Below are 115343 nucleotides of genomic sequence, written 5' to 3'. Positions count from 1 at the left end.
TTCTCAGTAAAATTCCTAAAAAAATTATAGATAAGTAGTACCATAAACTTTTACTACTTGTTACATCTTGTATTAAACTTCCACCACCGCTTATAATGACATCAGCATTCTTTATTGCATTAAAAATATCTTTAAATGAATTTCGATTTATAGATTTTACACCGTACTTAGATGAAGTAACATAAGGTGCATTTGAAAGCACCGTTACATCATATATACCTTTTTCTTTAAGTCCAGCGACGATGCATTCTAAAACAGCATCATCGCCAGTGTTTTCAAAGCCATAATACCCCGATATCAAAATTTTCATTATTTTAACCTCCATGGCTTAATAAAAGTAAGTAAAATCAATTGTGAACATTCTTCACATTTATATATCTCATAAAAATATCAACAACTTTTAATGCAACTAATCCTATTATAAGTCCAAACACCCAGCTTATTACAGTACGTTCTAATGCAATTTTAAGCACACTTTCCACGTGGCTCATGGTATTAGGCATAGATAGTATTCCTATAGATGCCAGTATTCCAAATATAAAATTCATTGATTTTGATTTCTTCTTGGCAGCGTATATGCTTAATATCAAAGCAGGATATCCAACTAAAAATTCTTTTGTCCTTGGCCTTGCCACAAGGTAATGTTCAAGCAAGCTTCTAAACTTAAGCTCTATAGATGTAGGCTTTATGACTGGTGAATTGCCTGTTCGCGAAATATATACAATTCCTACAAAACCAGCTATCAAAACAGCTAATACATGCCATATTTTAATTTCTGTATTTAGTATTTTAATGGAAGCATCAGTCAATTTCTTAAATGTATTTATATTCCACACTTTATAGCCGTAATACGCTATATACACTACCACCGGTACCGTAAATGATAGTTTTACGCCTCTAAAGTAGTCTAATTTCAACATGTATTTGCTGTCTGCCATAATTGCTGCAATTATTAGCCCACCGGCTAAAGATATTAAAACAGTCTTGAAGAAAATGTAAAGCGAATCTCTCACATAATGGCCATCTTCTCCGTTCTCGATAATCTTTTTGCTGCCATCGATAAAATACCCTATAGCCAGCGATGGATATATAATAGATGACAACAAAGCTACTGATTTGATGCCAAGGTCATTGTACTTTGTTAAAATCAAAAGCGACGATATGACGATGCCTAAAATCGTAAGTATTAAAGAGTACCTTTCTCTAAGTCCAAAAAGCATTAAGAGGAGAATTCCACCTGCAACAACACCTAATGCAATCAACAATTCCATTATCTTTGATTGATGAATCGGGCTTAAAGGCCTGACTACGCCTAAATTAAGTCCTGCATAATTCACAAGGTCATTTATCTCTTTTAACATGGATATGTTCTGCTTCAAATTGTAATTTTGAGACTTAGTCGTATCGACTTTTGCCCTGATATATACAATTCGCACATCTCTCTCTATGATAGATCTGTACCATCTGTCAACTATTCCACTTGTATCGTACTTAGCTGTCTCAGCTTCAGAAAGGCCGTAAACTTTAGCTCCATTATAACCATCAAATTTCGTAAACTTTTCTGTTCCAGCTTGTAAGCTTTTGCCCATAGGTGTATCAATAATTCCGATGGCGATTCCGTTCTTTTTAAATAAAGATGCTGCATACGATATTTTATCAGGGTTTCCCAATACATCATTTCCGCCAAACACTACTGTCTTCACGCCGTAATGTTTTAAAAGCTCTACGTAGTTTTGTATGTCTTTGTCTTTTATGCCATTGTAATTTTCAACCCTTGGTATTATATCAAGACCCAATGATTTTACCATGTCCAAATCATTTTTGTCAAAACCTAAGCCCTGGTCAGCAAAAGTATCCATGTCTTCGTTTAAAATAAATGCATAGTTATTCCCATTTTTTAAAATGGTCAACTTGTCAGACGGTACCCTTTTAGTCAAAGATGACTTCAAGAAATCATAAGTCGAAACATCATCTGTAGTTGCAACAATATAATCCTTCTCGATCCTTTTTTGGCTATCGCTTAAACTTTTAAGGTATGACGTCAACGCAGAATTGCCAGTAGTATTCTTAAGGTTATAAATATTTTCCACATCCGACATCTTGTAAAGGGATATTTTACCGATTTCTTGAAGCCTGTTTAATGTGACTTCAGGTACTGCCACTCCTTTTAAGTCGTTCTCTTTAAATGTCGTCAAAACGTCCTGTACGCTCATTCCCGTATTCTCAGCCAAATTTTCAAAGTTATAAAGGTCAGCCACGGTTTCCACCGTGTTGTACTTATTTTCAACGCTAATTCTGGATACATCTACAATTGCAGAAACTGCTAATGATAGTGCTACAAAAAATACGAGTATTTTCTTTAGACTCAAAGAATATCTCTCCTTCATTATTTTAGTATTGTATCACTTGAATTATATCACTTTAATATAACCTTGAGCAATACCATATTTTAGAAAAAAATAAAGCGCTTTAAAGCGCATTTTAATTTTTTGTGTATTTTCCCATTACCACGATTATAGTATCAGCTTTCGCCTTTATTCCTCTGCCATCTGACCGTGGGAAAAGCAGCAGATGATTTGCTGGTATCAATGCATTGTTTTTTAAATCTTTTCCACCCGTCAAATCCGATACACCATCAGTGCTGGTGACAATCGTTGATGTATTATCTGTTCTGACTATAGCCTCAGATCCTTGATAAAGTGTAATGCTTTCACCAGGTTTTAGCTCAACTATGTCGTAATTGCTGCTTGATGTACCTACTTTGCTATCTATGTAGCTTTTTAAATCATCGTACTTGCTGTCTACATAGCTTTTTGTGACTATCGGATCCTGTTGACTACCAGGATCTTGAGTCGAATCAGCGTACACAATTCCAATTACAGCTAACATCACAACAAATACCAATATCAATCCATAAATCTTCTTCACAAGCTAAGCCCCCTTCTTTAGTTTTATTTTATACAAAAAATTCGCATATTTCAACAAAAATCTCTTTAAATCGCGAAAAATGCCATAAAAATAAAAGGACATTTTTCTAAGCTGTCCTTAAAAATCTATCAATCCAAGGCTTATCTGCAATGCCTCATTTACTTTTTCCATCATATCTTGGTCAAAATGGCCTATCTTTTCCCTTAGCCGCTTTTTATCTATAGTCCTTATTTGCTCTAATAAAATAACCGAATCTTTATTAAGACCATATTCCGTTCCATTTATCTCAACATGTGTCGGCAATTTAGCCTTGTTTATCTGAGATGTTATTGCTGACACGATAACTGTAGGGCTGTACTTATTGCCGATATCGTTCTGTATTACAAGTACGGGCCTAACACCACCCTGTTCTGAGCCTATGACAGGGCTTAAATCAGCATATAAAATATCTCCACGCTTTACAATCATATCAATCACACTTTTTCAATTTCTTTTCGTATCCGTTAAAGCATTCGTTGTCAGCGGTTAGGCCCAATTCCGCAAGTTCTGCATTTATAGCCGCCATCTCAAGGTACCCTTTCTTCATGCTCTCCCTTATCTTCATCTTCTTTCTCTCTTTAATGTACAATTTCATGGCTTCTCTTATAAATTCACTGCGGTTTCTATTTTCCATAGCTGCAAGTACATCAACTTCTTCCAGTAAGCTTTCCGGCAAACTGACGAGTATTCTTTTTGTCTCGCCCACAATTATGACCTCCTAACACACTTATATAATTTATTATATACTGCTATATATATTAATGTCAATCTTTATTATTTTTATACATAATATTTAACATTTTAAATAATTTTCTACTTTTGTTATCTCTCCATTAAATATATATATTCTTGGTACCCGTCTGGATATTCCACAATATACTTCATAAGAGATAGTTTTTAATTTATTTGCAATTTCATCAGCGCTTATGAATTTGCCATCTGCTTCTCCCATAATAGTAGCAACATCTCCTTCCTTAACATCTTCAATCTCTGTCACATCAACCATACATTGATCCATGCATATTTTACCAACTATAGGAGCGTATTTGCCATTTATTATGACATTGTGATTATTTGATAAAAGCCTATTTAAGCCATCCGCATATCCTATAGGCAAAGTTGCTATGCGGCTTTTTCTGTTTGTCCTATACGTCCTGTTGTAGCTTATATATTCTCCTTCACCCACATCTTTAACATAGACGACTTTAGATCTTAATGATATAGTTGGAAGTAAATCGATTTTTTTATTAACTTCACTTGAAGGGAAACTGCCGTAAAGTATAATCCCCGGTCTTACCATGTCAAGGTGTGTTTCCGGCATGTCTAATATTGCAGCACTGTTTGCTATGTGCCTAATAGGAATGTATAAGCCCGACTTTTTAAGCCTTTCTATAAGATTTAAAAAGATCTCAAGCTGTCTTAACGTATATTCCTTGTCTTTTTCGTCTGATGACGAAAAATGGCTAAATATGCCTTCAATGTTGATTCCAGCAAGATTTGACATGGTTAAAATCTCCTCATAAGCTTTATTCATGTCATTGTAGCCGATGCGACCCATCCCTGTGTCTATCTTAACATGAATCTTAGCATCTTTACCAAGCTTTTGAGCCACCTTTGCTACCTCTTTTACGTAACTTAGCTCAAATGCTGTCTGAGTAATATCGTGCTTTACAATCACATCAGCAAACTTTGCTGGAGTATATCCTAAAATGAGTATTGGCTTTGATATACCCTGCTCTCTTAGTTCCAGAGCCTCGTCTATTGTTGCAACAGCCAGATAATCTACACCACAATTTATCAATTCCTTCGACACTTCATACGAACCATGCCCATAGGCATTCGCCTTGACTACTGCCATTATGCCAGCATTTTTATCAGTGATTTTTCTTATCTCTTTGTAGTTGTGAATTATATTATCCAAATTAACTTCTGCCCATGTTGGTCTATACAAATTAAGCATAATTACCTCCAAATCACATTAAAGAATTTAAAATCATCAGTGCTTCGTCAGAACTGACTTTTTCATTAATCATCAAATCAACAATGAGACCATTTCTATCTAAAATATATCTATTCCCTTTTTTATAATAAATAGTATTTCCAATGCGCTCTTTATCAAAGCCTTTCCCATCAAAAGCGCTAACACTTTCAACAATTTTTATTATATCATTACCGTTTAAATATGTTAAATTAATTGAATTATTATTTGACATATCTATGCTTATATTTTCAAGAGCATAACCTTTAGGCATGTATTCAGGAAATACTGGATTTATACCTGAGTATTTATATACATCTTTTATATCTACAGACATATTAATATCAGTACGGAAGTATCTGCTGAATGTAGAAATATCTTTTTGAGTAAAAAGACCATCATCTAACTCTGGATTATACACGAAATTTGCGTATTTCATCTCAGCAAAAACCTTCCCATTTATGTCGAAAATCTTCATAGATACCGGTTTATAATCTTTTTTTGAAAATTCAGCCGATTCATTGTACATAAAAGTGTTTCCGTTTAAAATCGGAACATCAATTTGATAAAATTCACCGTCTTCGCTTTCTTTTATCTCTCCGGCTTTTTTAAAATTGTCTATAAATGATGAAAAAAGGGAATATGCAGGTATATTTTGGCTATCATCCTCTATAAATGTCTGATTTATTTTCGAAAAATATATGTAACTTCTATTACCGTCGTACACGATAACTTTATCAGGTTTATTGGACTCATCGTATATCTCCATGCGGTACTTTCCATCCTTATAAAACTGTTTCATAGTGTATCTCTTGACATTTTTATTATTATTAAGCTGAACCTCAACATCTGAAGTATAGCCTTTTAAACTTTGAATTGCTTTTTTTACATTTGAAGGCACATCTAAGCGAGACTTCTTTATGCATCCTGACAAAAAAATAGTCAATATAAGCAATAGCACAAACAAAAGTCTCCTCAATCACATCACCTCTTTACATTTTCATTGCATATGGAATATATTCAAGTATGTTTGTCGCAGTAAGTCCGTATTCTCCATACTTTTCTGAAGCCATATCACCTGCTTTTCCATGGTAGTAAACTCCGTAAATGGCCGCTTTTACTCCTTTTAATCTCTGAACCAAAAATGACGATATCATGCCTGTCAAGACATCTCCAGAGCCTGCCGTAGCCATACCCGGATTCCCTGTACAATTAATATATATGCCTTCAGTATCGTTTCCTATTACTGTTCTTGAACCTTTAAGCACAAGTGTCACTTTATACTTTGAAATGAACTTTTCAACAGTTTCGTATATATTATTATTTATATCATCAACAGAAACACCTGATAATCTCGACATCTCACCCATATGTGGTGTCAAAATGACATCTTTGCCGATTATCATATCCACTGAATCAGATATTGCATTCAACGCATCCGCATCAAGAACTAATGGTTTTTCAAGCCTTAATATGACTTCCTTGACAAACTCTTTTACATCGCCGCTACATGTAAGCCCAGGTCCTATTGCCACAGCATCTACAGTATTCGCCAATTCTAATATTTCACCAACTGAGCCTAAATAAAATGCCCCATCTTTGTCATTCAATCCATACGTTATGATTTCCTTCAAACTGCTTTGCATAATTCCCTGTATAGCCTTTGGCACAGCTAATTTAACTATGCCACATCCTGTCTTTATTGCGCTCATAGCGCACAAAGCTGCTGCACCAGTCATGTCTTTTGAACCAGCTACAATCAAAAGCTTGCCATAATCTCCTTTATGGGTATTCCTCATCCTTTTCGGCAATGCAACATCGTCCTGCGAAATCATATTGTATCTGCACTTAATATTATCCACTAAATTATTCGGTATGCCTATGTCTGCCACAACCACTTTCCCAGCGTAGTCTACACCCGGATATACAGCAATCCCCTTTTTCAGAAATTGCATCGTTATCGTGGCATTTGCTTTTATAGCACAACCCTCTACATGCCCATTGTCACCATTTATTCCTGATGGTATATCGACAGATATGACGTATTTGCCAGATCCATTCACAATATCTATGATGTCTCTACTTATACCAGACACTTCTCTATCGAGACCTGTTCCATATAGCGCATCTATGACTAAATCAGATTCTTTGATGCTCTTTTCAAGAAATTTTAGTTGCTCTTTTTGAAGAATTTCCGCTACGTAAATCCCCATATTGATTATTATGTCGAGGTTTTTCTTTGCATCACCAGAAATCAATCCTATACTTGATACTACAAAGACCTTCACATCAAAACCTCTGTTGAAAAGGTATCTTGCAGCAACAAAACCATCTCCGCCATTATTTCCTTTACCGCACAAAATCACCACATTATTTCTCTTACAACTAAACAGGTATTCTGAAGCATGTTCTGCCACAACGCGGCCGGCATTTTCCATAAGGCACACAGATGGTATCCCAAGAGAATTTATGGCTATAGATTCTATTTCTCTCATTTCTCCATTTGATACGATCTTCATAAACATCATCTCCATTATCGTTCTATTAATGTTATTATAAACTTAAAACTGCAATAAAAAAAGAAGGCTTTAAGCCCTCATATTGCAATTTTGCATTCCTTTGCATATTCATCGTAATCATCTATGTATTGATAATATAAATCATCCATTATGTCTGACAAATGCAGCGGTGATAAGTCATCGATGCAAAATCTCTTTGCCATATCTTCCACTTTGTCTTTGTATGGACTTACATGAACTATTACATCACCAAGCTCTTCCTTTACTATACCCTTCTCGGTTATTTGCTCCGCAATTTCGATTCCGTACGACGGCACATCAACATTTTCGCCGCCATTAAATACTTTTACCTCTGATTTTACTACAGCGTATTTTCTCACTATCGTCTTGTCACCATAGTTTATTGTCGATACGTACTCGCTTACTCTTTTGTAATACATAATTTTACCCCCTTAATTCGTTCTAAGCTTTGAATTTTTATCAAAAATTTACTATTAAAGTAAAAATTCTATTATAATATTCTATTTATCCCTCAAAAATCCTTCTTTTTTTTGGAATATTTTTTATCGACAGAAAATGATATAATATTTCATCCGTAAACATTTAACACCACATAAATAGCCAATTACACGCCTTTAAAGTTATAAAACCAAGCATTTTATACTGAATAAAGGCAAATTATGTCGAAAATTTTTTTTTGCAAAAATAAAAAAATAAAGGGATTTTGAAATCCCATCAGCAAGTTCTTAAATGATCGATAAATTGTCTGGCAGTTCTTGGTGACATGCCATTATGCCAAGAACTCCATCTCATCGATTCTCTTATCAATGTATCTCTGTCTAAATCAATATGGTACTTTTGAGCTAAAAACTCAACTATCTTTAAATATTCTTCTTTGCCAGGCGATTGGAAAGTAACAGTTATTCCGAACCTATCTGCCAATGAAAGTTTTTCTTGCTTTGTATCTAATGAATGAATTTCACTTTGTACGTTATCAGTTAAATACTCTTTTATCATGTGCCTTCTATTTGAAGTAGCATATATTAAAACATTGGTAGGAAGCTTCTCTATACCGCCTTCAAGTGTCGATTTTAGAATTTTATATTCAGTCTCATTTTCTTCAAACGATAAATCATCCAAAAACAGAATAAACCTAAGTCCTCTTTTGCTTATGACACTTATAATTTTGTTTAAATCCAAAAGATCTTGGCGATTTACCTCAATAAGCCTAAGACCTCTTTTATAGTACATATTCAATACAGCCTTTACAGTTGAGGATTTGCCAGTTCCTCTATCTCCATAAAGCAAAATGTTTGAGGCTGGCAAACCCCTCAAAAACCTATCTGTGTTATCTATGACAATTCTGTGCTCATTTTCATATCCTACCAAATCTTCAAACTCAACAGGATCGGGATTTTCTACACCAACAATCTTTCCATCAAGCCATCTAAAGGCTCTATACACTCCATATATGCCACAACCATTTTCCCCATAGTATTTTACTATATCATCAGCATTATCACAGTCTAACAAATATTGTTTATCACCTTCAGATAATGTGATAAGATGTTCCCACGAAATTGCATTAAATTTCAAACACTCTCTAAGACAATCCGCAAAATCCACTTCAGAAAGTTTTTTTAAGTATTCAAGCTCTCTTTTTGCAGCCATCTTCAATGTTTCATCAATTAAACCTTGTTCAAATTTCTCAGCTAACATGCTAAATATATTTTCATCGACTCTCGCTAATTCATCTATTTTCGATTCCCAAATCTCGGAATACACATTATTTTCCACAGCATAATTCGATAAATCCGAAAATAAATCGCTGTACAGCTCATAGACTTTGCCTTCATCTATTTTTTCACTGACGAGTAAATTTAAAATTTTTATAGCTTTGTCTACTGTAGCATCTTTCATTACCTTTTTGTATATAATGATATTTTTTAAACCATCTACCAATTCAGCTAAATGCTCTTTGGTCACAACAATTATCCCCCTTATCCTTACACTATTTTAACGTACACCTTTCTATGCCTTGGACCATCAAATTCACAGAAGTATAAACCTTGCCATGTGCCTAACTGTATATCCCCATTTTCTATCATCAAATTAATGCTTGTCCCTACCAAGACAGATTTTATGTGGGCATCTGAATTTCCTTCTATGTGCTTGAATCTTATTTGAGGAATGATTTCATTAAGACCTCTCAATATATCCTCTTTTACATCGGGATCAGCGTTTTCGTTTATCGTCACACCTGCCGTAGTGTGTGGCACATGGATGAAACAAATGCCATCTTTTATGCCACTTACTTTTACAATTTTTCTCACTTCATCAGTTATATCAATAATAGCCTCTCTTGAGGGCGTATCGATTTTAATAGCTTCCATAGAACCACCTACTTTCTTCATTATTTTATAAAATTATAGCAAATTTACTTGTGAAAATAAAATTCATCCTATAAACTTACAGAAATCCCCCAAAGAATATATTATAAGCCTATGCAGCGCTCGCGTACATGCAATGTACAAAAGATTTCTGTCGTATTCGGTTTTGTAATTTTCATTCGATGCATTAAAGACAAACGCAACGTCGAATTCTAAACCTTTAGCCTCATAAGGCGTAAGTATGTTTATGCCTTCTATCACTTCGTCGTCTTTTGAGTTTAAAAGTTTCACATTGATAAAATTCTTCATTGTGCCGTAGACTTTATTCGCTTCATCTTTTGTCTTTGCAATGACACCAATCGTCTTATATCCATCTGCAAAAAGTTCTGAAGCGTTATTTGCTATATTTATGCATATTTCTTCAAAACTGCCTCTACTCACTAATTGCGGTTTGTCACCATGCCTTTCAAATGGCTTTATCTTTGGAGGATGTTTAAGCAGTCCAATAGAAAATTCATTTATCTCATAAGTAGATCTGTAACTATTTTCTACGAAAAACTTCTTTATTTTCCTTCCGGCAAAAACTTCATCAATAAGATCGTAAAAAGCCTCATTTATTCCTCTGTCAAGTGTTTGGTTCACATCTCCCAATACAGTGAATTTAGCATCATAAAACATCAATTTAAATATCTCATAAAAAATATGTGAATAGTCTTGTGCTTCATCTATCACAACGTGTTTTATTTTTTTGTAAGCCGTAAATCCCTCCACTTTGTACTTCAAATATAATAACGGCCCGATATCTTCGTAATATACTTTTCCATCATCTATGTTTTTACAAGTCAATTCAGCTATCTTAAAAAAATTTTCAGATAAATCTATGTTTAGTCCGTATGAAAGCCTTTTAAACAAATCTTTATCAGAAAACAGCAATCTATAAATATATAAGAAATTTACATCTGTAAAACTATTTAATTGATTTTTAATCCTCCTCATTTCTTTTATGGACAAAAGGCGGCTGTATGCCTTTATTTCAAATTCATGTCCTTTGCGATCTTCAACAAACCTTTCAATTTTAGAAAGCCTTCCTTTTCTAAGATAATGGATCTTATCAAATATCTTCATCTCTAATCTTTCAAGTCTTTTTTTCATTGGTCTTTTCATCTTGTCATTTAAAAATTCATTCTTTAAATCATACCTGCTGTACACTACTTTGCCATCGTAATACACATCTTTAAACTCTATCACATTCCTCTCATAATATGATAAAAGTCTGTCTAAAACCACAATAAATTCTGAAGAATTTTTAAGTCTTGCAGAATCCAACATGACTTTGTCTTCACACGATGAAAGCCTTTCTACATAATCGGACCTTTCCTCAACATGTACTACATCTCCTATGGCATTTTTTACAAAGTCCTCAAAGATAATTTCATTTACATTTTCTTCACCTAACTCTGGCAGCACATTTTTTATGTACTGACTAAAAATTTTATTAGGAGAAATTATGAGTATATCATCCTTCTTTAAATTTTTATCTCTTTCAAAATAAAGCAAATACGCTATCCTGTGCAGTGCTATGGACGTTTTCCCGCTTCCTGCAACACCTTGAACTACTAAAGCATCGCCATCTACATCTCTTATTATCTTGTCTTGCTCTTTTTGAATAGTCTCAACAATTGTCCTCATCTTTGCCGTAGAATTACGTCCTAAGGCTTCTTTTAAAATCTCATCGTCTATTACTACATTGCAGTCAAAGTAATATTTTAGCTTTTGATTCTCAATCTTGTACTGCCTCTTTAGCACTACGTTTCCTTCTATAATTCCGTCAGGAGCTTTATAAAAAGCTCTGCCTTTTTCAAACCTGTAAAACACACTTGATATGGGCGCTCTCCAATCGTATACGATAATATCGAATGTATTTGGATCTCTTAAAGTCTTAAGCCCTATATATATTTTTTCTAATGAATCTGAACCGTTTTCTATAAAATCAAATCTGCCGAAGTAAGGAGAACTAACCATTTTATTCAATGATTTAAGGTTTTTCAAAATCTCATTATAGTACACAATATGGTTTTTAAGCTCATTGATATATGGATTCACCTCTACTAATCTATCAAAATTGTCAGGTGTACTCGGTGCATAATTTAAAACTTCTTCTCTAAGCTTTCTTATATCTGATTTCTCTACCATAATCATCTGTTTCAATCTGTATATTTCATCTTCGATAAAATCGATAGTCCTATTAAGGTACATCAACTCCAATTGATAATCATTGGTTTGCTCCATTTTACCACTCCCTTTTAAGACTTCGATTAGTAATGTTGATATATTTTCTGTGGATATTGTGGATAAGTTTGTTAATAACTGAAATTCAATTGTTGTCAATGTGAATTACATGTTAGCATATAAAATATCTTTCTTAAAAATGATTGATGTTTAAAATCTTGTACAAAAAGTATATAGACATTGCGTTTGTAAATACCGCCAAAGGTACTAAAACCTTGAAGCTTATGTGCTTTGTCTTATGGTGGAATATATACATACCACAAAAAACGCCAATACCTCCCAACAAAAATGACAAAAGAAAAAGAGTTCTTTCTTTAATCCTCCACTTTCCATGAGTGGCTTTGTACTTGTCTACACCCATAGTGGCAAACGTAATGATATTCCACACAAAGATAATTAACCAAAATACCTTCACAATATTCATCCGCCTTTTCTAAGTTTAATTTTATTTTAAAACAAAACTACAAAAAAATAAAATGAATAAAAATTTTATTCCAATCAAAATACTGTGATTTAAATCACAGTATTTTGATGTAGTTTCTTGTATACTGGAAATAGAAAAAGGAGGATGTATATCATGGAAAATAGAGTTGATAAACTAGCTGACGTACTTAGAAGGCTTAATAATAGCGAAGATCCTGAGACGGTAAAAGGCGAAGCAAAGGAATTGATAGAAGACCTTACTGCCGAAGAATTATCTTTAGCAGAACAAAAATTAGTTGATGAAGGAATGAAAGCAGAGGAACTAAGAGGGCTTTGTTCGGTCCACATGGAGATGCTGGAAGGACAGTTAAACGGCTTGAAAGAATCATTATCCGACGATCACGTACTGCAAACACTTATATTGGAACACGATGAAATACTAAAGCTACTTGACAAATTAGAGCTTTTAAACATAAAGATACAGAAAATGTCGTCACCACAGGAAGACAGAGCCTTGTTATCAGATTTAAAAGAAACTGCAGAAGGCATTTTAAGCGCCGAAAAGCACCACAAAAGAGAAGAAGACGTATTGTTCCCTGAACTGGAAAAACTGGGTATAACAGGTCCAACAAGGATAATGCGTCTTGAGCATGACGAGATACGATTGAGAAAAAGAAGTTTGGTAGAGCTTGCAAATAACGTCGACTACATCGATTTTGCAGATTTTAAAGACAGAGCGAAAGAACTATCAAGCTACATCGTATTCAACATGAGAGATCATATCTTTAAAGAAAATTACATCCTATATCCAACGGCCTATGAGGCAATTGAAGATGATAAACTATGGGCTGACATGAAAAATAGATGCGATGAAATAGGATACTGCCCATTTACACCGTTAAAGTAATTTACAAGGTGGCACCACACAGTGCCACCTTGTTTTTTATTGCTTTTCTGCATATAACCTATCGTCTTTCAATATGTGCTTCTCAATCCAATCCACCAAAAAGTTTAAAATGTCTTTTATGTATTCATCTTGATTTTGATCTATCTTATCTAAATCTATGTTGTTAATCTTCTCTTTAAAGTCATCGTGCAGCACTTTATGTGAAAGCAACTTTTTAAAGCCTATGCTTTTCATGTAGTCTTCTTCATAGTCAAAATGGTAAATCGTATAGTCCTTCAACTCTTTTATTATTTCTACGATATGATCGTATTTATCAATGGCAAATTCATTCTTCAATAAATCGTACGCTTCGTTTGCAATATCAAAAAGTCTCTTATGCTGCTTGTCTATCTCGTCAATGCCAAGCCTAAAATCTTCTTTCCAAGTTATCATTATATCTCCTCCCCATAATTTTTTTATAATTTTAACATATATACGATTTGCGAACAATATCTCATAAAAAATTTTTCACTGGTCTTAAAATCGAAAAAATTGTATAATAGATACGGTGTAAATATTATTTGGGGTGATCATATGAAATACAAAATGGTTGTAGCAGACGCAGATGGGACTTTATTAGACGATAAAAAAAAGATCTCTGAAGCCACGAAAAATAGTGTAAAAAAGTTTCGCAATATGGGAGGCATTTTCACATTAGCAACAGGTAGAGGCATCATATCAGCAACACCATACATAAAAGAACTTGATATTGATGTACCTGTTATACTTTTTAACGGATGTGTAATATACGATCATATAAATAAAAAAATACTGCATGAAAATTATCTCTCTGATGATTTGTACAAGCTTATAGCGAAAAAATGGCAAGAAGGAAAATACAATGTAGACATTCTTGTATACAGTATAGACGGTATATACATAAATAAGATATCCGATTTCATCAAATCATACATGGAAACAGAACACGTAAAATGTGATTTAATCGAAGATCTCAGCAAACTTGATAAAATTATAAAGGTACTTTTCAGAGGAAATAGGGACACATCTTTAGAGCTTGTAGACGAAATAAGGCAATCATCAAACGAGCCTTTTACGTGCGTACAGTCAGATGAATATTTTATAGAAATTCTCCCTTATGGCATTACAAAAGGATCCGCACTCATAAAATTATGTGATATTCTCAACGTAGACATTAATCAGGTTGTAGCAATAGGCGATCAAGACAATGACAAAGAAATGATAATCAAAGCAGGATTTGGCGTCGCCATGGGAAACGCTGATGACGCCATAAAAAGAAACGCCAACTATGTAGCAAAATCCAATTTAGAAGATGGTGTCAGCGATGTAATAGAAAAAATCATACGCGATGAGTTTTAAAAAAGCCGGTAATCCCGGCTTTTTTAATGACTGCCCTGGAAGTCGTATACCATCTTTGATATTTCCCTTATTACAGTATACGCATCCGAATTATCAGATCCATCTACATTGTTGCCCATGATGGTCAAAATATACGGTTTTTGCGTATAAAAAACAATAGCTGTATCATTTACTACATTTGATAGATTTCCAATTTTATGAGCAACGGTTATATTGCTTGGCAAAGGATATGAGATCCTATCGTTATAAATAGTATTTTCAAGATAACTTAGAAGCTCTCCTGCCGTACTGCTGTGCGCATTTGCATAATTTAATATATCCTCCATGTAGATGCTTAAATCCCTTGGGGATGTGACATTATCTGAATATGGTATGACATAAGCACCTAAACTTTCTATAAAATTCAAATAATTGTCATATCCTACGACTCTCATCAACATATTTGATGCTATATTGTCGCTTTCTTCTATAGATTTTTTTGAAAGCTCCCTAATTGTATAATAAGTTCCAACAGGATCGTATTGTATAGAGCCAGAGCCGCCTTCATAATCCTGCGACGTATACTGGACTTCCATATTTGGATCTAATTTCCCTTCAGTTATAAGCGTATACACGTAAAAATTTAGAGGAACTTTATAGGTACTGGCAGCAATAAAAGAATCATAACCATTTATATCAAATGTCTCGCCAGAGTTTAAATCTATGAAATATACCCCGTAATTTCCTGTATGCTGGCTAAGCAGTGTCTCAATATTGTCTTTAAGTTCCTGATAATTAGAAGCATTGTCAAGCTGTTGCGGTACTGTTACCGGCGGATGTGGTATAAGCAGCTTTTCGCCAACATATAAAGATGCGTTGTCACTCAATCCGTTTTCATCCAGAATATCTTGAATGGATGTTCCATATTTCTTCGCTATAAAATAGATATTGTCATTTGGTTGTACATAATAGACGACTGGATTTTCCCACGAAGCATTTTGAATAGCATTGTAAGTATTAGGTCCTACAATCCCGTCTGCAACCAAGTTTTCTGCTTTTTGAAAAGCCAACACTCCATTTAATGTGTTGTTGCCAAAAACACCATCAATAGCACCCGTGCTAAATCCAATGCTATTTAATATGCTTTGTAGCTCCGATACATCAGTACCGTAAGTCCCTGTGTATAAAAGCCTTGAACCAAACTGAAATTGTGGAAGTCCGCTATCACCGTATGATATGACAGGCACGAAAACTACAGCTAACATTAATAGATATAAAAATAACATTTTAATCTTGCGCAAACCGCATTCCCCCTTTCCGGTATATTATATAATATATATTTTTATATGTCATTAGTATATACAAACCGCGATTTCCATAATATATCACACAATTCCAAAACGGAAAGCTTTATAGCTTGAAAATCAAAAAACCTCAGAAGTATATTTCAAATACTCATCTGAGACCTCTTTTAATTTATCTATACAATTTAAAAACTAAAAACTTACGTAAAGAAGTCATAAAATCTTTTTGCAAGATCTACCAATGCTTTATCATGTACTCTGTATACAGTCCACTCGTCCATAGGCACAGCACCTATTTGCCTATAAAATTTAATAGACGGCTCATTCCAGTCAAGACAGCTCCATTCAAGCCTGCCACAGTTTCTTTCCAAGGCTAATTTAGCCAAAAACGCCAACATTATTTTTCCAAATCCTTTGCCTCTCATCTCAGGCTTTATATACAAGTCCTCAAGATAAATACCAGGTCGCCCTAAAAATGTAGAAAAATTGTGAAAAAACAATGCAAATCCTACAGGTTCTCCATCGTATTCCCCTATGATAACTTCTGCCACTTTACGTTCAAATAGAGATTCTCTTAATAATTCCTCTGTCGCCACAACTTCTGACAAAAGTTTTTCATATTCCGCCAGCTCCCTTATAAAGTTTAATATAAGTGTCACATCATTTTCTACTGCAAATCTTATTTTGAATCTATCACCTTTTCTGTCTGCCAAATCTTTCATTATTTTGTGCACCTCCTAATCATACTTTGTCGTTTAATAAAACCATGTGTATATGGTCTTCCCATTTACCATTAATTTTCAGATACTTATATGCTATTCCTTCATCGTAAAATCCCAATTTTTCAACTACTTTTAATGATGGTTTATTCTTTGGCATGATATTCGCTTCAATTCTGTGCAACTTAAAATCGTCAAAAATTATATTAATTCCTCTTTTAACCGCTTCAGTAGTATACCCATTTTTGATTTCATCTTTGTCTAATTTGTACCCCAAATGACATGATAAGAATGCGCCTTTTACGATGTTGTTAAAACATATTATGCCGATTATTTTGCTGTCAACATTCTTTTTAAATATCCACAGTCTAAGCAAATCTTTATTTTCGATGCCTGTCAATTCCTTCGTCAGATTTTCCTGCTGATACTCCTTTGTGTAAAACATCTCATCTCTTAAAGGTTCCCACTCTTGTAAAAAAGTCCTATTTCTCAAATAGTAATCTAATACTAATTCCGCATAAGCCTTATCCAGTACTCTTAACACCAATCTTTCCGTTTCATAGACCTTTTCCATATATAGCTTCTCCGTTCTTCTTTATGATTTTTTACTTAAATCCATTTCAAACTCAATCTCATGTTTGATTGATATGCCAAAATCACCTAATATTGGTATCGACGGCTTTAATTTTCTCGCAACATCAACAGCATTGTGATGTATTTTAATCATATCAAATCCGCGTTTTTGATAAAAACGAATTGCGTTGATATTGTCATTTGTAGTAATCAATTTTATTTTTGTACATTTTTTATTGATTGCCTCTTCAATGATCTTATTTAAAAGAGTAGTCCCAATGCCCTGATTTTCCTTCAAACTGTCTAAAGACATGATTTCACATTCACTATCCTTAATCCTATATGTCACTAACCCAATAATTTCATCATTTTCATACGCAATAAAGCCTTCTAATTTTGTCATATCGACTATTTCACCGCGAACGACCATTTCAGTTGAAGACCAGCGAGATTTTATAAAATCATTTATGCGTTGGCGATCATCAATCGATATTGGTTTAATGTGCATATTCATTACATCCTTTCTGTGCTCTGTCAACCATTTTGTATATTTATTTCAATTAATCATCCATAAAATTTAATCTACACTTCTATAGTTATTCCATCATAAGCATATACAATATCTTTGTATTCTCTTATAATTCCAAATAATCGCCATATGACTTTTTTTGGGTATTGCATTTAATATTGCAATTTAAGATCAAAAATGTCTTTTTTGAAATTCATGAAACACCCAATCCTAATTTAATTTTATCCAATGTACCCTCCTATCCTTTCTAAATCCTGCTTTTAATGCCAGGTTCATAGACTTTACATTATCTTCTTCAATATGTACAAATGGCAGTTGGCCAAGTTCCAGAAGCCTCTTTATCATTGCAACAGTTACATCCATGCCATATCCTTTCCTTCTGTAATTTTCCAATACATTCAAAAAACCTATAGCTCCATCATCATGTGTTATCGCCCATGCCACTAATTTTTCATCTTCGATGCCAAGACCAATGCCATTTTTTATCCTATCTTCAATATATTCAACTGATATATACTCTTTATACTTGGAATTCTCGAATATATATGGAGCATCTGCAATTGATAAGTCAACAACATGTGATTTTACGGTCGGCAGTGGTACATTAGAATCATAGACTAGTTTCATACTGGTCAGTCGTGACTTTATTTTCCTATTTTTCGCAATATGTGGGAGCATCCAGTCCTCAATGGCTGCAAAACATTTGTCATCTCCATCCAATACGTAAATAAGTTTGAAGAACTCATCATAGGATTTACTGCTAATATAAACCCAATCTTCATCGCTTCTTCCTCTAACAAGTACTGAATCTCCAACTGTTTCAAAGGTATAAATAGGATAATTTCTAATAAAGTTGATGATATTAATATTTCTTGTTTTGTCTTTTTCAAGCAGTTTTAATATCTTGCCACTTAAAAAATCTAATACCTTCCTTAAAAGAATAGGCTGTATATCCGCATAAGTAAGATAATCTGGCATCATTTTAAAAAAGCTTACTTCGCATATCTCACTATGTGGCAAAGGTCCCATTTCATCTACTTTTGCATAAAACAATCTCCCAAATGTAGTTATCCCATCTATGGTAACAGAGTAATCACATACGGGCTCAATCTCGTAATTTAATGCCCCTGTTTCCTCAAACAACTCCCTCGAAGCAGTTACATTAATATCTTCATTCTTTTCTCTGTGACCGCCAGGAACTTGCCACGTATTTCTGTCCTCATGCCTTACAAATATCCATTTTCCTTTATAAGTAGCAAATATAACAGCAAAATTAAGCTGAGTATTGCTTACTTCACATATCTTGTAAAACTTTATCTCCATATTTATACCCCAATCTCATTTTACTTTTCTTGAACTTTTTATATACTCCCTTAAATAAAATTAATCCCTATATTTCCTACTTTTAACTCGTATTTCGTGAGTCAATTTTTAGGAAATTTTTTCGCGTAAATTTAATTATGGCAATTAGTTTGAATTGATTTCTTCATCTATAGCAGCATATTTAAAACTATTATCACTAAATAAAAATTTTATCTTTACTTAAACACTTTTGTTAAAAGAATATTTCTTATATCAGTGTGAGCGTTTCATATCTTGGATTATTGAGTTCTTCTTTTGTAATCCAAGCTAACTCGGAATGTTCATCATTCAATTTGAGTGAAGAAATATCATCGTTTTTAGGTTTAACAAGATATGTAAACACAACCCTGTATATATCTTCATCTCCACTTTTACTTTTTAGATTCCTAACTGATAGCTCCTCCAACAATTCTATATCCAAATTAATTTCCTCTTTTGCCTCTCGATACAGGCCTTGAGTGGGAATTTCGTCATATTTTACTTTCCCGGCAGGAACATTCCAAACATTCGGAGCAACCCTACAATGTCCTGCACGTTTTGTCAATAGAACCTTTCCCTCATGCAACAAAATAATTTCAACGGAAATTCGATAATTAGGATACACAATAACCCCCGCCCACGTATAATTATTTTTAAAGAAAATAAATTTGGCTAAACAGTGTATCTCTCATTTAATCAACCGTTACTTCCCTGCCTTTCCCGTCAAATGGTCGATATTAATTTTAATGACTTTTGCCTTAATGTCACTCTTTCGTATGTATTCCATCCCTTTCTCCATAAACTCGCCAGAGTATTTTTGAATTAGCGCAACCAATGCATCCTCCTTTTCCTTATCATATACTTCCACCGCACGTCCAAACACTATTACACTCTCATACCTATAACTAAACTTATCAGGTATTGGTTCAGTATTGCCAACCACACAAAAAGAAACTTTATTGTTATAAACAATATTGTCCAGCTTGCTTCCTTCAGCAGCACAATGAAAATAAATGTTTCCTTCATGGTATATGTAGTTTAGAGGAACTCCATAGGCATATCCATTTTCACCTACTGTAGATAACACTCCATATTGTCCTTTTCTTAACAGTTCAATAGCCTGTTCGTCATCAATAGATCTATCTTTTCTTCTCATTTCTTTAAACATTTTCTGCTTTCCCCCATAATTAAATAGTATTCTTTTACCATTATACACTAAACTTTATTATAAAAAATCTAAATAAAAAAATGATTTGAGTGTCATAAGAAGCATTTTTTAAGCTACTAATGATAACTTTGCTCGATTTTTACCTGATTTTGTAAGAATAAATCTGACTTTGATATTTTTGTAAAAAACCGCAGCCATCTCTGCTGCCATTTTTAGTGCTTTTTTTGCATTTATGGCTCCTATTTTGAATGAAAACCAGATTTTTGAGCGCACTAATCCCCTTACAGGTATCACATCTACATGATATTTACGCCTTAGTATTGATGGTATACCCTCTACTCCATTTCTTATCTTTTGAAGTACACTATATTTTTCTGTTGACATCTTTTTTAAGTAGCTTGCTCTTTGTATTGTTTTTGCTGTTATCAATACATACGCTGATTTCTTTTGTAGCTTCGCTCCACATTTTTCTCTTAGTGGACAATGTTCACATGTTTTTTTATTGAAGGATGCTCTATATAATCCACTTTTTTCATAGTATCTTGTTTTATATGGTTTTTCTCCTCTTGGACATTTGACTACTTCATGCGTTACTTCATTTAATTCAAATTCACTTTGTATTTCTTCTGGTAATTTCCCTATAAGGGCTGTTGTTATTAGTTCGATATTATTTTTATCTGCTAGTTCTATGTTTTCAATGCTGCTGTAAGCTCCATCTGCTATTATTGTTATTTCTTTTTCTTGTTTCCCAAGCTTTTCTATCGTTTCTTTGCAAAAGATGCTATCGCTGTGTGTGTTTACATCATAGTCATAGCCGGTTATTATGGAGCCTTTTTCGTCTATTGTTTCTACTATGTTAGCTACATAGCCTTTATGGTCTTTTCCTGCTTTTTTGCGATATGTTGCATCTGGATCGCTTGGGTTTTGGAGACTATCTGGGCTTATTTTTTCTTTTTCTACTGGCACTATTTTGCCTTCTTCTGTTATTTCTGTTTGTTCTTTTAGTACACGCTGTAATAGCTGATATTCTGGTAATTCAGCGTATGCTTCTCCTAATTCTTTTGTTAGTGTATAGGCATCTTCAATTATTTCTTGAAGTCTTTTTGTTATTTCTTCGTTTTTTCTATGATAGATTGTTTTGTTTCTATCGTCTTCGTCTAGGTAATGTTCCATGTTTTTGAGATGATCATATTCTCCTGTTTTGTATACTGCCTTGACCATGTTTGCTACGCATGTGTATAGTATCTCTAATCTGGACATTTTTTTGCAACTGGATGATACCATAATGCTGTCCATTCTTTTTACTGATGGATTTATATCAAAGTATTTTACAAATACGTTTGCCATGGCTTCCATTTCTTCATGAAGAAGATCTCTTCCTGTTTCCAGATTGTAAAGATATAGCCTTTCACGGAAACGGCTAAAAGTCCTATCACTGAAAGGTTGACTTTTGAAGCTTGTAGTGTGAAGGGCGTATTGAAAACGGACATCACATAGGATGCTTGCTAATAGTTCATCATCTGTAAGATTAAACATTTCTTTTAGTATTAGGGCTCCAATTATTGCGTTTACAGGACTGTTTGGACGGGAAGCGGGATTGTCACTGTACAATACGGAAAAGCGTTTTTCATTGATTGCTGGAAATATGATTTCAGCAAAGCCTTTTGCCATGAGTTTAAAACAAACTTTCTTGTCCTTTCATCCAAGTTTAAGAATCTGTCATCCATTGTGATTTGTTGATATTCGTTTGGTTTGAATGCCATGGCTATGTATCGCTCCTTCTATTTCTTTTTGTTTATATTTCTATTTTACCATATTTTCAGTTTATCATGGATGAAAAAATACTTTTGACACCTTAATCAAAAATTAAAGAGAATGAAATTATAGCTCATTTTTTACATTCTCTTTGAAAAATAATTTGAAAAGAATATAACCAATGCAAATTCTATTAAAAGTAGTGAAGCAACCATGAATAAAATCTTTTTATCGGCATTCATAAATCCTAATGCCATAACCAAAACTAAAATCACATAATTCATAATTTTGCTTGTCATATAACCAACCTTTTCTCTGATTCTTGTATTACGTTCATCATTTACCTCTATCTCTATTAATTGTTTTATTCTTTTATCTTCCACTGCTGATACCATAAAAGAGCCCAACAAATTGCCAATCCCTAATACAGATATTGCAGTGCCAAAACCAATACACAAGCTGGAAACCATTTTTAATTCTTTTGATGTGAATACAAAACCTCCCAAAAGCAATAATAACAGCCCTACTACCAACATAAATATAAATAACAATCTTCTATTAGTCATTATTCTTCCTCCTCATAAATAAAAATATCTTCAATCCGCATATCAAAATATCGAGCTATCTTAAATGCCAATATGATTGATGGATTATATCGCCCATTCTCAAGAGAACTTATCGTTTGTCTTGATACTTTTAACGCATCAGCAAGTTCTTCCTGCCTAATACCACGCTGCTTTCGTATTTCTTCCAGCCTGTTTTTCAAAAATTATCACTCCCTTTTATGGAAGGTTTACTTTACATTTCTATTTTATCGATTCATTTGTCAAATGTCAAGTTAACTTTACATACTTAAATAAAAAATAACTTCTTCATGTTTTATTCACATGTATAAACAAAAAAGTAATTCCATCGTTTTTCTCACGACTTCCCTATTCCATAAAAACTTATTGACGGAAACAATATTCCCAACTAAAACGCATCACAAATTTTAACTTAATCATCAAAGCTTTTTGCCAAATCAGTCAAAGCTTTGTCATTTATTCTATACACAGTCCACTTATCTATTGAAACTGCCCCTAGATACTTATAAAATTTAATAGATGGTTCATTCCAATCAAGGCAACTCCATTCAAGTCTGCCACAATTTCTTTCTGCAGCTAACTTTGCTAAAATGATAGCATTATTTTACCAAGTCCTTTACCTCTCATCTCAGGCTTTATATACAGATCTTCTAAGTATATCCCCGGCCGCCTTAAAAAAGTGGAAAAATTATAAAAGAATAATGCAAATCCTACAGGTTTATCCTCATACTCACCGATAATAACTTCTGCGGCTTTACGGTCAAACAATGATTCTTTCAATAATTTCTCCGTCGCCACAACCTCATGCAACATATTTTCATATTCAGCCAACTCTTTGATAAAGCTTAAGACTAATGCCACATCTTTTTTCCGCAAATCTTAATTTAAACTTTTCAATCTTTGTATCGATTAATTCACTCATGCTTTAGCCCCTCCTACAACATAGTATTGTCAAAAGTTTTGTCACTAAATTCGACTCATACCCTTGATTTTTATTTAACAGATGTCGTTTTTTGCTTCGACTTTCCTGCTCCGTTGAAGGACTTGCTTTTTCATTGCAGGAGTTTTTGACGATATCATCTAGATTTTCATGCTTAATATTTCTCCAGGCAATCCATCCATTTCGCATATCATATGTGTGGTAAATCCATTCTTAATTAATATTTTCCTGGAAGCAATGTTATTGGGGTCTATAATCGCTATAATTTTATTTATTTGCTTACTTTCCTTTGCTTTATCAATTAATAACTCAAACTTCGCACTTATAAAAGTAGCTCTGTACCTTGATAATTCAATATTATTTGGCTATAAAATAGCATGAGACCTCCATTTTTGGTATAATTGAATTATCAAAAAATAAACCAATTGGAGGCTCATGCTATGAATAGTATAACACAAAATTACCAAATTGATAATAAGGTTTCTACTTCGATTAAAAGTTTCTTCAAAAAATATAGAATTTCGGCTGCTTTAAGGTTATCGAATGCTTACAAAAGCAAGGGTATTCCCGTTATTTCTATTTTCGAGTACTTATTCTGTATGATCTTTACCAATAGATCTATGTATATGAATATGCTAATGGGTACAAATCAGGTTGGTTTTAAGAAAGACACGGTTTACAGATTCTTAAACTCTATTCATATTAATTGGATTCGGTTTACCACTTGGCTTAGTGCACAGATTATAAATGAGACAATTACTGGGTTAACAAGTGACAAACGCGTAAATGTTCTTATTGTTGATGACTCTTTATTCGAACGCTCTAGCTCTAAAAAAGTAGAACTACTAGCAAAAGTATATGACCATGCTAAAAAAACATACAAATATGGCTTTCGCCTACTTACACTCGGATGGTCAGATGGAAATACTTTTATCCCAGTCAATGGATGTCTTTTATCTACTGAGAATCAAAAGAATCGTATCAATGAAGCTATACCTGTGGACAAGCGTTCCGCCGGGTATTTAAGAAGGAATCTATCCCAAACTAAAGCAACAGCCGTAGCTCTGGAATTAATAAAGACCGCTAAAAAAGCAATGATTCCAGCATCTTATGTATTGTTTGACACTTGGTTCTGTTCTCCCTCTTCTTTGATTGCTATTAAAGAAATAGGCTATGATGTTATTGCAATGGCAAAGAAAACATCAAAGATGCATTACCTATATAATGGAATAATGCAGCCGTTAACAGAAATATACAAGCAGAACAGAAAAAGAAGAGGCAGGTCTAGATACCTGTTATCCGTGGAAGTTTCCATTGAAAAAGACGGAAAATCTATTCCTGCTCGAATTGTATTTGTCAGAAACAGGAATAATCGAAAAGACTATCTGGCACTTATTACCACGGATATGAACCTTAACGAGGACGAAATCATTCGTATATACGGGAAGCGCTGGGATATAGAAGTCTTTTTCAAAGTGTGTAAATCATACTTGAAGCTCAGCAAGGAATGCAATTCATTATCTTACGATGCGATGACAGCACATACAGCAATCGTATTTACCAGATACATGATGCTTGCACTAGAGAACCGTCGATCATCAGATTTACGAACAATGGGAGAGATATTTTACTACATACAGGATGAAATGTCCGATATTACGCTGATTCAGGCTTTTCATCTACTTATGCAAGTATTCATAGATACAATAACAGATAAACTATCGTTATCTTCAGAACAGCTGGACCAATTACTTGATGCTTTTATGGCTGCGATTCCCAAAGAACTTAAGGAAAGACTTCCGAAGTGTGCATAATTGTGTAAATTACTATTACTTTTTTCTGGCAAAGCATTAAGTTTTCAAGGAACAGAGTAATTATTTATGTGCGAAGTTTTAGTTTTATAATATAATCCTTATTCCTTATTCCTTATCCCTAAAAATCCTTATTACTAACTATGTATATTTAAAATAAACTCCGCTCCAAACCGAAATCCCTCAAACCCTTATCCTTTCTCACCTCGAACCTATTTCCCTATTTATTTCCAGATAAGAAAGTCCGCTCTAAACAACTTTTAAAATAAAGTCAGTTCTTTTTAGGGGTAAAGTGCAAGAAAAGTAGGGTAAAGTCTTTCAATACCTTTAAAATCAATTCCTTTAGCCTTTTCCTTACCCCTTAACCCTAACCTCAATAAAAAAGCAAATCCCGCAGCAAATGAAGATTTCTCTTGCACTTACTACGGAATTTTGGAACGAACTTTATTTTTATAGAGCGTACTTTATTATCATGGAGTGGAGTTTATTTGTATTATACAACACTTAATACAAGTTATTTAAAATTTTATTCAACTGTCACGCTCTTTGCGAGATTTCTTGGTTTGTCGACATCACAGCCTTTTTCAACTGCCATGTAGTATGCTAAAAGCTGCAGCGGTATTACCGTTATTATTGGAGCAACTTCTTCCATTGTCTTTGGTATATAAAGGACTTTTTCTACTATACCCTCTAATTGATTGTTGCCTTCCATCGCAAAAGCAAGGACGTATCCGCCTCTTGTCGTAACTTCTCTTATATTGCTTAACATTTTTTCAAAAAGGTGTTCTTGAGTTGCTAATGCTATGACTAATGTACCATCTTCAATAAGAGCCAATGTGCCATGTTTCAACTCGCCTGCCGCGTAAGCCTCTGAGTGTATATATGATATTTCTTTTAGCTTTAGTGAGCCTTCCATTGCAACAGCATAGTCAAGACCTCTTCCCAAATAGAAGACATCTTTTGAATTAAAATGATTTGACGCAAATTCTTGAAGCTCATCTTTATAATCCAGTATGTGCTTTGCTTTATCTGGAAGCTGCTTTAATTCATCGCAAATGGCTTTAGCGTATTCTTTATCTATTGTTCCTTTTTTGAGTGCTAAATCCAAAGCAATTAGGTATAACGCAACAAGCTGTGTCGTATAAGCTTTTGTAGATGCAACGGCAATTTCAGGTCCTGCCCAAGTGTATATGACATCATCAGCTTCTCTTGATATGGAGCTACCTACAACATTTGTAATTGCTATAACTCTTGAGCCATTTCTTTTGGCTTCTTTTAAAGCAGCAATAGTATCTGCAGTTTCACCTGATTGACTGACTACTATTGTCAATGTCTTTTCGTTTATAATAGGTTCTCTGTACCTGAATTCTGATGCTATGTCGACTTCTACTGGTATCCTGGCAAACTTTTCAATCACATATTTACCTACTACACCAGCATGGTATGCCGTTCCACAAGCGACTATGAATATCTTATCGATTTTATCTATTTCATCTTTTGTTATATTTACCTTATCCAAAACTATTTCGTTGTCGTTGACTATACGTCCTCTTAATGTGTCTTTTATAGCGTTTGGCTGTTCGTGGATTTCTTTCAACATGAAATGCTCATAACCGCCTTTTTCGGCTGATTCTACATCCCATTTTACCTCAAACACAGATTTTTCAACATCTTTTCCAAATGCATCTATGACTTTGATGCTGTCCTTTTTTATTATCGCAATTTCTTTATCATCAAGAAAGTAAACTTTTCTGGTGTATTTTAGTATTGCTGGTATATCTGATGCAATATAGTTTTCCCCATCGCCAAGTCCTACGATAAGTGGAGCGTCTTTCTTGGCTGCCACAATCATGTCTGGATGGTCCTTTGACAACACTCCAAATGCATACGAGCCATCAATCCTGTCAAGAACTTTCATGACAGCTTCCACAATATCTCCATTGTAATAGTACTCGAGAAGATTTGCCACCACTTCTGTATCTGTTTCTGACTTAAATGTGTAACCTTCTTCTATAAGTCTCTTTTTAAGCGGCAGATAATTCTCGATTATGCCATTGTGGACGACAGCTATTATACCCGATTGTGACAGGTGTGGATGTGAATTTATATCGGATGGCTCTCCATGTGTTGCCCATCTGGTATGTCCAATTCCAATGGAACCAAAAAGATTCTCTTTTTTTAATGATTCTTCAAGCTGGCTTATTCTGCCTTTTGCCTTTTTTATATTTATGTTGCCGTCATTTATCACAGCTATTCCTGCTGAATCATATCCTCTGTACTCCAACTTTTTAAGTCCTTCTACTAATATTGGTGTCGCCTGTTCATCACCAATATATCCAACAATTCCACACATAGTAAATGTCTCCTCTCAGTATTTTTATTAAGTTATCCTGCTCAAACCGCTCTATGCCAATGGTCACCCATGGTTTTCCCGGTTTTTTATCGACCGCAGGAAGCCGCAGGGCATCCGCCGATAACTCGATTAACCCTGTCCTCGTCAACTTAGAGTTTCCCCTAAGCCCAGGCGCTTTTATTCAGTTGTGTGTTTCATGGGCATTCCCCCTTTCAAAGTATTTAATAATATTAATAAGGAAGTAATAATACCTCCTTTATTAATCAGAATATTCTCGGCAACTTCTGTTGCCTGATATATCTGAATTTCAGGAGACATATTTTAAATTTATCCCCCAAAATTTCATTCTGAAATCCTTTTTCGATTTCCAATTCATTTACATCTTTATTTACATTGTAAGATTTTTTCTTTATATTTCCCTTTATTTAACATATATGGTTACATTCTATCTTGACTTTTTTAAATCGCCCCAATAATCGAAATGGATGGTGTTTTTACCATACTACTTGTTATTGAGGTGATTTTATGTTGGGCGCATGGCGTTCGCATTCTGATTATCAGTCTTTCCTTGTCGAAAATATTCAACCCATTTATGCTTCAGATAAAAATCGTGTCCTTCAATTTTCTGAAGCTTTATCTAAACTCTATAATTTAGATCTTGATGTTCTTAAACTTGTACTGGAACCTTATTACTCTAATACTGGTTCTCCAGCCAAAAATCAGCCTGAAGTTTTTCGGTCTTTTGTACTTATGTCTCTTCTTAAATGTCACAGTATTACTAAATGGGTTTACATGCTTCATCATGATGACCTTTTGTGTTACATGATTGGCGTGTCTCCTGATAATATTCCTGGTGTTGGTACTCATTATGACTTGATTAACAGGTTATGGCTTGAGGATCCTGATATTGAAAAAGACCGACAGGATTCTCTCCATCCTTTTAAACGCAAACCACGTAAAAAACTTGCTAAAAATCAGAAGCTTCCACCACGCCACCCTGGTATTATACAGAAATTTGTTGATTTGGCTTTACAGGGTAAAATTTTTGAGTCAAGACCTGAGAAGCTTCTTCAACAAATTTTTGCCGATGTTGCTGTTAGGCCTTCCGCCAATGCTGGCATCCTCGGTGATATTGAAAAACTTACTATTTCTGGTGACGGTACTTGCATTAAAACCGGCGGAAGTCCTTTCGGTATTAGAACTTGTGATTGTGCTAATAAGGGTATATTTAATTGTGACTGCCATCGCAAGTTCTCTGACCCCGATGCTCGCTATGGTTGGGATAGTTATCATGAGACATGGTTTTATGGTTATTCTGGTTATTTTTTAGTGACATACAACGAAGAGCTTAAATCTGATATTCCGATTTATCTTCGCTTGGTTGAGGCTCCTCGTTATGATGGTGTTACTGCTATTATTGCTTTGTCTGAAGCAAGGGCTTTGTATCCTGATTTCGTTTTTGATAAATTTATTGGTGATTGTGCTCATGATAATTACCCTACTTATCATCTTCTTAATAAGTGGAATATTAAACCTGTAATTCCGCTAAATAAGAAGAATAAAAACAACAGCAAGTACCAAGGTACTATTAAAATCAATGAAAATGGTATTCCTGTCTGTATGGCAGGATTATCTATGGTTTACAATGGTTTTATGAAAGACCGTAACAGAATTAAATGGCGCTGTCCTTTTGCGACTGGTAAAGTTGATTCATGTAATTGTAAAGATAAGTGCTCCTCTTCTGATTATGGTAGAACCGTTTATACGAAGCCTTCATCTGATCCTCGCTTGTTTACCGTCATTCCACGTGGTTCTGATGAATGGAAAGGCGAGATGAAAAAGCGAACTTCTTCTGAGCGTGTTAACAAAAGGCTTCTTAATGACTATGAGTTGGAGCTATCTAAAACCAGAGGCAAAAAGCGTTGGTCTTTCTGGATTATGATACACTCTATTAATATCCATCTTGATGCTAGATTGAAAAAATCTAAGTTTGATTTTATTTCTATGCTTGATGGATTATTAGGTAGAGTAGCATAAATATTGAGATTCCATATACTGTTAATTTTTAAACCTATTTTATTAGGCTTTATTTCTTATACTCTTTTTTTAAATTGATTTTCATTATTTTACATTTTCTTTCCTCTTTTCAGTATTTTATCGCAAAGGCTTTGTTATTTTCTGTATCTAATTTTTAATTTATGCCATAGTATGACGTTGGAAATTAGTTTCCGAAATCACTCAATCATGCATTATCCTAACTTCTTTTCAATCAAATTTGCCAACTCCCTGGCCATTGATTCTATCTTTTCTTGATCTTTGCCTTCTACCATCACTCTTACTAATGGCTCTGTCCCTGAAGGTCTTATAAGGACTCGACCTTCTCCTTTCATCTCTTCTTCAAGTTTTTCTATCTCTCTTGCTATATCTTCATCATCCATGTATTTATATTTCAGCTCATTTTTGACTTTTGCATTTATCAAAACTTGCGGATATGAAACCATGACATTGGCCAATTGAGACATCTTTTTACCACTTTTAACGAGCAATTCTGCTACTTTCAGAGCAGTTATCTCACCATCGCCTGTTGTATTGTGATCGAGGAAAATTATGTGTCCCGATTGTTCACCGCCTATTGAGTAACCATTTTTCACCATTTCCTCTAAGACATATCTATCTCCAACTTTTGTCTTTACTACATCTATTCCATTTCGTTTTAATGCTATGTCTAATCCTATGTTGCTCATAACCGTGACGACAACTGTATTTTTATTTAGTTTTCCTGTATTTTTAAGATGTATACCACACATAACCATTATATGATCTCCATCTACAACATCGCCATTTTCATCAACCGCAATAAGCCTGTCTGCATCGCCGTCAAAAGCAAATCCTACATCAGCACCTGTTCCAGCCACGATCTCTTGAAGCACTTTAGGATTTGTAGATCCACATTTGACATTTATTTTTTCTCCGTTTGGATGTGAACCGTATAATATCACGTCTGCCCCTAATTCGTGAAAAAGTATCGGTGCAACTGTGCTGCTTGCTCCATATGCACAATCTAAAACCACTCTAAGTCCCTTTAAATCACAATCTATAGTAGATTTCAAAAATTCAATGTAATCCCTCTGTGCACTCTCACTTTCCACTGCATTTCCAACATCCAATCCTGTAGGTGTTGGCAACTGGCTTTTTTCATTTATTATCTTCTCTATTTTGTCTTCTACTTCATCAGGAAGCTTATATCCATCTTTATTAAAAAATTTGATGCCATTGTATTCAACAGGATTATGTGACGCTGAAATGACGACACCAGCATCTAATTTATAATGTCTTGTCAAATATGCAACAGCAGGTGTAGGTATGATACCAGCGTCTATGACCTCTGCTCCAACAGACGTAAGTCCTGCCGTCAATGCGCTTTTAAGCATATCTCCAGATACTCTGCTGTCACGCCCTATCAAAATTTTAGGTCTTCTTGAGCATTCCGTCAAAACATACGCGCCAGCTCTTCCAAGCTCAAATGCAAGTTGTGGCGTAAGATCTTTGTTGGCAATCCCTCTTACACCATCTGTGCCAAATAATCTAGCCATAAAATCCATTCCTTTCAGTATCAAAAAATCATACGATAATATTTTATCATACTATATGGCCCAATGCAATTTACCGTAGGTATGCTTAATTCTATGAATAATTTAGCACAATCCCTCACAGCTATTTTAAATCCCGATTATTTATAAGGCTATTTAATGAATTTAACACTTCATGAGCCATTTTATCCAAGCAATCGCCTTTATCCATCGATACATCTGGGTATATGCTTTTGCCTATCGTTACAGAAATCCTTCCTGCATGTGGAAGATACTCTCCCATAGGCAATACAACATCAGTTCCATTTATGCCTACAGGCACAATAGGACATCCTGTTTTGCATGAGAGATACATTGCACCTTTGTAAATTTTTATTACACTTTTGTCAAGTGATATTCCTCCCTCTGGAAACAAAGCGATGGATCTCCCATCATCAAGCATCTTGATAGCTTTCTTTAACGCACTTACATCTGCGGAATTTTTTTTGATAGGTATTGTTTCTAATGCATTTAAAATCAAACTCAAAATAGGCATCCTATATAAATCCTTGCTGGCTATGAAAAAAACTCTCCTATCGATAGCGTCCATAAGTGCTATTGGATCTAAGATACTTTTGTGATTAGCCACAAATATGCAGGGTTCATCCGGCAAATTGCCCAACAAATTTACGTTGAATCCAAAAAATAAGGACATAATCGCTAAAGTAATGGTCTTAATAAAATAATACAACACCATTCATATCACCTATTACTATAATAGACAAAACAGTAAAAAAAGTTCTTTAAAAATGAAACCTCCACAATGGGAGGTTTATTTTACCACAAGCTGAGAAGATATAAATTCTTTGCCTCTTTCGTATGCTTCTATATTTAAAGGTATGAGATTTTCTTTGCCTTCAAAAACCTTGTTGAAGGCACTTTTAATAGCAGCCTCGCTGATCATGTTTTTTAAACCAATCAAAGCCCCAATCATGATTGAATTGGCCACTTTGAGATTCCCAAGTTGATTTGCAATATCGTTTGTAGGAATTCTGTATACTTCAATATCCTTTCTTTTATGTTCTATAGTAATCAATGAGCTATTTATAAGCAGCAATCCACCTTTTACAATATCTTGCTCATACTTTTCTAAAGAAGGCCTATTCATTGCAACAACTACAGTTGCCTCGTTTATTATGGGGGAGCCTACTGGTTCATCAGATATGGTAACATGACAGTTGGCTGTGCCTCCTCTCATCTCTGGTCCATACGACGGCAGCCACGATACGTTTTTCCCATCCATCATTCCTGCGTATGACATTATAAGCCCCATCGACATGATGCCCTGTCCACCAAATCCTGCAAATATTATCTTTTCATTCATTTTATTTTTCCTCCTCCAAGGTGTTTTTGTATACACCTAATGGATAGTATTGCTCCATCTTGTCTTTTATCCATTTTAATGCTTCATTCGGTGACATACCCCAGTTTGTTGGACAGCTTGACAGGACTTCTATCATTGAAAATCCTTTTTTGTTTATTTGGGCTTTGAATGCGTTTTTGATTGCTTTTTTGGCGTTTAATACGTGTTTTACGTCGTACACTGATACTCTTTCGATGTATGCTGCTCCTTCTAATGTTGATAGCATTTCACACATTTTTATGGGATATCCGTTTGTTTCTGGTTTTCTTCCGTACGGGGTTGTGAGGGTTTCTTGCCCTATCAGTGATGTTGGTGCCATTTGGCCTCCTGTCATGCCGTATATGGCGTTGTTTATGAATATTACTGTTATGTTTTCTCCTCTTGCTGCTGCGTGTACTGTTTCTGCTGTTCCTATTGCTGCTAAGTCTCCATCTCCTTGGTATGTGAATACTATTTTGTAGGGGTGTACTCTTTTTATGCCTGTTGCTACTGCTGGTGCTCTTCCATGGGCTGCTTCTTGCATGTCGCAGTTGAAGTATTCGTAGGCGAATACGGCGCATCCTACTGGTGCTACACCTATTGCTTTGTCTAATACTCCTAATTCTTCCATTGCTTCTGCTACAAGTCTGTGGACTATGCCATGTGTACATCCTGGACAGTAGTGAAATGGTGTGTCTGTTAGTCCTTTTGTTTTTTGAAATACTACTGCCATTATTTTTTCCCCCTTATTTTCTTGATTTCTTCTAATATGGCCATGGGTTCTGGTACCATTCCTCCTACTCTTCCGTAAAAGTGGACTTCTTTTTGTCCGTTGACTGCTAGTTTTACATCTTCTACCATCTGTCCCATGCTCATTTCTATTGTTAAATAGGCTTTTACGTGGTCTTTTGTTTTTTTGAATGGTTCTTCTGGAAATGGCCACAGTGATATTGGCCTTATTAAGCCTACTTTGATGTTTTCTCTTTTTGCTAGTTCGATTACGTTTTTGGCGACTCTTGCTATCGTGCCGTATGCTACTAGTATTATTTCTGCTTCTTCGCAGTTTGTCATTTCATATCGCACTTCTTCTTTTGCTGCTTTTTCGTATTTTTTGAATATTTCTATGTTGTGTTTTTCTAATATTTGTGGGTCTAATTCTAATGAGTTTATGATGTTTCTTTTGTTTCTCATTCCCATGCCTGTTGTGGCCCATGGTTTTTCTTCTATTTTGTTTTCTTCTTTTTTTAGCATGTCAAAGTCTACTGGTTCCATCATTTGCCCTAACATGCCGTCTCCTAATATCATTACAGGGTTTCTGTATTTGTCAGCTATGTGGAATGCTTGTTGTACTAGTTCTGCCATTTCTTGTATTGTTGATGGTGCCAAGACTATGAGTTTGTAGTCTCCATGTCCTCCGCCTTTTGTGGCTTGAAAGTAGTCTGATTGGGATGGCTGTATTCCGCCTAATCCTGGTCCGCCTCTCATTATGTTGGCTATTACGCATGGTACTTCTGCCCCTGCTATATATGATATTCCTTCTTGCATTAGGCTTATCCCTGGGCTTGATGATGTGATAAGGACTCTTGCTCCCGCTCCTCCTGCTCCGTATACCATGTTTATTGCTGATACTTCACTTTCTGCTTGTAAGAATACTCCTCCTACTTCTGGCATTCTTTTTGCCATGTACGCTGTTACTTCGTTTTGTGGTGTTATTGGATATCCGAAATAATGCCTGCACCCGGCTTGTATTGCAGCTTCAGCCAGCGCTTCATTTCCTTTCATGAGTACTTTTGCCATATCTATCCCCCTCTTATTTTATAACTGTTATGACTGTGTCTGGGCACATTATTGCACAAAATCCGCAGCTTATGCATTTTTCTATGTTTTCTTCTTTTATCATGGCTGGGTGGTATCCTTTTATGTTTAATTTGTCTTTGTCCATTTCTATTATGTGTCTTGGGCATGCTTCAACACATAGTTCACAGCTTTTGCACAAGTTTTCGTTAAATATGACTTGCTTCAATCTCATCATCTCCATCATATTTTATTCCAAGGTGTTTTCATATAAAGATCTATAGGAAAAACGTCATATCCCATATTTTTAAGCTTTTCAGCTACATCTTTCTTGGCGGCTGTCATCTTTATAGGAATGCCTGTCTTCCTTGATACGTCTTCCGTTACTTCAATCCCTCTTATTACATCGTCTGCTGTCGTCTCGCACGACAGATGTGTGTTATTTACAAGGTGTGTCACTTTTATCCTTGCCGCATTTTCTACAAGAGTCATGTATTTTATTGCAGATTCTACATCTTTTGTAAACGGCCTGTTTATATTTATTACAAAAAGCACATCTACATCTTTATCGGCTAATATATTGTGATATTGCCCAAACGCGATTGCTCCTGCATCGTCGCCTCCTATATCAAATACAGCATACTTCTCTTCATTCTGTATGACACTGTATATATCTCTGGATAAGGCCGGCATATCAGCATTCATGTATTTTTCATCCACACCAATTACTTTTATGCCCCATTTATCTAAAAGTTCCTTTCTCACCTCCCTTGGGCGAAAATAGGGATTTACTATATCAAGATCTACTATGTCTACATCATATCCGCATGTCTTTATATACCTTGCGTAATTTATGGCTATTTCTGTTTTGCCTGTGCCATAATGTCCAAGAACTACGGTAAGTCGTTTAAAGTCCATTGTGATCATCCTTCTACTATAAAATAAAGATCATTGAATATTGACATCCACAGATTGTGGATTTACTTTAACTATCTTCAGATTCAAATTTGTAGTCACATTTACTGGCAATGTCTGTGTACCTGTAGTTGCATTTGTAGCATCTACATAAGCATTAAAATCGCTGGAAGTAGCTGAATCTACCACATTCTCCGGACCAGTGACTGTTATCACTATGTTAGGATTTAGAATAGTGACATTTTTGTTGTCGCCACCTTTAACATCTATACTACTTAGTGTGATGTTGTTTGTAACGATTTTTTCAATATCTATAAAAACTTTTGCAGTGCTATCACTTTTCACAAGGCTCATACCATTTGGAAGGTCAAAAGGCACGCTTTCGGTGACAGACGTGTTTTTGCCCGATATGTCTATCTGCTTAGTGTCAACGCTTTTGATGGTATTTAATACAGCATCATCTCCCGTCACATAAACGTACTCAGGCAAGACACTTACTTGTGCAACATCATATCCATCCATAGGTTTGCCAAATATTTTTGCATTTACAGGTACTCTTATGGCCTTGTTCACATCTATATCCACTTTAATATATCCAGGATTCACATCTACGCCTTTGACTTCGTTGCCATTTCTGTCTACCGGTTCAACAGGGACAGATATGCTTACATCCTTTGATTTATTAGTCATATCAACTTGTGCTACAACATCTTTTATCAAATTCACTTTGCTTTCAGGACCGGTAATCACTACTTCACCAGGAGTCACCACGGCAGGCTTCATAGCAAAGCCATCCATTACAGCTCCATTGACCTTTACGTGCACTGGCATCTGTACTCTTGAAACTTTGTCTACATCAAGCTTTACCTCTGAAGGATTTGCAGAAACAAATGTCACATTTTTAGGAAGTGAACTTACTTCAATAGGCACGACATTTATCCCCTTTGTTATTATCCTGCTGACGTCTGCTTCAACCTGTATGTCTGAAGGTCTTACATTCATCACATCGCTTCTTCGTCCTTTAATCCTGACTGTCACCGAGAAATTTTTATCTCCTATAAGCGTCAATCCTTTCTTGTCAAGCGTATTGACATTCACTATATTTACAGGAATATTGCCTACATCATAAGATATCTCTGGGTTCTTCTCACCCATCACATAAAGCCACAATATAAAAGCTATTACAACCGAAAGTATTTTTATAGGTAGGTTTTTACTCAGCATGTTTATTCCCCCATTTGAACCAGTTAGAGCCTTTGCTGTCCTTCACCTTGAACATACTTAAAAGAACTTCTTTTAAAGTCTTTATATCCAAATGCCTTGATATTCTTCCGTTCTGAGCAAGTGATATAGTACCAGTTTCTTCTGAAACTATGACTGATACAGCATCTGACACTTCAGTCACACCTATGGCAGCTCTATGCCTCGTACCAAGCTCAGTGCTTAAATTTTGATTGTCAGTAAGTGGCAAAAAACATCCAGCGGCCATTATCCTATCGCCTCTTATTATAACCGCTCCATCGTGAAGGGGGGTATTTGGTATAAAGGTATTTATGAGAAGCTCACTGGATATTTTAGAATCAAGTGAAATGCCGGTTTCTATCAATTCATTTAAACCAGTATTTCTTTCCAAAACAATCAAAGCACCTATTTTAGATCTGGACAAGAATTGAACAGCATCACATATCTCACTTATGACATCGGCTATATCCTGGACTTCATCGTTTATTATGAAAAAGTTTCTTTTAATAAACTCGCTTCTACCGAGAGATTCTAAAGCTCTCCTCAGTTCCGGCTGAAATACTATTAAAAGTGCTATAACGCCAACAGTCATTGCATTGCTTAAAATATAATTGACTGTCCTAAGCTGCAGCCACTCGCTTAATTTTGTAAGTATTAAAAGAATTATAATTCCTTTAAATAGTTGCTCAGCTCTGGTTTTTCGTATGACTAATATAAGGCGGTACGTTACATAAGCTATTATCGCTATATCTACGATGTCATTTACTCTCATAGTCTTTATTATTTCTATAAGGCCATTGAACAAAAAGCTCACCTCTTGAGGCAAAATTGTAAACTAATATAATTTTAGTACTTGCTCATAATAATTATACACTAATAATTCGGAAAATCCTATAAACTTAGTGGATTAAATAAAGAAAAAAGTCATAGAATGACAGTCATTCTATGACTTCAACGATTATATTCTTCTCCTCAACCCGCTTTATGAGAGGATTTATCACATCTCCATGAATCAATACGTCAAAGGCAGATCTCAATGATTTGCCTACTATTATCTCTGTAATATCGTTTTCAGCAGCAAATTCAGCTAAAGCATCTGAAATCTTCTTTCCAACCAATATGGATACTCTGCCACCTAATTTCTGAGCCATCTCAAAGAGTTCGACTAAGATCTTGTGTTCCTTCAAATCTTTATATATATCATTGTTTTTATTCACATACACAACACAAAATTCCCCATTTGTCTCTTTCGCCCTCTCTGCTCCTCTTTCAACAAGCCTTTGGCAGCTCTTTTGCGGAGTAACGCAAACCATAATTCTGCTTTTTACTCCAGGCTCGTAACTTAAAACCATCAGCAAGCCTCCTATCAGGAGAAATAATAACAACTCCAAATATATTATATATTCGATAACATATTAATGTCAATTAATCAAATCACCCGGTTTACTACCACTAAACTTTTTATACCCCATATTTTTCTTAAGATACTCCTTTATATAAATGATATCTTCTTCTGATGGTTCCATGTTGCCATACACTAAATCATTATAAATTTTTGTAATCTTGTCGAAGTCAGAAAAGCCCATATCCAATATTCTATTTTGAAACTCTACAGTGGTTTCACTGTCATATCTTTTAAATCCTCTCCTTTTAAGCCTTTTTAAAATTTTATTGTAGTAGTACAAAAAGGCACTTCTTCTTGAACTAAGATGTCTCTTTAATAAAACATATCTGATAGCTGCAAATATGGCTAATAAAAGAAGCAAAGCAACAAATAGTACCATTCTATGCGTATTTTTGTTGGATGTGTTATTTTTGGATAAACCCCCTATAGGTTTATTTTGTACCGAATTTTGGTTGGCATTTGACTTAGTAAGAGGAACAGTGCTACTATCATTCTTTTGCTGTACTGCTGACACATCGCTATTATTAACTGAAGATGCACCTGCATAAGTTTCTTGATAAATTGCCGTCGGCTCAAACGTCACCCAACCGCTGTTTTGAAAAGGCACCTCCACCCATGCATGTGCATAAGATTCTTTTATGTCATATTCACTACCTAATACAGGTTGTGAAGGCATCTTAAATCCTACAACATATCTGGCAGGTAGCCCTATTGTCCTAAGCATTATAACCATTGATGTTGCAAAGTATGTGCAATACCCCTGTTTTAAGTCAAAAAGGAAGTAATCAACAAAATCTCTTCCCTGTGGCGTATCAGGGACATCAAGATTGTATTTATAAGTATTTCTCAAGTACTGCTCGATAGCCTTTACTTTGTCATAATCAGTTTTCTTGTCCTTTGTAATGCTTAATGCAAGTTCTTTCACCCTCTCTGGAAGATTAGAAGGATACTGTAAGTACATGCTCATGTCACTGCTATTTACTACCTTGTCCTTCTCCAGAGAACTTGCACTTATTTCCGTCTTGTAATACTGTACTGTGTACCCGCTTTTCACATGTCTACCTGCTGTCGTCATGGCTAACGTACTTCTATCGTATATATTGCTGATATTTACATGGTAAGGCTGCCAAGGCGAAAAAATAATATTGGTATCCATTGCAACAGGGTAAATCTCCACACTTTTTATCGTGTATTTAATATTTTTATCAAATTCCGGTTGAAAGTAATTATCCCTCCCAAAACTGTGCTGAACTACTGAATTAGTCCATTTGTTGTTTTCATAAGTATCAAACACTTCACCTCTTAAGTACAGACTCTCATCAGCTTTTACCCTCATTACTACTTGATCGCTTACAGTTTCTGGTCCGCCTAAATCTTGAGAAAATGAACTAAAATCTGTTGTAAAGCTATTTGCATCACTTGTACTTCCTATGCCATTTCTCCATGTTTTTGTAAATGGAAATGCAGCGTAAAATTTATCATTTAATGTTTGCCACACTAAAGGGTGAAAATTTTTCGGCGCCGTGTATGCAATAGCCGTGCTTATAGATGAAAACAAAATTGCGATAACCAAAAGACTTGCGATGGAAGCTTTTCCATTTCCCGCTTTTTGATAGTTGATTACTGACATGTTTATAAAACTTGCTGCTACATAGAATACTAAAAAAGCATATGCTTTGTCTACGTAATTGTACCACTGAAAAACTAATACAAGTATGCCAAACAGCATAGTCAAGAAATAACTTTTTAAAATCCTGTTTAAAAAAGTAATAACAAGCGAAATCAAAAAAACACTCAACAAGACTGTTGTAAAAAAGTATTTGTTTGTCAACCGACTAAATCCTTCAGGCCAGTTTGGCTCACTCATGTATATATAAAGCCAATTGACGTATTTATCAATTTCTAATACGACTTTTGTAAGCACATCTTTTCTCATGTAAAAATAATACAAATCAACTAATATGAAAGTTGACAAAAAAGTGACTACAAGCTGAGGTCTCTTTAAGAAAATAGTCGAAAGCGCTACAAACACCAAAGTCAAAGAAGTCACTTCTACAATGTCTACTTTAAAATTCAAGCCGACAAATACCGAGAGAGACAGAATTACTGTCAATAAAGACGTCATAATATACTCAATTATATTGAACTTCCATGTGTACACCTTCATACATATCTCTCCAAGATGTTATTTTTATCCCTAAATTTTCCAGTCTGTTTTTCGTTTTTTCATCCAATCTATCTTTATTGGTATAAAAGATTGCAATGTTTTGATTAATATTGACTTGAGCCAAAACTTTCAATAATGTTTCATCAACGGATGGAGTAACAACAGCCATCGTAGAATCTCGTGGAAGGCCACTTACGTACTCAAACAATTTTTTGCCAAAATCCATTTCATAAATAGGAAACAACTTTAAAGTCAAAAGTTTAATTATACTAAAATCCTTTACTCTGCTACACTGTGCTAACGACCTATTCGTATCGTAATCAATAAGCCGTACAGGGATCCCATTTGTAAGACAATATTTTACTAGTGAAAGCACACACTCTGCCGTCATCTCATCTATAGTCCCGTCATCTGCTTTATAATGATTCTTGTACAAATCCCACAACACAACAACTTCACTTAAAGCCGTATGCTGGTACTCTTTTACATATAATTTTTGCAACTTTGCTGATATCCGCCAATGAACCTTTTTAAGACTATCTCCGTCCACATATTCTCTTAAATTCGCCAAATTTGTGTAATCTTCAAACTGCTTGGCACGACTTGCGAATCCACCTATGTCTAAAGCTAAGGGCAAATCAAAAGCAATATCGTATACCTTAGGATACACCACTATATTATATCGTCTATTGACCGTCTTCTTCATTTGAAATATGCTGAAAGGATCCTTTATCTTTACTGTAATCGGGCCAACAGTATATATCCCTCTTTTTTTAAACAAAACGTTTCTTTTAATAACTTTTTTCTGAAATGGATTCAAATTTGTCGCAATAGGAAAAAAGTTTTTATTATTTTCGTCAATTGACACAAATGCCAGTGGCAAAAACAATTTGTTTTTAATCTTTATGCTGTACTTGACCTTATCGTCAACATAGATTTCGGTGCTGTCAATATAAATTTCTATTGATACAGATAAAATGCCTATTGCGGCATATAAAAAACTTAGCGACAATAAAGCCACATTTACAAAGGAAATATAATACAATATTTCACCGCTGGTAAAAACCGCAAAAAGAAAAGAAACAATGGTAAATGACAATAATAAAATGAAGTTACGCATACTTTCTTACCACCGGAACTTTTACCGTATTCAAAATGTCTTTTATGACGCTTTTTTCATCTACTTTATTAAATCTCATCTCATTTTTTAATATTATCCTGTGAGACAAAACTGGCACACATAAATATTTTACATCATCAGGCAATACGTAAGTGCGCCCTTCTATAAACGCCTTTGCTTGGGCTGCCTTCATCAAATTTAAAGCCGCTCTTGGACTTGCACCTAAAAGAACCATATCTGAATTTCTCGTCTTATTTACTATGTCTATAATATAAATCAATATGTTGTCATCAACATATACAGATTTTACTTCATCTTGCATCTTCAAAATCTCTCTAATTGATACTACTGATTTTAAATCTTCCAGTGGATCTAAAACTTCAAACATCTTAAGCATGTTTATTTCATGCTTCACATCTGGATACCCTAAGCTTATTCTAATCATAAATCTGTCTAACTGCGCTTCAGGTAATCTGTATGTTCCATCGTATTCAATCGGATTTTGCGTGGCAATTACCATAAATGGCCGAGGCAAATGATAAGTATTTCCGTCAACAGTAATCTGCCTTTCTTCCATAGCTTCTAAAAGACTTGATTGTGTCTTAGGAGATGTTCTATTTATTTCGTCTGCCAAAAGAATTTGGCTCATTATAGGACCTTGTTTAAATTCAAAGACACCTTTTTCAGGATTATATATGGAAACTCCAATGACATCTGACGGCAATAAATCCGGCGTAAATTGAATCCTCTTAAAATCTGCACTTATGGATTTAGCCAATGCCTTTACTAATGATGTCTTTCCAACTCCAGGAACATCCTCTATAAGAACATGTCCACCAGATAAAAGCGCTGTAAGGACAAGCTTTACTTCTTCGGCTTTGCCCACTATAACTTTATTTACGTTATCAATAATTTTATTTATGATCTCCATAATTCCTCCATCGTTTCAAATAAATGTTATACACAAATATTTTGCCCAATTTGTATGATTTCTTTACTTTAAGTATACAAAAAAAAGATCCCTTAAACAAGGACTCAAGATTTTTCTTTAAAATACCTATTTACACCTTTGTATATGGCCCACGCTATCTTATATTGATAGTTTTCATCATTTAAAAGCCTCTCTTCCTCAGGGTTGGACATGAAGCCACACTCTATTATCACAGCAGGCATTTTTGCATGCCTCAAAATATAGAATGTACTTGTCTCTTTGGCCATTCGGTCATTGTTGGGATCTAACGTCTTTCTAAGCTCATCTTGGATTATTTCTGCTAAAAGTTTGCCTTCCTTTGAATCTTTTTGATAAAAAACCTGTGCCCCTTTATACCTTGGATCAGGAAAACTATTTAGGTGAATGCTTAACATAATATCGCCTTTTACATCATTGCCAGCATGTACTCTATTTTTTAAATCCTTCATTATGTCTTTATCTGACAATGTGTCATCTTCTCTCGTCATAAGTGCTATTCCACCGCTTTCCTCTATTAAGTCTTTAAGCTTTAACGCTATTTTAAGATTTAATTTATCCTCGTTTTCTCCATATTTGCCGGGCTTACCCGGATCACTTCCTCCGTGACCAGCATCGATTATAACGATCTTATTCATCAAAGGAATTTGATTTACTGTCTCAACAGTTTTGCTTAAAAAACTCAATAGAGCAATAAACATTAAAGCTATGACGATAAAGAAAAAATATCTATACCGTTTCATCTGAATTTCTCCTCCACTTTTATTAAAAAGCCACAATATAAAATATTCAAATATAGACGCAACTATGTCACCATAAACTTCAAAATACATATTATGAATATGGAAAGGAGGAGTATAAATATGGTTACATTGGAATTTACGTATGTCGTAAAGTCCGGAGATACTTTATTCTCAATTGCAAAAAAGTTTAATACTTCTGTGGAAGCCATTATTTCGAGAAACAACATCATCAATCCATCGCTTATATATCCTGGCCAAACATTAATAGTGCCAGTTACTGGAGTCTATTATACAGTCATGCCTGGCGATACAATTTACCTAATAGGCCAAAAATTTGGCATCCCTTATGAATCGATCATTTATGTAAATAACATACTTTACCCATACACAATTTATCCAGGACAAATGCTTTTTATACCAGGCGGAAATATTCCTATGCAGTCAGCACCTGAAATGTCTTATGCTCATAACACTTATACAGGATCATTCGGTGAAATACACAACATACCGGCAGCGCTAATGTACAATATGCCATGTCCAACAAATTACATCGTTCAGCCTGGCGATACATTATGGAGCATAGCAAACAAATTCGGCGTTCCTCTTGATGAGATATTAAGAGCCAACTATTTTATGGACCCAAACATGATTTATCCAGGTCAGACTGTCGTCATACCGTGTCCACCAAAAACATCTCCTACTATGCCTTATAATCCACCGTTTGAACATCATAAAGAAGGCAGAATGGTGTACGTGGTAAAACCTGGCGATACACTTTACAATATTGCTGCAAGATTCAATACTACAGTCGATGCAATATTAAGAGCTAACCCTGACATTCAAAATCCTTCCCTCATATACCCTGGACAGAGAATAATAATACCTACCTTGAAAGAGTCTGAAATCAGCAATGACACTAAAACACAAAGCGATGACGATGAAACCAAAGAAAATGAAAAGAAAGACGATAAAAAAGAAGATGAAAATCAGGAATAGAAAAGGCCATCCATTAATGGATGGTCTTTTTTTAAAGGCTATCTATATACTTTTCAGCTACATAAGCAGCAATAGCACCATCTGCCGTTGCTGTCACTACCTGCCTCAATGTCTTTTTCCTAACATCTCCCGCAGCAAAAACACCCGGAACATTTGTCTTCATGTCTTCATCGGTTATTATGTAACCATACTCATCTGTATCGACGATGCCTTTTACTAATTCCGAATTTGGGCTTAATCCTATGGCAATAAATACACCATCAACTTTTAATGTGGTTTCTTCATTCGTCTTCACATTTTTTAAGACTAATCCTTCAACACCATATTCTCCTTGTATATCCTTCACAACAGTGTCCCAGATAAACTCTATCTTAGGATTTGCAAAAGCTCTATCTTGAAGGGTTTTAGAAGCCCTTAATTTATCTCTCCTATGAATTACATATACCTTCTTAGCAAATTTCGTAAGGTAGTTTGAGTCTTCCATTGCAGTATCGCCACCGCCTACAACAGCAACTACTTGATCCTTATAAAATGCCCCATCACACGTAGCACAATATGAAACACCTGAGCCTCTGAATTTTCTCTCTTTATCAAATCCTAACTCTTTAGGTGTAGCACCTGTAGCTATTATTATTGCTTTCGCCTCATAAGTCTTCTTGTTGGTGGTGACTTTTTTTACGTTGCCTGTGATGTCTAACCCCACAACCTCCTCATTGTAAATCTGCAGCCCATACCTTTTAGCTTGAGATTCCATTTTGTTTATAAGATCAGGGCCGCTAATACCGTCAAATCCCGGGTAATTCTCTATTTCGTATGTGGTCACTATCTGTCCTCCCACATACATTTGCTCTATCATTACAGTATCTAATTTAGATCTGCAAGCATAGAGACCTGCCGCAAGTCCCGCTGGGCCGCCACCCAGTATAATCAAATCGTACATACAATAATCACTCCTTTAAACAATACAATAATGGAAGTAGTATTTCACTACTTCCATTATTGTACCACATTTTTTTCTTTTTACATAACGCCTGCTGGTTGTCTAAATTTATTTTTTGCTTCTTGTATGTCTTGCATCTGTGCCGGTTTTACTGAATACCAACCCCTCTGACTTATGGCATTCCAAACTTGTTTTTGTTCTTCGAACGTAGAATTTAATGCATTGATAAAATCCTTTTTGAGGCTTTCATTGGCTGCTTCTGTTGCAGCATGTGAAAGGACCTCTATGGCAAGTTTGTAATCTCCTAAGACGCCCATCATTATATCCTTATCCGTCATTCCTGTACTACCCATCATATGTATCCCTCCTATCCTAAATTTTTCACTATAGAGTTAAAACTGTTTTGACACCTATCTGCTAAATTTTGACACATTGCCTTTAACTGTTGATCTTTAAGCCTTGAAGCACTGTCATTTAAGCATTTAATCATGTGTTCTTGAAGTGAAAGCACGTCATCAATGTACATCAATTCTTTGCTGGAAATTTGTTGCAACTTAATTCCTCCTTTCATGATCGTTCAAATTTAATATGTGCACATGAAAAAAAAATATACGGCATTGCCGTATAATATTATTTTATATAACCTTTTTTCTTCAATTTTTCAATATGTTCTTTTAGCTTCTCATCAATGCTTATGTTGTACTGGTCCTCTAAAACAAACATCATCGATACTGCCACTTGTGCCACATCCAAAAGCTCTTCAGATATTTTCTCAGCCACATCCTTGTTTGACATTTTTACGCTTTCCCCATTAAGACCCCTAAATTTACCTATAGCTTGTGCCAGCTCTCCTGCTTCCTCCATAAGTTTCAAAGCCGTCGATTCCAAAGAAGGTTTTAGATTATTTAACTTAGGCAAACTAATTGCTTTGTATTCAGTCTCCATTTAATCACCTCACGACTGTTTTCTTCGCGCCAGAAATTCTGCCACTTCCGGTGTCGATTCTTTTATCAAATCAAGCATTTTAAATGAAATATTCCTTATATCCCATTGAGCCTCAGGCGTACACCTTAAATTGGCATAGTGATCAAAAGCCCACAAATCTGTATCCATTAAAACAATCCGCTTATGGGCATTCGTAACCACATATGAGCTTGTTTCTGGTAATTTTTCATGTAGCTCCAAATATAATTTTTCAGCTTCATCAATCGCTCTCTTTAATACATCTGTACACCCAGCTTTTTCAATATTTGGAGGTACTGTATACCCATTCTCTATAGTCGGCTTATAAGCATTAAAATTAATCATTCTGTGCCTTAACAGTTGATGCCACGCAGCTTCACTTAATCTCAATTGAAATTTATACCTTACAGATCTAAAAGGTTCTATAAGATGATCAAACTGATCCATCTTAGAAGAAGCTGATTTCACGATGATTGCTTTCTCTTCCATTCCCAACTTCATAACCAAATCTTTAATTCTTTCCAGTGGTTTCCCTGTGTAAGAAAAAATAATATGCATAGTCAGTATATCAAGGAAAGTCATATCACCGTTTTTACCTGTGAAATCAATCAACTCAACATCTGAATCCACGGAAGCATTCTCTAAATCATATCCATTGACTAAATCTTCCATCTCTTTATTTACAGTCAATTGATATTTAGATGGGCTCAAATGCCTCATCATGCTTGGCGCAATTTTTTCTGCCTCGTCAATTATATTTCTTGCCAGTATTTCTGCTTCTTTTGTGCCATGGGATTGCAATTTTCTGACTATATCTTGCAAATCAAGGGCATTTAACGCCACAGCAAAGCTGGTCTTTGCAGACAGCAGCAAAGCGTATCTGGCATCCTCAAAAGCTATCTTGCTTATCCTCCCCATATATGCTTTATCGCTTTCATGTTTATTCTTCTCAACAGTTAACTTCAAATAATCAGTGAGTTTACTTACAAGCGTCTCATATGCGTCAAAAGATACATTCCATACTTTTATAAATTTCTCTTTTAACTCCGGATAATTTTCAAGTTCCGGGGGTATTACAAATCTATCCCTATTAGGTCTTTGATATCTCTGGCTCCACTCTATGTAAGACGGTCTTTTATTCATCAATTCTATATCGCCGGACAAAAATCTGGAAGTATCTTCTATGCACAAGTGCATCAAATTCTGCTCTGCTATAGACGAATGTCCGAATCTTTCCACCCATTTTTCATGAAAAGCTTTTGCCTTTTGCATTGCCTCATCAAGTGGAATATCTGATGTCGTTAAAAAATCACTTATATCAAGATCCCCCGATGTCAACGATTCTAATATGTTTAACCTCCAACTGGTGTCTTTTCTGCTTACCTTTGAATTAATAGGAGGTATTATAAATTCTGGCAGTGAATGTATAAAATAAACAGGCCCATATAAATTAGTAACGAACTTTTTTAATAAGTTTTCTTCAGCCTCAGTCAACTTTCTCATTAACATTTTAAAACTCCTCTCGAACTTAATCATATATAAATTATATCGTAAAATAGTGAAATTTGTAACACTAAAAATAAAATAAAGGAGCTTCAAAGCTCCTCTCATCCATATCTTCTTAAAGTAAAAATGGTGACCCATCCGCGATTCGAACGCGGGACACCCTGCTTAAAAGGCAGGTGCTCTGCCGACTGAGCTAATGGGTCACAATGGTGGAGGGAGATGGATTCGAACCATCGAAGGCAATGCCAACAGATTTACAGTCTGCCCCCTTTAGCCACTTGGGTATCCCTCCAAAATTATCTGCTAATTTCAGCAACGACTTTTTTATTTTATAATAAATATAACATATTGTCAAGTATAGATAGGAAATTATCTCTTTAATAAGAGCAAAAAGCCGCCTTTATTCCTAAGTCGGCTTTTAAACACAGTTAGAAACAATTTTTGTATATGGATACTACCTCATCTAATGATAGCTTGTATGGATCCACATTAAACAAGCCACCCATTGTATCCATAGCATTTTTCCCTAATTTTGTAGCTTCATCCTCAGTTACTCCAAAGCTTGACAAACTTAAATCTTCCATTCCTATATTTTTAATCAATTTTTTAAGACCGTTTATAAAACACATGGCTTGTTCTTCTACAGTATCTCCAACTATCTCCTCGCCCATTGCTCTTGCTATATCTACAAACCTTTCAGGAGCTTTTGAAGCCATGAAGCTAAAGTAAGACACCGAAAGCATTATAAGTCCAGCACCATGTGGTATCTCTGGATGGTATGCACTTAAAGCATGTTCTAACGAATGATGGGAAATGCATGATGACAATGATTCTACTATACCTGCAGCAGTACTTGCCCACGCTAACGCTGTGCGAGCCTCAATATCACTGCCATCTTCTACAGCTTTAGGAAGATTCTCAGTAATAAGACTTATGGATTGAAGTGCTAAAACATCACTTCCTGGCTGGTTGACAGTTGCCAAATATCCTTCCACAGAGTGGAAAAATGCATCCATGCCTTGATAAGCAGTAAATTTCGGTGGAATTGAAACCATCAATTCAGGATCAACGATGGAAAGTGTAGGATATGTATACTTACATCCAAACCCAATCTTCTCATTTGTCTCTGTCTTTGTCACGACAGCCCACGGATCAGACTCTGTGCCAGTACCGGCAGTCGTAGGAATAGCAACGATAGGCAATGCACCATTTTTAACTTCCATTCCTTTTCCGCTGCCACCTGAAACATAATCCCAATAATCACCTGTATTCTTAGCCATCACAGCTATTGCTTTTGATGAATCTATTGTGCTACCGCCTCCTAATCCTATGACAAAATCGCATCCATTGTCCTTTGCTACTTTTGCTCCCTCCGCAACATGCTCTGCGATTGGATTAGGTAATATCTTATCATAAACGACATAATCAACACCATTTTGCTTTAAGTAATTAACAACTCTATCCAGATAACCATGCTTTCTCATTGAATTGCCATTACCTATGACCAATAAGGCTTTCTTGCCCGGCAATTTAACGGTAGCCAACTTTTCCAGTGTACCTGGTCCAAAAATAATTTCTGTTGGCATAAAATAAGTAAAATTAGTTTTCATCTATATAGACCCCCTCTGATTTTTAATTCATTTATAATTATCCCAATATCTATTATGATACTTTAAATTTTAAAAGTCAAGAAATCGAACATTTTTTATCAACCAATAATAATTATCTATTTTGTATTAATCTATTTATAAATTACATTAGTAATTTTCTAATTTACACTTTCGTTTTATCAAAATAGATACTTGATAAAAATCAATTTTCATGATATATTATATTAGTGTGGTGCTGGCATAGCTCAGTCGGTAGAGCAGTTGATTCGTAATCAACAGGTCAAGGGTTCAAGTCCCTTTGCCAGCTCTGGATTTTGGAGGATTTAAGGGTATTGAGATTTTATCGATGCCCTTTTTTGTATACAAAATATATGCGAAACTAAGAAATCATTAGCAACAAGCTTCATAAATGAATTTGTAACTCAAAGAAAGAAATAAGAAAATGCGAATAAAAATAATCTGTATTTGATATAAAAAAACTAAAAAATCTTTACAAAAGATGAAATTCTTTATAGGTTAATGATATTAATGAAAAAAAGAGTTTCAACACAAATGCTGAAACTCTTTTTTTCATTAATGCCTCGAAGTGGAATCGAACCACTGACACAGGGATTTTCAGTCCCTTGCTCTACCGACTGAGCTATCGAGGCGTATTAAAATTATGTATAATAATGGCGACCCAAAAGGGGCTCGAACCCTCGACCTCCAGCGTGACAGGCTGGCGCTCTAACCAACTGAGCTATTGGGCCGCAATATCTATTAACTTATGGTGGGCCTTCAGGGACTCGAACCCCGGACCAATCGGTTATGAGCCGACCGCTCTACCAACTGAGCTAAAGGCCCTCGATTTATGGTGACCCCGACGGGATTCGAACCCATGTTACCGCCGTGAAAGGGCGATGTCTTAACCACTTGACCACGGGGCCACGTATTGGCTCCTCAGGTAGGGCTCGAACCTACAACCTACCGGTTAACAGCCGGTTGCTCCACCATTGAGCTACTGAGGAATATATTATCCGGCAGCGACCTACTCTCCCGAGTAATCAGTACCATCGGCGCTGGAGGGCTTCACTTCCGTGTTCGGTATGGGAACGGGTTTTTAACCTCCGCTATTGCCACCGGAAATCTTTTGTTCATTTTCTTTAATGAACTTTGAATACTGCACAATGCTAAAGGTCAAGTCCTCGACTTATTAGTACCGGTCAGCTGAAAGTATTTCTACTCTTACACCTCCGGCCTATCTACCTCGTCTTCTTCAAGGTGTCTTACTCTGGCACTCAACTCTACCTACTGCAATCTATTTTATTCCCTAACATTTGTACATAGTGCTTTTTCCCTTCAGTAAGTATAGTTGAGTGCCAGATGGGAAATCTTATCTTGAGGTGGGTTTCACGCTTAGATGCTTTCAGCGTTTATCCCTTCCAAACTTGGCTACCCAGCTGTGCAAATGGCTTTGCAACTGGTACACCATCGGTTTGTCCACCCCGGTCCTCTCGTACTAAGGGCAGATCCTCTCAAATTTCCTGCGCCCGCGACGGATAGGGACCGAACTGTCTCACGACGTTCTGAACCCAGCTCGCGTACCGCTTTAATGGGCGAACAGCCCAACCCTTGGGACCTACTTCAGCCCCAGGATGCGATGAGCCGACATCGAGGTGCCAAACCTCCCCGTCGATGTGGACTCTTGGGGGAGATCAGCCTGTTATCCCCAGGGTAGCTTTTATCCGTTGAGCGACGGCAATCCCATTCTCTACCGCCGGATCACTAAGCCCGACTTTCGTCCCTGCTCGAATTGTCTTTCTCGCAGTTAGGCTACCTTCTGCCTTTGCACTCTTTCGCGCGATTTCCTTCCGCGCTGAGGTAACCTTTGGACGCCTCCGTTACTTTTTAGGAGGCGACCGCCCCAGTCAAACTGCCCGCCTGTCAGTGTCCATATGCCGGTTTACGGCTCCTATGTTAGAATTTCGGTAATATCAGGGTGGTATCCCAACGTTGGCTCCATATAGGCTGGCGCCCATATTTCTCTGCCTCCCACCTATTCTGTACAGATATTACTAAAATTCAGTGACAAGCTGCAGTAAAGCTCCATGGGGTCTTTCTGTCCTGTCGCGGGTAACTCGCATCTTCACGAGTACTACAATTTCACCGGGTCCCCCTTCAAGACAGCGCCCAAGTCGTTACGCCTTTCGTGCAGGTCGGAACTTACCCGACAAGGAATTTCGCTACCTTAGGACCGTTATAGTTACGGCCGCCGTTTACTGGGGCTTAAGTTCAGAGCTTCTCCGGCACTCAACTCTATCTACTAAGAGTTTATGCTTTTGGCTATTCTTTCTTTTAACCATCTTCTTGCATTATGAGATTTTTTTAATTGCTTTTCTCTCTTTTGGGCATCTTCTTTTGCTTTATATGCTTCATAGTAGATTAGTTCCCATTTATGCCCTTTTGTGTATTTGTTTAGTCCTTTATTATGAGCTTCTACTCTTTTCTTTATATTCTCTGAATAGCCTGTATATATGCCTCCATCTTCATTCTTTATTATATAGACATAATACATTTCTTTCACTCCTAATAGGTATAGTTGAGTGCCGGATGACCCTTCCCCTTAACCTTCCAGCACCGGGCAGGCGTCAGCTCCTATACTTCGTCTTTCGACTTAGCAGAAACCTGTGTTTTTGGTAAACAGTCGCTTGGGCCTCTTCTCTGCGGCCTTTCGGCACTCCTTCTCCCGAAGTTACGGAGTCTTTTTGCCGAGTTCCTTAATGAGGGTTCTCCCGCTCGTCTTTGGATTCTCTCCTCGCCTACCTGTGTCGGTTTATGGTACGGGCACCTTATCCTCGATAGCAACTTTTCTTGGCAGCCCCTTCGAAACTTCGCCTTTCGGCTCCCCTTCACAGCTCTTATGAGCTTTGGTACTTCACTCAAAGCTCTTTTCGTCGCTGCTTGGACGTGCTCTACCAACCGCACGCTTTTCTTATCTCGCTGCGTCCTTGCTTCTCTTTTGACGGATTTCGGTGGTACCGGATTTATTACCGGTTCTCCATCGCCTACGCTTTCGCCTCGGCTTAGGTCCCGACTTACCCTGGGCGGATTATCCTTCCCCAGGAATCCTTAGGCTTTCGACGGTAAGGTTTCTCGCCTTACTCTCGTTACTTATACCGGCATTCTCTCTACTGTACTGTCCAGATTCGCTTTCGCTTGTCCTTCGTCCTGTACAGTACGCTCCCCTACCATTCTTTCTTTAGAATCCGTAGCTTCGGTGGCATGTTTTAGCCCCGTTTATTTTCGGCGCGGGATTTCTCGACCAGTGAGCTATTACGCACTCTTTGAATGTATGGCTGCTTCTAAGCCAACATCCTGGTTGTCTTGGAAATCCTACTTCCTTTTCCACTTAACATGCTCTTTGGGACCTTAGCTGTCGGTCTGGGCTCTTTCCCTTTTGACCACGGATCTTATCACTCGTAGTCTGACTCCCAGGGTCTCAATATGGCATTCGGAGTTTGATAGGGTTCGGTAACCTCTTTGGCCCCTAGTCCATTCAGTGCTCTACCTCCATATTTCCTTCCCCCTGAGGCTAGCCCTAAAGCTATTTCGGGGAGAACCAGCTATCTCCGAGCTCGATTGGAATTTCTCCGCTACCCACAATTCATCCCATGACTTTTCAACGTCAACGTGGTTCGGGCCTCCACCAGATCTTACTCCGGCTTCACCCTGATCATGGGTAGGTCGCACGGTTTCGGGTCTATGATATGCAACTTTCGCCCTTTTAAGACTCGCTTTCGCTTCGGCTCCGCTTTCGCTTAACCTCGCTGCATATCTATAACTCGCCGGTCCGTTCTACAAAAAGTACGTGGTCGTCCGGCTCTCAACTGGACACGCTAGTTCTTTTTTCTTCTCTCTAACATGTTCAGTTGAGTGCCGGACTTCCACTGCTTGTGGACATATGGTTTCAGGTTCTCTTTCACTCCCCTCCCGGGGTTCTTTTCACCTTTCCCTCACGGTACTATGCGCTATCGGTCACTTAGGAGTATTTAGCCTTGGGAGATGGTCCTCCCGTCTTCCCACCGGGTTGCCTATCCTGTGGTACTCTGGATCCCACTCGGTATTTGAAGCTTTCGCCTACAGGGCTTTCACCTTCTTTGGCCTGCCTTCCCAGGTCTGTTCGGCTTCGCTTTTTTATACCTTCTTGTGGTCCTAAACCCCCGGCACTCAATTAGAACTGCTATTTCTCTATTTTTGCTTTTTTAACAATTCTAATTGAGTGCCGGGTTTGGGCTCTTTCCTTTTCGCTCGCCACTACTCAGGAAATCGACTTTTTCTTTCTTTTCCTCGCGCTACTTAGATGTTTCAGTTCACGCGGTGTCCCTTCCTCATGGCTATGTGTTCACCATGGGATGCTTAAGTATTACCTTAAGCGGGTTTCCCCATTCGGAGATCTCCGGATCTGCGTCTGCTTGCGACTCCCCGGAGCGTTTCGCCGCTTGCTGCGTCCTTCTTCGGCTCTAAGTGCCTGGGCATCCACCATACGCCCTTTCTAACTTGACCTATTGTTTCCTCGTTTTTTCTTCGTTACCCATATTTGCATTGTGCAGTTTTCAAGGTTCACTTATCATGGTGGGCTTAGATGGACTCGAACCATCGACCTCACGCTTATCAGGCGTGCGCTCTGACCACCTGAGCTATAAGCCCATGGTGGAGATGAGGAGATTCGAACTCCTGACCCCCTGCTTGCAAGGCAGGTGCTCTCCCAACTGAGCTACACCCCCATGACCATGTTGAGGGTCTAAACCCTCAAAACTGAACAGTGAGATATCGTATTTATTTTATCGCTCACATAGGCTCCGTGTTCTATGTGTCTTCGATTCTTTTCGCTCGTTTCGCTAACGGCACTTAACGACGTCCTGTCGTAGTGCCTCTCGCGTGGTCCTTCACGCTCGCACGCTTCACTCGCTTCATTCATCGGACACATTTACGAACACTCCGCTATATGTTCGCTCTTAAAATAAATACTCTTTCTTTTCTTTATTGTAGGATTGCTCCTTAGAAAGGAGGTGATCCAGCCGCACCTTCCGATACGGCTACCTTGTTACGACTTCACCCCAATCATTTACCCCACCTTCGGCAGCTCCTTCCTTGCGGTTAGGTCACTGACTTCGGGTGTTGTAAACTCTCGTGGTGTGACGGGCGGTGTGTACAAGGCCCGGGAACGTATTCACCGCGGCATGCTGATCCGCGATTACTAGCAACTCCGTCTTCATGCAGGCGGGTTGCAGCCTGCAATCTGAACTGGGACCTGTTTTCTGGGATTCGCTCCGGATCGCTCCTTCGCTGCCCTCTGTTCAGGCCATTGTAGCACGTGTGTAGCCCAGGGCATAAAGGGCATGATGATTTGACGTCATCCCCGCCTTCCTCCGTGTTATCCACGGCAGTCTCGGTAGAGTCCCCGTCTTTACGCTGGTAACTACCAACAGGGGTTGCGCTCGTTGCGGGACTTAACCCAACATCTCACGACACGAGCTGACGACAACCATGCACCACCTGTCTCACAGCTCCTCTTTCGAGGCACTCCGGTATTTCTACCGGATTCTGTGGATGTCAAGCCCTGGTAAGGTTCTTCGCGTTGCTTCGAATTAAACCACATGCTCCGCTGCTTGTGCGGGCCCCCGTCAATTCCTTTGAGTTTCAACCTTGCGGCCGTACTCCCCAGGCGGGATACTTATTGCGTTAACTCCGGCACGGATTATACTAACCCACACCTAGTATCCATCGTTTACGGCGTGGACTACCAGGGTATCTAATCCTGTTTGCTCCCCACGCTTTCGCACCTCAGCGTCAGTTCAAGTCCAGAGAGCCGCTTTCGCCACTGGTATTCTTCCTGATCTCTACGCATTTCACCGCTACACCAGGAATTCCGCTCTCCTCTCCTTGACTCAAGCTATTTAGTTTCAGATGCATACCCTCGGTTGAGCCCAGGTTTTTCACATCTGACTTTTATAGCCGCCTACGTGCTCTTTACGCCCAGTAATTCCGGACAACGCTCGCCCCCTACGTATTACCGCGGCTGCTGGCACGTAGTTAGCCGGGGCTTTCGTATGGTACCGTCATTATCTTCCCATACTATTGAGCTTTACGACCCGAAGGCCTTCTTCGCTCACGCGGCGTCGCTGTGTCAGGGTTTCCCCCATTGCACAATATTCCCCACTGCTGCCTCCCGTAGGAGTCTGGACCGTGTCTCAGTTCCAGTGTGGCCGTTCACCCTCTCAGGCCGGCTACCCATCGTCGCCTTGGTGGGCTTTTACCCCGCCAACTAGCTAATGGGACGCGGACTCATCCTATAGCGGATTTCTCCTTTCTTCAAGCAATGATGCCATTACTTGACATTATCCGGTATTAGCACCCCTTTCGGGGTGTTATCCCAGTCTACAGGGTAGATTGTCCACGCGTTACTCACCCGTCCGCCGCTATCCGGCACTCAACTCCGCGTTTACTCTTATTTCTCTCTTTTTCTGCTTTCTTTTCTCTTTGCTGTCTTTTTTTCTGTAAGCGCTTAGTTGAGTGCCGGATCGCTCGACTTGCATGTGTTAGGCACGCCGCCAGCGTTCGTCCTGAGCCAGGATCAAACTCTCATGTTTATATCCTTTGCTCGCATATCTCACTGTTCGGTTTTCAAGGTTCATTTCCCTCGCCGCTTATCGCGACATCGTCTATATTACCACATTATCTTCTCTCTGTCAACTGCTTTTTTCTTTTCTTTTGCACTCGCAGTGACAGGTATTAATATATCACATTAATTAGCTTATATCAAATATTTTTTACCCGCAAAATACGTGTTTTTCGCTTATTATATAAAGATATTTTAAGATTTCGTTAATTTGCTTCTTTTTTCTTCATTATTTTAATTTTAAACTAAAAAAAAGCGCATATAGCGCTCTTTTTATCTCTTTGAAAATTGTGGTGCTTTTCTTGCTTTCTTGAGACCGTATTTCTTTCTCTCTTTCATCCTTGGATCTCTTGTCACAAACCCAGCTTTCTTAAGAATCGGTCTTAATTCATTGTCAGCTTTCATCAATGCCCTTGTAATGCCTAATCTAATTGCACCAGCTTGGCCCGATAATCCACCGCCTTCAACTTTAGCAATTACGTCAAATTTATCGATGTTTTCAGTCAAAATAAGAGGTTGTCTGACCGTGTATTTTAAAGTGTCCAATCCAAAATAGTCATCAAGAGATCTACCATTTATGATTATGTTGCCTTTCCCTGGGACTAACCTAACACGTGCAACAGATGTTTTTCTTCTACCTGTACCAAAAAATTGGATAGCAGCCATTACCTATTCCCTCCTTATATGTCAAGTTTCTCTGGTTTCTGTGCTTCATGCTTATGTTCAGGACCAGTATAAACTTTTAATTTTTTTATCATTTGCCTTCCTAATTTGTTTTTTGGAAGCATTCCTTTTACAGCTCTCATGATAGCTTTTTCAGGTTTTGTTCTCATTAAAGTCTTGTACTGTATTAATTTAAGTCCACCAGGATGCCCTGTGTAATATTTAAAGTACTTTTGCTCTAATTTTTTACCTGTCAATACGACTTTGTCTGCATTGACAATTATAACAAAATCACCTGTATCAACACTGGGTGAATATATCGGTTTATTTTTACCAGACAAAATCTTTGCAACTTGGCTAGCTAATCTGCCTAACACTTTCCCTTCGGCATCTATGACATACCATTTTCTCTCTACTTCATTCTTTTTTGGCACGAATGACTTCACTATATTTTACCTCCTTAAGAAACTTATACTTAAGTAACATATCTTCAATAAACGGGGCATAATTTTACATAATATAATTTTAATCCACAGCATCACCCATGTCAATAGTATATTTTAGTTAAAAACAATCCTTGTGGTGGTGCAGTTTTCCCCGCCATGCATCGATCTTTTGATTCTAAAATTTCTTTGACGTGAATAGGATTAATCTTACCTATCCCCACATCCACAATCGTTCCAACGATTATTCTGACCATGTTGTATAAAAATCCATCCGCTTCAATCTCAAACTCTACATTAAAATCATTTTTTCTAAGTGAAATATCTCTTACGGTTCTTATAGAATCTTTTACACTGCTTCCACTGGATTTAAAAGCCGAAAAATCGTGTGTCCCTTTCAAATATGTCAATGATTCAATCATTTTATCTAAATCTAATTCATCGCTTATATGCCAGCTATAATTTCTATATACAGGTGAATTAAATTTTCTGTTGTATATGATGTATTTATACCTTTTACCTTTGGCAGAATATCTGGAATGAAAGTCCATATCTGCCTCATAAGCATTTTTAATAACTATGTCTTTTGGAAGCACACTATTTAGCGCATTAGGCATTTTTGATAGAGGTATATTACAGTTAGATATGAAGTTGGCAACTTGATTTAGGGCATGAACTCCAGCATCTGTCCTGCTGGAACCAATTAAGTTTACATCCTCTGATGTTATTTTTTTTATTGCTTTCGTTATGACTTCTTGAACTGTAACAGCATTTTTTTGGATCTGCCAACCATGATAATTTGTTCCATCGTATTCTATAACCAAAACTATGTTTCTCATTTAGCTATCACCATGGCCAAAATCTATTCCATATTATTATTCCCACAAGAATCGCTGTCAACAAAATTGCTACGTAATCTCTATTGCTTACTTTTAATTGCTTTAACTTTGTCCTATTGATTCCACCTCTATAGCACCTTGCTTCCATTGCCACTGCGAGTTCATCAGCTCTCCTAAAAGCGCTGATAAATAAAGGCACCAATAGCGGAATCAAATTTTTAGCTCTTTTAACTAAATTGCCACTTTCAAAGTCGGCACCTCTGGCCATCTGAGCTTTCATTATTTTATCTGTTTCTTCAAGCAGTGTCGGTATGAATCTCAGTGCTATTGTCATCATCATTGCTAATTCGTGGGCAGGTAATCCAATAGATTTAAATGGCGTTAAGAGGTTTTCTATCCCATCTGTAAGGGCAATCGGGGATGTCGTCAATGTTAAGAGCGATGTGCCAACTATCAAAAATATAAGCCTTAGCCCCATAAATAAAGCTAATCTTACTCCATTTGAAGTTATCTTAAGCGGACCTATTGAGACAAGATATGTTCCACCGGGAGTAAAAAATACATTCAATCCAACAGTTAATATTAAAATCACAAGAATTGGCTTTAACCCTTTAAAGATATAACTTATTGGTATTTTTGAAACAAATACGCTTAACAGCAAAAATAACAGAATAAAAATATAGCCAGAAAAGTTTGTGATTATAAATAGCAAAATAATGAATACTACGGATAATATTATCTTTACTCTGGGATCTAAACGGTGTATGAATGTATCGCCAGGTATATATTGACCGATAGTTATATTTTTAAGCATTATCAACACCCCTAAGGTACTCCAATATATGTTTCTTAGCTTCATCGACTGTCAAAATGTCATCAGGAAGATCTATTCCATTTTTCCTTAATTCTCTTATAAGATATGTGATTTGCGGCACGCCAAGTCCTATCTTCTCAAGTTTTTCAACATGTTTAAAAACTTCTTTAGGAGTACCTATCAACGAAACTGTGCCATCGTGCATTACAATGATTTTGTTCACCAATTTTGCTATGTCTTCCATACTATGTGAGACAAGTATCGTAGTCATTTTATACATTTGATGAATCTGCTTTATTTGATAGAGAATTTCGTCGCGACCTCTCGGATCAAGCCCTGCAGTTGGCTCATCCAATATCAAAATTTTTGGCATCATAGACAATACTCCTGCAATTGCTACCCGTCTTCTTTCTCCACCTGATAATTCAAATGGAGACATGTCTTTTATTTTTATATCAAGTCCTACTATCTTCATAGCATCATATACTCTTTTTTCTATTTCATCGTCTGAAAGTCCTAAATTCGACGGTCCAAAGGCAATATCCTTGTATATTGTTTCTTCAAAAAGTTGATGTTCCGGATATTGAAATACTATGCCTACTTCTTTTCTAATGTCTTTTAAATCCTTTTTCGTTGTTATATCGATGCCATTCACAATGATCCTGCCCGAAGTTGGTTTTAAAAGACCATTCAAATGCTGAATAAGAGTAGATTTTCCAGAGCCTGTATGTCCTATTATTCCAACAAATTCATTATCTTCTATTGTAAAACTTACATCTTTCAGTGCAATGGATTCAAACGGCGTGCCTTCATTGTATACGAAAGAAATATTTTCTACTTGTATTGACATATAAACCTCACCATCTCATCTACAGTTAATATTTCTGTAGGAATATCTATCCCATCTTGTTTTAACTTGTAGGCTAACTCTGTAACTTGAGGAACATCGAGACCTAAATCTTTAAGAATTTTTACTTCTTTAAATACATCTTTAGGTGTTCCATCCAATGCAATTTTACCATTATCCATCACAATTACTCTGTCAGCAAGCACAGCTTCTTCCATATAGTGTGTAATCAATATGATGGTGATTCCATTTTCTCTATTAAGCTTCTGTATTGTATTTATGACTTCTTTTCTGCCCTTTGGATCTAACATAGCCGTAGGCTCATCTAATATTATACATTGTGGTTTCATTGCTATAACTCCTGCAATGGCTATCCTCTGTTTTTGGCCTCCCGAAAGCATGTGTGGAGCAAACTCTCTGTATTTGTACATATCGACTGCGTTTAATGCAAAATCCACTCTTTCTCGAATTTCTTTTGGATCTATTCCAAGGTTCTCAGGCCCAAAAGCCACATCTTCTTCAACAATCGTTGCTACTAACTGATTATCTGGATTCTGAAATACCATACCTGCTGTCTGCCTTATATCCCATAAATGGGATGCATCTTTTGTGTTCATTCCATTGACGTATACATCGCCTTCTGTTGGAATCAAAAGCGCATTGAAATGTTTTGCCAGCGTTGATTTTCCTGACCCATTGTGACCAATAATCGCAATAAACTTTCCTTCATCAATGTCTATATTCAAGCCATCCAATACTATCTTTTTGCTGTTTTCGTCACTGCCGGCATCATAAACAAATGTAAGGTCTTTTACCATAATTATTTTTTTCAAACGACCACCTTCTTTAAAGACCAAAACTAATTGGCAAAAACTATTAAAATAGGAGTTAAGTTTTGTCTAACTTAACCCCTTTTGAGCCTAAATAAGTTCTAAGATAACCAGCGGAGCCGCATCGCCTCTACGAGGACCAAGTTTCAATATTCTTGTGTACCCGCCATTTCTTTCTGAATATTTTGGAGCAATCTCATCAAATAATTTCTTTACTACTGTCTCATCAGTTAAATAAGCCAAAGCTTGTCTTCTTGAGTGCAAATCGCCCCTTTTTCCAAGAGTAATCATCTTTTCAGCTATGCTTCTTACTTCTTTGGCTCTAGCTTCTGTAGTTTGGATTCTTCCATAGTTCAAAAAGCTGGTTGTAAGGTTTCTTAACATAGCTCTTCTTTGGTCATGTGGTCGACCTAATTTTCTGTAACCCATTATCTGCCCTCCTTACTCTTCACTCTTTTGCAATGATAGTCCTAAAGCTTTCAGCTTTTGTTCGACTTCAACTAATGATTTCTTGCCGAGATTTCTAACTTTCATCATTTCTTCTTCCGTCTTTTGAACTAAATCTTGAACAGTATTAATTCCTGCTCTTTTAAGGCAGTTATATGACCGTACAGAAAGATCAAGTTCTTCGATCGTCATATCAAGCGGTTTATCCGTCTTTTTCTCTGACTTCTCAACCAAAACTTCCATATCGTTATAATTGTCTGCAAATGAAGTAAACAAGTTAAAATGATCGATCAATATTTTAGCAGCTAAACTTATAGCTTCTTTAGGACTTATTGTTCCATTTGTCCATACTTCCATTGTAAGCTTGTCATAATCTGTAACCTGTCCAACACGCGTATTTTCTACGCTATAGCTTACCTTTTTAACTGGAGTAAATATGGAGTCAACCGGGATAATGCCTATCGGCTGATTCGGTTCTTTATTCTTATCTGATGGAACATATCCTTTGCCTTTTACTAACTCAATCTCCATGTTCAACTTGCCATTATCGCTAAGCGTAGCAATATGAAGATCTGGATTCATTATTTCAACATCGCCGTCAGATATTATATCTCCCGCTGTGACTTCTCCTTTGCCTTCTGCTTCAATTCTAACTATCTTTGGTTCGTCTGTATATAATTTCACTGCCAACTCTTTTAAATTAAGTATGATCTCAGTAACGTCCTCCTTTACGCCTGGTACTGTAGAAAATTCATGCAGTACACCATCTATTTTTATCGTCTTTGCTGCGGCACCTGGAAGTGACGATAAAAGCATACGGCGCAAAGAGTTGCCAAGTGTTATTCCATAACCACGCTCAAGTGGTTCAATGACAAACTTAGCATACGTGTCATCATTGGATTGCTCCACTATCTCAATTTTTGGCTTTTCTATTTCAATCACCATTTAAACCCTCCTTTTTTTAATCTTACGAGGGTAACCGATTATTACCTTGAATACAATTCAACAATCAAATGCTCTTCAATTGGCAAATCTATATGCTCTCTTGTTGGCAGAGATAAAACTTTACCCTCTAATGAATCCCTATTGAAATCTAACCAATCAGGTATATTAGTAGAAGCCTCTACATTATTCTTAATAACATCTAATGATTTGCTGCTGTCTTTTACAGATACTACATCTCCAGCTTTTACTAAATATGAAGGTATATCGACCTTCTTGCCATTAACAAGAATGTGGCCATGTGATACAAATTGCCTTGCTTGTGCCCTTGAAGATGCTATTGACAATCTGTAAACTACATTATCAAGTCTTCTCTCGAGAAGCTGCAACAAATTATCACCTGTAATACCCTTCATTCTCTCTGCTTCTTCAAAATACCTTTCAAATTGTCTCTCCAGAACTCCATAATACCTTCTTAATTTTTGTTTTTCCCTCAACTGTGTACCATAGTTTGTAAGCTTTTTCTTGTTCTGTCCATGTTGTCCAGGAGCATATGGTCTTCTCGCAAAAGGACATTTTTCAGTATAACATTTATCGCCTTTCAAAAATAATTTCATGCCTTCCCTGCGGCACAATTTACATGTAGATTCTGTGTATCTTGCCATCATTGCACCTCCTTACACTCTTCTTCTCTTAGGTGGTCTGCACCCATTATGTGGAATAGGTGTGACGTCCTTTATAAGACTTACTTCTAAACCAGCAGCCTGTAAAGCTCTTATGGCTGCCTCTCTACCTGCACCTGGTCCCTTGACAAATACATCCACAGTCTTGAGTCCATGTTCCATTGCGGCTTTTGCTGCTGTTTCTGCTGCCATTTGTGCAGCATACGGTGTAGATTTTCTTGAACCTTTAAAACCTAATGTTCCTGCACTCGACCAAGCCAAAGCATTGCCAGCCATATCTGTCAACGTAACTATTGTATTATTAAATGTTGAATGAATGTGTGCTGCTCCACGTTCAACATTTTTGCGTTCACGACGTTTTGCTGTTCTTTTAACTTTTTTTGCCATAATTTCCCTCCTTATTATTTCTTCTTCTTAGCAACAGTCTTTTTAGGACCTTTTCTCGTACGAGCATTTGTCCTTGTCCTTTGACCGCGCACTGGCAAACCCTTTCTATGCCTTATCCCTCTATAGCATCCTATATCAATAAGCCTCTTTATATTCAAAGAAACTTCTCTTCTTAAATCACCTTCGACTTTATACTCTTTGTCAATTATATCTCTTAATCTTGACACTTCATCCTCTGTGAGATCTTTAACTCTTGTATCTGGATTAACGCCAGCTTTAGCCAATATCTCGTTTGAACGAGAACGTCCTATGCCGTAAATATAAGTCAATCCTATTTCAACACGTTTTTCTCTAGGTAAATCAATGCCAGCAATTCTCGCCATCTTTACACCTCCTAACCTTGTTTTTGCTTGTGTTTAGGATTCTCACAAATTATCATTACTTTACCTTTTCTTTTTATAACTTTACATTTTTCGCAAATCGGTTTTACCGATGGTCTTACCTTCATTATTATACCTCCTTATCACTTACCGCGCCATACAATTCTTCCTCTTGTCAAATCATATGGGGATAATTCAAGCGTAACTCTGTCCCCTGGTAGAATCCTGATAAAATTCATCCTAAGTTTGCCAGAGATATGCGCCAAAATTCTATGTCCATTATCAAGTTCTACCTGAAACATTGCATTTGGTAAAGCTTCTATTACTTTACCTTCTACTTCGATAACATCATCCTTTGCCAAGGATATCATACCCTCCTTATTCTTCACACTTAAACTGTTTTAAAGCTTCAATTATTTCAGCATTTGTAACAGTCTGACCAATCAATATTTTCTCTCTTATTTTTTCGTTCACTTCATTGTACTTCTGAAGATGAATCAATTTCTTTTTCTTAGGCTTTTCAATTTTTCTTAACTCGCCATCAGAAATTAACACATGTTTTTCGTCGGCAACTCCAACAATTATAAAAACTCTATCCTTATCTCTCCCAGCTTTTGATTTGACTATTCGGCCTATTGAGGTATCATCCATTAAATTCACCTCTTACACTAATGTCAAGATTTCGGGCTCACCTTTTGTTATGACTATCGTGTTTTCATAGTGTGCAGAAGCACTTCCATCAACTGTTACAACTGTCCAATTATTTTCTTTTATCTTTACATTATACTTACCTTCGTTGACCATAGGTTCGATTGCCAGGGTCATGCCGTACCTCAACTTTGGACCCCTTCCAGGTGGACCATAGTTGGGTATCTGTGGATCTTCATGCATTTTCTTGCCTATTCCATGTCCTACATATTCCCTAACAACCGAAAACCCATTTTTCTCAACGTATGATTGTATAGCATTTGATATATCAGATAACCTGTGCTGTTCAGTTGCCATTTTTATACCTTCGAAGAAACTTTGCTTTGTGACATCTATCAATTTTTGAAGATTATCACTGATTTTCCCAACAGCAAAAGTCCTCGCTGCATCACCATTAAATCCACGGTAAATTGCACCAGTATCTATACTTATAATATCGCCTTCCTTAAGCTTTCTTAAACCTGGTATTCCGTGAACAACTTCGTCATTAATCGATGCGCATATTGTCGCAGGAAATCCATAAAGGCCTTTAAAAGCCGGCTGGCAATCCTTGCTTCGGATGTATTCTTCGGCAATTTCATCCAGTTCTTTTGTCGTTATCCCCGGCTTAATATACTTTTCCAGCAAATTCAGAACTTCTCCTGTGACCTTACCAGCATATCGCATCAAAGCAATTTCACTATCTGATTTAATGTATATCATTAAACTTCGTCTCCTATTAATGCCTGTATCTCCTCAAAAACTTCATTAACAGGTTTATTTCCATTGATATTCCGTATCAAGTTTAAATTGCCGTAGTATTCAACAAGTGGTTTTGTTTCATCTTCATAAACTTCCAATCGCTTTAAAACAGAATCGATGTTATCGTCCGTTCTTTGTATCAGTTTTTCACCGCAGTTATCGCAAATCCCTTCAACTTTAGGCGGTTTTGTAAAAATGTGATATGTGGCACCGCAAGATGGACAAACTCTCCTGCCACTTAACCTTTTTACTAATTCATCTCTATCAACAACAATATTTATTACATGATCAATTTTTAGATTCCTTTCACCTAAGTATCTATCAAGAGCTTCTGCTTGAGAGACATTTCTTGGATATCCATCAAGTAGAAAGCCCTCTTTACAATCGTCTTTTGATAATCTATCTTCGACTATCCTGTTTGTCACATCATCTGGCACCAACAATCCCTTATCAATATACTGTTTTGCTAATTTGCCAAGTTCTGTGTTGTTCTTAATGTTATACCTAAAGATATCGCCAGTTGAAATATGAGGTATTTTATAATCCCTAGTTATACTTTCCGCCTGTGTCCCTTTTCCAGCTCCAGGTGGTCCTAACAATATGATTCTCATATATTCTCCCCCTGACTATCTCAAGAATCCCTGGTAGTTACGCATTATGAGCTGTCCTTCTATCTGCTTCATTGTTTCTAGTGCTACACCAACAGCAATCAACAATGCCGTACCGCCAAAGTACAACTGTAAACCAGTCGCGTTCATCATTATTACAGGAAGCACTGCAACTAATGCTAAGAATATTGATCCCACAAAAGTTACTCTGTTCATTACTCTTGTAATGAAATCCGTTGTCGGTTTTCCAGGTCTAATTCCCGGAATAAAACCACCATATTTTTTCATGTTGTCAGAAATCTCAATAGGATTAAATATTATCGCAGTGTAGAAGTAGGTAAAGAAAATTATAAGGAGAACATTTAATATATTATATATCCAACCATTCGTTCCAAGCCATTTTTCTGTAAAAGCGTAAAATGCTGATTTTGGAAAAAACGTAGCTATCTGCTGGGGAAATTGCAGAAGTGATAGTGCAAATATTAGAGGAATTACACCAGCCATGTTTATTCTTATCGGTATGTGTGTTGATTGTCCTCCGTATACTTTACGACCTACTACTCTTTTTGCATATTGGACAGGTATTCTCCTTTGCCCTTCAGACATCAGAATGATTGAGACAACCATCACAAGTATCACGATCAAAAAGGCTATTGCACCAAATATATTTGCAGTTCCCGCACCAACATATTGCACAGTAGTGTATACCATATTTGGTATTCTGGCCAGAATACCAGCGAAGATTATGAGCGAACTGCCATTACCAACACCATTTTCTGTTATTCTCTCACCAAGCCACATCAAGAAGGATGTACCTGCTGTCAATGTCAATACGATAATCGTCAAATTTAAGAAATTAGGTTGAATAACCGCACTTCTAAGTCCTATAGTCATACCTATAGCCTGAATTAATGCCAATACAACTGTCATATAGCGAGTGTATTGCGCAATCTTCTTTCTGCCTTCTTCGCCTTCCTTCGCCATTTGCTCCAATGAAGGTATCGCTATAGTCAATAGCTGCATAATGATTGATGCATTGATGTAAGGAATAATACTCATAGCGAATATTGTAAAATCACGGAATGCACCGCCTGAAATTATATCAAAAAACCCGAAAAGCGTTCCTTGTCCAAGTATGTTTTTGATTTGATTTGGATCAATACCAGGAACTGGTATATGTGATCCAAGTCTAAAAACCAAAAGCATTAAAACTGTGTATATTATCTTCTTTCTAATGTCTGCAACTTTCCAAGCATTGACAAGGCTGTTTAGCATTTATATCACCTCTGCCTTTCCCCCTATTGATTCTATCTTATCTATAGCAGATTTGCTGAACTTGTGTGCTTTTACAGTTAATTTTTTGCTGAGATCGCCCGAACCCAAAATCTTGACACCATCTTTGACTTTTTTGATAATTCCTCTCTCGATTAAGAGCTCTGGAGTTACAACAGTTCCATCTTCAAAATTATCAAGCAGGCTTAAGTTGACGATAGCGTATTCCTTTTTAAATATGTTAGTAAACCCTCTTTTTGGTAAACGCCTTGTCAAAGGCATCTGTCCACCTTCAAAGCCTGGTCTAATATTTCCACCACTTCTTGCCTTTTGGCCTTTATGTCCGCGACCTGATGTTTTTCCTAAGCCTGAACCTATGCCTCTTCCAACTCTTTTTCTTTCCTTTCTTGAACCTTCTGCAGGTTTTAAATCATGAAGTCTCAACGTCTACACCTCCTATTCATTTACTTCTTCAACTTTGACCAGATGTCTAACCTTGTTTATCATTCCTCTTACTTGTGGTATATCATCTAAAACCGAGCTACTGCCTATTTTTCCTAATTTCAAAGCTCTAACTGTATCTATTTGTGACTTCTGACGTCCTATTGTGCTTCTAACTAATGTCACTTTTAATTTTGCCATTTCAATCCTCCTATCCAAGCAATTGCTCAACAGGAATTCCGCGCAATTTAGCAACTTCTTCAGCAGTTTTTAATGATTTCAAACCTTCAATTGTAGCATATACCATGTTTGTAGAGTTGGCTGAACCCAAAGATTTTGTCAAAATATCTTTAATGCCCGCTGACTCAAGAACTGCACGCACAGGTCCCCCGGCGATAACTCCTGTACCTTCCTTTGCTGGTTTTAACAAAACCTTTCCTGCTCCAAAAACTCCAACAGCGTCATGTGGAATTGTTGTACCTACTATAGGAACTTTGATCAAGTGTTTTTTTGCATCCTCTACAGCTTTTCTGATTGCTTCAGGAATTTCTGCAGATTTTCCAGTTCCTACTCCTACATACCCTTTATCAGGATCTCCAACAACTACCGTTGCGCTAAATCTAAAATTTCTTCCACCTTTGACGACTTTAGCAACACGATTTAAGCTTACAACTCTCTCTTTTAAGTCAAGATTCGATATATCAATACGAGCCATGATTTCCCTCCTTATTAAAAATTCAAACCGCCTTCTCTTGCAGCGTCTGCTAATTCTTTTACAACACCATGGTACACATATCCGCCACGATCGAAAACAACATCTTTTATTCCTTTTTCAATCGCCTTCTTAGCAATCAGCTTTCCTACTAATTTTGCCGACTCTTTGTTAGCTCCCTTCGCAATACTCTTAAGCTCGGGGTCTAATGTTGATGCATGGGCCAATGTAACTCCATTTACATCATCAATTAATTGTGCATATATATGGCTTAAACTTTTGTACACGCTAAGTCTAGGTCTTTCACTTGTCCCTGATATTTTTTTTCTCACTCTAAGATGACGTCTTTTACGTGTCATTTGCCTATCAATTTTTGATATCATTTTATCACCCCTTACTTCTTACCTGTTTTGCCTTCTTTAAGCCTTACATATTCACCAACATACCTTATGCCTTTTCCTTTGTATGCATCTGGTTGTCTTACCTTTCTTATGTTCGCAGCCACTTCACCAACTCTTTGTTTATCAATGCCTTTTACCGTTATCTTGTTTGTTCCATCAACAACGAACTCTATGCCTGGCTCTTCTTCAATTTCTACAGGATGTGAATATCCAACAGTTAAGACTATCTTTTTCCCTTGCTTTGCAACACGATAACCTACTCCTACGATCTCGAGGCTTTTCTCATAACCTGTGCTAACACCTTTTACCATGTTCTGAATCAAGGCTCTTGTCGTACCATGCATAGCTCTTGCTTCTTTATCATCGCTGCTTCTCGTTACTATTACTTTATTATCTTCGACAGCTATATTAACTAAATTTGGAAAATCTCTTTCAAGAGTACCTTTCGGTCCTTTCACTACAACGTGATTGTTGTTTACTGTAACTGTTACGTCTTTTGGTATTTCAACTGGTTGTTTTCCTATTCTAGACACGCTTTACACCTCCTATTTAGAATTACCAGATATAGCAGAGAACTTCTCCTCCGACACCCTCTTTTTTAGCTTCTTTATCTGTCATTATACCTTTTGATGTTGATATTATAGCCATACCAAGACCACCTAAGACTCTTGGAATTTCATTGCTTTTTGCATAAACTCTTAAACCCGGTTTGCTTATCCTTTTAAGCCCTGATATTACTCTTTCTTTATTCGGTCCATATTTAAGTGTAATCTTTAATATACCTTGTTTACCATCATCTATTTCCTCAACTGCTTTAATAAACCCTTCGCGAAGCATTATCATTGCTATCGCTCTTTTTGTGTTTGATGCTGGTATTTCAACTGTTTCATGTCTAACTATGTTTGCATTCCTTATACGTGTAAGCATATCTGCGATTGGATCTGTCATTTCAATACCTCCCCTCTTACCAGCTTGCCTTTTTTACGCCTGGAATAATGCCTTGATGAGCATATTCTCTAAAGCAAACACGGCATATTCCATATTTTCTTATATATGCATGTGGACGTCCACAAATTTTACACCTGTTATAAGCTCTTGTACTAAATTTAGGGGTCTTTTTTTGCTTCAATATCAATGCCTTTCTGGCCATTTATATACCTCCTTTACTTAGCAAACGGCATTCCCATAAGCTCCAAGAGTGTTCTCGCTTCTTCATCATTCTTTGCTGTCGTTACAAAAATTATATCCATTCCTCTAACTTTATCAATCTTGTCATAATCTATCTCAGGGAATATAAGCTGCTCTTTTATGCCGAATGAGTAATTTCCTCTACCATCAAAAGATTTTGTAGGAAGTCCTCTGAAATCTCTAACTCTTGGCAGTGCTACATTAAACAGCTTATCTGCAAATTCATACATTCTTTCGCCTCTTAAAGTGACTTTAACACCTATTGGCATGCCTGCACGAATTTTAAAATTAGCTATTGACTTCTTCGCTCTTGTAACCACAGGCTTCTGACCTGTTATTACAGCCAAATCATTTGAAGCTGCCTCAATCGCTTTAGGATTTTCTCTTGCTTCACCAAGTCCTATATTTAAAACTATCTTCTCCAATTTCGGCACTTGCATTATATTTTTGTAAGAATACTTCTCCATAAGAGCAGGTACTACTTCATTTACATATTTATCTCTAAGCCTTGCCATGATAAACCTCCTTTCACTTACAATGTCTCTCCACACTTTTTGCAGTATCTTATCTTCTCACCATCAGCAAGAATTTTAACACCATATCTGACTCCTTTACCGCAATTGTTGCAGTATAACATTACTTTAGATGCAAAGATAGGTGCTTCTTGATGTATTATTCCACCTTGATCCTGTGGACTTCTTGCTCTTTTATGCTTTGTTACTACATTTACACCTTCAACTAAAACCTTGCCTTCTTTTGGCAATGCTTTAAGAACTTTGCCTTTTTTCCCTTTATCTTTCCCAGATATTACTGTGACTATATCACCTGTTTTAACGTGAAGTTTTTTTCTCTCCAATTGTTACACCTCCTTATAGAACTTCCGGTGCAAGTGAAATTATCTTCATAAAGTCTTTTTCCCTTAATTCTCTGGCAACTGGTCCAAATATACGAGTTCCTCTTGGCTGCAAATCGTCTTTTATTATAACAGCAGCGTTATCATCGAATCTTATATAAGTACCATCTTTTCTGGCAATGCCTTTCTTTGTTCTAACTATGACAGCTTTTACTACATCGCCTTTTTTTACAACACCTCCGGGTGTTGCACTTTTGACAGAAGCAACTATTATATCACCTATATTAGAGAATTTTCTCGTTGAACCACCCATCAAATGTATACACATAATCTCTTTAGCACCAGTATTGTCTGCAACTTTTAATATTGTTTGAGGCTGTATCATCTCAAATACCTCCTTTCAGTCATTCTGCCTTTTTAATTATCTCAACAAGCCTCCATCTTTTTTCTTTGCTTAAAGGCCTAGTTTCCATTATCTTAACTATATCCCCAATATTACATTGATTGTTTTCATCGTGTGCCTTAAACTTCTTCGTACGTCTTACTATCTTGTTGTACAGTGGATGTCTTATTCTATCTTCTACAGCAACAACTATCGTCTTCTGCATCTTGTTGCTGACAACTTTTCCTATTCTAACTTTTCTCATGCCTCTTTCCAATTTAAATCCTCCTTTCTATGCATTCAACTTGCCAAGTTCTCTTTCTCTTAAGATCGTCTTTATTCTTGCTATAGACTTTCTGACATCTCTAACTCTCATAGGATTGTCCAATTGTCCAGTGGCAAGTTGAAACCTAAGGTTAAAAAGTTCTCCCTTTAAATCGGAAAGCTTCTGCAATAATTCTTCGTCTGTCAATTCTCTAATCTCTTTAGCCTTCATTCTCTTCACCACCCAATTCTTCACGTTTTACGAACTTCGTTTTTATAGGCAGTTTGTGCTTAGCTAATCTTAAAGCTTCCCTTGCAACATCCTCATTTACACCAGCTATCTCAAAAAGCACTCTTCCCGGCTTCACTACGGCTACCCAGTATTCAGGTGATCCCTTACCAGAACCCATACGTGTCTCTGCAGGTTTTTCCGTTACAGGTTTATCTGGGAAAATTTTTATCCAAACTTTTCCGCCTCTCTTTATATACCTTGTCATAGCAACCCTGGCAGCCTCTATTTGAACCGCCGTTATCCAGCCACCTTCAAGCGCTTGTAAACCGTAATCTCCATAAGTTACTGTATTTCCTCTTGTAGCGTTGCCTTTTATCCTGCCTCTTTGCTGTTTCCTGTATTTTACTCTCTTAGGCATCAACATGGTTATTTGCCTCCTTCCGCTGTTACCTGTTTCTTCGGCTGTGGCAATATCTCTCCTTTGTTAATCCAAACTTTAACGCCGATCTTGCCATATGTTGTATTTGCTTCCGCAAATCCATAATCAATGTTAGCTCTTAATGTCTGTAGTGGCACAACACCTTCATGGTATCTTTCAGTACGAGCAATTTCAGCTCCTGCCAATCTTCCTGAACACGCAATCTTTATACCCTTAGCACCTTGTTTCATTGCTCTCGCTATAGATTGCTTCATTGCACGTCTGAATGAAATTCTTCTTTCTAATTGTGAAGCTATGTTTTCAGCCACTAACTGTGCATCCAACTCTGGATTCTTTACCTCAACGATGTTTATGACGACTTTTTTATTCGTCATTTTTTCGATTTCTTGTCTCAATTCTTCAATACCTGCTCCACCTTTTCCTATTACCATGCCAGGCTTTGCAGTATAAACATCAATCTTTATCCTGTTAGCTGCTCTTTCTATTTCTATTTTCGGCACACCCGATGCATAGATTTTATTCTTTATATAGTCTCTTATCTTAATATCTTCAATCAAAAGATCGCTAAAATCTTTATCCTTTGCAAACCACTTTGCATACCAATCTTGTGAAACACCAACTCTTAAGCCACGAGGATTAATCTTTTGACCCATTTTATCCCTCCTTTATTTTTCATCAACTACTACTGTTATATGGCTCGTTCTTCTTCTCATCAGATTTGATCTACCCATCGCTCTCGGCATCATTCTCTTCATTATAGGACCTTGATCAGCAACAGCTTTAGCAACATAAAGGTTGTCTCTATCAAGTCCTAAGTTGTTTTCAGCGTTTGCAATAGCTGATTTTAAAACTTTTTCCACTATACCTGCCGCCTTATTTGGAGTAAACTTTAATATCGCTAACGCTTCATTGACATCCTTACCGCGTATTAAATTCATAATAAGGCCTGCTTTTTGAGGTGAAATTCTTACATATTTTGCGACTGCTTTCGCTTCCACACTATTACCTCCTTTGCCTATTGTACTTTTGAAGACTTTTCAGTATCTGCATGGCCGTGGAACGTACGTGTTGGAGCAAATTCCCCTAACTTATGACCAACCATATCCTCTGTTATATAGATAGGTACATGCTTTCTACCGTCGTGTACTGCTATAGTATGACCAACCATCTGTGGGAATATAGTGGAACTCCTTGACCATGTCTTCAAAACCTTTTTTTCATTCTTCTTATTCATTTCTTCTATCTTTTTCAAGAGTTTTTCATCAACATAAGGGCCTTTTTTTAAGGATCTACTCAAAATTACAGCCTCCCTTCCCAACTAAGCTTTGCGACTTTTTACTATCATTTTATTAGTAGACTTGTTTTTCTTACGTGTCTTATATCCAAGAGCAGGTTTGCCCCATGGAGTCATTGGTCCTGGATGTCCTATAGGTGCCTTACCTTCACCACCGCCATGTGGGTGATCAACAGGATTCATTACAGAACCTCTGACTGTAGGCCTTATACCTAACCATCTTGACCTACCAGCTTTACCAATCGTTACATTCTCATGATCTAAATTAGATACTTGTCCGATTGTAGCTCTACAATTGGATCTAATACGCCTTACTTCTGATGACGGCATTCTTACCTGTACATAATCCCCTTCTTTTGCTATCAATTGAGCCATAGAGCCAGCCGCTCTAACCAACTGTCCACCTTTACCAGCTACCAATTCGATATTATGAATAAATGTACCAACTGGAATATGACTTAGTGGAAGCGCATTGCCTACTTTAATATCAACATTTTCACCAGACTCTACTATATCACCGACTTTTAAACCATGCGGCGCTATAATATATCTTTTTTCACCATCAAGATAGTGGATAAGCGCAATAAATGCTGATCTGTTTGGATCGTACTCTATTGAAGCTACTTTTCCTGGTACACCATCTTTATCTCTTTTAAAATCAATGATCCTGTATTTTCTTTTGTGCCCGCCGCCACGATGACGAACAGTTATCCTGCCGTATACATTGCGTCCACCTGTTTTGTTGAGACTGACTGTCAATGACTTTTCTGGTTTATCTTTTGTAATTTCTTCAAATGTCAATACAGTCATTTGCCTCCTACCAGGTGATGTAGGATTGTATTTTTTTATACCCATTGTTTTCCCTCCTTAAATAGATCTCTTACGCTTGCAGTCCTTCAAAGAATTCAATTCCTTTGCTGTTTGGTTTTAGTTTCACGATAGCCTTTTTGTAGCTATTAGTCCTGCCGACATTTCTACCTACTCTTTTTAACTTACCCATATAATTCATTGTATAGACTTTTTCAACATCGACACCAAATAATTCTTCAACAGCTTGCTTTATCTGAATCTTATTCGCATTTTTATCGACGATGAAGGTGTATTTTCTCTCATTCATTAGATTCATGCTTTTTTCCGTAATAACCGGTTTTAAGATTATATCTCTTGCATCCATCAAGCATACACCTCCTCAACTTTATTAACCGCATCTTTTGTAATTATAAATCTGTCGTATTTTAATACATCGTATGTGTTCAAGCTATTTGCAAAAACAGCCTTTACATTTGGTATGTTCCTGGATGACAAAATAACATTTTCCTTGCCATCAGGAATGACAATAAGCGCATTCTTTACATCAAACTTTTTAAGCATCTCGGCAATTTTTTTAGTTTTTGGCTCATCTATATTAATATCATCAATGACTATTATCTCATTGTCTCTTACTTTTGAAGATAACGCTGATTTTAATGCAAGCCTCTTAACCTTCTTTGGAATGTTGTAACTGTAATCTCTTGGTTTCGGCCCAAAAACAACGCCACCTTTTACCCATTGTGGTGCTCTTATACTTCCTTGACGAGCTCTACCGGTACCTTTTTGTCTCCACGGCTTAATACCGCCACCTCTAACTTCGCCACGTCTTTTTGTTGAATGAGTACCCTGTCTTTGGTTTGCCAAATAATTTAAAACCGCTTCATGCATGACAGGTACATTTACTTCAACACCAAATACATTGTCACTCAATTCAATTTCACCAATTTGTTCTGCATTTATATTGTAAACCGCTACCTTCGGCATCTATTTTCCTCCTTTCGTTATTTGCTCTTAACAGTGTCTCTTATCATAAGGAGCGAACCCTTAACTCCTGGCACTGAACCTTTAATAAGCAGCAAATTCTTTTCAGGATCAACTTTTACTACCTCTAAATTTTGGATAGTAACTCTTTCATTTCCCATATGACCTGGAAGTCTTTTGCCTTTAAATGTCCTTGAAGGATCTGAACTAGCTCCCATCGAACCCGGTCTTCTATGGTATTTAGAACCATGGGCCATAGGTCCTCTATTGGCATTGTACCTTTTTACGACACCTGCAAATCCTTTACCCTTTGACGTTCCAATTACATCGACCCTGTCACCAACAGAAAATATGTCAGCTTTTATTTCACTGCCAACTTCATAGGATGATATATCATCTAACCTAAACTCTCTTAAATACTTTTTAAATGGCACATTTGCTTTCGCAAAATGACCCTTTAAAGGCTTTATCAATCTTTTTTCTTTTACATCACCGAAACCAACTTGTATAGCATCGTATCCATCATTTTCTTTAGTCTTTTTTTGAACAACTACACATGGACCTGCTTCTACAACTGTAACTGGTATCATTTCGTTTCCCACAAATATCTGTGTCATTCCATGTTTTTTACCTAATATTGCCTTTTTCATCTTCTACCCTCCTGAAATCATCGGACGCTTTCGCGTCATAATTTCCTAATTTTATAATTTTATCTCTATATCGACACCCGCTGGTAAATCCAATCTCATTAATGCATCTACAGTTTTAGGTGTTGGGCTTAATATGTCAATAAGTCTCTTGTGTGTCCTTGTTTCAAACTGTTCTCTCGAATCTTTGTATTTATGTGGCGCTCTCAGTATTGTAATTACATCTCTTTCCGTAGGAAGTGGTATAGGTCCTGACACTTCTGCGCCTGTTCTCTTTGCCGTTTCAACAATCTTTTCAGCAGATTGATCTAACACCATATGATCAAAAGCTTTTAATCTTATGCGAATTTTCTGTTTGGGCATAATTATTCCCTCCTTCTATATAAGCAATCATTAATTCCATATACACTCATCCGCGCGTTTTCAACTCTGTAAAAAATCCGTCCAACTTTATTAGTTTACCTTAAAGACCGCATTATTTCAAGTCTTGACAAAACAATAGTTATGTGCTAATAGCTTATGCTATTAGCACATTTTTTCTTAAGCAAGAATCTTGGAAACAACACCGGCTCCTACTGTGTGTCCGCCTTCTCTTATAGCAAATTTTAATCCTTCTTCCATCGCTATCGGTGTTATTAATTCTATTGTCATCGTTACGTGGTCTCCGGGCATTACCATCTCTACGCCCTCTGGTAATTCTATTACTCCTGTTACGTCTGTTGTCCTGAAGTAGAACTGCGGTCTGTATCCATTGAAGAATGGTGTGTGTCTTCCGCCTTCTTCTTTTGTTAACACGTATACTTGTCCTTCAAATTTCGTGTGCGGTTTTACCGACCCTGGTTTCGCTAAGACTTGTCCTCTTTCTACTTCTTCTCTTGTTACTCCTCTTAACAATACTCCTATGTTATCTCCTGCTTCTGCTTCATCCAGCGTCTTCCTGAACATCTCTACCCCTGTTACTACTGTCTTCTTGCTTTCGTCTGATAATCCTATTATCTCTACTTCGTCTCCTACTTTTAACTTGCCTCTCTCTACTCTTCCTGTTGCAACTGTTCCTCTTCCTGTTATCGTGAATACATCTTCTACCGGCATCAGGAATGGTTTGTCTACGTCTCTTTCTGGTGTTGGTATATAACTGTCAACTGCATCCATTAAGTCCCATATCTTGCCACACCATTGACAGTCTCTTTGTCCACATCCGCATTCCATTGCTTTTAATGCTGAACCTACTACTATCGGTGTGTCATCTCCTGGGAATTCATATTCATTTAAGAGCTCTCTTACTTCCATCTCTACTAATTCGATTAATTCTTGGTCGTCTACCATGTCTGCTTTGTTTAAGAATACTACAATGTATGGCACGCCTACCTGTCTTGCTAACAGGATGTGCTCTCTTGTCTGTGGCATTGGACCGTCTGCTGCTGATACTACCAGTATCGCTCCGTCCATCTGCGCTGCTCCTGTTATCATGTTCTTTACGTAGTCTGCGTGTCCTGGACAGTCAACATGGGCATAGTGCCTTTTCTCTGTCTCGTACTCTACGTGCATTGTGTTTATTGTGATTCCTCTTGCTTTTTCTTCTGGTGCTTTGTCTATTTCATCGTATGCTGTCGCTTGTGCCATTCCTTGTTTTGACAATACTATCGTTATTGCTGATGTTAATGTCGTTTTGCCATGGTCTACGTGTCCTATTGTCCCTATGTTTGCATGGGGTTTCTTTCTTTCGAATTTTTGCTTTGCCATTTCTTTTCCTCCTTACATTAATTTTTTTATTTTTTTTCTAATATTTGATCAGCAATGTTTTTAGGTACTTCTTCATAATGGCTAAATTGCATCGTATAAGTACCTCTTCCTTGAGTTTTTGAACGAAGGTCTGTAGCATATCCAAACATTTCAGCCAGTGGAACCATGCCTCTTATGACTTTCGCACCAGCTCTATCCATCATACCTTCGATTCTTCCACGTCTTGAGTTTATGTCACCCATTACGTCGCCCATATATTCCTCAGGAACAACGACTTCCACTTCCATTATAGGCTCTAAAAGAACAGCTCCGCCCTTTTTCATACCTTCTTTGAAAGCCATTGAACCTGCTATCTTAAATGCCATATCAGATGAGTCGACTTCATGGTATGAACCGTCAACTAATGAAACTTTAACGTCAACAACTTCGTATCCTCCAAGGATGCCATTTTCCATTGCTTCCTGCACACCGGCATCTACTGAAGGAATGTATTCTTTTGGTATGACACCACCGACTATCTTATTTTCAAATTGATACCCTTGACCTCTCTCTAAAGGCTCCATTTCAAGCCATACATGACCATACTGACCACGTCCACCTGACTGTCTTATGAATTTTCCTTCCACACGTACAGGTTTTGTTATAGTCTCTTTGTATGCAACTTGTGGTTTACCAACGTTGCACTCTACATTAAATTCTCTCTTCATTCTGTCGACTATGATTTCCAAGTGCAATTCGCCCATACCAGCTATAATAGTCTGGCCTGTCTCTTGATCTGTGTACGTCTTAAATGTAGGATCTTCTTCAGCCAGTTTTTGAAGAGCTACTGCCATTTTATCCTGAGCAGCTTTAGTTTTTGGCTCTATTGCAACTCTTATAACAGGTTCAGGAAACTCCATTGACTCTAATAGAATAGGCTGATTTTCATCGCACAATGTATCTCCTGTAGTTGTATCTTTCAGTCCAACTGCTGCAGCTATATCACCTGTATAAACTTTGTCAATTTCCTTCCTGTGGTTAGCGTGCATCTGGAGAATTCTTCCTATTCTCTCTTTCTTCCCTTTTGTGGAATTTAAAACATATGAACCTGCTTCCAAAGTTCCTGAATATACTCTAAAAAACGCAAGCTTTCCAACGTAAGGGTCAGCCATTATCTTAAAAGCAAGTGCTGAAAATGGTTCGTTGTCATCTGCCTTTCTCTCTATCTCCTCATCGCTATTAAGCTTCATGCCCTTTACAGCAGGAATATCTATAGGAGATGGCAAATACCTTACGACAGCATCCAGCATAGGCTGAACACCTTTGTTCTTGTAAGAAGAACCACAAGTTACGCACACCAGCTCGTTGTTGATAGTTCCCTTTCTTAAAGCAGCGTGTATTTCCTCTTCTGTAATCTCTTGACCTTCTAAGTATTTTTCCATCAAAACTTCATCTTGCTCTGAAACAGCTTCTAATAGCTTTTCTCTATACTCTTCCGCTAAATCCTTTAAATCTGCAGGAATCTCAACTTCGTCTGACACTGTTCCTAAATCATCTTCGTATATGATAGCGCGCATCTTAATCAAGTCAATAATCCCAACAAACGTATCCTCTTTCCCTATAGGAAGCTGTATCGCTACAGGATTTGCGTTCAATCTTTCTTTCATCATTTTAATTACATTAAAAAAGTCCGCACCCATTATGTCCATCTTATTTACGTAAGCCAATCTTGGGACTCTGTACTTATCAGCCTGTCTCCAAACCGTCTCTGATTGTGGCTCAACGCCACCCTTTGCGCAAAAGACTGCAACTGCACCATCTAACACTCTTAAAGAGCGCTCTACCTCAACTGTAAAGTCCACGTGTCCCGGCGTATCTATTATATTTATCTTATGATCTTTCCAATAGCATGTTGTAGCAGCAGAAGTTATCGTAATACCTCTTTCCTGCTCTTGCTCCATCCAGTCCATTGTAGCATTTCCCTCATGCACTTCACCTATTTTATGGACTTTCCCTGTATAAAACAGTATTCTTTCGGTAGTAGTAGTTTTGCCAGCATCTATATGCGCCATTATTCCAATATTCCTAACTTTATCTAAGCTGTAATCTCTAGGCATTTATATCCTCCTTTCCTGCCCATATAATACACACTACCATCACCATCATTACCATCTGTAATGTGCGAATGCTTTATTTGCTTCAGCCATTTTATGTGTATCTTCTCTTTTCTTGACGCTAGCACCTGTATTATTTGCCGCATCCATGATTTCAGCTGCTAACTTCTCAACCATTGTCCTTCCGCTTCTTTTTCTTGCAAAGTCAATGATCCATCTGATTCCAAGAGTTTGCCTTCTCTCAGACCTTACCTCAACAGGTACTTGGTAAGTAGCACCACCTACACGTCTCGGCTTTACTTCAAGAACAGGCATGACATTGTTCAATGCCTCTTCAAATACTTCTAATGGATCTCTACCAGTTTTTTCGCGTATTAAATCAAATGCACCGTAGCATATCTTCTGTGCTATACCTCTCTTGCCACTGTACATTATCTTATTTATTAACTTTGTCACTTTTTTGCTATTATATACTGGATCTGGTAGCACATCGCGTTTTGCTACATAGCCTTTTCTAGGCATTCACTATCCCTCCTATCATTTAGGTTTTTTAGCACCATATTGCGAGCGAGCTTGTTTCCTGTTTGCAACTCCAGCTGCATCAAGTGTTCCTCTTATAATTTTGTATCTAACACCAGGCAAATCTTTTACCCTTCCACCTCTTATAAGTACAACAGAGTGCTCTTGAAGATTATGACCAATACCCGGTATATATGCTGTAACTTCAGTGTTATTGACAAGTCTTACCCTTGCTATCTTTCTTAAAGCAGAGTTTGGCTTCTTTGGTGTTGTAGTTTTAACAACTGTGCAAACACCCCTCTTTTGAGGATTACCTTTTAATGCCGGGGATGCAGATTTATATTTAACTTTCTTTCTTCCTTCTCTTACTAATTGATTGATTGTCGGCATCATTCCACCTCCTTCCAATTTTTAGAAGATTTATCCCCTAAATAGGGGATAAATCTGATTGCTCTTACTTTAATTCAGCAGCAGTAGCTGCTCCAACATCAATGCCGCACATATCACCTAATTCACTCATTGTGTCTATATAAACTATTTCGATAGACTTTGAATTACAAGCATCAATGATTTTTTTAGTTACATGTTCTTCAGCATCCCGAGCAATATATACTTTAGCAGCTTTATCATTTGTAACGGCTTTAAATGTCTGCTTCGCTCCTATAACCATTTTAGAAGAACTGCTTTTACTTGAACTCATTAAGTTCTTCCTCCCTACATGGAAGTAGTTTTTAACACACTTAAATATTTTATCATTAAGGTCAATCTCTGTCAACAATAGATATTATTTTACATCTGCCTCCACATTATCACTTTCAGCAGCATTTTCTTCACTTTCTGATTGACCTGCAGTCTTAACGACAATGTTTCTGTACCTTGACAAACCAGTTCCTGCCGGAATCAGTTTACCAATTATGACATTTTCCTTAAGACCTATCAAAGGATCAACCTTTCCTTTTATAGCTGCATCAGTCAAAACTCTGGTTGTCTCTTGGAATGATGCAGCAGATAAGAATGAATCTGTAGCAAGTGCAGCTTTTGTGATTCCTAAAAGGGCTCTCGTTCCTGAAGCTGGCCTTAAGCCTTTCTCCAAGGCCTTTCTGTTTTCTTCCTCAAAAGCAAACATATCTACCAGTTCACCAGGCATCATTGATGTATCTCCAGAATCTTCAATCTTAATCTTCCTCATCATTTGACGTATTATTACCTCGATGTGTTTGTCGTTTATTTCAACACCTTGTAGTCTATATACTTTTTGAACTTCCTGCAATAAATACGTCTGAACCGCAAATAATCCTTTTATCTTCAATATATCATGCGGATTTACAGATCCTTCTGTAAGCTCGTCGCCTGCTTCGATGTACTGGCCATCTTGAACTTTAAGCCTTGATCCGTAAGGTATAAGGTATGTCTTTGAAATATTATTTTCATTGTCTGTTATTACAACTTCTCTCTTCTTTTTGGTTTCATTTATTTTGACAATACCTGGTATCTCAGATATGACAGCTAATCCTTTTGGCTTTCTCGCTTCAAACAACTCTTCAACCCTCGGTAAACCTTGTGTTATATCAGCACCAGCAACACCGCCGGTATGGAAAGTCCTCATTGTAAGCTGTGTACCTGGTTCTCCTATAGCCTGCGCTGCGATTATACCGACAGCCTCGCCAATCTCAACTTGTGAACCGGTAGCCAAGTTCCTTCCATAGCACATCCTGCAGACGCCATGTTTTGATTTGCACGTCAAAAGCGATCTTATCTTAACCTTTTTGATGCCTAATTCTTCAATCCTCTCTGCATCTTCTTCAGAAATCATCGTATTTTTCTTTACTATTATTTCGCCTGTAATAGGATCTTTTATGTCTTCCAATGATATTCTTCCGCTTAATCTATCTGCAAGCTTTTCTATTACTTCATTGCCTTCCTTAATCTCAGTTACGTAAATTCCTTCATCTGTGCCGCAATCATCTTCCCTGATTATCACATCCTGGCTTACATCTACAAGCCTTCGTGTTAAATAACCTGAGTCGGCAGTTCTTAAAGCTGTATCAGCTAAGCCCTTTCTGGCACCGTGAGTAGAAATAAAGAATTCCAAAACGTTGAGTCCTTCTCTAAAGTTAGACCTTATAGGAAGCTCAATTATCCTACCTGCAGGGTTAGCCATCAATCCTCTCATACCAGCTAACTGCTTTATCTGATTTTTGCTACCTCTTGCACCTGAATGAGCCATCATGAATATAGGATTGAATCTATCAAGATTAGCCATGAGAGCGTCACTTACTTTTTCTGTCGTCATGTTCCACGTTCTAATGACGCTTTCGTACCTTTCTTCTTCTGAAATGAGACCACGCCTAAACTGAGCATCTATTTTCTTAACTGCTTCGTCAGCTTCATTTAAAAGGGTCTTCTTCTCTTCAGGTATTGCCATATCAGAAACGCTAACAGTCAATGCAGCCTTAGTAGAATATTGATATCCTAAAGCTTTTATCTTGTCTAAGGTTTCAGCGGTCTTTGTAGGTCCATGCACTCTGTATACTCTGTCCAATATCTTGCCTAATTTCGACTTATCGACTAATGTAGATACTTCCAAATCAAACATGGTATCAGGATTTGTCCTATCTACAAAACCTAAATCTTGAGGAATAGCTGAATTAAATATAAGTTTTCCTATAGTGGTCTCGATAACTTTAGTCTTGATCTCGCCATTTACCTCTCTCTTCATTCTCACTTTTATCTTAGCATGGATGTTTATTTGACCTAATTGATAGGCCATAAGAGCTTCTTCATAATCTTTAAATAGTCTGCCTTCACCTAAGACGCCGTCTTCATCGCCTGTCAGATAGTAGCACCCTAAAACCATATCTTGAGTAGGTGTCATGACAGGCTTTCCATCCTGTGGCTTTAATATGTTATTAGCAGCCAACATTAAAAATCTTGCTTCTGCTTGCGCCTCTACAGTCAAAGGAACGTGGACTGCCATCTGGTCTCCATCAAAGTCAGCGTTGTAAGCTGTACATACCAAAGGATGAAGCTTTATAGCTCTGCCTTCTACTAAGACAGGTTCAAATGCCTGTATGCCTAAACGGTGTAGTGTAGGTGCTCTGTTTAAAAGAACTGGATGCTCTTTGATTACATCTTCTAAAACATCCCACACTTCTGGGCGGACTTTCTCAACCATTCTCTTTGCGCTTTTTATATGCTGTGCTATTCCTTTGTCAACAAGCCTTTTCATCACAAAAGGCTTGAAAAGCTCAAGAGCCATCTCTTTAGGAAGACCGCACTGATAAAGCTTTAATTCCGGGCCAACTACTATAACAGAACGTCCAGAATAGTCTACCCTCTTACCTAACAAGTTTTGCCTAAACCTTCCTTGCTTACCTTTTAGCATATCAGACAAAGACTTCAGTGGTCTGTTGCCAGGACCTGTAACTGGTCTTCCTCTTCTGCCATTATCAATAAGGGCATCAACAGCTTCCTGCAACATTCTCTTCTCATTTCTGACTATGATGTCAGGAGCGCCTAAGTCAAGAAGTCTTTTCAATCTATTGTTTCTATTTATGACCCTTCTATAAAGATCGTTCAAATCCGATGTTGCAAACCTTCCACCATCCAATTGAACCATTGGTCTTAAGTCAGGTGGAATTACAGGTATGACGTCAAGTATCATCCATTCAGGCTTATTGCCTGAATCCAAAAATGCTTGCACAACTTCTAATCTTCTTATTGCTCTGACGCGCTTTTGACCCGTTGACTCCCTAATTTCAGCCTTTAACTCTTTTGACAATTTCTCAAGGTCTATCTCTTGGAGAAGTTCTTTTATAGACTCGGCACCCATGCCTGCTTTAAACTTATTGCCGTACTTATCTAAATACTCTCTGTACTCTTTCTCGCTTAAAAGCTGCTTTTTAGAAAGGTTAGTCTCACCGGGATCTATCACGACATAAGACGCAAAATACAAAACTTTTTCAAGGGCTCTCGGCGACATGTCAAGTATCAGTCCCATGCGGCTTGGTATGCCCTTGAAATACCATATATGGGAAACAGGGGCAGCAAGTTCAATATGCCCCATTCTTTCACGTCTAACTTTCGACCTCGTAACCTCAACGCCACATCTATCACATATAACACCTTTGTATCTTACTCTCTTGTACTTGCCACAATGGCATTCCCAGTCCTTCGTAGGTCCAAATATCTTTTCACAAAACAATCCTTCTCTTTCTGGCTTTAAGGTCCTGTAATTTATAGTCTCAGGTTTTTTCACTTCACCTCTTGACCATTCCCTTATCTTTTCGGGTGAAGCAAGTCCTATTTTCATCGAATCAAAATTTTTAAGCTCAAACAAGGAGTTTCGCTCCCTTCATAATAATTTTATAAATCATAATCATCATCAAAGCTGTCACTATCGCCAAAGTCTATATCGTTAGGTTCAAAGTTAAGATCGTCAAATGCATCCTTATCTTCATCAAAATCTTCGTTAAATTCTTCGCCATAATTTACTTCTGGCGGCGCATCTTCTCTTCCCTCAATATTGATGTTTATCGTATCTTCTGAAATGTCATCATCGTCGTCATCTTCAAATTCTTTTAGTGCTACTTCTTGATTATCTTCCGTCAATACTTTAACATCAAGGCAAAGACTTTGCAACTCTTTAACAAGAACCTTAAATGACTCTGGAACACCTGGTTCTGGTATATTTTCACCTTTGACTATAGATTCGTATGTTTTAACACGTCCCGTTATATCATCAGACTTAACTGTAAGTATCTCTTGCAATGTATGAGCAGCACCGTATGCTTCAAGCGCCCATACTTCCATCTCACCAAATCTCTGACCACCAAACTGTGCTTTACCGCCAAGTGGCTGTTGTGTGACAAGCGAATATGGCCCTGTAGACCTAGCATGCATTTTATCATCAACAAGGTGATGCAACTTGAGCATGTACATATATCCAACAGTAACTGGATGGTCAAAAGGTTCACCTGTTCTTCCATCGTAAAGCTGTATCTTTCCATCTGGCGAGAATCCCGCTTTTTCAAGCAGCTCTTGTATATCTTCCTCATGGGCACCATCAAATACCGGCGTAGCCATGTACCACCCCAAAGCTTTTGCTGCAAGTCCCAAGTGGACTTCCAGAACCTGACCGATATTCATACGGGAAGGAACACCAAGAGGGTTCAAACAAATCTGAAGTGGTGTACCATCGGGTAAAAATGGCATATCCTCAACAGGAAGTATCCTTGAAACGACACCTTTGTTTCCGTGCCTACCTGCCATCTTATCGCCGACAGATATCTTCCTTTTCTGTGCGATAAAAACTCTCACCATCTCATTTACTCCTGGAGGCAGTTCATCGCCATTTTCTCTCGTGTACACTTTGACATCTACAACTATACCGCCTTCACCATGTGGAACTCTTAAAGAAGTATCTCTGACTTCCCTTGCTTTCTCTCCAAATATAGCTCTTAATAGTCTTTCTTCTGCAGTAAGCTCTGTTTCACCTTTTGGAGTCACTTTCCCTACGAGAATATCTCCAGCCGTAACCTCTGCACCGATGCGTATGATTCCTCTCTCGTCTAAATCCTTTAATGCTTCTTCGCCAACATTGGGAATATCCCTTGTTATTTCTTCAGGTCCTAATTTCGTATCTCTGGCTTCTGATTCGTATTCCTCAATATGGATAGATGTAAGAGCATCTTCTTTTACAAGTTCTTCGCTAATTAAAATAGCATCCTCGTAATTGTAACCTTCCCAAGGCATAAATCCAACCAATACATTGCGTCCAAGTGCAATTTCACCCAACTCTGTAGAAGGTCCATCGCTTATAACCTGTCCTTTTTCAACACGATCCCCTTCATTTACTATCGGTCTACAATTTATGCAAGTTCCCTGGTTTGACCTCTTAAATTTAAGAAGTTCGTACTCGTCTCGTCTTCCATCATCTGTCTTTATGACTATTTTATCTGCTGTAACTCTTTCTACTATCCCACTGTTTCTGGCAATATTTACAACACCTGAATCCCTGGCAGCTTTGTACTCAATTCCAGTTCCAACGATAGGTGCCTGCGGAACAAGAAGCGGAACAGCCTGCCTCCGCATGTTTGAACCCATCAGAGCCCTGTTTGCATCGTCATTTTCCAAAAAAGGAATCATTGCGGTAGCGACAGAAACCACCTGTTTCGGTGAAACATCCATAAAATCCACTTCTTCTCTGGGCACTGACAAAATATCGTCTTTTGAGCGGACTGTAACTCTCTCATTTATAAATCTATTTTCTTCATCAAGAGGCTCATCTGCTTGAGCGATTACATATTCATCTTCCACATCTGCAGTCATATACACAATCTCATTGAGAACTTTACCTGTCGATTTATCCACTTTTCTATAAGGAGCTTCAATAAATCCATATTCATTAATCCTTGCATATGTAGCAAGAGAACCTATAAGTCCTATGTTTGGTCCTTCAGGCGTTTCTATAGGACACATCCTGCTGTAATGCGTGTGATGGACATCCCTAACTTCCATTCCGGCTCTTTCTCTACTTAGTCCTCCAGGACCTAATGCACTTAATCTTCTCTTGTGAGTCAGCTCTGCAAGGGGATTTGTCTGATCCATAAACTGTGAAAGCTGTGAACTTCCAAAAAACTCCTTAATTGCAGCAACAACAGGCCTAATATTTATCAAATTTTGAGCAGTAATTTCGCTGACATCCTGTATAGTCATTCTTTCCCTAACTACTCTTTCCATCCTTGATAGACCTATTCTAAACTGATTTTGAAGCAATTCGCCAACTGATCTAAGCCTTCTATTCCCAAGGTGATCAATATCATCAACAAATCCAACACCGTAGGAAAGATTTAAATTGTAATTTACAGAAGCAATTATATCATCTTTAGTAATATGTTTAGGTATTAATTCGTCCAATCTTCTTCTTATCTCATTTTTTATCTCATCTTCGCTTGAAAAATTATTAAGGATCTCTTTTAAAACAGTCAAATGAACTTTCTCTTTTATCTTTAGATCTGAAACATCAAAAGAAAGCGGATATTCATTAATATCAACAGTATTATTGCCAATTATCTTCACTGGTCTTCCTTCAACAAGCACTTCAACTTCATTTATACCGCAATCCTGGATTTTTTTAGCAGTCTCTCTTGATATTCTTTGACCTTCCTCAACAATGATTTCACCCGTCAGTGGATTAACTATCTTTGTAGCAGCCTTTTGATTTGTCAGCCTTGAACTTAGTGCAAGCTTTTTATTAAATTTATAACGACCAACATGCGCGAGGTCGTATCTTTTTGGATCAAAGAATAAAGAGTATAACAAACTTTTAGCGCTTTCAACTGTAGGTGGTTCACCAGGCCTCAATCTTTTATATACCTCAAGCAAACCTTCTTCTTCAGATTTCGTAGTATCTTTATCAAGTGTTGCTTTTATCCTTTCATCTTCTCCAAAAAGATCTAATATCTGTGCATCTGTCCCATAACCTAAAGCCCTTAAAAAAACAGTAATTGGAACTTTCCTCGTCCTGTCTATTCTAACAGAAAAGATATCATTTGAATCTTCTTCGTATTCCAGCCATGCACCTCTATTTGGTATAACAGTTGCAAAAAATAGCTTTTTCCCTAATTTATCAAACTGTTGTTCGTAATATACTCCTGGCGATCTCACCAACTGACTGACGATGACACGCTCTGCACCATTTATTATGAAAGTGCCTTTGTCGGTCATCAAAGGAAAATCACCCATAAAAACTTCTGATTCCTTGATTTCACCGGTATCGCGATTAGTCAATCTTACCTTTACTTTCATTGGTGCCGCATAAGTAGTATCCCTATCTTTGCATTCCTCTACAGAGTATTTAGGATTGTCATCAAGCTTATAGTCTAGAAATTCTAAAGACAAATTGCCGGTAAAACTCTCAATTGGAGAAATGTCTCGGAAAACTTCCCTTAAACCTTCTTCCAAAAACCACTTATAGGAATTTTTTTGAACTTCGATCAAATTAGGCATATCCAAGACTTCTTCAATCCTTGCAAAGCTCATTCGCTTCTTGTAGCCGGCATCAACAGGATGTAACATCCACTTCACCCCTTATAAATTTAAAATAACCAAAAGAGAAAGCTTTTGGATAATATACAGAAAGACATAATTATTATTTACCAGAATACATACAAATATTCTATTATTTACATGCTATAAAAAATTTTCTTGTCGTATTTTAATTTATGTAATAAATGACACTGTTAATGCAATATATAATATTACCACAATGGCAAAAGCATGTCAATAAGAGATATTCAATTAAAAGAAAAAAAGCACTCTTAACGAATGCTTTTTTCCCTAAAAATACACTTATTTTAATTATTTTATTTCTACTTTTGCTCCAACTTCTTCAAATTTTGCTTTTATCTGATTTGCTTCATCTTTGCTTACGCCTTCTTTAATTGGCTTTGGAGCACCTTCAACAAGGTCTTTTGCTTCTTTTAAGCCAAGATTTGTAACCTCTCTAACAACTTTTATTACTTTTATTTTTTCTGAACCTACATCTGACAATATAACATCAAATTCAGTCTTCTCCTCAGCAGGTGCTGCTGCTGCTCCTGCTGCAGGTGCTGCTGCTACAGCAACAGGTGCTGCTGCTGAAACTCCAAACTCTTCTTCCAAAGCTTTTACTAAATCAGCTAATTCTAATACTGTCATATTTTTTATGGCTTCTAAGATTTCTTCCTTATTCATTACATATACCTCCATTTTTATTTTTATTGTGTTATTGTGCTTCTTTTTTCTCTTTAACAGCATTTAAAGCTATTACAAGACTTCTCAATGTACCAGACAATACATACACAAGGTTGTTTATAGGTGCCTTCATGCTGCCAAGTGCTTTTGCAATAAGTTCTTCTTTCGATGGCAATTCGGACAGCGCTTTTATTTCTTCTGGTCCCACTATCTTGCCATCTACAATACCTGCTTTTAATTCTAAGCCTTTATTGTTCTTTAAGAATTCAACCAGAATTTTAGCAGGTGTAACAGGATCATCGTACCCAAAAGATACTGATGTCGGTCCTTCTAAGTACTTTTTTAAGTCAGTGTAACCCAGTTCTTGTGCCGCACGCCACATCAAAGTATTTTTGTATACTTTATATTCAGCGTTGGCTTCTTTAAACTTTCTCCTTAAAGCAGTATCGTCTTCCACTGTCAATCCACTATAGCTGGTAAATATGACGGATTGTGCTCTTCCCAGTTTATCTTTAAACTCGCTAACAACTTTTTCCTTAGCTTCCCTCGCTGTGCTCAAACTTACACCTCCCGTCTTAAATATTAAAAGGATCCACCGTAGACATGAGGATCCTTCTTTGCTTTATCAAAAACCTCGGTAGGATTTATGTGTTGCCACACCTACTGTCTACGGTAAGTTTTCAATTTTACTTTAAGAGTATATCACTATTATGGTTTTATGTCAACAGCTATCACACGATTCTTTGCGGATTAACCTTGATTCCAGGTCCCATCGTCGATGAGAGGACAACGCTTCTCAAATATTGTCCTTTTGCTGCTGCAGGTTTAGATCTTATTATAGCATCCATTATCGTCTTAAAATTCTCAACCAATTTCTCTTGTCCAAAAGAAACTTTTCCAATAGGTACATGGATTATTGAATTTTTGTCAACTCTGTACTCAATTTTACCAGCTTTCACGTCTTTTACTGCCTTCTCAATATCAAATGTGACTGTACCCGCTTTTGGGTTTGGCATTAAGCCTTTTGGTCCTAAGACCTTACCAAGTCTACCTACAACACCCATCATATCTGGCGTAGCTATAACAACATCATAGTCAAACCAGTTTTCATTTTGAATCTTTGCAACTAATTCTTCAGCTCCGACATATTCAGCACCAGCAGCTTCAGCCTCTTTTGCTTTATCGCCTTTTGCAAAAACTAAAACTCGAACCGTTTTACCTGTTCCGTGAGGAAGTATTACAGTTCCTCTGACCTGTTGATCCGCATGTCTTGGATCGACGCCAAGCCTTACCGACAGATCAACCGTCTCATCAAATTTTGCCTTTGCAGTCTTCAAAACCAAATCAACGGCTTCATTTGCATCATACAATCTTGTCTTGTCTATTAATTTCACACTATCTAAATATTTTTTACCATGTTTCATACTATACTTTACCTCCTTGTGGTATTTTTCGGACATAAGTCCTCCCACTTAACAATCACTGTTCAATTTCAATACCCATGCTTCTCGCAGTACCAGCTATCATTCTCATAGCTGCCTCAATATCTGATGCATTTAAGTCTTTCATCTTCAGTTCTGCTATTTCTCTTACTTTATCCTTTGAAATCTTTGCGACTTTTTGCTTGTTAGGCTGTGGTGAACCACTTTCAATGCCAGCAGCCTTCTTTAAAAGCACAGCCGCAGGTGGTGTCTTAGTGATGAATGAAAATGACCTATCTGCATATATGGTAATAACTACAGGAATGATCAAACCAGCTTGTTTTGCCGTCTTTTCATTAAACTCCTTACAAAAACCCATTATATTGACACCATGTGGTCCAAGAGCTGTACCTACTGGTGGAGCTGGTGTAGCCTTTCCTGCAGGTAACTGTATCTTGACAACTGCAGCAACTTTTTTAGCCATGTTTACACCTCCTAATTCATGTCATCTATTGAATTTTTTGAATCTGGACAAAGTCAAATTCCACTGGGGTTTCTCTGCCAAACATCGAAATCAAAACTTTAGCCTTTTGTCTGTCAAGGTAAATCTCTTCAACAACACCGATGAAATTCTCAAGTGGTCCGGCAATAACCCTAACACTATCGCCTACTTTTATATCTACTGACGTCTGTATCTCCTTAATGCCTAAGCTTCTCACTTCCGCTTCAGTAAGTGGTACAGGTTTAGATCCAGGCCCAACAAAGCCAGTTACGCCTCTGGTATTTCTTACCACATACCATGATTCATCATTCATTACCATCTTCACCAGTACGTATCCCGGAAATACCTTTCTGTCAACAGACTTCTTTTTGCCGTCTTTTATCTCTACCACTTTTTCAGTCGGAACTACGACTTGATGTATTAAATTTTGAAGATTTCTATTTTCAACAGACTTTTCCAGATTCGCTTTAACCTTATTTTCATATCCGGAATAAGTATGGACTACATACCATTTAGCTGAATTTGTTTCAGACATCATCGATTTGGGGATAAACCCCATCCTCCTTTAACTTTTTATAATTAATTTCAGTAGATAGCTAAAGGCCGAGTCTGCAAGGAATATCAACAATGTAAATGCTATTACCACAACCAGTACAACTTCTGTATATGCAATCAAATTATCTCTTGTTGGCCACGTAACTTTCTTCATCTCGGCTTTTATTTCCCTAAAAAACTTCCCGACTTTTCTCCTTTCATCGGCAGCCATCGAATCACATCCCTTTATAACTTGTTTTTTACCTTGTCTCTTTATGCAATGTATGTTTTCTGCAGAACTTACAGTATTTCATAAGCTCTATCCTATCAGGATCGTTCTTCTTGTTTTTAGTAGTATTATAGTTTCTCTGCTTACATTCCGTGCAAGCTAATGTGATCTTAACCCGCAACAATTCCACCTCCCGGAATTTAAAACTACTTTTAAAACTTTATCATAAATATTAATTTATGTCAATCTAATTGTATAGACTCAAAAAAAGCCAGGTAAAATACCCAGCCCTTTTTATGACAGAATCTTGGAAACAACACCGGCTCCTACTGTGTGTCCGCCTTCTCTTATAGCAAATTTTAATCCTTCTTCCATCGCTATCGGTGTTATTAATTCTATTGTCATCGTTACGTGGTCTCCGGGCATTACCATCTCTACGCCCTCTGGTAATTCTATTACTCCTGTTACGTCTGTTGTCCTGAAGTAGAACTGCGGTCTGTATCCATTGAAGAATGGTGTGTGTCTTCCGCCTTCTTCTTTTGTTAACACGTATACTTGTCCTTCAAATTTCGTGTGCGGTTTTACCGACCCTGGTTTCGCTAAGACTTGTCCTCTTTCTACTTCTTCTCTTGTTACTCCTCTTAACAATACTCCTATGTTATCTCCTGCTTCTGCTTCATCCAGCGTCTTCCTGAACATCTCTACCCCTGTTACTACTGTCTTCTTGCTTTCGTCTGATAATCCTATTATCTCTACTTCGTCTCCTACTTTTAACTTGCCTCTCTCTACTCTTCCTGTTGCAACTGTTCCTCTTCCTGTTATCGTGAATACATCTTCTACCGGCATCAGGAATGGTTTGTCTACGTCTCTTTCTGGTGTTGGTATATAACTGTCAACTGCATCCATTAAGTCCCATATCCTACCACACCATTGACAGTCTCTTTGTCCACATCCGCATTCCATTGCTTTTAATGCTGAACCTACTACTATCGGTGTGTCATCTCCTGGGAATTCATATTCATTTAAGAGCTCTCTTACTTCCATCTCTACTAATTCGATTAATTCTTGGTCGTCTACCATGTCTGCTTTGTTTAAGAATACTACAATGTATGGCACGCCTACCTGTCTTGCTAACAGGATGTGCTCTCTTGTCTGTGGCATTGGACCGTCTGCTGCTGATACTACCAGTATCGCTCCGTCCATCTGCGCTGCTCCTGTTATCATGTTCTTTACGTAGTCTGCGTGTCCTGGACAGTCAACATGGGCATAGTGCCTTTTCTCTGTCTCGTACTCTACGTGCATTGTGTTTATTGTGATTCCTCTTGCTTTTTCTTCTGGTGCTTTGTCTATTTCATCGTATGCTGTCGCTTGTGCCATTCCTTGTTTTGACAATACTATCGTTATTGCTGATGTTAATGTCGTTTTGCCATGGTCTACGTGTCCTATTGTCCCTATGTTTGCATGGGGTTTCTTTCTTTCGAATTTTTGCTTTGCCATTTCTTTTCCTCCTACTTTAATAAACTCATCCACGCGTTTCTATGTTTTAAAACTTAAATACAAAAAAATAAAATTGGAGCCCATGACCGGGATTGAACCGGTGACCTCCGCCTTACCAAGGCGACGCTCTGCCGACTGAGCTACGTGGGCAATCATATTTTGCATCAATTTTAAATTCTACTATAAAAGCTTTGAAATGTCAATACTTAACTATTTCTCATCTCAAGATATCTTTCAAGCTTTCTTTTTACTCTTTGGAGGGCATTATCTATCGATTTTACATGTCTTCTAAGCTCAACAGCAATCTCCTGATACGATTTTCCATCAAGGTATGATATCAGCACTTCCCATTCAAGGTCGCTCAACATCTCACCGATCTTGTTTTCGATGTTAACGTATTCCTCTCGGTTTATTATTAACTCTTCAGGATCAGATATACATTCACTGGACACAACGTCCATCAATGTTCTATCTGACTCCTCCTCGAAGATCGGCTTATTTAAAGAAACATAAGAATTAAGAGGAATATGTTTTTGCCTAGTGGCTGTCTTGATGGCAGTTATCATTTGCCTCGTTATGCACAGCTCAGCAAAAGCTTTAAACGATGACAGCTTGTCGCTTTTAAAATCGCGAATAGCTTTGTATAACCCGATCATGCCTTCCTGCACTATATCTTCCTTATCCGCACCGACCAAAAAGTAGGAACGAGCCTTTGCCTTGACAAAAGAATAGTACTTGTCAATGATAAATTCCAGTGCTGCTTCATTACCTCTCTGAGCCTCTTCTACAACATCACCTTCATCCATTGACGAAAAAACATTGTATAGATCTATTTGTGCCCCCGATTTCACAAAAATCGCCTCCGCTTATAGGCCAAGTTCACATAAATAATTATACTTTTAATAGAGATTGTAGTCAAGATTGTAACGAAGAATATTTTTGTCACTCAGCCATTTTCTTAAGCCTTTCTATAATTTCTTCTGAAAGTCTTGATTCAATGCTGTCTTTCTTGTCATCTTTAGTATAAAATTTCTTCTTATCTTCCAAATAATTATTCAATTCTTCGTATAATTCTCTTGATGACATCCTTATAGCACCTTGACCTAATACGACTTGCTGCAATATCCAATCAGAAGTTACTACAACTACTTTGTCTTTTTTGATTATTTCCTTTATCAGTCCTTCAATATAGCTGTCAGCAGATTCGCCTTCCTTCGTATACACAACTTCAATTCCATTGTGATATTCCTTGTTTTGTTGTTTCCCTTTAGCATACATCGCATCAAAGACGAGTATTATATTAAATCCCGTATATCCCCTGAAATTTTGAAGTATGTCTATCAACTTTTGTCTGGCGTCTTCAAGGTTATTTCTTGCCTCAAGCTTTAGATCCTGCCAATTGTTTATCACGTTATACCCATCAATCACCATATACATCAAATCACGCCTTACCAATCCTCTGTCGTACAACTTCATACATGAAAATAGATGCTGCAACCGATGCATTTAACGAGTTCATATTGCCCATCATCGGTATCTTTACAAGATAATCACAGTTCTTTTTAACAAGCTCAGATATTCCTTCACCTTCGCTGCCAATGACTATGGCTATAGGCTGATCATAATCAACATTGCTAAAGTCCTCTTTTGCATCCACGCTGCTGCCTACAATCCATACACCTTGTTTCTTCAGGTTATTTATAGCATTGTTTATGTTTGATACTTTTGCAATTTTCATGTACTCAGTTGCACCTGCTGATGTCTTTACAACCGTGCTGTTTACCACAGCAGATCTTCTCTTTGGGATTACAATCCCATGTGCTGAAAAAGCTTCTGCAGTCCTTATTATGGCTCCAAAGTTGTGCGTGTCTGTTATCCCGTCCAATAACAGAATAAAAGGTTTTTCGCCTTTCTCATTGGCATACTCCAGTATGTCTTCAACATCACAATACTTGTAGAGGGAGCACAATGCGACTACTCCTTGATGGTTGCCGTTTCCGGACATCTTGTCTAATGTCACATTGTCTGCAGTTGATACGATTATATTTTTATCCCTTGCAGATTTTATAATTTTAGAAATATTCCCTTTAGCACTTTTTGAAACATATATTTTTTCAATCTCTCGTCCGCTGTTAATCGCTTCTAACACAGGATTCCTTCCGTATATTATATTTTCATTTTCTTTCATAATTAACCCTCATTTATATTATAGTTTAATGCGTAATTTAGTATTTCATCAAGCCTATCATATCTTCCCAAAAGATACAAATAGCCAAGTAAAGCCTCAAAGGCGGTAGCCTGCCGGTATTCTTCGATACCGGCATGCTTTGGAATAGTAGCACTCTTTACATTTCTTCCTCTTCTTATTATATCCTTTTCCTCTTCATCAAATATATCATAAAGATTTTTTAAAATCTCAGACTGTGATGACGCTTTTACGTACTTAACACATTCTCTGTGAATTTTGTTTATGGGTCTATTCCCCTTTGCTGAAATATTCGTCCTTATAAACAAATCATAAACGCTATCGCCGATAAAGGCCATAATAAGCGGCGATAAATTCATGACATCTTTTTTTGTAAAAACTTTGCCATCCTTTGTAAAAAGATTCATCAAACTCTCTTCCACCTTACTCCGTTAGGTGTATCCTCCAATACTATACCCTGTTTTTTCAATTCATCTCTTATTCTATCAGCTTCTGCCCAGTTCTTTGCCTTTCTTGCTTCTTGACGCTTTTCTATAAGTTCTTTGATCTCGTCATCCAATAGCTCTTTCTTTTTATAAGTTATGCCAAGAACAGAAGATAAATTCAAGAAAACATCCAATATATATTTTATCAATTCTTTTGGAGAATTTCCATCTATATTTGAATTAATATCCCTAACCATCTCAAAGATAACCGATATAGCGTCAGCAGTATTAAAATCGTCATCCATCGCTTCTTCAAACTTTCTTCTATACTCTTCATATTTCTCTTTGTACGCCTTTTCTTCATCGCTTAATTGCCTATCTTCTGCCACATCTAAAAGGTGTTGCAAGTTGTAAACAGTATTGCTTAATCTTAAATACCCGTTCTTTGCTTGCTCTATGAGGTCTTGACTATAATTGATTGGGTTTCTGTAGTGTGACATCAACATGAAAAACCTCAAAACTTCAGGATCATATTGGCTGATTACGTCTCTTACAGTGAAAAAATTGTTTTTCGATTTGGACATTTTTTCATTATTGATGTTTAAGTATCCTATGTGCATCCAATACTTTGCAAACTCTGCATCATTTGCGGCTTCACTCTGAGCAATCTCATTTTCATGATGTGGAAATATGAGATCAGGACCACCTGCATGTATATCGAGGGTTTTGCCTAAGAACTTTGTGGACATTGTTGAGCACTCAATATGCCAACCAGGCCTGCCTTTACCCCATGGACTGTCCCAATATGGTTCTCCTTCTTTTGCAGCCTTCCAAAGGACGAAATCTGTGGGATTTTTCTTGTCTTCATTTACCTCTATTCGTGCCCCAGCCTTTAATTCATCTATATTTTTATGTGAAAGCTTCCCATAATCTTTGAATTTCGTCGTATCGTAGTACACATTCCCATCTTTTTCATAGGCAAATCCTTTATCAATAAGCTTTTTCACAAACTCAATTATTTCTTTGATGTTTTCTGTAGCCCTTGGATGAAACGTTGCTCTTTTTATTCCTAAGCTATCAGCATCTTTGAAATATTCTTCAATATACCTATCAGCTAATTCTTTTACAGTTGTGTTTTCTTCATGGGATCTTTTTATGAGTTTATCATCTATATCTGTAAAGTTCTGTACATAGTTTACTTTATAACCCTTATATTCCAGATACCTCCTGACAGTATCAAAGACAATAAATGCTCTCGCGTTGCCTATATGGATAAAATTGTACACAGTAGGTCCGCACACATACATATTAACAACATTATCGTTCAATGGCACGAATTCTTCTTTTTTTCTGGTAAGCGTATTATAAATCTTCATCTCTATCATCCTCCACATTGTTTATATATGTTTCTAATCTTTTGATTCTGGCTTTTAACCTTCTTATTTCATCTTCTATTGGATCAGGCAACTTTCCATGTTCTAAATCCACATTTACTTTGGATGCCGGACTTACTCTCACGTTGTCTTTTTTTACGCAATGTCCAGGAACACCGACAACAGTGCAATTTGGTGGAATGTCATGCAGCACTACGGCACCTGCACCTATCTTCGTATTATCGCCTATCTTTATAGGCCCTAAGACTTTTGCACCACTTCCAACAACTACATTATTGCCTATAGTAGGATGCCTCTTACCCTTATCCTTCCCAGTGCCACCTAATGTAACTCCTTGGTACAGCGTCACGTTATCTCCTATTTCTGTCGTTTCCCCTATCACTACGCCCATTCCGTGATCTATAAAAAATCCCTTGCCTATTTTAGCACCTGGGTGTATTTCTATTCCAGTTAAAAACCTACTAAATTGTGAAATGAGCCTTGATATCAGCAACAGATTTTTATTGTATAAGTAGTGTGCAATTCTATGAAATATTATAGCATGGAATCCCGGATAGCATAAAACTACTTCTAACACGCTTTTTGCAGCAGGATCCCTCTCAAACACTATTTTAATGTCCTCCTTCAATGTTTTAAACATTATAACCAATCCCCTTTTTAATAAATAATTAATAAAAAAATCCCCCATCATCCAGAGACGAGGGGGGCTCGCGGTTCCACTCTGATTGAGTAAACTCCACTTGTATTTATAACGGATACCCGTGCGACAATGCGCATTGCTCATGGGTGCACTTCACACAATATATCCAGAAGCTGCTTTCAGCCCACGACAGCTCCTCTCTTTTGGAATCTATTATGCTACTCTCCCAATCATCACATTTACGATATTAACTTTAAGGCTTTATCTATCCTTTGCAATATTTTATGTTTGCCTAAAAGAGGAATTATCATCACAAGTTCAGGCCCATGATCTTGCCCTGTTAAAGCAAATCTTATAGGCATGAAAAACGCTTTTCCTTTAACTCCTATCTTCTTTTGCAACATCTTTAGCAGTTCTTTTATGCCCTCTTCTGTAACTTCATCCATATTCTCAATTTCCTCTTTAAACGCCGTCAGTACATTCTTAGCATCACTTGACAGCAAAGTTTCTTTTACTTCGCTATTGTATTCAAAATCATCAACAAAGAACATCTTTGCTTTGTCTTTCAGTTCAGCCACATAGTGCAAGCCATCTTTAAAAAGTGAAACAACCTTTTTTAGCCATTCGTACTTAGCCTCATCCACATTTTCGCCAATATAACCTGCCTCTTTAAGATGTGGCAAGCTTAAATCTACAATTCTTTCAATAGGACTCATCTGAATGTAATGTTGATTCATCCAATTCAATTTTTCTATGTCAAAAACAGGATTAGCACTGTGAATCTTATTGAAATTAAATTTTTTAATTATTTCATCTTTAGACATCAATTCAACATTGTCATCTGGAGACCAACTTAAAAGCGACAAAAAGTTAAACATCGCTTCAGGTAAATACCCCATTTCCCTGTATTGTCCAATGTAAGTATTCCCATGTCTTTTAGAAAGCTTAGTCCTGTCTGGTCCCAAGATAAGAGGCGCATGAGCAAATACAGGTGGCTTAAAGCCAAGTGCTTCGTAAATAAGAAGCTGCTTAGGTGTGTTATAGATATGATCTTCACCTCTTATGACATGGGTTATTTTCATAAGAGTATCATCTACAACGACTGCAAAGTTATAAGTTGGCATGCCGTCAGATTTTACTATTATCATGTCACCGCCAAGCGTGTCTGAGTTAATTTCGATCTTTCCCTTTATCATATCATCAAATGATATTGTAACATCATCAGGAATTATGAATCTAATGGAAGGTTTCCTTCCTTGCCGCAAATACTCCTCTTCCTGTTCTTTAGTCAAATGCCGACACCTTCCCGAATACCTCGGTATATCTCCTCTTTTAACAGATTCCTCTCTGTCTTTATCCAGCTCTTCAGGAGTACAGTAACATCTGTAGGCTTTGCCTTCTTTTATAAGCTTTTCTGCGTATTCATTGTATATGTGAAGCCTTTCGCTTTGCCTGTATGGTCCGTATTCACCAGGTTTGTCAGGCCCTTCATCCCATTCTATGCCAAGCCAGCTTAACTCTTTGAATATCAACTTTTCAAAGTCCTTAGAAGACCTCGTTAAATCCGTATCTTCTATCCTCAATATAAGCTTAGCGCCTTCACTTCTTGAAAATAAATAATTAAATAGCGCAGTGCGGATATTTCCTATGTGAATAGCACCAGTAGGGCTTGGTGCAAACCTAACTCTCTTTTCCATATAGCCATCTCCATCTTTTGTATTCATCATATACCATTATACAAATTTTATTTCACACTTACAATATGTTTTCATAAAAACGGCAATATTATATATTCTAACGCCTAAAGTAAGTAATGCGTAAAGTAATAAAGGGATAGTCTCCTATCCCTTTAATCATTTAACCGTCATGTGATTTACTTTGACAGATGGAATGCTTGTAAGCTCTTTTGAAAATTCATTTATATACTTCTCATCCCCTCTGACATTTAACGTTATAAGCCCATTATCATCACTGTCATCGTGTATTCCAAACCTGGCCAATATGTTTTGTCCGTGCTTCGTCAATACTTCTTGCACTTTTGGTGCAAAATCCGATCTTTTATCGACAGAAATGCCCATTATGTAAATAGACATTAAACCACTCCTTTCCTACTTTATTTTTTTGTCATTCTTAAAATATTATGCAAAAAAGGAGCATTTAGCTCCTACATATTTTCACTGATCAATTCTTTGACTTTGCCTAAAACTTCATCGTATTTTAATTCTATGGGCTTTTCTTCTCTTCTTAATTTCAGCTCAACTATATTGTCTTCAGCTTTCTTTCCCACTGTTATTCTAATAGGTATACCTAACAAATCGGCATCATTAAATTTTACGCCAGCTCTCAAATCCCTGTCATCAATCAAAACCTCAATGCCAGCCTTCGATAATTCATCGTACAATTTCTCTGCAAGATCTCTTTGTACATCATTTGACACATTTACAGGTACGATTATGACATGATATGGTGCTATAGACATTGGCCAAATGATACCTTTGTCGTCGTGATTTTGCTCTATTGCAGCAGCCGCAATTCTGTTTAACCCTATGCCGTAACAACCCATTATTATAGGCTTTTCATTGCCGTTTTCATCTATATAATTTGCACCTAATGCATCAGAATATTTTGTGCCTAATTTAAAAATGTGCCCTACTTCAATTCCTCTATCAAGTTTTAAAGGACTGCCACATTTCGGGCATTTATCGCCATCTACAACTTTTCTGACGTCTGATACTACATCTGCTTTAAAATCTCTTCCATAATTGACATTTTTTAAATGGTAGTCTGTCTCATTAGCGCCGACGATAACATTTCTCATGGCAGGTATTTCTGCATCTGCTATAAGCATTACGTCATCTTTGAGTCCAATAGGACCAGCAAATCCCACATTGGCAGATGTGACTTTCTTTACAGTTTCTTCATCAGCCAATTCAACATCATTTTCGCTTACATTTAAAAGATTCGCCAGTTTTACAATATTTACTTCCCTGTCGCCTCTTATAAGCACCGCAGCTACCTTATTCTTGTACTTGTATATCAATGTTTTTACAAATCTTTCCGCTTCAACATCCAAATGCGACACAAGTTCATCAATCGTCTTTACATCAGGCGTATAAATTTTTTCCAATGGCCTCATCTCTTCGTCAATTGTGTTTTGTACAGTGCATTCCGCCTTTTCTTCATTGGCAGCATAGCCGCAGTTGTCGCAATAGGCAATTACTGCTTCTCCAACATTAGATGTCACCATAAATTCTTTAGAATCCTTTCCACCCATAGCACCTGTATCAGCTTCAACGACAGTATACTTTAAGCCGCACCTGTCAAATATCCTGCAGTAAGCATCGTACATCTTATCAAAAGACACATCCAGTCCATCCCAATCGACATCAAAGCTGTAGGCATCTTTCATTATAAATTCGCGAGACCTCATGACTCCAAATCTGGGCCGCCTCTCATCTCTATACTTCGTCTGAATCTGATATATTGTCAGTGGAAGCTGCCTGTATGACTTTACATCATTTCTTATAAGGTCTGTAAAAACTTCTTCATGCGTAGGGCCTAAGCAAAATTCCCTGTCATTTCTATCCTTTAGCTTAAACATCTCAGGTCCAAAAACATCCCATCTGCCGGATTCTTTTAAAAGTTCCGCAGGTATTATGGCAGACATAAGCACTTCCTGTGCCCCTGCTCTGTCCATCTCTTCCCTCACGATTTCTTCAATCTTCTTAAGGACTCTCTTACCAAGCGGCAAATAAATGTACACACCTGATGCAAGTTTTCTCATCATGGCGGCTTTTAACATGAGAATATGGCTTGGTATCTCAGCTTCTGCTGGAACCTCTCTCATCGTTGGTATAAACAATTGTGATAATCTCATCGTCTACCTCCTAATATTTATCATGTTTGTATTTTATTTAATTTAATTTTAACTGTCAATACATTTTTCAGAAAGACTTGCTATCGCGTACGCAGCAATTCCTTCTTTTCTACCTGTGAATCCAAGACCTTCTTCGGTCTTTGCTTTAATGTTAACTCTGTCAATCCCAATATTTAAAACTTTCGACAGATTTTTGGATATAGCATCTTTATACGGTGCCAATTTTGGTTCTTGAGCTACAATGATGCAGTCAATATTGTTTATGAAAAATTTGTTTTTTATCAAATCTAATGTCTTCTTAAGGAGCACAGTGCTGTCTATATCCTTATAGATCCATTCGGAGTCAGGGAAATGAGTTCCTATATCGCCTAACCCTGCAGCACCGAGAATTGCGTCAATGACAGCATGTATAAGGACATCGGCATCTGAATGACCTAAAAGCCCCTTAACGTACGGAATCTGTACACCGCCCAATATCAATTTTCTTCCCGCCTCTAATCTGTGTACGTCATATCCAATACCGACTCTCATAAGAACACTCCTATCCCTTAAACTCAAAATTACCATTTCTATCCACAAAAAGACGAGTTTCAGACTTCCTAAATCTGTCTTTTTGCTTTATTGTTTTAACAGCAAAACCTTTATTTGTATGAATCATGATAGACCTTGCTGCAAAGTCTGGTGAAGAAAAGTGGTATTCCCCTTCTTCATTAATAGCCATGTACCAATTTACTTTTCCAAAGACATTGTACTTTTTAAGTTTTTGCCCTCTGTCAAGCACAATGACTTTGCTATCTGTCAATATATTTACAAAAGACAATATCTTTTCCAAAACACTTGCCTTAGGTGCTTCTTCTACGCCCAGTATTTCTTTTAGATGCGGAATAGAAGCATTTAATATTCCTCCATGGCCTGCATTCAAGACATATTTATTTCCCTCAACTCCTAAAGCACTTTTAATCAATACGGTTCCATCCCCTTTATCATCTCTGACAACACCAACAGCCCGACCGTCAGGCCACAATACGCTATCGTCACTATCAGCAACTTGAATGAATTTATTCGTGTATATACCATTTCCTGAAAAAACGTAAACTTTATCGGCTCTTTCATAAAATTTATCAATTGAGCTGTTTAATTCATTTAAAAAGCCATTCTGTTCTTTCATGTAAAGTATATTTTTAAACACGATCTTGTTGTTTTTAATCGGGTATTTAAAAACGTAGTTTCCGTATTCAGCACTGGGCATGAGAGATTTTATAGATGGAATGTATCTTCTTATTATCATAAGCTCATCTTTCTCCCCTTTTATTTTGCCTATAGCCCAGATAAATCCTCTTAAAAGTATATTCAAAAAATCCTCATCGTTGTCAGGAGGAACTGCACCGCCTTCCCACGCATAATATGCATTAGCAGCTCCATAATGGGGAGAAGATAAAAAGACGACTTTACCTACATCATTTCTGTAAAAATTTCCTTGCACATAGCTTCTAAGAAGTAAACCACCCATGCTGTGGCATACAACATCGACTTTATCGCAATTATTTTTTATTCTTGCCTCATTTATCTTAGACATAAGTGTGTTTACGCACTCAGGTATATCCTTCCACCACTCATAATAGCAGATAAAGAGATTCTTGCCTTCCATGTATCCCAATGATTTTAAATTTTCAATGAAAGAATCGTATATATAGCCTGCAGGTCCAAACCCCCATGCTTTGCCGACAAGCGTAGGAACATACATGGAGCCAAATATTCCGTGAATAAATACAAGAGGCCTTCTCATCACAATCACCTCATATAATTTAAGCATCTTTTGCTATAATTATATGAGGTTAAAATAATAATGTTATTGATATATTGTTTTTAAGAAAGCTTCAGATATTATCAAATCCTCAGGCGTAGTAATCTTTATATTTCTATAACTTCCTTCCACAAGCTTTACTTTATGTCCAAGTCTCTCTACAAGGACAGTATCATCTGTACCTAAAAAACCATCTTCCATCGCTTTTAAATGTGCCTCATATATAAGCCTGTATTCAAAAATTTGTGGCGTTTGGATGGCCATAAGATTTGTCCTGTCAGGTGTAGACACTACAAAATTGTCATCGTCAACTACCTTTATAGTATCTTTCACTGGAACAGCAATACCTACAGCACTGTGAAGTTTAGACTCTTCTATGCCCTTTTTTAGTGTGGTTTTGTCGATAAAAGGTCTTGCTCCATCATGTATCATCACTATGTCGCATCTGCTGTCCACAGCCTTTAACCCATTGAAAACAGATTCCTGCCTCTCCATTCCACCGGCAACTATCCGCCTTACCTTTTTAAAATTATATTTATCGACTATTTCCCGTCTGCAGTAATCTATGTCCTCATTAGACACTACTAAAACTATCTCATTAAGTTCCAATAATTTTTCAAAGACATTTAGAGTATAGTACAGAACAGGCTTTCCGTTTAATTTCAAAAAAACCTTGTTTAATTTTGTACCCATTCTTCTGCCTTTACCAGCAGCAACAATTATTGCACTAATAAACATAATACACCCTCTACAAAAAATATACTGGTAAAATTATATCACATTCACCATTTTTCCGCCATCGACAAAATAAAAAAGGCATCTTCAAAAAGAAAATGCCTTAAAAATCACATAGCTTTTTCTTGATCTGTTTGCTTCGGCTTGGCAAATATCATTCTACCTGCTGCAGTCTGCAAAACGCTTGTTACAAGAACGTCCAACGTATCACCTATGTGTTTTTTGCCACCGTCTACTACGATCATAGTACCATCGTCAAGGTACGCTATGCCTTGACCAGATTCCTTACCATCCTTTATAACTTGAACGACCATCTCTTCCCCAGGAAGCACCACAGGCTTTACTGCATTTGAAAGTTCATTTATATTAAGGACAGGTACGCCTTGAAATTCAGCTACTTTATTCAAATTATAATCATTTGTTATGACTTTCCCATTCATCATCTTGGCAAGCCTTAAAAGTTTCGTGTCTACTTCGGATGCGTCCACATCCTTATCTACAATCTGCACCTTCATGTCCAATTCCTTTTGTATTTTGTTTAATACATCAAGGCCTCTTCTGCCTCTATTCCTCTTTAATGAATCAGATGAATCAGCTATATGCCTCAATTCCTCCAGCACAAAATTAGGTATAATAAGTGGTCCTTCTACAAACCCCGTTTTACATATATCAAAAATCCTGCCATCTATTATGACACTGGTATCGAGAATTTTTGGTATTTCACTTATCTCTACTTTTTGCGATTTTTGCTGTCCCATCTTTTTCACTATCGCAAACAAATTCATAAATTCATCTTTTTTCTTCAATGATATGCTTATTCCAAGGTAACCGAAAAACACACTGATTATTATAGGAATAACCTTCCCTACAAACGGAAGTTGATAAATGGGAGCACTAATAAGATTTGCCAAAATCAATCCAATGATTAATCCAAAAGCGCCAACTAAGATATCGTATATCGGCGATTTTTGAAGCGCTGTCTCAAGCCAACCTTCGAAATCTTTTCCCCATTTAATAAGTTTAGGAGAAAAAATAAAAAATATGATTCCGCCTATCAAAGCCCCAACAGCGTATACAATGATTGATGTAATACTCGTCAATGTCAAATCCATCAGTTTTTGCAGCTTCAATACGGCCAAAGACAAATAAGCCGCTTCAAATCCCACTCCTAAGCCGACTATCGAAATAATTCCTCTTACAATTTTGTATAACATATATTCACCTCCACTTCTATTATTATCAAAAATGCCACTAATTATAAGTCAATGGGGAAATTTTATAAATGCACATAACAAATTTTACATGTATAGGGCTTCTTTAATAAAAGTATACTACTTATAGATAAACATTGTCAATTTACAAAAAATTTAGTCATGCTATAAATGTTATTTCGTGTAAATATTGACAACACAACATTTACAAGTATATAATTAACTTAAGATTTAAAGAAACGGGAGTGGCATAACCATGAAGGATATAATAGTCGATGATCTACAAAACACAGTAGAAGAATACCTAATACGTCACAAAAGCATTCTCGATATTTTGACAAAAATTCAAGAAAGCAGTGCCAGGGTCAACAGAGCAGTAGCAAAATCTGTTACAGAGTGCGGCTGTCTAAAAATCAATGCACAAAAACAAGAAATCCCTGAAGACGCCATGATAGAAGACGCACATAAGTACATTAAAACACATGTGGATGGTCAGTTGTGCGATAATTGCCGTGAAGTTTTGGAAACCGAAATCGGCAACAACATATTTTATATAATAGCACTTTGCAACACGCTTGGTTTAAATTTCTATGATATATTGCTTAAAAAAGATAAAGAGCTTAATACTCTGGGAGTTTTCAATATGTTATAATTTGGTGGGGATAGACCCACTTTTTATTTTGCAATAACATCTGTAAGTTCTACGATGTTTTTAATCTTTTTTATGTTCATATCGTAATTATTTTCTACCTTCATCTGTGGCACTACTATTGTTTTAAACCCCATCTTTTTAGCTTCACTTATCCTTCTCTCCAAATTGCTTACAGGTCTTACTTCGCCTATCAGTCCAACTTCACCAGAAAAACAGATGTCATTAGAGATAGGAATATTTAAATACCCTGATATTAAAGCTGCAACTATTCCTAAATCGGCTGCAGGCTCTTGTACTTTCAATCCACCAGCTATATTTAAGTATACGTCTGATTGCGAAAAATTTATCCCACATTTCTTTTCCAACACAGCCAATAAAAGCACAAATTTGTTGTAATCTATGCCTGTGGACATCCTCCTTGGTAACCCAAAATTAGTATGGCAAATGAGCGATTGAACCTCTAATAAAATTGGTCTCGTGCCCTCCATAGAGCTTATTACAGCAAGACCCGGAGCATTTAAATCTCTCCCAGACAAAAGCACTTCAGAAGGATTCTTTACCTCTTTTAAACCTTCTGATTCCATTTCAAATACACCTATTTCATTTGTAGAACCAAATCTGTTTTTGTAAGCTCTCAATATCCTAAATGACTGCGTCCTATCACCTTCAAAGTACAATACAGTATCTACCATATGCTCCAACACTCTGGGACCTGCTATAGAGCCTTCCTTAGTTACATGACCTATTATGAATACAGTGATACCGTTTTGCTTTGATAGCCTTAGAAGATGCTGCGTAACTTGCCTTACTTGCGACACGCTGCCTGGTATAGTTGTACTTTCATCTGCATACATAGTCTGGATTGAATCAACTATAATAAAACCAGGCGATATCTTTTCTACGTGCCTTTCAACATTGTTTATGTTAGTTTCGGCCAAGAAGTATACCTCCTGCTTGCCTTTTATGATTCTATCTGCTCTCATTTTTATCTGGCTTGATGATTCTTCTCCCGAAATGTATAAAACCTTTGTGAAATTAGACATCACGTCCGATATCTGCAAAAGCATGGTTGACTTGCCGATGCCGGGTTCTCCCCCAATTAAAACAAGAGACCCTTTTACAACACCACCGCCTAATACCCTGTCAAATTCGCCAATCCCTGTTTTTATGCGGTCTTCATCCTTTGCCTCTATATCTTTTAAAAGCTCAACTTTTGATGTAAGTATGCCTTCTTGCGACTTTTTGTCGCTGTCTTCAACTACCTCTTCCACAAACGAATTCCATTCATCGCAATTAGGACACTTTCCCATCCACTTTGTGCTTTCAAATCCGCACTGTTGGCAGATAAATTTAGTCTTATCTTTTTTCACATTTCCACCGACTTTCCATGTATATCTATCACTAAAATTATATCACATTGAAATATAAAAATTGGATACCCTCACTTAAGAGAGTATCCAATTATACTTAAACTTTCGTAAAATCAAATTTACCGTCTTTTAATTTAACTAACACTTTATCTCCAGATTTTATTTCGCCTTTCAGCATAAGCTCAGAAAGCTCACTTTCAACAACTTTCTGTATAGCCCTTCTCAATGGCCTTGCACCGTAAGTCACATCATAGCCCTCTTTAAGAAGTTCTTCTTTTGCATCATCTGTAAATTCAAGGCTTATGTTGTTATCTTTAAGCCTCTTATTCAAATCAGCGATCATCAAATCAGTAATCTTCCTTATGTCATCCTGCGTCAGTTGACGGAATACAATGATATCATCAATCCTGTTTAAAAATTCAGGCCTAAATGATTTTTTAAGCTCCTCTAAGATGTTTTCCTTCATCTTTTCATACGATTCTTTTTCTGCGTTGCTTTCAGGCATAAAACCTAAAGTCGTCTGCTTCTTAATAAGCTGTGCTCCAACATTGGAAGTCATTATTATGAGTGTATTTTTGAAATCTACCGTTCTGCCTTTTGAATCTGTCAGCCTTCCATCATCCAATATTTGCAACAATATATTAAACACATCTGGATGAGCTTTTTCAATTTCGTCAAACAAAATTACAGAATATGGCTTTCTTCTTATTTTTTCTGTAAGCTCTCCACCTTCTTCATATCCAACATATCCTGGAGGAGAACCGATAAGCCTTGATACAGAGAATTTTTCCATGTACTCAGACATATCTATTCTGACTATCGCTGATTCGTCTCCAAACATGGCTTCTGCTAACGCTTTGCTAAGCTCTGTCTTTCCGACACCTGTAGGTCCTAAGAATATAAACGATCCAATAGGTCTTTTCGGATCCTTAAGTCCAACTCTTGCCCTCCTTATTGCTCTTGCCACCGCGTCCACCGCTTCATCCTGTCCTATTACGCGTTTATGCAGTATCTCTTCCAAATGCAAAAGCCTTTCAGATTCTTCTTGTGCAAGCTTCTGTGTTGGAATGCCAGTCCAAAGGGATACAATTTGTGAAATTTCTTCAGCTCCAACGCTTTTTTCTTTAACTAATGAATTCTGCTGCCATTTTGATTTTAAGTTTTCCAGTTGCTCTTTAACTTTTTGTTCTTCATCTCTTATCTTAGCGGCTTTTTCGTACTCTTGTGTCCTTATAGCCTCTTCTTTATCTTTATTAAGCATATTTAATTTATCTTCCAATTCTTTTATCTCTGGCGGTGCTGTAACTGTCTTAAGTCTGACTCGCGACGCAGCTTCATCTATAAGGTCTATAGCCTTATCAGGAAGGAATCTATCTGTTATATACCTGTGTGAAAGTTTTGCTGCTGCTTCAATCGCTTCATCAGTAATCTTTATCCTGTGATGTGCTTCATACTTGTCCCTAAGTCCTTTTAATATTTCTATCGTTTCTTCAACAGAAGGCTCTTCAACCATTATAGGTTGAAATCTCCTTTCGAGAGCAGGATCTTTTTCAATGTACTTTCTGTATTCATCGATTGTAGTAGCACCAATGACTTGTATCTCTCCTCTCGCAAGGGCTGGTTTTAAGATATTAGATGCGTCTATGGCACCTTCTGCCGCACCAGCACCTATTATAGTGTGAAGCTCATCTATAAAAAGTATGACATTTCCTGCCTTGATGACCTCATTCAATACATTTTTCAGCCTATCCTCAAATTCTCCTCTATACTTTGTGCCTGCAACCATTGAAGCCATATCTAATGTTACAACCCGTTTGCCCTTTAAAATCTCCGGTATAGTACCACTTTCGATGGCCTCTGCCAATCCTTCGGCGATTGCAGTCTTACCGACCCCAGGTTCGCCAATAAGGCATGGATTGTTTTTAGTCCTTCTGCTTAAAATCTGTATTACTCTTTCTATCTCCTTTTCGCGTCCAATGACAGGATCAAGCTTTCCTTCCCTTGCAAGTTCTGTAAGATCTCTTCCAAACTGATTCAAGTTAGGTGTATTTGTATTCTTAGCTCTTTGCGCTTTATTTGTAGTGCCAGAAGGTTCTTCGCTTACCATCTTTACTATTTCTTCTCTGACTCTGTTGAAGTCTACACCTAACTCCATCAAAATCCTTACTGCTACGCCTTCACCTTCTCTAATAAGTCCCAATAAGATGTGCTCTGTTCCGATGTAATTTGTATTAAACCTTCTGGCCTCAGCAAAGCTAAGCTCTAAAACCCTCTTTGCTCTTGGCGTATATCCTACCACATCGCCAGGCACATTTCCCATTCCAATAAGTGATTCTACCTTTGCTCTTATATCTTCGTAAGTGACACCAAGGCTTTTTAAAACCCGCGATGCTATTCCATCTTCTTCTTTAATAAGTCCTAAAAGGATATGCTCCGTTCCCACGTAATTGTGGTAAAGTGAGCGAGCTTCCTCCTGTGCTTGATAAAGCACTTTTTGTGCTTTTTCCGAAAATCTGCCAAACATTGCCATAAAAACACCTCCTAAATTTTTATCCTTTAATCAATTTTGATACATACTCAGCCCTCTTAATATCCCTTTCATATGGCTCTAACTGTTTCCCTATTATTTTTTGTAGGTTTCCAGGCTGAATATGTGTTGTTATCTCATCTATCTTTTGAATGTCCAAATTTACAATGTTTAAAACAGCACCTAATCTAACGTCTGAAATAAGCTTCATGAATTCTTGAGTAGACATTACCTTTGCATTTGTCAAAAGACCGTATGATCTACCTATTCTGTCTTCAATCTGCACTTTTCTCTTCTTGTAAAGATCCTCTCTTGATTTTCTCTCATTGGATATAATCTGCTTTACAATGCCTTCAAGGTTTTCTATTATGTCTATTTCACTTTGACCTAATGTAACTTGATTTGATATCTGGTAAATATCGCCTAACGATTGAGTCCCCTCACCATACATGCCTCTTACTGCTATTCCGATTTTAGATACGGAGTTTAGAACATTGCCTATCTGTCCAGTTATAGTAAGTGCCGGCAGATGTACCATCACAGACGCTCTTATACCTGTTCCTACATTTGTAGGACATGCCGTAAGATAACCTAACTTTTCGTCAAAAGCATAGCTTATGTTTTCCTCAATCAAATCATCAATCTTGTCTGCCAGATCCCAAGCTTCTTTTAAATTAAGCCCATTAAATATAGTCTGAATCCTTAAATGATCCTCTTCATTTATCAATATGCTTACAGTGCCGTCGTTCTTTATAAGAGCACTGCCGTTTTTAGTATTTTGGGCAAGATCAGGGCTTATCAAATGTCTTTCAACAAGGGATTGCCTCTCAAGAGGAGTTATTTTTTTCATGTCGTACTCTAAAAACTGCGTTGAGAGTATCGTCTTACTGTCAAATATGGCCTTTTTCACTGATTCTTTAACTTTTTCTGCCTCACTTTCCGTCATGACAGACGGAAATGGAATATCGCTTAAATTTCTGGCAAGTCTAATTCTGCTGGAAATCACAACATCATTGTCATGGTCAAACATCAGCATCACCTACTTTCCATACTTTTTCTCCAATTCTCTGATTTTATCTCTCAATTTTGCAGCTTCCTCAAATGCTTCCTCTTTTACTGCTTTGTCCAGTTTCGCTTTAAGCTCCTCTATTTCTCTCTTTGCCCTTAATGCTCCACCAGTCTTTCTTGGAATCTTACCTCTATGTCCAGTGCTTCCATGAATTCTCCTTATAAGCGGATTTAATTCATCTGAAAATGAATCATAGCATCTACTGCATCCAAGCCTGCCTGTTTCTTTAAATCTGTCGTATGTCATGCCGCAATTGCTGCACTTTAATTGCTCTTCTACATAAGTATTTCCTGTATTTGGAAGAAAATTCATTAACCCTGCTAACAAATCCTGCACAGAAAATGGTGTAAAATTCACAAACGGTGAAAATGTCTCGCTGTTTAAAAGTCCTTCTTCTTGTGCACATTGCTCACACAAGTTCATTTCAGTCTTGACACCGTTTATTATTTGAGTATAATGGACTGTCGCTGGTCTTTCTTTGCATTTATCGCACAACATTTCAATCACTCCTTTTTATCAAATTATTTGAAAGTTCTGCTAACATCACCTTTAAAAGTATTGCCCTTAAAATAGGCTTTTCGTACTGTGCAACAGGTAAAATCTTATCGTTAAGCACAGATTTCATCAATGCAGCTTCCCTTTCGGTTATCAAATCATGTTCTAATAAAGTATCGATGTAAAGCCTGCCTTTGCTTTCTGTTATGTTGTCACCTATATCTGAAATCAATTTTGCCATCCAATCCTTAGAAACAGGTCTTTTGATTATTTTAATGTATCCGCCACCACCACGCCTGCTTTCAATGATATATCCATTTGATAAGTTAAATCTCGTCTCAAGTACATAGTTTATCTGTGATGGGGCGCAATTGAAAATATTAGCCAGTTCATTTCTCTTTATCTCAATATATTCTTCATCAGCTTCTTCTATCAAGCTTTTTATAAAATCTTCTATTAAATCGCTCAGCCTCGCCATCCCATCACCTCTTTCTTACTTTGACTTTCTTTGACTTTCACTTACTATTTTATTCCTCTTTTCTATACAGTCAACAGCCATTTAATTTATATTTTTCCATTTAAGCGTCATTTAAAGCAGATTAAACGTATATTTCAAATATTTATTAATTTTTACTCATCATAACTTTTATTTTCGCTAAAATAAAAATCACAATCACTGTAAAAGTCATTGTACTCATCTATAAACTCATGGCCTTTTCTCTTAATATTAGATTTTCCATACGCGCTTAACATCTTTACAATATCGTCATCTATGTTTATAAAATCATTATTGCCATAATAAATATTAGAAAGTCTGTGATGTAGTGGCATAAAAAAACCTCCTTTTTTAATTTATATTTATTTTTTTCAAAGGAGGTCAATTCATACTATAAAATTTTATTCAATTTTGACTCTATCTCTTTTATATCCACATCGCAACTGGCGACATTTGTATCTATAGCAGCTTTTACAACACTCAATGCAACCGCCTTAGCTACTCTTTTATCAAATGCTTTTGGTATTATGTAATCTTCATTTAATTCATCATCAGAAACCAATCCAGCAATTGCATATGCTGCTTGAATCTTCATTTCCTCATTTATCTCAGAAGCTCTAACATCAAGGGCACCTCTAAATATGCCTGGAAAAGCCAACACATTGTTTATCTGATTTGGAAAATCAGATCTTCCAGTTCCGATTACAAGTGCTCCGCCCTCTCTCGCCTCCTCAGGATATATTTCAGGAATTGGATTTGCCAATGCAAATACAATCGAATTTTTGTTCATGGATTTTACCATGTCTTTTGAAAGCACATTAGGAGCGGATACACCTATAAAAACATCCGCACCAATCAAGGCATCAGCCAACGTTCCCTTTATCTTATCTTTATTCGTAATCTTAGCAATTGATATTTTTGATACATCTGTATCATTTCTACCATCGTAAATGATGCCTTTTCTATCACATAACACAACGTCTCCAACTCCAGCATTGATAAGTAACTTCGCTATTGCAATGCCTGCTGCACCAGCGCCATTTATGACAACTTTGATACTATTCAAGCTTTTACCTGCAATTTTTAAAGCATTTATCAATCCAGCAAAAACAACAACCGCTGTCCCATGTTGATCGTCGTGAAAAACAGGTATATTCAAAGCTTCTTTTAATCTTTCTTCTATCTCAAAGCATCTTGGAGCAGATATATCTTCAAGATTTATGCCTCCAAAAGTAGGAGCTATGTTTACAACCGTCTCAACGATTTTATCAACATCTTTTGTAGCAATACAAATTGGAAATGCATCAATTCCTCCAAATTCCTTAAACAATACCGCTTTTCCTTCCATTACAGGCATTCCAGCCATAGCGCCAATATCGCCAAGCCCTAAAACGGCACTGCCATCAGTGACAACCGCTACAAAGTTACCCTTGTTTGTGTATTCATAAGCAACATCAGGATTTTTTTGTATCTCTTTGCATGGTTCTGCAACACCTGGTGTGTAAGCCAGCGACAAATCTTTTGAATCATTGACTGGCACTTTGCTTAAAATGCTGATTTTCCCCCTATTTTCTTTATGTAATTTTAATGCTTCTTCCCTTAAATCCATTGTTACCCTCCTTAAAGTATACAGTATATTAAGAATATTATATATCATAATCTTGCAAATATCTATTGCTTTAGATTGATAAATCACTAAAAAGTACAATCGATATTATTTAGAAACCCGCTATTTTGTTTTTGCTTATAAAAAAGACTGATGCACTATGACCTATTTAGTCGGTTGTGCAACAGCCCAATTTGAAATTACTCTTGAGATTTCTTTCTCGCCTCTATGACTTTTTCTGCAACAGCAGGTGGTGCCTCCTCATACCTTGCAAACGACATCTTGAATTCTCCTCTTGCCTGTGTCAATGACCTTAAATCTGTAGCGTATTTAGCCATTTCAGCCTGAGGAACTTCAGCAGTCACCACCTCCATATCTCCCTTTGACTCCATCCCTAATATGCGCCCTCTCCTTTTGTTTAGGTCTCCAATCACATCCCCCATATACTCTTCAGGTACCGTTACTTCTACGTGCATTATAGGCTCTAACAAAACAGGATTTGCCTCTTCCATGCCTTTCTTAAAAGCTATAGATGCAGCAACTTTAAACGCCATCTCAGATGAATCTACAGGGTGAAAAGAGCCATCCAAAAGTGTCGCTTTTATATTCACAACAGGGTACTTAGCAAGCACGCCTTCTTTTATGCATTCTCTAAGTCCTTTCTCAACCGCAGGAATGTACTGCTTTGGCACCGCTCCACCAAATATCTTATCTTCAAATTTAAACTCTCCTTCTTTGTACGGTTCAAATTCTATCCATACATGGCCGTATTGCCCATGTCCACCAGTCTGCTTTTTGTGCTTGCCTTCTACTTTTGATTTGCCTTTTATCGTCTCTCTGTAAGGTATTATAGGCTCTGTAAGAACACACTCTACGCCAAATTTGCTTTGAAGTTTCTTGGATATGACTTCTATATGCTGCTCACCCATGCCATATACTATAACTTGCCCTGTTTCGACATTTTTCTCGACTTTAAACGTCTGATCTTCCTCTTGAAGCCTCTGAAGTCCATTGCTTATCTTGTCTTCATCGCCTTTTGCTTTAGGCTCGATTGCCAAAGCCAATGTGGGCTCAGGAAATACAATGGGGCCATATTCTATTTGATTTGTCTGATCACAAAGTGTATCGCCTGTCATTGTAAATTGCAATTTTGAACATGCTCCTATATCACCAGCAACCAATTTTGAAACGGGGATCTGCTTTTTTCCTCTTAATACATACAACTGTCCAATCTTTTCATTTGCCTTCTTTGTACCATTATACACAGTGGAGTCAGAAGATACAGTTCCAGAAACTACTCTAAATATAGATAATTTCCCTACAAAAGGATCCGCTATCGTCTTAAATACAAAAGCTGAATAAGGTTTATTTTCATCTGCCACAGCCTTAAATTTGTTGGCCTCAATAGGCGATGGCAAAACATCTGTCATAATATTTAACAATGCATCTATACCGATATTTTTTAAGCTTGACCCACAAACTACAGGGAAAATGTCCCTACTTTTCACACCTTCCTTTAAACCTTTAAGCAATTCGTCTTTAGAAAGCTCTTCTCCCGCAAAAAACTTTTCCATCAAGGCTTCATCATTTTCAGCAATGTCTTCTATAAGCTCCTCTCTATATTGCGATGCACTTTCTTCCATCTCAGCAGGAATGTCTGTCTCTTGAACCTCCTTCTGGGTGTAAACGTATGCTTTATTCGTAATAAGGTCTACATATCCAGTAAAACTGTGTTCACTGCCAATAGGCAATGTCATAGGCACAACTTTATTGCCAAACTTATTTCTCAACTGATCAAGTGTCTTATAAAAGTCTGCATTTTCTCTATCCATCTTGTTTATAAAAACCACAGTAGGAAGCTTTTCAGCCTCTAACATTTGAAATGATTTTTCAGTGCCAACTTCAACCCCTGATGCAGCACAAACAACCAGTACAGCACTATCGGTAGCCTTCAATCCACTGATTACTTCGCCAAAAAAATCAAAGTATCCAGGTGTATCAAGCACGTTTATTTTGCAGTCTTTCCACTCAATCGGAATTACAGATGTGGATATAGAGATTTGCCTTGAAATTTCCTCAGGATCGTAATCAGATACAGTTGTTCCGTCTTCTACGCGCCCAATCCTATCTATGGCTTTTGCATTGTATAGTAGTGCTTCTGTAAGCGTAGTTTTTCCAGCTCCTCCATGTGAAACTAATCCAACATTTCTTATTTGTTGCGTTTTATAATCTTTCATATATATCCCCCTATCTTATTGCTTTAATATTATTATTCTATACTGATTTTAAATTTCCTTTTTTAATTTGAAATTTTTTTAAAAAACCTCCGGTATGCCCGGAGGTTTTTTATTCGCCAATTATTTCATATAAAATTTTTTTTGCTGCTTCTTCTATATCATCAGGTGTTGACA

The 115343-nt window shown here is 37.1% G+C and carries 129 protein-coding genes, 11 tRNA genes, 3 rRNA genes and 2 other annotated features (2 of these 145 only partly in view); of the genes, 7 read left to right on the top strand and 136 right to left on the bottom strand.

The annotated features are described in order from the left end of the window. From csaB to THEXY_RS02175, 13 genes are all read right to left on the bottom strand, one after another. Positions 1 to 310 carry the 5' end (the start) of a polysaccharide pyruvyl transferase CsaB gene (csaB, locus tag THEXY_RS02235; RefSeq protein ID WP_013787229.1) on the bottom strand. Its footprint begins 770 nt before the window's first position, so 310 of the gene's 1080 nt are visible here — the first part of the coding sequence; it begins with the start codon at positions 308 to 310; the stop codon falls past the left edge of the window. Between the two features lie 37 nt (positions 311 to 347). Next, positions 348 to 2369: a DUF5693 family protein gene (locus THEXY_RS02230; RefSeq protein WP_013787228.1), complete on the bottom strand. Its 2022-nt coding sequence runs from the start codon at positions 2367 to 2369 to the stop codon at positions 348 to 350. Between the two features lie 112 nt (positions 2370 to 2481). After that, positions 2482 to 2928 (bottom strand): hypothetical protein, encoded by a 447-nt coding sequence (locus THEXY_RS02225; RefSeq protein ID WP_013787227.1) that lies wholly within the window; start codon positions 2926 to 2928, stop codon positions 2482 to 2484. A gap of 117 nt (positions 2929 to 3045) precedes the next feature. After that, on the bottom strand, positions 3046 to 3396 hold the full coding sequence (locus THEXY_RS02220; protein WP_013787226.1) for a type II toxin-antitoxin system PemK/MazF family toxin: 351 nt from the start codon (positions 3394 to 3396) through the stop codon (positions 3046 to 3048). A 1-nt stretch (position 3397) separates the two neighbouring features. Next, positions 3398 to 3673: a CopG family ribbon-helix-helix protein gene (locus THEXY_RS02215; protein WP_013297076.1), complete on the bottom strand. Its 276-nt coding sequence runs from the start codon at positions 3671 to 3673 to the stop codon at positions 3398 to 3400. Between the two features lie 87 nt (positions 3674 to 3760). Next, entirely contained in the window at positions 3761 to 4927 is a 1167-nt protein-coding gene (alr, locus tag THEXY_RS02210) for an alanine racemase (RefSeq protein ID WP_013787225.1), read from the bottom strand. A gap of 13 nt (positions 4928 to 4940) precedes the next feature. Next, entirely contained in the window at positions 4941 to 5924 is a 984-nt protein-coding gene (locus THEXY_RS02205) for a LolA family protein (RefSeq protein ID WP_013787224.1), read from the bottom strand. Positions 5925 to 5937: 13 nt separating this feature from the next. Further along, a complete protein-coding gene (locus THEXY_RS02200) occupies positions 5938 to 7464 on the bottom strand; it encodes a bifunctional ADP-dependent NAD(P)H-hydrate dehydratase/NAD(P)H-hydrate epimerase (RefSeq protein ID WP_013787223.1) in 1527 nt (508 codons plus the stop codon). 77 nt (positions 7465 to 7541) lie between these two features. After that, positions 7542 to 7904, bottom strand: coding sequence for a DUF6514 family protein (locus THEXY_RS02195; protein WP_013787222.1), 363 nt, complete (start codon positions 7902 to 7904; stop codon positions 7542 to 7544). Positions 7905 to 8199: 295 nt separating this feature from the next. Further along, entirely contained in the window at positions 8200 to 9450 is a 1251-nt protein-coding gene (locus THEXY_RS02190) for an ATP-binding protein (RefSeq protein WP_013787221.1), read from the bottom strand. A gap of 20 nt (positions 9451 to 9470) precedes the next feature. Then, entirely contained in the window at positions 9471 to 9857 is a 387-nt protein-coding gene (locus THEXY_RS02185) for a secondary thiamine-phosphate synthase enzyme YjbQ (RefSeq protein ID WP_013787220.1), read from the bottom strand. A gap of 63 nt (positions 9858 to 9920) precedes the next feature. Then, complete coding sequence (locus tag THEXY_RS02180) at positions 9921 to 12143, bottom strand: HelD family protein (protein ID WP_013787219.1); 2223 nt, start codon at positions 12141 to 12143, stop codon at positions 9921 to 9923. Positions 12144 to 12276: 133 nt separating this feature from the next. Beyond that, complete coding sequence (locus THEXY_RS02175) at positions 12277 to 12567, bottom strand: DUF1294 domain-containing protein (protein WP_041592056.1); 291 nt, start codon at positions 12565 to 12567, stop codon at positions 12277 to 12279. Between the two features lie 153 nt (positions 12568 to 12720). Between THEXY_RS02175 and THEXY_RS02170 the strand changes: the two genes are divergently transcribed. Beyond that, complete coding sequence (locus tag THEXY_RS02170) at positions 12721 to 13473, top strand: DUF438 domain-containing protein (RefSeq protein ID WP_013787217.1); 753 nt, start codon at positions 12721 to 12723, stop codon at positions 13471 to 13473. Between the two features lie 36 nt (positions 13474 to 13509). On the opposite strand, the gene THEXY_RS02165 is transcribed toward THEXY_RS02170, so the two are convergent. Beyond that, a complete protein-coding gene (locus THEXY_RS02165) occupies positions 13510 to 13905 on the bottom strand; it encodes a bacteriohemerythrin (protein ID WP_013787216.1) in 396 nt (131 codons plus the stop codon). A 141-nt stretch (positions 13906 to 14046) separates the two neighbouring features. On the opposite strand from THEXY_RS02165, the gene THEXY_RS02160 reads away from it, so the two are divergent. Beyond that, positions 14047 to 14850 (top strand): Cof-type HAD-IIB family hydrolase, encoded by an 804-nt coding sequence (locus THEXY_RS02160; protein WP_013787215.1) that lies wholly within the window; start codon positions 14047 to 14049, stop codon positions 14848 to 14850. 23 nt (positions 14851 to 14873) lie between these two features. On the opposite strand, the gene THEXY_RS02155 is transcribed toward THEXY_RS02160, so the two are convergent. The 12 genes from THEXY_RS02155 to THEXY_RS12935 all read right to left on the bottom strand — a co-directional run bounded on the left by THEXY_RS02155 (position 14874) and on the right by THEXY_RS12935 (position 24044). Then, complete coding sequence (locus THEXY_RS02155) at positions 14874 to 16115, bottom strand: serine hydrolase (protein ID WP_041592176.1); 1242 nt, start codon at positions 16113 to 16115, stop codon at positions 14874 to 14876. A 218-nt stretch (positions 16116 to 16333) separates the two neighbouring features. Next, on the bottom strand, positions 16334 to 16855 hold the full coding sequence (locus tag THEXY_RS02150) for a GNAT family N-acetyltransferase (RefSeq protein ID WP_013787213.1): 522 nt from the start codon (positions 16853 to 16855) through the stop codon (positions 16334 to 16336). Between the two features lie 19 nt (positions 16856 to 16874). Then, positions 16875 to 17426, bottom strand: a complete 552-nt coding sequence (locus tag THEXY_RS02145; protein ID WP_013787212.1) for a GNAT family N-acetyltransferase — start codon at positions 17424 to 17426, stop codon at positions 16875 to 16877. Positions 17427 to 17447: 21 nt separating this feature from the next. Beyond that, positions 17448 to 17939 carry a GNAT family N-acetyltransferase gene (locus THEXY_RS02140; RefSeq protein WP_041592055.1) on the bottom strand — a complete coding sequence of 164 codons (492 nt, stop codon included), beginning with the start codon at positions 17937 to 17939 and terminating at the stop codon, positions 17448 to 17450. A 225-nt stretch (positions 17940 to 18164) separates the two neighbouring features. Beyond that, positions 18165 to 19277 carry a GNAT family N-acetyltransferase gene (locus tag THEXY_RS02135; protein WP_013787210.1) on the bottom strand — a complete coding sequence of 371 codons (1113 nt, stop codon included), beginning with the start codon at positions 19275 to 19277 and terminating at the stop codon, positions 18165 to 18167. A 247-nt stretch (positions 19278 to 19524) separates the two neighbouring features. Beyond that, positions 19525 to 19860, bottom strand: coding sequence for an NUDIX domain-containing protein (locus THEXY_RS02130; protein WP_230197622.1), 336 nt, complete (start codon positions 19858 to 19860; stop codon positions 19525 to 19527). 138 nt (positions 19861 to 19998) lie between these two features. Further along, positions 19999 to 20463, bottom strand: coding sequence for a pyridoxamine 5'-phosphate oxidase family protein (locus THEXY_RS02125; RefSeq protein WP_013787208.1), 465 nt, complete (start codon positions 20461 to 20463; stop codon positions 19999 to 20001). Between the two features lie 108 nt (positions 20464 to 20571). Next, on the bottom strand, positions 20572 to 22134 hold the full coding sequence (locus THEXY_RS02120; protein ID WP_013787207.1) for a transposase: 1563 nt from the start codon (positions 22132 to 22134) through the stop codon (positions 20572 to 20574). Positions 22135 to 22358: 224 nt separating this feature from the next. After that, positions 22359 to 22784 (bottom strand): hypothetical protein, encoded by a 426-nt coding sequence (locus tag THEXY_RS02115; protein WP_013787206.1) that lies wholly within the window; start codon positions 22782 to 22784, stop codon positions 22359 to 22361. After that, positions 22784 to 22984: a helix-turn-helix transcriptional regulator gene (locus THEXY_RS02110; protein WP_013787205.1), complete on the bottom strand. Its 201-nt coding sequence runs from the start codon at positions 22982 to 22984 to the stop codon at positions 22784 to 22786. Before THEXY_RS02110 ends, THEXY_RS02115 begins: the two co-directional genes overlap by 1 nt. Positions 22985 to 23387: 403 nt before the next feature. Beyond that, positions 23388 to 23663, bottom strand: a complete 276-nt coding sequence (locus tag THEXY_RS13000; protein ID WP_230197621.1) for a GNAT family N-acetyltransferase — start codon at positions 23661 to 23663, stop codon at positions 23388 to 23390. Between the two features lie 219 nt (positions 23664 to 23882). Continuing rightward, on the bottom strand, positions 23883 to 24044 hold the full coding sequence (locus THEXY_RS12935; protein WP_349265816.1) for a GNAT family N-acetyltransferase: 162 nt from the start codon (positions 24042 to 24044) through the stop codon (positions 23883 to 23885). A 138-nt stretch (positions 24045 to 24182) separates the two neighbouring features. Between THEXY_RS12935 and THEXY_RS02100 the strand changes: the two genes are divergently transcribed. Further along, a complete protein-coding gene (locus tag THEXY_RS02100) occupies positions 24183 to 25556 on the top strand; it encodes an IS4 family transposase (RefSeq protein ID WP_013787204.1) in 1374 nt (457 codons plus the stop codon). A 523-nt stretch (positions 25557 to 26079) separates the two neighbouring features. Here the strand turns inward: THEXY_RS02100 and glmS are convergent. After that, positions 26080 to 27906 (bottom strand): glutamine--fructose-6-phosphate transaminase (isomerizing), encoded by a 1827-nt coding sequence (glmS, locus tag THEXY_RS02095; protein ID WP_013787203.1) that lies wholly within the window; start codon positions 27904 to 27906, stop codon positions 26080 to 26082. A gap of 177 nt (positions 27907 to 28083) precedes the next feature. Beyond that, complete coding sequence (locus tag THEXY_RS12500) at positions 28084 to 28224, bottom strand: hypothetical protein (protein WP_154645611.1); 141 nt, start codon at positions 28222 to 28224, stop codon at positions 28084 to 28086. A 207-nt stretch (positions 28225 to 28431) separates the two neighbouring features. Here THEXY_RS12500 and THEXY_RS02090 point away from each other — a divergent pair, with 207 nt between their 5' ends. After that, positions 28432 to 29943, top strand: coding sequence for a hypothetical protein (locus tag THEXY_RS02090; RefSeq protein ID WP_013787202.1), 1512 nt, complete (start codon positions 28432 to 28434; stop codon positions 29941 to 29943). A 212-nt stretch (positions 29944 to 30155) separates the two neighbouring features. On the opposite strand, the gene glmM is transcribed toward THEXY_RS02090, so the two are convergent. The 14 genes from glmM to cwlD all read right to left on the bottom strand — a co-directional run bounded on the left by glmM (position 30156) and on the right by cwlD (position 43230). Then, positions 30156 to 31499, bottom strand: a complete 1344-nt coding sequence (glmM, locus tag THEXY_RS02085; RefSeq protein ID WP_013787201.1) for a phosphoglucosamine mutase — start codon at positions 31497 to 31499, stop codon at positions 30156 to 30158. A gap of 121 nt (positions 31500 to 31620) precedes the next feature. Further along, a complete protein-coding gene (locus tag THEXY_RS02080; RefSeq protein ID WP_268257775.1) occupies positions 31621 to 32190 on the bottom strand; it encodes a lysophospholipid acyltransferase family protein in 570 nt (189 codons plus the stop codon). A gap of 117 nt (positions 32191 to 32307) precedes the next feature. Next, complete coding sequence (locus THEXY_RS02075) at positions 32308 to 32859, bottom strand: 2-oxoacid:ferredoxin oxidoreductase subunit gamma family protein (protein WP_013787199.1); 552 nt, start codon at positions 32857 to 32859, stop codon at positions 32308 to 32310. 1 nt (position 32860) lies between these two features. Next, complete coding sequence (locus THEXY_RS02070; protein ID WP_013787198.1) at positions 32861 to 33610, bottom strand: thiamine pyrophosphate-dependent enzyme; 750 nt, start codon at positions 33608 to 33610, stop codon at positions 32861 to 32863. Beyond that, on the bottom strand, positions 33610 to 34674 hold the full coding sequence (locus tag THEXY_RS02065) for a 3-methyl-2-oxobutanoate dehydrogenase subunit VorB (protein WP_013787197.1): 1065 nt from the start codon (positions 34672 to 34674) through the stop codon (positions 33610 to 33612). Before THEXY_RS02065 ends, THEXY_RS02070 begins: the two co-directional genes overlap by 1 nt. Positions 34675 to 34687: 13 nt before the next feature. After that, positions 34688 to 34900 (bottom strand): 4Fe-4S binding protein, encoded by a 213-nt coding sequence (locus THEXY_RS02060; RefSeq protein ID WP_041592174.1) that lies wholly within the window; start codon positions 34898 to 34900, stop codon positions 34688 to 34690. Positions 34901 to 34914: 14 nt separating this feature from the next. Then, on the bottom strand, positions 34915 to 35589 hold the full coding sequence (locus THEXY_RS02055; protein WP_013787195.1) for a hypothetical protein: 675 nt from the start codon (positions 35587 to 35589) through the stop codon (positions 34915 to 34917). Positions 35590 to 35619: 30 nt separating this feature from the next. Then, entirely contained in the window at positions 35620 to 36810 is a 1191-nt protein-coding gene (locus tag THEXY_RS02050; RefSeq protein WP_013787194.1) for a CdaR family protein, read from the bottom strand. Beyond that, positions 36800 to 37633, bottom strand: a complete 834-nt coding sequence (cdaA, locus tag THEXY_RS02045) for a diadenylate cyclase CdaA (RefSeq protein ID WP_013787193.1) — start codon at positions 37631 to 37633, stop codon at positions 36800 to 36802. Before cdaA ends, THEXY_RS02050 begins: the two co-directional genes overlap by 11 nt. Before the next feature lie 133 nt (positions 37634 to 37766). Beyond that, positions 37767 to 38180, bottom strand: a complete 414-nt coding sequence (locus tag THEXY_RS02040; RefSeq protein ID WP_013787192.1) for a universal stress protein — start codon at positions 38178 to 38180, stop codon at positions 37767 to 37769. A 69-nt stretch (positions 38181 to 38249) separates the two neighbouring features. Further along, entirely contained in the window at positions 38250 to 40400 is a 2151-nt protein-coding gene (locus THEXY_RS02035) for a transglutaminase TgpA family protein (RefSeq protein ID WP_013787191.1), read from the bottom strand. After that, complete coding sequence (locus THEXY_RS02030) at positions 40366 to 41520, bottom strand: DUF58 domain-containing protein (protein ID WP_013787190.1); 1155 nt, start codon at positions 41518 to 41520, stop codon at positions 40366 to 40368. Before THEXY_RS02030 ends, THEXY_RS02035 begins: the two co-directional genes overlap by 35 nt. Further along, positions 41513 to 42451, bottom strand: coding sequence for an AAA family ATPase (locus tag THEXY_RS02025; protein ID WP_013787189.1), 939 nt, complete (start codon positions 42449 to 42451; stop codon positions 41513 to 41515). The genes THEXY_RS02030 and THEXY_RS02025 overlap by 8 nt, the downstream gene beginning before the upstream one ends. Before the next feature lie 104 nt (positions 42452 to 42555). Beyond that, a complete protein-coding gene (gene cwlD, locus THEXY_RS02020; protein ID WP_013787188.1) occupies positions 42556 to 43230 on the bottom strand; it encodes an N-acetylmuramoyl-L-alanine amidase CwlD in 675 nt (224 codons plus the stop codon). A gap of 120 nt (positions 43231 to 43350) precedes the next feature. Between cwlD and THEXY_RS02015 the strand changes: the two genes are divergently transcribed. Then, entirely contained in the window at positions 43351 to 44226 is an 876-nt protein-coding gene (locus tag THEXY_RS02015) for a LysM peptidoglycan-binding domain-containing protein (protein WP_013787187.1), read from the top strand. Between the two features lie 31 nt (positions 44227 to 44257). On the opposite strand, the gene trxB is transcribed toward THEXY_RS02015, so the two are convergent. The 8 genes from trxB to THEXY_RS01975 form a co-directional block, all read right to left on the bottom strand. Further along, positions 44258 to 45166, bottom strand: a complete 909-nt coding sequence (trxB, locus tag THEXY_RS02010) for a thioredoxin-disulfide reductase (RefSeq protein WP_013787186.1) — start codon at positions 45164 to 45166, stop codon at positions 44258 to 44260. Between the two features lie 80 nt (positions 45167 to 45246). Next, positions 45247 to 45522: a spore coat protein gene (locus THEXY_RS02005; protein WP_013787185.1), complete on the bottom strand. Its 276-nt coding sequence runs from the start codon at positions 45520 to 45522 to the stop codon at positions 45247 to 45249. An 11-nt stretch (positions 45523 to 45533) separates the two neighbouring features. Beyond that, a complete protein-coding gene (locus THEXY_RS02000; RefSeq protein ID WP_013787184.1) occupies positions 45534 to 45719 on the bottom strand; it encodes a hypothetical protein in 186 nt (61 codons plus the stop codon). Positions 45720 to 45796: 77 nt separating this feature from the next. Continuing rightward, on the bottom strand, positions 45797 to 46111 hold the full coding sequence (locus THEXY_RS01995) for a MazG-like family protein (RefSeq protein WP_013787183.1): 315 nt from the start codon (positions 46109 to 46111) through the stop codon (positions 45797 to 45799). Between the two features lie 9 nt (positions 46112 to 46120). Next, the gene (locus tag THEXY_RS01990) at positions 46121 to 47638 is read right to left on the bottom strand and encodes an FAD-dependent thymidylate synthase (RefSeq protein WP_013787182.1); all 1518 of its coding nucleotides are present in this window, start codon (positions 47636 to 47638) and stop codon (positions 46121 to 46123) included. Positions 47639 to 47762: 124 nt separating this feature from the next. Next, a tRNA-Lys gene (locus THEXY_RS01985) sits at positions 47763 to 47838 on the bottom strand. A 4-nt stretch (positions 47839 to 47842) separates the two neighbouring features. Continuing rightward, positions 47843 to 47927 (bottom strand) — tRNA-Tyr (locus THEXY_RS01980). Positions 47928 to 48063: 136 nt separating this feature from the next. Beyond that, the gene (locus THEXY_RS01975; RefSeq protein ID WP_013787181.1) at positions 48064 to 49245 is read right to left on the bottom strand and encodes an iron-containing alcohol dehydrogenase; all 1182 of its coding nucleotides are present in this window, start codon (positions 49243 to 49245) and stop codon (positions 48064 to 48066) included. Positions 49246 to 49479: 234 nt separating this feature from the next. On the opposite strand from THEXY_RS01975, the gene THEXY_RS01970 reads away from it, so the two are divergent. After that, a tRNA-Thr gene (locus THEXY_RS01970) sits at positions 49480 to 49552 on the top strand. Positions 49553 to 49822: 270 nt separating this feature from the next. Here THEXY_RS01970 and THEXY_RS01965 read toward each other — a convergent pair. From THEXY_RS01965 to THEXY_RS01590, 77 genes are all read right to left on the bottom strand, one after another. Then, a tRNA-Phe gene (locus tag THEXY_RS01965) sits at positions 49823 to 49895 on the bottom strand. Between the two features lie 22 nt (positions 49896 to 49917). Then, positions 49918 to 49994: transfer RNA gene (locus THEXY_RS01960), tRNA-Asp, on the bottom strand. A gap of 18 nt (positions 49995 to 50012) precedes the next feature. Next, positions 50013 to 50088, bottom strand: a tRNA-Ile gene (locus THEXY_RS01955). A gap of 8 nt (positions 50089 to 50096) precedes the next feature. Beyond that, positions 50097 to 50171: transfer RNA gene (locus THEXY_RS01950), tRNA-Glu, on the bottom strand. A gap of 6 nt (positions 50172 to 50177) precedes the next feature. Then, positions 50178 to 50252 (bottom strand) — tRNA-Asn (locus THEXY_RS01945). 7 nt (positions 50253 to 50259) lie between these two features. Beyond that, positions 50260 to 50368 (bottom strand): 5S ribosomal RNA (gene rrf / locus THEXY_RS01940). 49 nt (positions 50369 to 50417) lie between these two features. Further along, positions 50418 to 53787 (bottom strand): 23S ribosomal RNA (locus THEXY_RS01935). A gap of 67 nt (positions 53788 to 53854) precedes the next feature. Next, positions 53855 to 53931: transfer RNA gene (locus THEXY_RS01930), tRNA-Ile, on the bottom strand. A 1-nt stretch (position 53932) separates the two neighbouring features. After that, a tRNA-Ala gene (locus tag THEXY_RS01925) sits at positions 53933 to 54008 on the bottom strand. A gap of 278 nt (positions 54009 to 54286) precedes the next feature. Further along, a 16S ribosomal RNA gene (locus THEXY_RS01920) occupies positions 54287 to 55874 on the bottom strand. The 16S, 23S and 5S rRNA genes sit together here with 7 tRNA genes alongside, the layout of an rRNA operon. 302 nt (positions 55875 to 56176) lie before the next feature. Continuing rightward, the gene (gene rpsI, locus THEXY_RS01915; protein ID WP_013787180.1) at positions 56177 to 56569 is read right to left on the bottom strand and encodes a 30S ribosomal protein S9; all 393 of its coding nucleotides are present in this window, start codon (positions 56567 to 56569) and stop codon (positions 56177 to 56179) included. Between the two features lie 14 nt (positions 56570 to 56583). Continuing rightward, positions 56584 to 57012 carry a 50S ribosomal protein L13 gene (gene rplM / locus THEXY_RS01910; RefSeq protein ID WP_013787179.1) on the bottom strand — a complete coding sequence of 143 codons (429 nt, stop codon included), beginning with the start codon at positions 57010 to 57012 and terminating at the stop codon, positions 56584 to 56586. A 101-nt stretch (positions 57013 to 57113) separates the two neighbouring features. Continuing rightward, the gene (gene truA / locus THEXY_RS01905; protein ID WP_041592053.1) at positions 57114 to 57848 is read right to left on the bottom strand and encodes a tRNA pseudouridine(38-40) synthase TruA; all 735 of its coding nucleotides are present in this window, start codon (positions 57846 to 57848) and stop codon (positions 57114 to 57116) included. Positions 57849 to 57855: 7 nt separating this feature from the next. Beyond that, positions 57856 to 58662, bottom strand: a complete 807-nt coding sequence (locus THEXY_RS01900) for an energy-coupling factor transporter transmembrane component T family protein (protein WP_041592052.1) — start codon at positions 58660 to 58662, stop codon at positions 57856 to 57858. Then, entirely contained in the window at positions 58655 to 59512 is an 858-nt protein-coding gene (locus THEXY_RS01895; protein ID WP_013787176.1) for an energy-coupling factor transporter ATPase, read from the bottom strand. The genes THEXY_RS01900 and THEXY_RS01895 overlap by 8 nt, the downstream gene beginning before the upstream one ends. Then, the gene (locus THEXY_RS01890) at positions 59497 to 60342 is read right to left on the bottom strand and encodes an energy-coupling factor transporter ATPase (RefSeq protein WP_013787175.1); all 846 of its coding nucleotides are present in this window, start codon (positions 60340 to 60342) and stop codon (positions 59497 to 59499) included. Before THEXY_RS01890 ends, THEXY_RS01895 begins: the two co-directional genes overlap by 16 nt. 87 nt (positions 60343 to 60429) lie before the next feature. Continuing rightward, positions 60430 to 60768 carry a 50S ribosomal protein L17 gene (rplQ, locus tag THEXY_RS01885; protein ID WP_013787174.1) on the bottom strand — a complete coding sequence of 113 codons (339 nt, stop codon included), beginning with the start codon at positions 60766 to 60768 and terminating at the stop codon, positions 60430 to 60432. 12 nt (positions 60769 to 60780) lie between these two features. Further along, positions 60781 to 61731: a DNA-directed RNA polymerase subunit alpha gene (locus tag THEXY_RS01880; protein WP_013787173.1), complete on the bottom strand. Its 951-nt coding sequence runs from the start codon at positions 61729 to 61731 to the stop codon at positions 60781 to 60783. A 41-nt stretch (positions 61732 to 61772) separates the two neighbouring features. Continuing rightward, entirely contained in the window at positions 61773 to 62393 is a 621-nt protein-coding gene (gene rpsD / locus THEXY_RS01875; protein ID WP_013787172.1) for a 30S ribosomal protein S4, read from the bottom strand. 12 nt (positions 62394 to 62405) lie between these two features. After that, the gene (rpsK, locus tag THEXY_RS01870; protein WP_013787171.1) at positions 62406 to 62798 is read right to left on the bottom strand and encodes a 30S ribosomal protein S11; all 393 of its coding nucleotides are present in this window, start codon (positions 62796 to 62798) and stop codon (positions 62406 to 62408) included. Between the two features lie 14 nt (positions 62799 to 62812). Continuing rightward, positions 62813 to 63181, bottom strand: a complete 369-nt coding sequence (gene rpsM / locus THEXY_RS01865; protein WP_013297002.1) for a 30S ribosomal protein S13 — start codon at positions 63179 to 63181, stop codon at positions 62813 to 62815. Positions 63182 to 63192: 11 nt separating this feature from the next. Further along, the gene (gene rpmJ, locus THEXY_RS01860; RefSeq protein ID WP_013787170.1) at positions 63193 to 63306 is read right to left on the bottom strand and encodes a 50S ribosomal protein L36; all 114 of its coding nucleotides are present in this window, start codon (positions 63304 to 63306) and stop codon (positions 63193 to 63195) included. A gap of 15 nt (positions 63307 to 63321) precedes the next feature. Beyond that, a complete protein-coding gene (infA, locus tag THEXY_RS01855; RefSeq protein ID WP_013297001.1) occupies positions 63322 to 63540 on the bottom strand; it encodes a translation initiation factor IF-1 in 219 nt (72 codons plus the stop codon). Between the two features lie 16 nt (positions 63541 to 63556). Continuing rightward, positions 63557 to 63829 carry a KOW domain-containing RNA-binding protein gene (locus THEXY_RS01850; RefSeq protein WP_013787169.1) on the bottom strand — a complete coding sequence of 91 codons (273 nt, stop codon included), beginning with the start codon at positions 63827 to 63829 and terminating at the stop codon, positions 63557 to 63559. 12 nt (positions 63830 to 63841) lie between these two features. Further along, positions 63842 to 64588 (bottom strand): type I methionyl aminopeptidase, encoded by a 747-nt coding sequence (gene map, locus THEXY_RS01845; protein ID WP_013787168.1) that lies wholly within the window; start codon positions 64586 to 64588, stop codon positions 63842 to 63844. Next, positions 64588 to 65238, bottom strand: coding sequence for an adenylate kinase (locus THEXY_RS01840; protein WP_013787167.1), 651 nt, complete (start codon positions 65236 to 65238; stop codon positions 64588 to 64590). The genes map and THEXY_RS01840 overlap by 1 nt, the downstream gene beginning before the upstream one ends. 15 nt (positions 65239 to 65253) lie before the next feature. After that, positions 65254 to 66510, bottom strand: a complete 1257-nt coding sequence (gene secY / locus THEXY_RS01835; protein ID WP_013787166.1) for a preprotein translocase subunit SecY — start codon at positions 66508 to 66510, stop codon at positions 65254 to 65256. Then, complete coding sequence (gene rplO, locus THEXY_RS01830; RefSeq protein WP_013787165.1) at positions 66511 to 66951, bottom strand: 50S ribosomal protein L15; 441 nt, start codon at positions 66949 to 66951, stop codon at positions 66511 to 66513. A 12-nt stretch (positions 66952 to 66963) separates the two neighbouring features. Further along, entirely contained in the window at positions 66964 to 67149 is a 186-nt protein-coding gene (gene rpmD, locus THEXY_RS01825; RefSeq protein ID WP_013787164.1) for a 50S ribosomal protein L30, read from the bottom strand. 10 nt (positions 67150 to 67159) lie between these two features. After that, positions 67160 to 67663: a 30S ribosomal protein S5 gene (gene rpsE, locus THEXY_RS01820; protein ID WP_013787163.1), complete on the bottom strand. Its 504-nt coding sequence runs from the start codon at positions 67661 to 67663 to the stop codon at positions 67160 to 67162. 14 nt (positions 67664 to 67677) lie between these two features. Beyond that, complete coding sequence (rplR, locus tag THEXY_RS01815) at positions 67678 to 68043, bottom strand: 50S ribosomal protein L18 (protein WP_013787162.1); 366 nt, start codon at positions 68041 to 68043, stop codon at positions 67678 to 67680. Between the two features lie 11 nt (positions 68044 to 68054). Further along, positions 68055 to 68594: a 50S ribosomal protein L6 gene (rplF, locus tag THEXY_RS01810; RefSeq protein WP_013787161.1), complete on the bottom strand. Its 540-nt coding sequence runs from the start codon at positions 68592 to 68594 to the stop codon at positions 68055 to 68057. Between the two features lie 22 nt (positions 68595 to 68616). Beyond that, on the bottom strand, positions 68617 to 69015 hold the full coding sequence (rpsH, locus tag THEXY_RS01805; RefSeq protein WP_041592051.1) for a 30S ribosomal protein S8: 399 nt from the start codon (positions 69013 to 69015) through the stop codon (positions 68617 to 68619). A 10-nt stretch (positions 69016 to 69025) separates the two neighbouring features. After that, positions 69026 to 69211 (bottom strand): type Z 30S ribosomal protein S14, encoded by a 186-nt coding sequence (locus THEXY_RS01800; RefSeq protein WP_013296990.1) that lies wholly within the window; start codon positions 69209 to 69211, stop codon positions 69026 to 69028. A gap of 13 nt (positions 69212 to 69224) precedes the next feature. Beyond that, positions 69225 to 69764, bottom strand: a complete 540-nt coding sequence (gene rplE / locus THEXY_RS01795; RefSeq protein ID WP_013787159.1) for a 50S ribosomal protein L5 — start codon at positions 69762 to 69764, stop codon at positions 69225 to 69227. Positions 69765 to 69781: 17 nt separating this feature from the next. Beyond that, complete coding sequence (rplX, locus tag THEXY_RS01790) at positions 69782 to 70105, bottom strand: 50S ribosomal protein L24 (protein ID WP_013787158.1); 324 nt, start codon at positions 70103 to 70105, stop codon at positions 69782 to 69784. 13 nt (positions 70106 to 70118) lie between these two features. Beyond that, positions 70119 to 70487 (bottom strand): 50S ribosomal protein L14, encoded by a 369-nt coding sequence (rplN, locus tag THEXY_RS01785; protein WP_013296987.1) that lies wholly within the window; start codon positions 70485 to 70487, stop codon positions 70119 to 70121. 19 nt (positions 70488 to 70506) lie between these two features. Continuing rightward, on the bottom strand, positions 70507 to 70761 hold the full coding sequence (gene rpsQ, locus THEXY_RS01780; RefSeq protein ID WP_013787157.1) for a 30S ribosomal protein S17: 255 nt from the start codon (positions 70759 to 70761) through the stop codon (positions 70507 to 70509). 15 nt (positions 70762 to 70776) lie between these two features. Continuing rightward, positions 70777 to 70980, bottom strand: a complete 204-nt coding sequence (gene rpmC, locus THEXY_RS01775; RefSeq protein ID WP_013296985.1) for a 50S ribosomal protein L29 — start codon at positions 70978 to 70980, stop codon at positions 70777 to 70779. Then, on the bottom strand, positions 70970 to 71404 hold the full coding sequence (gene rplP, locus THEXY_RS01770; RefSeq protein WP_013787156.1) for a 50S ribosomal protein L16: 435 nt from the start codon (positions 71402 to 71404) through the stop codon (positions 70970 to 70972). Before rplP ends, rpmC begins: the two co-directional genes overlap by 11 nt. A gap of 2 nt (positions 71405 to 71406) precedes the next feature. Then, positions 71407 to 72072, bottom strand: coding sequence for a 30S ribosomal protein S3 (rpsC, locus tag THEXY_RS01765; RefSeq protein ID WP_013787155.1), 666 nt, complete (start codon positions 72070 to 72072; stop codon positions 71407 to 71409). Between the two features lie 12 nt (positions 72073 to 72084). After that, the gene (rplV, locus tag THEXY_RS01760) at positions 72085 to 72417 is read right to left on the bottom strand and encodes a 50S ribosomal protein L22 (protein WP_013787154.1); all 333 of its coding nucleotides are present in this window, start codon (positions 72415 to 72417) and stop codon (positions 72085 to 72087) included. Between the two features lie 17 nt (positions 72418 to 72434). Then, the gene (gene rpsS / locus THEXY_RS01755; RefSeq protein ID WP_013787153.1) at positions 72435 to 72716 is read right to left on the bottom strand and encodes a 30S ribosomal protein S19; all 282 of its coding nucleotides are present in this window, start codon (positions 72714 to 72716) and stop codon (positions 72435 to 72437) included. A 21-nt stretch (positions 72717 to 72737) separates the two neighbouring features. Continuing rightward, on the bottom strand, positions 72738 to 73568 hold the full coding sequence (gene rplB / locus THEXY_RS01750; protein ID WP_013787152.1) for a 50S ribosomal protein L2: 831 nt from the start codon (positions 73566 to 73568) through the stop codon (positions 72738 to 72740). 25 nt (positions 73569 to 73593) lie between these two features. Continuing rightward, positions 73594 to 73887: a 50S ribosomal protein L23 gene (gene rplW / locus THEXY_RS01745; RefSeq protein WP_013787151.1), complete on the bottom strand. Its 294-nt coding sequence runs from the start codon at positions 73885 to 73887 to the stop codon at positions 73594 to 73596. Continuing rightward, positions 73887 to 74507, bottom strand: a complete 621-nt coding sequence (rplD, locus tag THEXY_RS01740) for a 50S ribosomal protein L4 (protein WP_013787150.1) — start codon at positions 74505 to 74507, stop codon at positions 73887 to 73889. The genes rplW and rplD overlap by 1 nt, the downstream gene beginning before the upstream one ends. Before the next feature lie 17 nt (positions 74508 to 74524). After that, positions 74525 to 75154 carry a 50S ribosomal protein L3 gene (rplC, locus tag THEXY_RS01735; protein WP_013787149.1) on the bottom strand — a complete coding sequence of 210 codons (630 nt, stop codon included), beginning with the start codon at positions 75152 to 75154 and terminating at the stop codon, positions 74525 to 74527. Positions 75155 to 75205: 51 nt separating this feature from the next. Beyond that, complete coding sequence (gene rpsJ, locus THEXY_RS01730; RefSeq protein WP_013296976.1) at positions 75206 to 75514, bottom strand: 30S ribosomal protein S10; 309 nt, start codon at positions 75512 to 75514, stop codon at positions 75206 to 75208. A 177-nt stretch (positions 75515 to 75691) separates the two neighbouring features. After that, positions 75692 to 76894, bottom strand: coding sequence for an elongation factor Tu (gene tuf / locus THEXY_RS01725; protein WP_013787148.1), 1203 nt, complete (start codon positions 76892 to 76894; stop codon positions 75692 to 75694). A gap of 26 nt (positions 76895 to 76920) precedes the next feature. Further along, positions 76921 to 78990, bottom strand: coding sequence for an elongation factor G (gene fusA / locus THEXY_RS01720; RefSeq protein ID WP_013787147.1), 2070 nt, complete (start codon positions 78988 to 78990; stop codon positions 76921 to 76923). A 48-nt stretch (positions 78991 to 79038) separates the two neighbouring features. Continuing rightward, positions 79039 to 79509, bottom strand: coding sequence for a 30S ribosomal protein S7 (rpsG, locus tag THEXY_RS01715; RefSeq protein ID WP_013787146.1), 471 nt, complete (start codon positions 79507 to 79509; stop codon positions 79039 to 79041). Positions 79510 to 79524: 15 nt separating this feature from the next. Continuing rightward, positions 79525 to 79896 carry a 30S ribosomal protein S12 gene (gene rpsL / locus THEXY_RS01710; RefSeq protein WP_013787145.1) on the bottom strand — a complete coding sequence of 124 codons (372 nt, stop codon included), beginning with the start codon at positions 79894 to 79896 and terminating at the stop codon, positions 79525 to 79527. A gap of 64 nt (positions 79897 to 79960) precedes the next feature. Next, positions 79961 to 80206 carry a ribosomal L7Ae/L30e/S12e/Gadd45 family protein gene (locus THEXY_RS01705; protein WP_013787144.1) on the bottom strand — a complete coding sequence of 82 codons (246 nt, stop codon included), beginning with the start codon at positions 80204 to 80206 and terminating at the stop codon, positions 79961 to 79963. A gap of 84 nt (positions 80207 to 80290) precedes the next feature. Beyond that, positions 80291 to 83845: a DNA-directed RNA polymerase subunit beta' gene (gene rpoC / locus THEXY_RS01700; RefSeq protein ID WP_013787143.1), complete on the bottom strand. Its 3555-nt coding sequence runs from the start codon at positions 83843 to 83845 to the stop codon at positions 80291 to 80293. A 26-nt stretch (positions 83846 to 83871) separates the two neighbouring features. Further along, complete coding sequence (gene rpoB, locus THEXY_RS01695; RefSeq protein WP_013787142.1) at positions 83872 to 87585, bottom strand: DNA-directed RNA polymerase subunit beta; 3714 nt, start codon at positions 87583 to 87585, stop codon at positions 83872 to 83874. Between the two features lie 282 nt (positions 87586 to 87867). After that, entirely contained in the window at positions 87868 to 88242 is a 375-nt protein-coding gene (gene rplL / locus THEXY_RS01690) for a 50S ribosomal protein L7/L12 (protein WP_013787141.1), read from the bottom strand. 31 nt (positions 88243 to 88273) lie between these two features. Next, on the bottom strand, positions 88274 to 88801 hold the full coding sequence (gene rplJ / locus THEXY_RS01685; RefSeq protein WP_013787140.1) for a 50S ribosomal protein L10: 528 nt from the start codon (positions 88799 to 88801) through the stop codon (positions 88274 to 88276). 14 nt (positions 88802 to 88815) lie between these two features. Beyond that, positions 88816 to 88933 (bottom strand) — a sequence feature (ribosomal protein L10 leader region). Between the two features lie 40 nt (positions 88934 to 88973). After that, complete coding sequence (gene rplA / locus THEXY_RS01680; protein WP_041592050.1) at positions 88974 to 89666, bottom strand: 50S ribosomal protein L1; 693 nt, start codon at positions 89664 to 89666, stop codon at positions 88974 to 88976. 55 nt (positions 89667 to 89721) lie between these two features. Further along, positions 89722 to 90147: a 50S ribosomal protein L11 gene (gene rplK, locus THEXY_RS01675; protein ID WP_013787138.1), complete on the bottom strand. Its 426-nt coding sequence runs from the start codon at positions 90145 to 90147 to the stop codon at positions 89722 to 89724. 25 nt (positions 90148 to 90172) lie between these two features. Continuing rightward, entirely contained in the window at positions 90173 to 90700 is a 528-nt protein-coding gene (nusG, locus tag THEXY_RS01670; protein WP_014757914.1) for a transcription termination/antitermination protein NusG, read from the bottom strand. Between the two features lie 30 nt (positions 90701 to 90730). Then, positions 90731 to 90931 (bottom strand): preprotein translocase subunit SecE, encoded by a 201-nt coding sequence (secE, locus tag THEXY_RS01665; RefSeq protein ID WP_013787136.1) that lies wholly within the window; start codon positions 90929 to 90931, stop codon positions 90731 to 90733. A 28-nt stretch (positions 90932 to 90959) separates the two neighbouring features. Beyond that, positions 90960 to 91109: a 50S ribosomal protein L33 gene (rpmG, locus tag THEXY_RS12290; protein ID WP_013787135.1), complete on the bottom strand. Its 150-nt coding sequence runs from the start codon at positions 91107 to 91109 to the stop codon at positions 90960 to 90962. A gap of 113 nt (positions 91110 to 91222) precedes the next feature. Continuing rightward, the gene (gene tuf / locus THEXY_RS01660) at positions 91223 to 92425 is read right to left on the bottom strand and encodes an elongation factor Tu (RefSeq protein ID WP_013787134.1); all 1203 of its coding nucleotides are present in this window, start codon (positions 92423 to 92425) and stop codon (positions 91223 to 91225) included. Positions 92426 to 92499: 74 nt separating this feature from the next. Then, positions 92500 to 92575 (bottom strand) — tRNA-Thr (locus tag THEXY_RS01655). Positions 92576 to 92631: 56 nt separating this feature from the next. After that, entirely contained in the window at positions 92632 to 93276 is a 645-nt protein-coding gene (gene sigH, locus THEXY_RS01650) for an RNA polymerase sporulation sigma factor SigH (protein WP_013787133.1), read from the bottom strand. Positions 93277 to 93367: 91 nt separating this feature from the next. Then, positions 93368 to 93862, bottom strand: a complete 495-nt coding sequence (locus THEXY_RS01645) for an NYN domain-containing protein (protein WP_013787132.1) — start codon at positions 93860 to 93862, stop codon at positions 93368 to 93370. Between the two features lie 4 nt (positions 93863 to 93866). After that, a complete protein-coding gene (rlmB, locus tag THEXY_RS01640; RefSeq protein WP_013787131.1) occupies positions 93867 to 94613 on the bottom strand; it encodes a 23S rRNA (guanosine(2251)-2'-O)-methyltransferase RlmB in 747 nt (248 codons plus the stop codon). 2 nt (positions 94614 to 94615) lie between these two features. Continuing rightward, positions 94616 to 95038 carry a Mini-ribonuclease 3 gene (locus tag THEXY_RS01635; protein ID WP_013787130.1) on the bottom strand — a complete coding sequence of 141 codons (423 nt, stop codon included), beginning with the start codon at positions 95036 to 95038 and terminating at the stop codon, positions 94616 to 94618. Next, positions 95038 to 96432, bottom strand: a complete 1395-nt coding sequence (gene cysS / locus THEXY_RS01630) for a cysteine--tRNA ligase (protein ID WP_013787129.1) — start codon at positions 96430 to 96432, stop codon at positions 95038 to 95040. Before cysS ends, THEXY_RS01635 begins: the two co-directional genes overlap by 1 nt. Further along, positions 96419 to 97090, bottom strand: coding sequence for a serine O-acetyltransferase EpsC (gene epsC / locus THEXY_RS01625; RefSeq protein WP_013787128.1), 672 nt, complete (start codon positions 97088 to 97090; stop codon positions 96419 to 96421). The genes cysS and epsC overlap by 14 nt, the downstream gene beginning before the upstream one ends. A gap of 50 nt (positions 97091 to 97140) precedes the next feature. Further along, positions 97141 to 97333: a binding site (T-box leader), on the bottom strand. Beyond that, complete coding sequence (gltX, locus tag THEXY_RS01620; RefSeq protein ID WP_013787127.1) at positions 97330 to 98787, bottom strand: glutamate--tRNA ligase; 1458 nt, start codon at positions 98785 to 98787, stop codon at positions 97330 to 97332. (Overlaps the previous feature by 4 nt.) Positions 98788 to 98943: 156 nt before the next feature. Then, on the bottom strand, positions 98944 to 99183 hold the full coding sequence (locus THEXY_RS01615; protein WP_013787126.1) for a hypothetical protein: 240 nt from the start codon (positions 99181 to 99183) through the stop codon (positions 98944 to 98946). A gap of 71 nt (positions 99184 to 99254) precedes the next feature. Further along, the gene (locus THEXY_RS01610; RefSeq protein WP_013787125.1) at positions 99255 to 100967 is read right to left on the bottom strand and encodes a proline--tRNA ligase; all 1713 of its coding nucleotides are present in this window, start codon (positions 100965 to 100967) and stop codon (positions 99255 to 99257) included. Between the two features lie 48 nt (positions 100968 to 101015). Next, on the bottom strand, positions 101016 to 101498 hold the full coding sequence (gene ispF, locus THEXY_RS01605; protein ID WP_013787124.1) for a 2-C-methyl-D-erythritol 2,4-cyclodiphosphate synthase: 483 nt from the start codon (positions 101496 to 101498) through the stop codon (positions 101016 to 101018). Between the two features lie 10 nt (positions 101499 to 101508). Then, positions 101509 to 102753 (bottom strand): lipase family alpha/beta hydrolase, encoded by a 1245-nt coding sequence (locus THEXY_RS01600; protein ID WP_013787123.1) that lies wholly within the window; start codon positions 102751 to 102753, stop codon positions 101509 to 101511. Between the two features lie 63 nt (positions 102754 to 102816). Further along, on the bottom strand, positions 102817 to 103509 hold the full coding sequence (gene ispD / locus THEXY_RS01595) for a 2-C-methyl-D-erythritol 4-phosphate cytidylyltransferase (protein WP_013787122.1): 693 nt from the start codon (positions 103507 to 103509) through the stop codon (positions 102817 to 102819). A 107-nt stretch (positions 103510 to 103616) separates the two neighbouring features. Further along, complete coding sequence (locus tag THEXY_RS01590; RefSeq protein WP_013787121.1) at positions 103617 to 104720, bottom strand: PIN/TRAM domain-containing protein; 1104 nt, start codon at positions 104718 to 104720, stop codon at positions 103617 to 103619. Positions 104721 to 104973: 253 nt separating this feature from the next. Here THEXY_RS01590 and THEXY_RS01585 point away from each other — a divergent pair, with 253 nt between their 5' ends. Beyond that, positions 104974 to 105369: a nucleoside triphosphate pyrophosphohydrolase family protein gene (locus tag THEXY_RS01585; protein ID WP_013787120.1), complete on the top strand. Its 396-nt coding sequence runs from the start codon at positions 104974 to 104976 to the stop codon at positions 105367 to 105369. A 23-nt stretch (positions 105370 to 105392) separates the two neighbouring features. Here THEXY_RS01585 and radA read toward each other — a convergent pair whose 3' ends face one another. The 9 genes from radA to ptsP form a co-directional block, all read right to left on the bottom strand. Continuing rightward, positions 105393 to 106739, bottom strand: a complete 1347-nt coding sequence (gene radA / locus THEXY_RS01580; RefSeq protein ID WP_013787119.1) for a DNA repair protein RadA — start codon at positions 106737 to 106739, stop codon at positions 105393 to 105395. 97 nt (positions 106740 to 106836) lie between these two features. After that, positions 106837 to 109269: an ATP-dependent Clp protease ATP-binding subunit gene (locus THEXY_RS01575; RefSeq protein WP_013787118.1), complete on the bottom strand. Its 2433-nt coding sequence runs from the start codon at positions 109267 to 109269 to the stop codon at positions 106837 to 106839. Between the two features lie 19 nt (positions 109270 to 109288). Beyond that, complete coding sequence (locus THEXY_RS01570; RefSeq protein WP_013787117.1) at positions 109289 to 110296, bottom strand: protein arginine kinase; 1008 nt, start codon at positions 110294 to 110296, stop codon at positions 109289 to 109291. A gap of 9 nt (positions 110297 to 110305) precedes the next feature. Then, positions 110306 to 110833: a protein-arginine kinase activator protein McsA gene (gene mcsA, locus THEXY_RS01565; protein WP_013787116.1), complete on the bottom strand. Its 528-nt coding sequence runs from the start codon at positions 110831 to 110833 to the stop codon at positions 110306 to 110308. Between the two features lies 1 nt (position 110834). Continuing rightward, positions 110835 to 111308 (bottom strand): CtsR family transcriptional regulator, encoded by a 474-nt coding sequence (locus THEXY_RS01560; RefSeq protein ID WP_013787115.1) that lies wholly within the window; start codon positions 111306 to 111308, stop codon positions 110835 to 110837. 152 nt (positions 111309 to 111460) lie between these two features. After that, complete coding sequence (locus THEXY_RS01555; protein ID WP_013787114.1) at positions 111461 to 111661, bottom strand: hypothetical protein; 201 nt, start codon at positions 111659 to 111661, stop codon at positions 111461 to 111463. A gap of 56 nt (positions 111662 to 111717) precedes the next feature. Next, positions 111718 to 112935 carry an NAD(P)-dependent malic enzyme gene (locus tag THEXY_RS01550; protein WP_013787113.1) on the bottom strand — a complete coding sequence of 406 codons (1218 nt, stop codon included), beginning with the start codon at positions 112933 to 112935 and terminating at the stop codon, positions 111718 to 111720. A gap of 197 nt (positions 112936 to 113132) precedes the next feature. Further along, the gene (fusA, locus tag THEXY_RS01545; protein WP_013787112.1) at positions 113133 to 115169 is read right to left on the bottom strand and encodes an elongation factor G; all 2037 of its coding nucleotides are present in this window, start codon (positions 115167 to 115169) and stop codon (positions 113133 to 113135) included. 109 nt (positions 115170 to 115278) lie between these two features. Then, on the bottom strand, positions 115279 to 115343 hold the 3' end of the coding sequence (gene ptsP / locus THEXY_RS01540; protein ID WP_013787111.1) for a phosphoenolpyruvate--protein phosphotransferase. 1663 nt of this gene lie beyond the right edge of the window; 65 of the gene's 1728 nt are visible here — the last part of the coding sequence; its start codon lies off the right edge, out of view — the gene reads right to left on this strand; it ends in the stop codon at positions 115279 to 115281.

The sequence above is a fragment of the Thermoanaerobacterium xylanolyticum LX-11 genome, from assembly GCF_000189775.2.
In the GTDB taxonomy this organism is placed as follows: domain Bacteria; phylum Bacillota; class Thermoanaerobacteria; order Thermoanaerobacterales; family Thermoanaerobacteraceae; genus Thermoanaerobacterium; species Thermoanaerobacterium thermosulfurigenes.
Note: the sequence above shows the minus strand (reverse complement) of the source record. Positions and strands in the feature narration are given on the sequence as shown.

What these genes read in the sequence shown, in the direction of transcription:
- THEXY_RS02220 (WP_013787226.1), bottom strand. Translation starts at nt 3,396, where the DNA reads ATGATTGTAAAGCGTGGAGATATTTTATATGCTGATTTAAGCCCTGTC.
- alr (WP_013787225.1), bottom strand. Translation starts at nt 4,927, where the DNA reads ATGCTTAATTTGTATAGACCAACATGGGCAGAAGTTAATTTGGATAAT.
- THEXY_RS02200 (WP_013787223.1), bottom strand. Translation starts at nt 7,464, where the DNA reads ATGAAGATCGTATCAAATGGAGAAATGAGAGAAATAGAATCTATAGCC.
- THEXY_RS02195 (WP_013787222.1), bottom strand. Translation starts at nt 7,904, where the DNA reads ATGTATTACAAAAGAGTAAGCGAGTACGTATCGACAATAAACTATGGT.
- THEXY_RS02185 (WP_013787220.1), bottom strand. Translation starts at nt 9,857, where the DNA reads ATGGAAGCTATTAAAATCGATACGCCCTCAAGAGAGGCTATTATTGAT.
- THEXY_RS02180 (WP_013787219.1), bottom strand. Translation starts at nt 12,143, where the DNA reads ATGGAGCAAACCAATGATTATCAATTGGAGTTGATGTACCTTAATAGG.
- THEXY_RS02175 (WP_041592056.1), bottom strand. Translation starts at nt 12,567, where the DNA reads ATGAATATTGTGAAGGTATTTTGGTTAATTATCTTTGTGTGGAATATC.
- THEXY_RS02170 (WP_013787217.1), top strand. Translation starts at nt 12,721, where the DNA reads ATGGAAAATAGAGTTGATAAACTAGCTGACGTACTTAGAAGGCTTAAT.
- THEXY_RS02165 (WP_013787216.1), bottom strand. Translation starts at nt 13,905, where the DNA reads ATGATAACTTGGAAAGAAGATTTTAGGCTTGGCATTGACGAGATAGAC.
- THEXY_RS02160 (WP_013787215.1), top strand. Translation starts at nt 14,047, where the DNA reads ATGAAATACAAAATGGTTGTAGCAGACGCAGATGGGACTTTATTAGAC.
- THEXY_RS02155 (WP_041592176.1), bottom strand. Translation starts at nt 16,115, where the DNA reads ATGTTATTTTTATATCTATTAATGTTAGCTGTAGTTTTCGTGCCTGTC.
- THEXY_RS02150 (WP_013787213.1), bottom strand. Translation starts at nt 16,855, where the DNA reads ATGAAAGATTTGGCAGACAGAAAAGGTGATAGATTCAAAATAAGATTT.
- THEXY_RS02145 (WP_013787212.1), bottom strand. Translation starts at nt 17,426, where the DNA reads ATGGAAAAGGTCTATGAAACGGAAAGATTGGTGTTAAGAGTACTGGAT.
- THEXY_RS02140 (WP_041592055.1), bottom strand. Translation starts at nt 17,939, where the DNA reads ATGAATATGCACATTAAACCAATATCGATTGATGATCGCCAACGCATA.
- THEXY_RS02135 (WP_013787210.1), bottom strand. Translation starts at nt 19,277, where the DNA reads ATGGAGATAAAGTTTTACAAGATATGTGAAGTAAGCAATACTCAGCTT.
- THEXY_RS02125 (WP_013787208.1), bottom strand. Translation starts at nt 20,463, where the DNA reads ATGTTTAAAGAAATGAGAAGAAAAGATAGATCTATTGATGACGAACAG.
- THEXY_RS02120 (WP_013787207.1), bottom strand. Translation starts at nt 22,134, where the DNA reads ATGGCAAAAGGCTTTGCTGAAATCATATTTCCAGCAATCAATGAAAAA.
- THEXY_RS02115 (WP_013787206.1), bottom strand. Translation starts at nt 22,784, where the DNA reads ATGACTAATAGAAGATTGTTATTTATATTTATGTTGGTAGTAGGGCTG.
- THEXY_RS02100 (WP_013787204.1), top strand. Translation starts at nt 24,183, where the DNA reads ATGAATAGTATAACACAAAATTACCAAATTGATAATAAGGTTTCTACT.
- glmS (WP_013787203.1), bottom strand. Translation starts at nt 27,906, where the DNA reads ATGTGTGGAATTGTTGGATATATTGGTGATGAACAGGCGACACCAATA.
- THEXY_RS12500 (WP_154645611.1), bottom strand. Translation starts at nt 28,224, where the DNA reads ATGTCTCCTGAAATTCAGATATATCAGGCAACAGAAGTTGCCGAGAAT.
- THEXY_RS02090 (WP_013787202.1), top strand. Translation starts at nt 28,432, where the DNA reads ATGTTGGGCGCATGGCGTTCGCATTCTGATTATCAGTCTTTCCTTGTC.
- glmM (WP_013787201.1), bottom strand. Translation starts at nt 31,499, where the DNA reads ATGGCTAGATTATTTGGCACAGATGGTGTAAGAGGGATTGCCAACAAA.
- THEXY_RS02080 (WP_268257775.1), bottom strand. Translation starts at nt 32,190, where the DNA reads ATGTCCTTATTTTTTGGATTCAACGTAAATTTGTTGGGCAATTTGCCG.
- THEXY_RS02075 (WP_013787199.1), bottom strand. Translation starts at nt 32,859, where the DNA reads ATGAATGAAAAGATAATATTTGCAGGATTTGGTGGACAGGGCATCATG.
- THEXY_RS02070 (WP_013787198.1), bottom strand. Translation starts at nt 33,610, where the DNA reads ATGGCAGTAGTATTTCAAAAAACAAAAGGACTAACAGACACACCATTT.
- THEXY_RS02065 (WP_013787197.1), bottom strand. Translation starts at nt 34,674, where the DNA reads ATGGCAAAAGTACTCATGAAAGGAAATGAAGCGCTGGCTGAAGCTGCA.
- THEXY_RS02055 (WP_013787195.1), bottom strand. Translation starts at nt 35,589, where the DNA reads ATGGACTTTAAACGACTTACCGTAGTTCTTGGACATTATGGCACAGGC.
- THEXY_RS02050 (WP_013787194.1), bottom strand. Translation starts at nt 36,810, where the DNA reads ATGCTGAGTAAAAACCTACCTATAAAAATACTTTCGGTTGTAATAGCT.
- THEXY_RS02040 (WP_013787192.1), bottom strand. Translation starts at nt 38,180, where the DNA reads ATGGTTTTAAGTTACGAGCCTGGAGTAAAAAGCAGAATTATGGTTTGC.
- THEXY_RS02035 (WP_013787191.1), bottom strand. Translation starts at nt 40,400, where the DNA reads ATGAAGGTGTACACATGGAAGTTCAATATAATTGAGTATATTATGACG.
- THEXY_RS02030 (WP_013787190.1), bottom strand. Translation starts at nt 41,520, where the DNA reads ATGCGTAACTTCATTTTATTATTGTCATTTACCATTGTTTCTTTTCTT.
- THEXY_RS02025 (WP_013787189.1), bottom strand. Translation starts at nt 42,451, where the DNA reads ATGGAGATCATAAATAAAATTATTGATAACGTAAATAAAGTTATAGTG.
- cwlD (WP_013787188.1), bottom strand. Translation starts at nt 43,230, where the DNA reads ATGAAACGGTATAGATATTTTTTCTTTATCGTCATAGCTTTAATGTTT.
- THEXY_RS02015 (WP_013787187.1), top strand. Translation starts at nt 43,351, where the DNA reads ATGGTTACATTGGAATTTACGTATGTCGTAAAGTCCGGAGATACTTTA.
- trxB (WP_013787186.1), bottom strand. Translation starts at nt 45,166, where the DNA reads ATGTACGATTTGATTATACTGGGTGGCGGCCCAGCGGGACTTGCGGCA.
- THEXY_RS02005 (WP_013787185.1), bottom strand. Translation starts at nt 45,522, where the DNA reads ATGATGGGTAGTACAGGAATGACGGATAAGGATATAATGATGGGCGTC.
- THEXY_RS01995 (WP_013787183.1), bottom strand. Translation starts at nt 46,111, where the DNA reads ATGGAGACTGAATACAAAGCAATTAGTTTGCCTAAGTTAAATAATCTA.
- THEXY_RS01990 (WP_013787182.1), bottom strand. Translation starts at nt 47,638, where the DNA reads ATGTTAATGAGAAAGTTGACTGAGGCTGAAGAAAACTTATTAAAAAAG.
- THEXY_RS01975 (WP_013787181.1), bottom strand. Translation starts at nt 49,245, where the DNA reads ATGAAAACTAATTTTACTTATTTTATGCCAACAGAAATTATTTTTGGA.
- rpsI (WP_013787180.1), bottom strand. Translation starts at nt 56,569, where the DNA reads ATGGCTGCTATCCAATTTTTTGGTACAGGTAGAAGAAAAACATCTGTT.
- truA (WP_041592053.1), bottom strand. Translation starts at nt 57,848, where the DNA reads ATGAGAAACATAGTTTTGGTTATAGAATACGATGGAACAAATTATCAT.
- THEXY_RS01900 (WP_041592052.1), bottom strand. Translation starts at nt 58,662, where the DNA reads ATGCTTAAAAATATAACTATCGGTCAATATATACCTGGCGATACATTC.
- THEXY_RS01895 (WP_013787176.1), bottom strand. Translation starts at nt 59,512, where the DNA reads ATGTCAATACAAGTAGAAAATATTTCTTTCGTATACAATGAAGGCACG.
- rplQ (WP_013787174.1), bottom strand. Translation starts at nt 60,768, where the DNA reads ATGGGTTACAGAAAATTAGGTCGACCACATGACCAAAGAAGAGCTATG.
- THEXY_RS01880 (WP_013787173.1), bottom strand. Translation starts at nt 61,731, where the DNA reads ATGGTGATTGAAATAGAAAAGCCAAAAATTGAGATAGTGGAGCAATCC.
- rpsD (WP_013787172.1), bottom strand. Translation starts at nt 62,393, where the DNA reads ATGGCAAGATACACAGAATCTACATGTAAATTGTGCCGCAGGGAAGGC.
- rpsK (WP_013787171.1), bottom strand. Translation starts at nt 62,798, where the DNA reads ATGGCAAAAAAAGTTAAAAGAACAGCAAAACGTCGTGAACGCAAAAAT.
- rpsM (WP_013297002.1), bottom strand. Translation starts at nt 63,181, where the DNA reads ATGGCGAGAATTGCTGGCATTGATTTACCTAGAGAAAAACGTGTTGAA.
- rpmJ (WP_013787170.1), bottom strand. Translation starts at nt 63,306, where the DNA reads ATGAAGGTAAGACCATCGGTAAAACCGATTTGCGAAAAATGTAAAGTT.
- THEXY_RS01850 (WP_013787169.1), bottom strand. Translation starts at nt 63,829, where the DNA reads ATGGATGATACCTCAATAGGCCGAATAGTCAAATCAAAAGCTGGGAGA.
- map (WP_013787168.1), bottom strand. Translation starts at nt 64,588, where the DNA reads ATGATATACATTAAATCAGATAGTGAAATTGCTTTGATGCGATATGCT.
- THEXY_RS01840 (WP_013787167.1), bottom strand. Translation starts at nt 65,238, where the DNA reads ATGAGAATCATATTGTTAGGACCACCTGGAGCTGGAAAAGGGACACAG.
- secY (WP_013787166.1), bottom strand. Translation starts at nt 66,510, where the DNA reads ATGCTAAACAGCCTTGTCAATGCTTGGAAAGTTGCAGACATTAGAAAG.
- rpmD (WP_013787164.1), bottom strand. Translation starts at nt 67,149, where the DNA reads ATGGCAAAATTAAAAGTGACATTAGTTAGAAGCACAATAGGACGTCAG.
- rpsE (WP_013787163.1), bottom strand. Translation starts at nt 67,663, where the DNA reads ATGGCTCGTATTGATATATCGAATCTTGACTTAAAAGAGAGAGTTGTA.
- rplR (WP_013787162.1), bottom strand. Translation starts at nt 68,043, where the DNA reads ATGATATCAAAAATTGATAGGCAAATGACACGTAAAAGACGTCATCTT.
- THEXY_RS01800 (WP_013296990.1), bottom strand. Translation starts at nt 69,211, where the DNA reads ATGGCCAGAAAGGCATTGATATTGAAGCAAAAAAAGACCCCTAAATTT.
- rplE (WP_013787159.1), bottom strand. Translation starts at nt 69,764, where the DNA reads ATGGCAAGGCTTAGAGATAAATATGTAAATGAAGTAGTACCTGCTCTT.
- rplN (WP_013296987.1), bottom strand. Translation starts at nt 70,487, where the DNA reads ATGATACAGCCTCAAACAATATTAAAAGTTGCAGACAATACTGGTGCT.
- rpmC (WP_013296985.1), bottom strand. Translation starts at nt 70,980, where the DNA reads ATGAAGGCTAAAGAGATTAGAGAATTGACAGACGAAGAATTATTGCAG.
- rplP (WP_013787156.1), bottom strand. Translation starts at nt 71,404, where the DNA reads ATGTTGATGCCTAAGAGAGTAAAATACAGGAAACAGCAAAGAGGCAGG.
- rpsC (WP_013787155.1), bottom strand. Translation starts at nt 72,072, where the DNA reads ATGGGTCAAAAGATTAATCCTCGTGGCTTAAGAGTTGGTGTTTCACAA.
- rplB (WP_013787152.1), bottom strand. Translation starts at nt 73,568, where the DNA reads ATGGGTATAAAAAAATACAATCCTACATCACCTGGTAGGAGGCAAATG.
- rplW (WP_013787151.1), bottom strand. Translation starts at nt 73,887, where the DNA reads ATGGATGCAAGAGATATAATCTTAAAACCGGTTATTACGGAAAAAAGC.
- rplD (WP_013787150.1), bottom strand. Translation starts at nt 74,507, where the DNA reads ATGCCGAAGGTAGCGGTTTACAATATAAATGCAGAACAAATTGGTGAA.
- rplC (WP_013787149.1), bottom strand. Translation starts at nt 75,154, where the DNA reads ATGAAAAAGGCAATATTAGGTAAAAAACATGGAATGACACAGATATTT.
- rpsJ (WP_013296976.1), bottom strand. Translation starts at nt 75,514, where the DNA reads ATGCCCAAACAGAAAATTCGCATAAGATTAAAAGCTTTTGATCATATG.
- tuf (WP_013787148.1), bottom strand. Translation starts at nt 76,894, where the DNA reads ATGGCAAAGCAAAAATTCGAAAGAAAGAAACCCCATGCAAACATAGGG.
- fusA (WP_013787147.1), bottom strand. Translation starts at nt 78,990, where the DNA reads ATGCCTAGAGATTACAGCTTAGATAAAGTTAGGAATATTGGAATAATG.
- rpsG (WP_013787146.1), bottom strand. Translation starts at nt 79,509, where the DNA reads ATGCCTAGAAAAGGCTATGTAGCAAAACGCGATGTGCTACCAGATCCA.
- rpsL (WP_013787145.1), bottom strand. Translation starts at nt 79,896, where the DNA reads ATGCCGACAATCAATCAATTAGTAAGAGAAGGAAGAAAGAAAGTTAAA.
- THEXY_RS01705 (WP_013787144.1), bottom strand. Translation starts at nt 80,206, where the DNA reads ATGAGTTCAAGTAAAAGCAGTTCTTCTAAAATGGTTATAGGAGCGAAG.
- rpoB (WP_013787142.1), bottom strand. Translation starts at nt 87,585, where the DNA reads ATGTTACATCCTGTTGATGCCGGCTACAAGAAGCGAATGAGCTTTGCA.
- rplL (WP_013787141.1), bottom strand. Translation starts at nt 88,242, where the DNA reads ATGAATAAGGAAGAAATCTTAGAAGCCATAAAAAATATGACAGTATTA.
- rplA (WP_041592050.1), bottom strand. Translation starts at nt 89,666, where the DNA reads ATGAAACATGGTAAAAAATATTTAGATAGTGTGAAATTAATAGACAAG.
- rplK (WP_013787138.1), bottom strand. Translation starts at nt 90,147, where the DNA reads ATGGCTAAAAAAGTTGCTGCAGTTGTCAAGATACAGTTACCTGCAGGA.
- nusG (WP_014757914.1), bottom strand. Translation starts at nt 90,700, where the DNA reads ATGTCTGAAACAAATTCAGCTAAATGGTATGTAGTCCATACTTATTCC.
- secE (WP_013787136.1), bottom strand. Translation starts at nt 90,931, where the DNA reads ATGGCTGCCGATGAAAGGAGAAAAGTCGGGAAGTTTTTTAGGGAAATA.
- tuf (WP_013787134.1), bottom strand. Translation starts at nt 92,425, where the DNA reads ATGGCAAAGCAAAAATTCGAAAGAAAGAAACCCCATGCAAACATAGGG.
- THEXY_RS01645 (WP_013787132.1), bottom strand. Translation starts at nt 93,862, where the DNA reads ATGTATATGGTGATTGATGGGTATAACGTGATAAACAATTGGCAGGAT.
- rlmB (WP_013787131.1), bottom strand. Translation starts at nt 94,613, where the DNA reads ATGAAAGAAAATGAAAATATAATATACGGAAGGAATCCTGTGTTAGAA.
- THEXY_RS01635 (WP_013787130.1), bottom strand. Translation starts at nt 95,038, where the DNA reads ATGAATCTTTTTACAAAGGATGGCAAAGTTTTTACAAAAAAAGATGTC.
- cysS (WP_013787129.1), bottom strand. Translation starts at nt 96,432, where the DNA reads ATGAAGATTTATAATACGCTTACCAGAAAAAAAGAAGAATTCGTGCCA.
- epsC (WP_013787128.1), bottom strand. Translation starts at nt 97,090, where the DNA reads ATGTTTAAAACATTGAAGGAGGACATTAAAATAGTGTTTGAGAGGGAT.
- gltX (WP_013787127.1), bottom strand. Translation starts at nt 98,787, where the DNA reads ATGGAAAAGAGAGTTAGGTTTGCACCAAGCCCTACTGGTGCTATTCAC.
- THEXY_RS01615 (WP_013787126.1), bottom strand. Translation starts at nt 99,183, where the DNA reads ATGTCTATTTACATAATGGGCATTTCTGTCGATAAAAGATCGGATTTT.
- THEXY_RS01610 (WP_013787125.1), bottom strand. Translation starts at nt 100,967, where the DNA reads ATGAGATTATCACAATTGTTTATACCAACGATGAGAGAGGTTCCAGCA.
- ispF (WP_013787124.1), bottom strand. Translation starts at nt 101,498, where the DNA reads ATGAGAGTCGGTATTGGATATGACGTACACAGATTAGAGGCGGGAAGA.
- THEXY_RS01600 (WP_013787123.1), bottom strand. Translation starts at nt 102,753, where the DNA reads ATGAGAAGGCCTCTTGTATTTATTCACGGAATATTTGGCTCCATGTAT.
- ispD (WP_013787122.1), bottom strand. Translation starts at nt 103,509, where the DNA reads ATGTTTATTAGTGCAATAATTGTTGCTGCTGGTAAAGGCAGAAGAATG.
- THEXY_RS01590 (WP_013787121.1), bottom strand. Translation starts at nt 104,720, where the DNA reads ATGTTATACAAAATTGTAAGAGGAATTATTTCGATAGTCGGCTTAGGA.
- THEXY_RS01585 (WP_013787120.1), top strand. Translation starts at nt 104,974, where the DNA reads ATGAAGGATATAATAGTCGATGATCTACAAAACACAGTAGAAGAATAC.
- THEXY_RS01575 (WP_013787118.1), bottom strand. Translation starts at nt 109,269, where the DNA reads ATGGCAATGTTTGGCAGATTTTCGGAAAAAGCACAAAAAGTGCTTTAT.
- THEXY_RS01570 (WP_013787117.1), bottom strand. Translation starts at nt 110,296, where the DNA reads ATGTTTGACCATGACAATGATGTTGTGATTTCCAGCAGAATTAGACTT.
- mcsA (WP_013787116.1), bottom strand. Translation starts at nt 110,833, where the DNA reads ATGTTGTGCGATAAATGCAAAGAAAGACCAGCGACAGTCCATTATACT.
- THEXY_RS01560 (WP_013787115.1), bottom strand. Translation starts at nt 111,308, where the DNA reads ATGGCGAGGCTGAGCGATTTAATAGAAGATTTTATAAAAAGCTTGATA.
- THEXY_RS01555 (WP_013787114.1), bottom strand. Translation starts at nt 111,661, where the DNA reads ATGCCACTACATCACAGACTTTCTAATATTTATTATGGCAATAATGAT.
- THEXY_RS01550 (WP_013787113.1), bottom strand. Translation starts at nt 112,935, where the DNA reads ATGGATTTAAGGGAAGAAGCATTAAAATTACATAAAGAAAATAGGGGG.
- fusA (WP_013787112.1), bottom strand. Translation starts at nt 115,169, where the DNA reads ATGAAAGATTATAAAACGCAACAAATAAGAAATGTTGGATTAGTTTCA.